Raw genomic sequence first — 115,343 nt, 5'->3', positions numbered from 1 at the left:
CCGAATTGGTCAGCGTTCCGTCCATGTCCCAAAAGATGGCAGCGGGACGGATAGTGTGGTTAGGAGGGGTCATAAAGAGTGAATGTGTCTTAGAAATCTAGCTCTGGAAGTTGAGAAAGGGCATCGTCGTCAGCGCCCGTGGCGGCGGATGCGTTGTAGATCAGTTCAGTGAGCTCTTCCTTTTCCTCCGGCTCTAAGATGGCGTCAGCATTCTTACGGTTGAAGGCGCCGAGTTCCTCGACGGAGCGGTTGATCACAGCCGTCAAAGTCGGGCCATCAGGATCGTCCGGCAATGCATCGAGGTCGTCGAAAAGCTTCTCCACAATGGTGCGCAGCTCCGGCAACGCTGCTGCATCGAAAGGCGCTTCCCAGAATTCCTTCTCATCTTCTTTGAGGTAGCTGCCGGTGGCAAAAGACTCTAGGTTGCTGATGAACTCATCAATGTTGGGCTGAAAATCTACGCGAATGCTCATGCAGTGAATTCTGCCCTAAGTTCCCTAGGCCCGCACGCCAAGCAGCGAATCAAGTGCGGTGCGGATGAGCTCCCCAGCCTCGTCATTGTTCGCGCCGCGATCTGCAGATGCCCACGCATCAACGGCCGCAAGTACAGCTGGGGTGTCCAAGTCGTTGGCCAGTGCCCCGCGGATTGCGGCCACGAGCTCCTGCGCAACTTCGAGAGAACCTGGGTTCTGCAGCGCATCGCGCCATACTCCGAGGCGCTCATTTGCCTGTTCTAGGACCTCATCGGACCAGTCGCGTTCAGCACGGTAGTGGCCTGCGAAGGCACCGAGACGGATCGCGGTAGGATCAACGCCTGCTTCCACCAACTTGTGAACGAAAACCAGGTTGCCCAGCGACTTCGACATCTTGACGCCGTCGAGGCCAATCATGCCGGTGTGGACATAAACCTGGGCCATGCGCTCTACCCCAAGGGCCGCTTCAGCATGGGCTGCGGAGAACTCATGGTGCGGGAACTTCAAGTCGCTGCCGCCTCCTTGGATATCAAAAGGCGCGCCTAGGCGGTTGGTCGCAATGGCAGAGCACTCGATGTGCCAACCAGGACGGCCCGGGCCAAAGGGAGAATCCCAGGCAGGCTCGCCTTCGCGGTGCGCGCGCCAGACCAATGCATCCAACGGGTTGCGCTTGCCGGGGCGATCGGGATCGCCGCCGCGTTCGGCAAAGAATTCCGCCATCTCGGCTGCGGTGTAGTTGGACTCGTATCCAAAGTTCTTAGTGGCGTCGATCGAGGCATAAACGTCGGGGAACTCAGGATCGTCGACTACGTAAGCCGCGCCGACGTCGATAAGCTTGCTCACCATCTCAGTGACTTCATCGATGACTTCCATTGCGCCCACGTAATCCTGCGGCGGCAAAACGGAAAGAAGCTCCATGTCGGAGCGGAACAAATTGATCTGCGAGGTCCCCAGCTCACGCCAGTCCACTCCGTCGCGCTCAGCGCGCTCGAACAGTGGGTCATCAACGTCGGTGATGTTCTGGACGTAGTGCACCTGGTAGCCGTTATCCAGCAGCTGGCGGTAAGCCAAGTCGAACGTCAGGTAGGTCGCTGCGTGGCCTAAGTGCGTCGAATCGTAGGGGGTGATGCCACAGACGTACATGGTGGCAGTTTCGCCGCTGACCTCTACCTTGCGGATGGTGTCATCCGCAGAATCGTAAAGATGCAGTGCGTGAGGTTTCCCGGGAACAGTATCAACGCGGGGTGTGGGCCAAGAATGCATGCGGTCTATCGTAGCCCCGCACCCGCACCTAATGCACGTTCAGATGCATTAGGCATGAAGTAAATCCTCTTAAGGCTGCAGGACGCCGAGCGCCAGCAGAATCATCACCAGAATGCCCACTGGGATGCGGTACGCAGCGAACCACTCGAAGGAGTGGTTGCCCACGAACTTCAGTAACCAGGCAATGGAAGCATAGCCAATGACGAAGGCGATGAGCGTGCCCACCAACAACTGCGCGCCAGTGGCGGACTGGCCGACGGAGGGGCCAAAGGCGTCGCCAAGCGAGAAAAGCCCCGAGGCAAGCACAGCAGGAATGGCGAGCAGGAAGCTAAAGCGCGTGGCGACCTCGCGGTCCAAACCCATGAAAAGGCCGCCCGAAATGGTACCGCCGGAGCGCGAGACACCTGGGATGAGCGCAAGGCACTGGCATAGGCCCATGACCACGGCATCTTTCATCGTAAGCTCGTCGAAACCGCGCTCCTTCTTGCCCACCCGTTCGGCCGCGATGAACACGAAGGAGAAGATGATGAGCATGGCGGCGGTAATCCACAGGTTGCGGAGGTTATCGCGAATCAGGTCTTTACCAACAACGCCCAAGATGCCAATCGGAATGGAGCCGACGATGACCATCCACCCCATCCGATAGTCCTGGCCCCGCTGCTCCTTGTGGAAAAGTCCGCGGAACCAGCCGGTGATAATCTGCCAAATCATGCCGGCAAAGTAGACCAGGACGGCTGCTTCAGTACCCAGCTGAATGACTGCGGTAAAGGAAGCACCTGCATCCTCTCCCCAGAAGAGCTCTGAGATGATGCGAAGGTGCCCGGAGGAGCTCACGGGTAGAAACTCCGTGAGGCCTTGGACGATGGATAGGACAATGACCTGGATCCAGGACATCGCGTCTGTTGCTGCTGCGGTATTCACTCGGGAGAGCATACATACCGCGGCACACTTCGGGATTTACCCACGCTGGCTGCTACGATAAACAATCGTGAAAGCACAGGCCAAGACAAAGAAATTGATGCCTCTAGCGCTGGCCATTAGCACTCTCGCGTTGAGTGCATGTCAGCCGGAAACGGGAGTCGGAGGAGATCCTGACTCGGCTCTGAAGGCAAACGCTACCCCGGCGCCGAGTTCCTCGTCTGCCGGCAAACCCGCTGGCAAGCTCGCCCAAGTTGATGCGGATGTCGTTGACTTGGCCGCTCATGGCGATACCATTGCAGCGCGGACCAAGGCAGAACTTTTGGTTGGCTCCCAGAAGGACTTCCTAGGCGGTTCCCCGAAGAAGGTTGCCATCGATGACAGGTGCGGCGACCTTAGCTCTTCCGAGCAAGGCTTTGTCCTCGCGTGCGGCGACAAGGTCTTGCTCATTGACCCCGCCAAGCCGGAAGCGCCTGAAGAGGTCGCAATGGAAGAAGAAACTCCGGTCACCGTGGCCACGCAGCTTTCCTCGGGCGAGCTCTTCGTCGGTTCCCACGAGTCCAACGCCGTGGGCATTTACGTCGATGGCAAGCGCGACCGCGAGATCAAGGTCGAGGAAGGCTCAGATCAGCTGTTGGCCGTTCCGAATCTCGACGGCACCGATAACGTGGTTCGAATTCTGCGCGCTGACTCCACGATTCAGTCCATCGACTGGGAGAAAGATCGTGCGGGCGGCCGTTTGCGTGCGGGTCAAGGCATCGGCCAGATTGCGGTTGGTGAGGGCGCGATTGTCCTCGGCTCCGACACCTCCGGCAAGCGCCTGGCGGTCTATACCGCGGACGACGTAATCCGCCTCCACCAGTACGGCAACGTCGACGGCACCCCTTGGGCCGTGGCCTGGGACCCTGCTCGCAAGCTGGCATGGGTGACCACCACCGATACCGGGAAGGCACATGCGTTCTCGATCGAATCCGGAGTGCCGATGGCTAAAGGTAGCGTAGACACTGTCGCTGATGCGCAAAACATCGCCGTGCTTGACGACGCCACCCTCGTCACCGCCTCAGCCACAGGTGACGGCATCCAATTCATTTCCGATCCTGACGTGAAGTAGGACCCCAAAATGCAACAAACACGTGTCGATAAGGCCCGCAAAGCGGCGTATCAGCTTGCTCTGAAGGGCATGTTCAAACTTTCGCCAGAGCGTATCCACCTCATCATGATCGGTGCCCTCAGCGGTCTGCAGAAAGCGCCCTTCTTGCACCGTGGTCTGCACAAGATTGTACCGGTTAATGATCCGGTCCTCTCGCAGGAAGTATTTGGAGTTACCTTCCCGCGCCCGCTGGGTTTGGCAGCTGGCTTCGATAAGAATGCAACCGCGGCGGATACCTGGAGCGGCGTGGGCTTCGGCTACGCGGAGCTAGGCACCGTGACTGCGAAGGCACAGCCTGGTAACCCATCCCCTCGCCTGTTCCGTTTGAAGGCAGACCGCGGCATTCTCAACCGCATGGGCTTTAACAACGAGGGTGCCGCTGCGGCGGCACGGCACCTACGTGCTCGAAAGACCTCTGACGTCATTGGTATCAACATAGGCAAGACCAAGGTGACTCCGGCTGAAGAAGCCGTAGCGGACTACCGCCAGTCTGCTTCCGTTCTTGGCGACTTGGCCGACTACCTCGTGGTCAACGTTTCTTCGCCGAACACCCCGGGCCTGCGTGACCTTCAAGCGGTCGAGTCCCTGCGTCCGATCATGGCTGCGGTTCAGGAATCCACCTCTTCCCCGGTTCTGGTCAAGATTGCCCCGGACCTTTCTGATGAGGACGTTGACGCCGTGGCAGACATGGCCGTTGAGCTTGGCTTGGCGGGCATCGTGGCAACCAACACCACCATCTCCCGTGAGGGGCTCAAGACCCCAGCCGATAAAGTTGCCGCGATGGGCGCTGGTGGCGTCTCCGGCCCTCCTGTGGCAGCTCGTTCCCTGGAAGTTCTAAATCGACTGCACGAACGCGTCGGCGATAAATTGGTGCTTGTTTCTGTAGGCGGAATTGAGACCCCTGAACAGGCCTGGCAACGCATCGCAGCGGGTGCTTCCCTCCTACAGGGCTACACCGGACTCATCTACGGTGGCCCGGACTGGATCCGGGACATCCACCGTGGAATCGCGCAGCAGATTCATGCGCACGGCTTGCGCAACATCTCTGAGGCAGTCGGCTCTGGGCTGCCTTGGAAGAGCTAAGCCCCAAAAATAAAAGCGTCCCTGCCTCGATTCCTTTAGCTGAGGCAGGGACGCTATTCTTGCCGCTACTGCTGTGGTGGGACCTTGGTCATGCCGGTGCGCCTAATGATGAAGGCACACAGCAATGCGCCGACAAAGTAAGCGAATACGAGCGGCTGGCCAGTGACCATAAGCGGCTCGGTGGGCATGAAGCGGCCCGCCACGATGGCGATGAGCGCCATAACCAGGGCGATGAGCTGGGTGCGGCTGCCCTTCTGGTCTTTGCGAACCGTGCTGAATGCGCCGACCAAGATCGCAGCGAAAACAATGAACACCACGTTCCACGTCCACTCGAAGGGGGCGCCGAATCCGTCGTTGACGATGGCGAGAACCCCCAGCAACACGAGCACGAAGGCCAGTGCTGAAAAGGCACCGCCAACGCGCCATGCTAAAGGAATTGTCACGCCCTCGGGGTTATCCATGGCAGGATCGCCTGCGTGTCGATTGTTTCCGGCGGTTCCTTCGATGGGTGAATGCTTGTGGCTCATAGAAAGAAATACTAAGTGGTCTCGTACCAACCCCAGGTAATGGCACGGCCAATTGCGTGGAAGTTTAGGTTAAAGCCCAGCACAGTTGGGGTGGACTCTGGGTCGATGTCAAGTTTCTCGACGTCCACCGCATGAACCACGTAGAGGTAACGGTGCGGTGCATGTCCGGCCGGCGGGTTGGGGCCGTAGTAGGTCTTTTTGCCCGAGTCGCCGCGCAGGCTGACGACGCCCTCGATGCCAAGGTCTTCAGCCGAACCAGCGCCGGTAGGAAGCTCGGTGATGTGGGCCGGAATGTTAAATGCAGCCCAGTGCCAGAAGCCTGAGGCAGTTGGGGCATCAGGGTCGAAGCACGTAACGGCGTAGGACTTGGTGCCTTCTGGTGCTCCACTCCACGCAAGCTGCGGGGAGATATCCTCCGGTGCGCGGAATCGCGCTTCGATTTCTTCGCCCTGGGTGATATCGGTCGAGGTCAACGTGAAGGATGGCAGGTCCTTGAGCGGCGCATATGGATCTGGGCCAGGGAAACGGGAGTCATTTGTGTATGAAGTCATAACTCAGTTGTACCTGAGGTCACACCTTGCTGTCGATGGGGCGGGCATCACCCTCCGGAGACTATGGGAGACTCCGGCCAGTGTCATGCTTACATTGATGTGTTTTCATCTTCGAGTAAGAGCCATAATTAGTGCAGCTTTTTGCGCTCTGAACTGCCGATTTGTTTATGTGCGGCGTTTCGCGCTACAGTATTCGAGTGCCCAGCCGAGAGGCTGAAAATCACCCAGCCCGGGTGGCGGAATGGCAGACGCGCTAGCTTGAGGTGCTAGTGTCCTATTAACGGACGTGGGGGTTCAAGTCCCCCCTCGGGCACAATTGTGAAGTCTCGCGACATCGTTCCTACGGTGTCGCGACACTTTTCGTTTTGCTACTTAGCCCCTGGTCGATCTGCGTAACTGACGAGGAAGCCGCGTCCGGGGCAGTACCGGTGGGCTTCGTTGTCAGTTGTGCACGTTTCAGCTTCTGCCGTCGGTCCTCGGCGCGATGTGCAGGGCCTTGCGTCGTGTTTGTGGCAAGTGCCGGCTCCGCGGCGTCCTGCTTTGCCCGCTGGATCTGCATAACTGCCAACGAGAGCCTCTGTGAACGCAAAACTGACGCTTTCGTTGTCAACTACGCACATCGCACCGCCACAGCGCATCACTGCACCGGGCGGCCGCCACAAAGAAAGCGCCCATCCCCAAGCTTGGGAACAGGCGCTGAATTTTGCTGGTGCTGGCGGCCCTACGGCTTCAATGTTGCTTTAAACGGTCTCAGGCTCCGCGGCATCAGGATTGAGCGCTGCTACCTTCGGCTCCTTGGTCGCCTTGAAACGGTCCAAGACGTACTTCACCACGATCGGGAGAACAGACAAGCCAATAATCAGCAGCATGATCTTCTCGATAGAATCTGCGATGCCCGGAATGTTACCCAAGAACACACCAACCAGATTCATGGAGAGCACCCAGGCAATTGCGCCAGAGACGTTCCATCCCACGAAGTTCTTGTACGGCATTTCCGCAGTACCGGCAGCAACTGGGATAAAGGTGCGTACAATCGGCACAAAGCGGCCCAAGACCAAGGCTACTGGGCCGTGCTTCTCAAAGAATTCCTCAGCCGACTGCAAGTGCTCGGTCTTAAGAACCTTCGCGTCGTCCTTGAAGAGTCGACGGCCGAATCGGTGTCCCAGGTAGTAACCCACCTGGTCACCCAAAATGGCCGCAACAATTCCTACAGCAAGCAGCGTCCAAATATTGACATCCAGCTGCTCACGCAGGATAGCTGCGGTAACCAGCAGTGAGTCGCCCGGTAGGAACGGGAATAGCACGCCGGACTCAATAAACACGACGATGCCAATGCCGGCAATAACCCAAGGGCCAAAGGCTTCCAAAAGGGTTGCGGCGTCCATATAGGACAAGAGATTGGAAATTGTGTCCACTCGATTCTCCAAAAAATAAGGCGCTGCAGGCCGCAGCGCGAGTAACCGCCTTCTAGTATCGTCTGCAGCTCGCCCATCTCCTAGCTTGACGTGCGATTTCACTGCAAATTGTCGTGATCAACACAGCCTAGCCACAGGTAACCCAATTCCACATCGCAAGTTCCGAGCGCTACTGTTTTAGCCTATGACCCAATTTCTAGGATGGCTGCGCACTTTCGGAGCCTTTCTCGCGGAACTGTCCAAGTCCGCGCTTTCAGCCATCCGCAGTTGGTCGATGACCCGGTGGGCGATGGCTCTAGGAGCGATCATCGCCATTGTGGTCGCAGCATTGCTTGTCGACGTCCCCGACATCGCCGACCTACGTTCCTGGGCGGAGGGCCTTGGGCCCTGGTTCGTCGTTGCCTTTGTTCTAGGTTATGTCATATTTACGCAGTTTCCGCTGCCCCGCACCATTTGGACCGTGGCGGCTGGCGTCCTGTTCGGGGCTTGGGTCGGCCTCGGCCTATCTCTCCTCGCTTTGACGCTCTCGGCGATGATTTCGCTCCTGCTGGTTCGCTGGCTCCTCGGTGACTGGATCCGACCTCACCTCTCCCACCCTGCTGTCTTCAAGATCAATTCGCGGCTGGAAAGGCGCGGGTGGCTCGCTATCGCCAGCCTCAGAATGGTGGCCGGTGTCCCCTTCTCCATCCTCAACTATGTAGCCGCATTGACGCCCATCCCCGTCGGGCAATTTACGCTTGCGACACTGATCGGTTCGATTCCCACCACTGCCCTAGGTGTATTCTTCGGCGACGCCCTCACCGGCAAATCCGAACCGTGGCTTTTCGTTGCCATGGCCATTCTCGCGGTCTTGGGTATCGGCGGATTAGTCCTAGACTCCAAACTGCCGCAACGTCCTTAAATCCTCCGCCGGAGGCGCGGGGTCAAGTTTCATATATAGATTTTGGCGACTATGCTGAAGCGCAAACAGCTACTCGTTGCACTATTTGAGGAGACAGCATGCTCGCTGTACACGCACGTTACCGCGGCCGTTCGGTTCGCCGCGCTGAATTGGTTCAGCGCTCTGCTTCCGCGCTGTCAACATTGGACGGCGTCGGCGAGTTCCAGGTCCTCGGCGTTGAGGACATCTGTGCAGTTGCTTACTCAGCGTCTTCAGTATGCGACGTTGTCATGGCATTGCTTGCCGACGGCGACTGGGCCATCGGCATCGGAGTCTCTCCAGGTTTGACTGGCGACGAAGAAGCAGCGCGTGAGGTCGCCACCGGCGCACTTAAGGGATCGGCCCGCGCGGGACAGGTCTACGCCAAAGTAAGCAAGCGTGGTCGCGCTTCCGAAGCCGCCGACATTGCCGCAACCTTTGCGCTTCTCGGCTTTGTCCTCCACAAGCGCACCATGGAAGGCCGCGAGGCGACGTCGCTAGTTCGCGCGGGTCTCAACCAGAACGAAGCAGCTGAAGAGCTGGGAATCTCTAAGCAAGCGATGTCGCAGCGCCTGCAAGCTGCCGGTTGGGCTGCTGAGATGGCTGGCTGGCAACTTGCAGTACACGTCATCGAGCGCGCCAACACTCCCTCTTAGTAACCCAGATCAGCCTTCGTAAGCTCTGGCGTGGTGACGAAGTCGACGAGTCTTTCCACCGCACCGATGAGAGTGGAGTCGAGGTCGCGGAAGGAATTCACAGCAGTGTAGACACGGCTCCAGCCCTCCTTCGGGTCGGACCAGCCCACCCGCTGACAGATTCCAGTCTTCCAGTCTTCCCCGTAGGGAACCTCGGGCCATGCCCGCAGGCCTAGCCGCTCGGGCTTTACCGCAGCCCAAATGTCGATGAACGGGTGGCCGGTGACGAGTACGTGCTCTCCTACTGTCTGCGTTAGTCGAGTTTCTTTGGACCCCTCTACTAAGTGATCCGCCAGAACTCCGACCCTGCGACCAGGACCTGGCTGGAATTCGGCGAGTCGCTCCTCGAGGTTGTCGAGGCCTTCGAGGTACTCGACAACAACGCCTTCTACTCGCAGGTCGTGACCCCAGACCTTCTCTACGATAGCTGCGTCGTGGATACCCTCGACCCAGATGCGCGAGGGCGCAGCAACCTTGGCCTCAACGTTGCTAACGCGGCGCGAGCCGGAGTTGGACTTTTGCGGAGCCTGCTTTTCCACATAACGCGTCAGTGTGACAGGCTGGCCTTCGAGGAGAAAACCACCTTCGACCAAATTGAAGACACGCTCATTGCCTCGCCGATCCTCGAGGCGGACCACGGGGCCATAGACGGTCTTGTCGACTCCCATCACCGCGCCAACAAAGTCGTCGCCGCGGACTTCCACGACGAGCCCCGGCTCGGCTGGGACCTTGGGATACTCCTTCTTCTGTGTCCGTTTGTGACCTGCAAAAATGTCGCCGCCATATGGATCGATACTCATGGGGAGAAAGTCTATCCATTAAACTTTCTGGCCATGGATATGCGCGCCGAGGTTTGGTCTCCTTTACAAAATACTGCCGTCTGGTTGGGAGCATGGCTGTGGGGATATGAGTCGACAGATGATCTTCTGGATGTGCTGCAAGAGCTCGGAGGGATGCAGACGATGGAAAATGAGGAGCCCTTCATCGAGCTCCTTTCAACCTTGCGAGCCGAAACTTCAGAACTCATCGAGGCGCAGCAGCGCGAGCCCGTCTTTAGGCTCATCCTCTCGGGCCCTGGTGAGTCACCGGCATTGCCGGCGGGTTCGGAGTCGTGGAAGGCGGCGTCGGAAAGCGCTGAGGGCGCAATCGTGGTGCGCACCAATGATACAAGCCGTCACTTAGTTCTCATCCCCCACTATGGCAACACCAGTACCAGCTGGAAGCTCTATGAAGAGACTCTTCCACTGCCCGCACCCTCGTGGTTAAGCCCCGGCGAGGCCGACGCATTGCTGAGCCAGGCGACCAACCAGGCCGCCACTCTCATCGAGGCCGGCGGTTATTCCACAGATGCGCTACATAATCCGCGTCTTGCCGTGGGGTCCCTCAGTGACTTCTACGACACTCCTGGCTTGCCGGAATCGGTGCCACCGCGCGCTGCGAAATTGTTTGCCCGTGCGGATCGCGTCGGCGCAATCATCGAAACGGTGACCGAGCGAATGGCTGACCACAGCCTCGACCATCATCTTTTGGCACTGTGGCGACATATTAGGCAGGCTCGCATGGCGGGTGTGTCCTATGCGTTAACTGACTTTGCCCGCTGAAACCGGAAGGCTTCAACGGGCAATGCTTCTAAGGGTGGATGCTACTTGGCAGCGGCTGTCGGCTTGCGAAGCGACCAAATGTCGCAGCAGCCTTCAGCGCAAGGTGCGCCGTTGACGGTGCAGCCCTGAACGGTGACATCGCCTAGGGACTCCCATGGCTTTTCTTGCTCCAGCTCCTCGATGAGATCGACAACCATCGACGAGAAGGCATCGGTGGGGCCCGCGGTGCGGGTGCGCTCCACGATTACTCCCATTTCGTCGGCAGCCTGCTGAAGCTCGGTGTCGAGGTCCCATACGACCTCCATGTGGTCGGAAATGAACCCAATTGGGCAGACGACCACTGCGTCGACGCCGTTCTTCTCATGGATTTCAGTGGTGTGATCGACAATGTCCGGCTCGAGCCAAGGGGTCTTCGGGCTGCCCGAACGAGACTGCCAAACTAGGTCATAATCGGTGATACCTGCGGCCTCGGCAACGAGACGCGAGGCCTCGGCGACCTGGCGGGAGTAGATGTTCTTGTCCCCTTCTCCACCACCGACATTGTCGTGCGCGGTGGGTACGGAGTGGGCAGTAAACAGCATGCGCGCTTGCTTACCCTCGGGGATCTTTGCATAGGCGTCCTTGACGGCCTGCGCCATTTCGCCGATGAACTTGGGGTGATCGAAGAATTGGCGGATCTTGGTGAATTCGATCTGCGGAAGGCCCTTCTCCTCGAGGTGTGCCCGCAGCTTGACGATGTCCTCGTCGTACTGGCGGCACGCGGAGTATCCGCCCCAAGCGGAGGTGGCGAGGACGGCTACGTTGCGGACGCCGTCTGCGGCCATCTGCTCAACCGCTTCTTTTCCAAAGGGGTGCCAGTTACGGTTTCCGAAGTAGATCGGTAGATTATGTCCGCGTTTTTTGAGCTCCGTCTCGACATGCTCGATGATCTCGCGATTGAGTTGATTCAGCGGACTTACTCCGCCGAAGTGGAAATAGTGCTCGCCTACGACTTCTAGGCGCTCGCGTGGAATGCCCCGCCCGCGGGTGACATTCTCTAAAAACGGAACGACCTCCTCGTTTCCTTCCGGGCCACCGAAAGAAAGAACGAGGAGGGCGTCGAAGCTGCGGGCATGCTGTTGTGCGTCAGTCATACCCCAACTTTACCAACCAAAGGCTGGGGCTTAGAGGAGGCGCACGACGTTAGGGGCCATGCCGGATTGGCGCACAGGAGAAATCTGAACGTTGGATCCAGACTGAGGGGCCTCAATCATGGTGCCGTCGCCAAGATAGATAGCTACGTGCTGGCTGCCGCCAGGTCCGTAGAAGATAAGGTCGCCGCGCTGCATTTGGCTAGCTGGGACCTGGGTGCCCTTCTGGTACTGGTATCCGGAGTAGTGCGGAAGCGAAATGCCCGCGCCGGCGAAGGCGTAGAGCGTCAGGCCAGAACAGTCGAAGCCGACCTTGTTGTAATCGCCGTAAGAGTCGGCAACACCGCCGTCGCGGATGCCCTTGGTTGGGCCATTCGCGTCACCGCCGCCCCACGCATAAGGAACTCCGATCTGGGACTGGGCGCGAGCGATAACCGCTTCAATCTTTGAGTTACGGTCAGCATTGCCCAGAACGTTCGTCGCTTCCTCTGTGACATCGTCAGTGGTTTTCAACCCACCCAGGACATCCGAGACGGCGCCCGTCAGGGAGTCGTCGGCGGTGTTCGTGTTGCCGGAGCCTTGCAGTGCGGCCAGCTGGGAAGAGCCCTGCGCGAAAGCGTCGAGCTCTTCCTGGGTTAAGCCAGTGTGGTTAGGCTGTGCGGCGCCAACAATGGCTGCCGCCGCACCAATAGCGGTGGCTGCAAGTTTCAGTGAGCCGGAATCCAAGGAAGAACCTTGCATGGAAATTCCGTCAGAAGAGAGCTTCTGCACGTTTGGATCAGAGGACAACTCTTGGGCCGCTTGAGCAGCCTTCCGAACGTCGCTCGCAGAAAGCTGGTTGCCGGACTTCTCAGCGTGGAACTCACGCTCTACCGTTTCCTCGGAAGTAAAACCGCTGTTGTCATCCGATGCCCCTGCAGTTGGCTGCTCCTGGGATGCCGCCGTGGTGGCGGATTCGGTTGCAGACTGTGTGCCTGGCTGGGCAGCAGACTCGTTCGCCGACTCGGTGGCCGATTGTGCAGACTCCGGGGCCGCAGCCTGGGGGGTTGCTCCAGGAGTCTGGGGAGCGGTCTGAGAGTCGGTGGATTGCTCACCAGTCGACTGGTTTGCCGCACCTTCGGTCAAGCTATTTGGCTTGACGTTTTCTTCATTATTGGAATCGGTTTGTTCGCTTGAATCCAGCCCTTTGGCTTGATTTAGCGCCTTTTGAACCTCGGCGTGCTGCTGCATGAGCGCTTCGCGCTGGGACGAGAATTTTTCGACCTGGGAAGCGCTGTCTTCCAGAGTTCGACGTGCAGCTGCCTCGGCCTCAGTAGCGCGCTCTTCGCGCTGCTCGGCCAACTGCTGGGTTTTGCGAAGCTGCGATTCCTTGTTCGCCTTTTCCGTGCGCTCCCGCTCCAGCTGATCCAAGATTGCTTGCTGATCCTTGGTTTGGGTCCGCAAGTAGGACTGACGCTCGAGCATGTCTCCGCGTGCGTCGTTGCCTGCTGCTGCAGATACTGCATCGGAGGTGTTGGCGCGGCGATAAGCAGTACGCGACAGTTCGTTGAGCTTGGCCTGGGCCCGTTCAACGTCGGACTGTGCGGTGTTGAGTTCGCCGCGTGCCGTGGTCGTGCCGCGGCGTGCTTGCTCGGCTTCGGTACGCGCATCCTGGAGATCAACGAGCGCGCGGTTGACGTCCTCGCGACGAAGGCCGATCTCGGCCTCAATTTTGGCAACCTGCTCCTCGATGGAAGCGATGGCGCCGGCGAGGTCCGCAATTGATGGGTTATCAGAGGACAGCAGGGACTGGATGTCTACCGGTGCTGCTTCCTGAGCAACAGCGGGAGTCATGGTGGAAACGGTTGACAACGCCGCAGTAGTTGCGACGGTAGCTAGAAGCGTCTTCAGACGCCTAGAGCCAAACTTGAAGGTGGTGGCCACGAGAGGTATCTCCTAGACGCCCACGTAATCCTGGATTGTCGACTCGCATCTCACCTAGATATGCCCGTTCAGAACCTATGCAGCTGCCAGCTGCTACCCGTTGAGGAGCAGGAACTTTGTTGCAATTGGCATAGGTATGCCCGGGACTAATGGGTCTCGAGGACGAACATGTCGTGGTCTATGGACCCTTCTCCCCTGACTAATTCGCACAAAGTCAGGAAAAATCGACGTCGTCAAGCGCAGCGCTCTCTACGCAACCGTCCAGGAGTACCTGGCGCCGGATATAAAAGTAGAGGGTGCTGTCGAGCACATCAGCCATAAGTGAAAGTGCGTGAAGGAAGACTCTGCGCCGCGGTGCCGCGCGATGAGCTTCAAGGCGCCTGTCCTATTCGATAGTCCTCCCATTAGGTGGCCTATAGCTATGACAAACGCGGGACTGCATTACGCGTCATCCTCGCCGTCGAATCGTATGAACCGCTCTAAAGTCCATGGCCTCCCGGACGCCGCGACACCGTGACACCTTGTGTCACTGAGAGGGCTGTCCGTCTTGCGGCCACGAACCTTGAACGGGCCGCACGAAGCGAACCCTAACGAGTGACTCGCTGTGGCTCAGTACTGCCGTCCCCTTAGCGAGAACCCGTCGATAGTCTCCATCGACCGATGCCCGAAAAGGCGGCGACAGGGAAAGAGCGCGACGCTAGTCCCCAATCGGAATGTGGGTGTTTTAATTTTGAAAAATTCGAACACTGTAATCGGCTACGTGGGATTGAACTTGTCGCTTCCGCTGTGTTCGAAAATCTGGCGACACGCCTGTATCGCTTTGTTCGAGTTGGCCTAAGCCAATGAATGCGATTGCCGAACAATCAAGAAGCTTCCATTGCGTCCTCCTGAACCAGGCGGCGATCCTCAATCCTTCTGCTTCCACTCGAGGCGTGCTTCCCCACATACCCGTGTGTCTACTCGATTGAGAGTCAAGGCTTGGCCCATGAACGTATGGAACAAGAATCAACCCGTGAGTCGATACTGGAACCATACGTCACCGACACACCCTGGCGCACACTTTGCTCAAAATTCACATGCGTCCCGCTGGGCCACAGGGCGTTACACCGGCGGTCAACCTGCAACGATTTTGTTACATTCCCATGACTGTGACTTTGGCCACATCTAAGGCTTGACTGGCCACTTAAGGCCCCTTCCGCACCCCTCCCCCACCTCCTATCAAGTCAGGGTGGTTGACCAAACCCCTTCCCCACTGCCCTCTTTGCGGGCGCGGTGGTCGGCCTGATGACCGATTTCGCAGACGTCTCCGGTGCCGTGAATCGCGGTTCGGAGTTCAAGTTGAACCCCTCTTGGTAACAGGGCTATCGGGTTCCGGGCGTAGTTCGAGCCTTAAAAGTTGGGGATTTTTGGGGCCGTTTTCAAGTGTGTTTCCCGGACTGGTTTCGGCGTGTGGATTGCTCGTCGGGATGAGTATGGGAGGCGTCGGCCGAGTCTCGTGAGGGGTGCTCGTAGGGCTGTCCGAATCGGGTTAGTGTTATATTTTTTCGAACAAAACTAAGCCGCTTTAAACATCCTGCGGTGTCTCTTTCTGAGATGCCTCGCGGCTAATTTATTGCCGTCCGCGTAGCGCTCGCCGCGCGATAGGCGGACCATCCCGCGACGCCGGCGAGGGCTAAAGCGAGGGCTATGATCGCCATCCAGTGAACGGTGAAGTGATCGGTTCCGGAATAGAACTGCTCCAACACGGAGGTCTGATCGAGACCCTTCGGTATGGCTCGCTCGGCGGCTTCGATACTTGCCCGAGTCAGTGAATCGCTTACGGCCGAGATGTGAGTCGGCGTCTGAACGATGACAGTATCGAGCCCAGTCGCCGACTGGAGATCTTGTGCAATGTCGCGTGCATCAGCCGCACTAGCCGAAAAACTGTCCACTACGGCGATGCCGTGATCTGGATGGAGGGATTTAATGATCTCTTCCTGGATTTCTAGATCATTGGCGATGTGGGGATTGCTAAAAGCTACGCCGTCCTGACTGAGTTGGTCGGAAAGGTTTGCTAAGTCGACGTCTTCTGGGATCATTGCGATTGCCCTCCCCTATGTCGATCGTTTTCCTGAATTCTCCAGTGGGCCTGCTGTGAGCTACTTGGGTCTGCCGCCCACGGTGGCTTGATTGTTGTTACTGAAACTATCGCTCGGCGCCCAAATTTCGGTGGGTGACGCGCCGGTCCCCCTAAAATGATGAAACAGAACGCTCGTACTGTTATAGTTAACACGGTCGTCGGTTTGAACCATTAGACTGGTTTCTGAACCTTCGCGTTCTTCTCGCTTCTAGTGCCTGAAATTCAGCGCTTGTTTCGTTCCTTATATATAGATGTATAGGGTGCGGGCTAAAGCGCTCCAGTTCGGGTAGGGCTAGAAGCAAGGAACAATTTGTTCTATCAACAAGGAATGGAGCTCCCTGTGACTGAAAGCCTGAACTCCTTCGGCGCCAAGAAGACCCTTGATGTCAACGGTAAGTCCTACGACTACTTCGACATCAACGCGGTTCCAGGCCTGGAGAAGCTGCCGTACTCCCTTAAGGTGCTTGCTGAGAACCAGCTGCGCTACGAGGATGGCAAGAATGTAACCAAGGACCACATCAACGCACTCGCTAACTGGGATCCGTCCGCTGAGCCGGACACTGAGATTCAGTTCACCCCGGCCCGCGTCCTGATGCAGGACTTCACCGGCGTTCCGTGTGTGGTCGACCTCGCCACCATGCGTGAGGCAGTTTCCGCACTCGGCGGCAAGCCAGAGCAGGTTAACCCGCTCAACCCGGCTGAGATGGTTATTGACCACTCCGTCATCGTTGAGGCTTTCGGCTCCCCTGAGGCTCTCGAGAAGAACGTTGAAATCGAGTACGAGCGCAATCAGGAGCGTTACCAGTTCCTGCGTTGGGGTGCTGAGAACTTCTCCAACTTCCGCGTAGTTCCTCCAGGAACCGGTATTGTCCACCAGGTCAACATCGAGTACCTCTCCCGCGTTGTCTTCGATAACGAGGGCGTTGCCTACCCAGATACCTGTATCGGTACCGACTCCCACACCACCATGGAGAACGGCCTCGGCATCCTCGGTTGGGGCGTTGGCGGCATCGAGGCTGAGGCAGCAATGCTCGGCCAGCCGGTTTCCATGCTCATCCCGCGCGTTGTTGGCTTCAAGCTGACCGGCGAGATCCCGGTAGGCGTTACTGCAACCGACGTCGTTCTGACCATCACCGAGATGCTCCGCGAGCACGGCGTAGTTCAGAAGTTCGTCGAGTTCTATGGCAACGGTGTTAAGTCCATTCCTCTGGCAAACCGCGCCACCATCGGCAACATGTCCCCAGAGTTCGGTTCTACCGCTGCGATCTTCCCGATCGACGAAGAGACCATCAAGTACCTCGAGCTCACCGGTCGCCCAATCGAGCAGATCGAGCGCGTCGAGGCTTACGCAAAGGCTCAGGGCATGTGGCTCGAGCAGGATGCTCCAGAGGCAGAGTACTCCGAGTACCTCGAGCTCGATCTGTCCACCGTTGTTCCTTCCATCGCTGGTCCGAAGCGCCCACAGGATCGCATCCTGCTCTCCGAGGCTAAGGAGCAGTTCCGTAAGGATCTGCCTACCTACGCAACTGGCGACGTCGTCGTTGACGAGTCTTCCATTGAGGCAAAGCGCATGACCGCTGAAGGCGACGCTGACGAGTCCTTCGTCGACGTCACCGGTGGCCTGAACAACTCCCGCGAAGGCCACGGCGAGTCCGCAGCTAAGGGCGGCTCCGGCCGTCAGTCCAACCCGGTTACCGTCACCTCCCCGAAGGGCGGCGAGTACACCCTGGACCACGGTATGGTTGCTATCGCTTCCATTACCTCTTGCACCAACACCTCTAACCCCTCCGTCATGGTCGGCGCTGGCCTCATCGCCCGTAAGGCTGCCGAAAAGGGCCTAACCTCCAAGCCATGGGTTAAGACCATTTGCGCACCTGGTTCCCAGGTTGTTGATGGCTACTTCCAGCGTGCAGACCTGTGGAAGGACCTTGAGGCTCTGGGCTTCTACCTCTCCGGCTTCGGTTGCACCTCCTGCATCGGTAACTCTGGCCCGCTGCCAGAGGAGATCTCTGCAGCTATCAACGAGCACGACCTTGCTGCTACCGCGGTTCTTTCCGGTAACCGTAACTTCGAGGGTCGTATCTCCCCGGACGTCAAGATGAACTACTTGGCTTCCCCAATCATGGTTATCGCTTACGCTATTGCTGGCACCATGGACTTCGACTTCGAGACCCAGGCTCTTGGCCAGGATCAGGACGGCAACGATGTCTTCCTCAAGGACATCTGGCCTTCCGCCGAGGAGATCGAGGACACTATCCAGAAGGCTATCTCCCGTGAGCTCTACGAGGCTGACTACGCTGACGTCTTCAAGGGCGACGACGCATGGCGCTCCCTCGATGTTCCGGAGGGCGAAACCTTCGAGTGGAACGAGGACTCCACCTACATCCGCAAGGCACCGTACTTCGACGGTATGCCAGCAGAGCCAAACCCAGTCGAGGACATCAAGGGCGCTCGCGTTCTTGCCAAGCTGGGCGACTCCGTCACCACCGACCACATCTCCCCTGCCTCTTCCATTAAGCCAGGCACCCCAGCTGCTCAGTACCTGGATGAGAACGGCGTTGAGCGTCAGGACTACAACTCCCTCGGTTCCCGTCGTGGTAACCACGAGGTCATGATGCGTGGTACCTTCGCCAACATTCGTCTGCAGAACCAGCTGGTTGACGTTGCAGGTGGCTACACCCGCGACTTCACCCAGGAAGGCGCTCCTCAGGCATTCATCTTCGATGCTTGCCAGAACTACAAGGCAGCTGGCATCCCGCTGGTTGTTATTGCAGGTAAGGAGTACGGCACCGGTTCTTCCCGTGACTGGGCTGCCAAGGGCACCAACCTGCTCGGCGTGAAGGCTGTCATCACCGAGTCCTTCGAGCGTATTCACCGCTCGAACCTCATCGGCATGGGCGTCATTCCGCTGCAGTTCCCAGAGGGCGAGTCCCACGAGTCCCTGGGCCTGGACGGCACCGAGTCCTTCGACATCGAGGGCATCGCAGCTCTCAACGAGGGCGGTATCCCGAAGACCGTTCACGTCACCGCAACCAAGGAGTCCGGCGAGACCGTCGAGTTCGACGCTAAGGTCCGCATCGACACCCCAGGTGAGGCTGACTACTACCGCCACGGCGGCATTCTGCAGTACGTTCTGCGCCAGATGGTCAAGTCCTAATCGGACTGCCTCTCGGAGGATGGCTTCCTGCTAGCAAGTATTTGGTAGAAGGCAGCCGCCTCCGCTTATGGGCCGCCGGCTTTCGCCGTGCGGCCCTCCTTTATCTTATTTTGATTATTCTTATTGCACTTTTGAGGAGACTTCCATGCCTATCGTGAGCGATTCTGAGCTCAACCGACGTCGTCACGAAATCTTGGTAGGTGCCCGAAAGTGTTTTGCCGAGCATGGCTATGAGGGCGCAACCGTGCGCCTTCTCGAAGAAGCTACGGGAAAGTCGCGTGGTGCGATTTTCCACCACTTCGGTGACAAAGAGTCCCTATTTTTGGCACTGGCCCAGGAAGACGCCGCTCGCCAGGCTGAAGTCGTTGCAAACAACGGTCTGGTTGAGGTGATGAGCGAAATGCTTCGCCACCCAGAGCGCCATGATTGGCTGGCCACTCGCCTCGAGGTGACTTCCATGCTCCGCACCGATCCCTCCTTTGCCATGCGTTGGCGCGACCAGCAGGAAGTCTTGGATCGGGCGGTGCGTGCACGTTTGGAGAGCAACGCCGAGCAAGGGCGCATGCGTGACGACGTCTCCATTGACACGTTGGTGCTTTATTTGGAGACCTTCATGGATGGTTTCATCAACCGTCTTGCACTAGGTGATACCGCGAACCTAGAGGCGGTTCTGGCCTTGGTCGAGCAATCTATCCGCGGCAGCCGTCCGAGAAAGCAAGCTTCTACACCAAGCTGAACCTAGATGCTAGAGACCGGGTTGGTGCCGTTGTAGAACTCCAACGGGGTGTTCGGGAACTCATCGCGTCCCACGATCTCGGCCACAACCTGTGCCACGAGCTCGCGGCTGGTCTCCTTTTCCGTGGACGGCGACTCGAGAACCTCGATGCCTTCTGCGGGTTCATCACTCAAGGCGGAAGGGCCAAGGATGAGGTAGTCGAGCTGTGAGGCATTGAGGCGATTGTCCACTGCCTTCTTGGCCTCGACGTAGGCGTACCAGGATGTGTCGTCAGGGTTAGCAGTATTGTGGGTCGCGCCAACATAGGAGATCATCACGTACTTCGGGGTGGGCTTGCCAGCTGCTTTGAGCTGCTCGAGTGCGTCGATCGTGGCAAGCGCGCCATCGCGATCCACAGCAGTTGTGAGCTCTGCTCCCCCGCGGCCGCCGTTTCCGGCGCCCCAAACCACGACGTCGTAAAGCGTGAGCAAATCTGCCCACTCGTCAACGCTGAGCTCAGTGATGTCCTTGATGACTGGGGTGGCGCCGAGTTTCTCGATCTCTGGGGCTTGGTCGGGGTTGCGGACCAGTGAGTGAATCTCGTAACCCTTCTCAGAAATAAGAGGTGCGGAGAGCAGACCGATCTTGCCGTGTCCGCCGATGTACAAAACTTTCTTAACTGTGGTCATGACGCCCCACCCTACGCTAACTGTGAGCTTGGCCCCGTTTATTGGCCGTCAGACAATTAAGAGGTGAGAAGCACTAGAATCAACTCCATGATTGCCATCATGACTGTGACCGGCGCTGATAGCACCGGAATTATTGCTTCTGTAACTACTAACCTCGCTGAGCTCGGGGTGAATATTGTCGACGTTTCGCAGACACTCATGTCCGGTTTTTTCACCATGATTCTGCGCGTGGAATTTGATGAATCTGAGGTATCGATCCAACAGATTCAAGAGCGCATGAATAAGGTGGGCGAAGACATTAACCAGTCCATCCGCGTACAGTCTGAGGCGCTGTTTACAGCGATGAATGAGATCTAAATATGCTCAATCGTTTTAATACCGTAAGTATTCTCGACACGATCGAGATGATCGACAAGTACCGTCTCGACATCCGCACGGTGACAATGGGTATCTCCTTGCTGGGATGTACGCGTTCATCCATGGATGCGACTGCCCAGGCGGTATATGACCTGGTGACTGAACGCGCAAAGCACCTGGTTGAGGTGTGCGAGGGCATCGAGGCGGAGCTCGGCATTCCGATCGTTAATAAGCGCATCTCCGTCACGCCGGTATCGCTCATCGTCGCAGGCGTCGAAGGAAACCCCGTTGAGGTGGCCAAGGCACTCGATCGCGCCGCGGCTGAGACCGGCGTTAACTTCGTCGGTGGTTATTCTGCTCTCGTGGAAAAGGGCGCTACCACCGCGGAAAAGAAGCTCATTAATTCGATCCCTGAGGCCCTGTCCACCACGGAGCTCGTGTGCTCCTCCGTAAATATCGCGTCCTCACGCGCGGGCATCAACATGAATGCCGCCAAGCGCATGGGCGAGGTCATCAAGGAGGCCGCAGAGCTGACCAAGTATCAGTCGGCGATCGCCTGTGCCAAGCTGGTGGTCTTTGCAAACTCCGTGGGCGACAACCCGTTCATGGCGGGTGCCTTCCACGGCATCGAGGAACCGGATTGCGTGGTTTCCGTGGGCGTTTCCGGCCCCGGCGTAGTTGACCGTGCGTTGGGCAACCTCGAGGGTGCCACCCTGGATCAGGTTGCCGAGGAGGTCAAGAAGGCCGCGTTTAAGATCACGCGTGCAGGTCAGCTCGTGGGCAACATGGCCTCCGAGCGCCTTGGCGTTCCCTTCGGCATCATTGACCTTTCCCTGGCACCAACCGCCGAGCTCGGCGATTCCGTGGCACACATCCTGGAGCACATGGGCCTTGACCAGGTCGGTACTCATGGCACGACAGCCGCATTGGCACTGCTTAACGACGCCGTGAAGAAGGGCGGCATGATGGCATGCTCCCGCGTCGGCGGCCTTTCGGGTTCCTTCATCCCTGTCTCTGAGGACAAGGGCATGATCGACGCAGTGCGTTCCGGTGCCATTTCCATGGACAAGCTGGAAGCCATGACCGCAATCTGCTCAGTCGGCTTCGACATGATTGCGCTTCCTGGCGATACCTCTGCGGCAACGATTGCCGGCATGATTGCTGATGAAGCCGCCATCGGTGTGATGAACCATAAGACCACCGCGGTCCGCGTTATTCCAGTCCCAGGGGCCAAGATTGGCGACGAAGTCAACTTCGGTGGCCTGCTCGGATACGCTCCGGTAATCCCGGTCAACACCGTGGGCAACTCCACGTTTGTCAATCGCGGCGGCTTCATCCCCGCACCGGTCCATGGCTTCCGCAATTAGAAGCGAGTGAGTAATGGTGAAGGTTTCACCCTTCACCATTGCCCGTGCTCCACGGATTCTCATCCATGAGGTTTCGGGCGCCGCGTCAGTTCGCTAGATTCATTTCGTCTACCGTTGCGTAGGAGGCGACCTCGGCCACAAACGCGGGATCGTGGCAGGTCAATACTATTGACGCCGATGCGGAAAGCGCGTTGTGAATGAGACGATGGACCATCACTCTGCCACGGGCGTCGAGAAGCGTGTCCGGCTCATCAAGAATGAGAATACTGCGGCGCAGTGCCACCGCGTGCGCGACCTGCGCGACCCGCAATTGCGAAGCCGAGACGTCCAAAGGATGCTCTTCTAGAGGTAGGCCAGGTATGAGATCTGGCTCCTGCACCCACGCCCCAATGGTGGATTCGAGCACCTGGTCCATGGGCGATTGCAGCGCCATCGCGATGCTGGGATGGGCGGGTTCATCGCTGTCGAGGCCAGCGGCTGCGCGCAGCAACGTGGTCTTGCCTGAACCGTTTCCGCCACGCAGCCACAGCACTCCTCCAGGCCGCAGCTTCAAGTCCACCGGGCCAACCTCAAAAGTGCTGGATTCCGGAGCTTTGAGGTGCCACCAGCGCCTGGGTTTCGCACCGCGCTTGGCGCGCAACTGGGATATAGTGACGCTTTCCGAAGTCGGAGCCACGCGGGCAAGGTCTAGAATGCCGTCTGCGCTGGTGTCATGTTCAACGAGGATGACCGCGGTTTCCTTCAGCGTTCCGAGATAGCTGGCGATGCGCTCGCGTGAATCGGGATCGAGGCCTGCCCACGGCTCGACCACGATGAGCACGGGTGGCTCAGCTATCGCGACCTGCGCGAGCGCAAGCCGGCGTGTTTGACCACCAGACAGGCCGGAGGGTTTGCGCGTGCCGTCGAGGGCGACGTCGCATAGCGCCTGCTCTACCCTGGATTCCATGTCCTGCGGATCCATCCCAAGGTGTTCCAACGCAAGCGCTAGTTCTTCCCTGACTGTCTCGCGCAGGAGAGAGACGTGTGCTGCCGCATCGGCGCCGATTACCGTGTCAACATCCAAAATCTCTGCGAGTTGATGCGCAACGTCGTCGGCGTTTTCGCTAAAGCCCACGCGGATGGTCTTGCTTGTTCCTGGAACTAGATCCATAGCAATACTCCAAGAACACTGATGATGGGCAGTGCCCACCGGACGATGCGCTGAGCCAGGCTGTCTGGAACGGGGACCAAAACTGTGCGCCGGCCTGGTCTGTCGAATCCGATCGCAGTTAAGGCCTGGCCCCGCTGCGCACCCTGAGTGAGCAGTCGTGCGATGACCGGGATGATGACGCGGGAGGCAACGTTGCGTATGGAAACCTTCACGCCGCTGAGGCGGTTGGCTTCGCGTACCGCGGCGATGGCGCGCGCACCCTCGGGCAGGGATTGAAGGGAGGCACCCACCACGTAGGCAGCTTTGTGGCCGAGGCGGGAGGCTTGGAGCCACTTGGCGACGTCGCTGACCTTAACCATGGCGGCAGCCGCCACGATACAGCCCATCAAGGCGGCGAAACGTAGGGAAAGTTGGCCTGAAAGAAGCAGGCCATCACTGGTGAGCAATGGGAATATACGGTCAGTGCCGTAGGGCGCGTGAATGAGCACCATCGATGCCGCGGCGGGAAGGGCAAGCACCGTGGTGGTGGCGACCACCGCTATCGAGCGTGATGCGATGGTGCCAAGTATGAGCCACATGATGAGCACAGCCGCATTGAGCAGGGGTGAGTTGACGGCCACGATGAGAAACCAGGTGGAGGCTGCGGCGCTAAAAACAGTGGCTGGGTGAATCATTAACGCGGGCGCAGGCTTTCGAGGGTGCGCTTCGGCAGTGCCTTGATTGCTGCCCACACGATGAGGAAGACGATGGCCTTATCGAGCGGATCGGAGATGAAGGACTGCAGGGTCACCGAAGCGATAAGCGAGTTACCGAGCTCGCGGAAGAGCGAGACCACGGCGCCCGTTCCCAGGCCAGCGGTGCCGCCGTAAACGAATGCTGCGACGGGCGCGGCCAGCATGCCGGAGATGATTCCGATGATGGCGCCGGAAAAAATGACGGACCACCACTTCTTGAAGGCACCCTTGTTGATCGCCCAACCCGCAAGGAAACCAGTCGCAGCCGATACAGCCGCAAATGGCAGGGCTGCCGGGTTGAGAAGACCCCACACCACGGAGGATAAAGTACCCGTGGCCAGGCCAGCGATAGGGCCGGCAATGGCGGCGACGAGGATGGTACCCACGGAGTCGATGTAGAGCGGTACACCAATGGAACCGATGATCTCGCCGACGACGATGTTGAGGACCAACGCGACAGGGATGATTGCGATGGTTCGGGCGGGAAGCGCTGGCAGCGCGCCTGCAAGCAGCAAGGTGGCACCGAGCAAGTAGCCGACCAAGGTGATGAGTGCTTCAGTGGAGCCCGCGACGGACTCCCAGGAAGTCGGACGGACCAAAACGAGATAGATCCAGGTGGCTACGACGATGAGCGCACCGGCGATTACCAGGCCTTTGCGGGCTGGCGTTAAAGAGATCTGTGACATGAAACTTTCACTTTGGGAAGTAGTAGATGTACAAAGTGTTGGCAAAATTCTGCCCTATGTCACCTCGGGCAGCCCATCAATAATAAGCGCACTAAACGCGACGAGCCAAAATCCCGGCCGCACGGGTGAGCTCTGCGTGCGCGCCTACGATATCTACGGCGGTCACCACGTGTGCGTTGGCCTGTGCATCCCAATGTCCCCGTAGGTCCGCTACGGATGTTCCGCGCAGCAACTGCGACTCAGCCTCCACGTCCACGGTGGTGGCGTGCTTAAGGTAATCCACCTTGCCGAGCGCGATCATGCAGGTGAGCAGGTCATGGATTTGAGCCTGGTAGCCTTCCCCTTGCTCTTGATGGAACTCGAAATAGAAGCGCAGGATCTCTGGAAGGTGGCGGGCCACCGGATGCTCGCCAAGCTCCGCGATGAGTCGCTCCAAGCGCGGCGGCGCGATGAGAAACTGCTCGGTCACTTCCAGTGAGCACAGCGTCGCTTGGCTGTCGCTTTCGCGCAAGGCGGCAAAGACCTGCTTTGCGGCATGCGGGTCTACCCAGAAGTTCCACTCCGCTGTGGGCGTGGTGTTGCCGCGGTAGTTTACTGCGCCGCCCATCACCGTCATCTGGCTGAACTTGCTCACCCCGGCTAGCGCTGCATTGGTGAGCGGACCGGTGACGATGAGCTGCACGCCCTGTTCAACAGAGTTGTCCCACAGGTCCCGCCAGTTGTAATCGGAGTGCCAGTCTGGGGCAGTGACGTAGCCCAGGCCAGCTGGGCCATGGGTTTCCGGGGTCGTTACCAGTGGAACCTTCAAGGGAACTGGGTGGCCGGGTGCCACGGGAATCTCCCCTAGCCCGCATTCGCTGAGAATGAACGCCGCGTTGCGAGCAGTGGTGTCGACGTCGATGTTGCCGGCCGTCGTGGTGACACCAACGAGTTCAATCTCGCCAACGTGGTGAAGCGCCGCGAGATAAATGAGGGCAAGGGCGTCATCAATTCCGGGATCGCAATCAAGCAGGATGCGGGGCGTGGTCATCGGCTAAAGACTCCTAAAAGACGAGGTTATCGAGGAATTTCTGGGCGCGCTCCGTCTGCGGGTTGTTAAAGAACGCATTGGGCTCGCCGGTCTCTACGATACGTCCTGCGTCCATGAACACAATCTGGTCCGACACTGCAATGTTTAGGCCAGCTCAACAATCTCCATGTATTCGTCGTTCCATAGATCCTCATCGCCATCAGGCATGATGATGACGCGCTCGGGCTTCAGCGCCTTGACCGCACCGGGGTCGTGTGTAACCAACACGACGGCGCCGGTGTAGGTGGAAAGTGCGTCGAGCACCTGCTCACGAGACTGCGGGTCCAGGTTGTTGGTCGGCTCATCCAGCAGCAAGACGTTTGCGCGCGAGGACACCAGGGTTGCCAGCGAAAGGCGGGTCTTCTCACCACCGGATAAGGTACCGGCGGGTTGCTCCAGCTTGTCGCCGGAGAACATAAAGGCACCGAGGAGGCCGCGGAGATCCTGTTGGCCTGCGTCCGGGCAAGCTTCAATGGTGTTCTCCCACACGGTCTTTTTCGCGTCGATGTTGTCGTGCTCTTGCGCGAAGTAGCCGATACGCAGACCATGGCCGGAAACAATGCCGCCCTCACCGTCGGTGCGTTCTACTCCCGCAAGCAGCTTCAGCAACGTGGTCTTACCAGCGCCGTTGTAACCGAGAACAACCACGCGGGAGCCCTTGTCGATGGCGAGATCGACGCCGGCAAAGACTTCCAAGGAACCGTACATCTTGGTAAGACCCTTAGCGTTCAGCGGGGTCTTGCCGCACGGCGCGGGCTCAGGGAACTTAATGTGCGCGACCTTGTCGGCCACGCGCACTTCGTCCAGTTGGTTCATCATGCGGTCCGCGCGGGCAAGCATCTGCTTGGCAGCGGCCGCCTTGGTGGCCTTCGCGCCGAGTTTGGCAGCCTGCTTCTGCAGGGCCGAAGCCTTCTTCTCCGCATTGGCGCGCTCACGTCGGCGGCGAGCTTCGTCGGTAGCGCGCGCATCCAGGTACTTCTTGAATCCCATGTTGTAAATGTCGGCCTCGGCGCGCACCGCATCAAGGAACCAGATCTTGTTGCACACAGCCTCAAGGAGGTCCACATCGTGGGAGATCATGATGAGGCCGCCCTCGTGCTTGGACAAGAAGCCGCGCAGCCACGTAATGGAGTCAGCATCCAAGTGGTTAGTCGGCTCATCCAACAGCAAGGTGGTCTGGGATTTGCCCGAGCCAGCCGACGCTGCGAAGAGGATCTGTGCGAGCTCCACGCGGCGGCGCTGACCGCCGGAGAGAGTCTTCAACTGCTGGTCAAGGATGCGCTGCGGCAATCCTAAGTTGTCGCAAATCTGCGCACACTCGGCGTCGGCTTCGTATCCGCCAAGAGCGTGGTACTCCTCCTCCAGGCGGGAATACTTGCGGATGGCTTTGTCGCGGAACTTCTCATCCGTGGCAGTCTCCATCAGCTCCTGCTGCTTTGCCATACGGCGCTTGATCTCGTCCAAACCGCGGGCGGAGAGAACGCGCTCACGAGCGGTGATCTCGATATTGCCTTCGCGGGAGTCCTGTGGCAGGTAACCAATGGGGCCGGAACGCGTGACAGAGCCGCCATAGGGCTCGGTCTCCCCTGCCAGGATGCGCATCGTGGTGGTCTTGCCGGCACCGTTGCGTCCGACCAGCCCGATGCGGTCGCCCGGCTGCACTCGCAGGTGCTGGCCGGGAGCGTCGAGAAGCGTACGTGCGCCCACGCGCACCTCGAAATCATTGGTCACAATCACGAGGAATCAGTCTATCAACCGGCGCTAACAGGTCATAGCTGAGCCAAAACCAGAAAACAAGAAGAGTCCCGCGGCCATTCGGCAGCGGGACATATCAGGATGTGGAAGTTTAAATTACTCGCTTAGACTGCAAAGCCCAAAGCCTGCAGCATCTCTCGGCCTTCCTCGGTAATCATATTCGGACCCCATGGCGGCATCCAGACCCAGTTGATCTGGACGGCGTCGGCAAGCTTGTTGCCCACCACTGCGTCTTCAACCTGCTCACCAATGACATCGGTAAGCGGGCAGGCCGGCGAGGTCAGCGTCATGTTGATCATCGCTGTCTCCTTGCCGTCGACGTCCTCGAGCCAGACGTCATAGACCAGGCCCAGATCAACCACGTTGATACCGAGCTCCGGGTCAATGACGTCACGCATGTACTCGGTGATGTCGAAGACCTTGGCAATCTGTGCCTCGGTTTGGGGCGGACGGTCGCCGCCGCCATCGAAGTTGGCGTTGGCGTCCTGGTATGGATCTACTGGGTCAGACATTTATTTCTCCAGTTCATTGAGCGCTTCCACGGATGCGGCCTGGAAGGCCTTCCATCCGAGGAGAGCGCATTTAACGCGGGCGGGGAACTTTGCGACGCCGCCGAAAGCAACACCGTCGCCGATGATTTCATCATCGCCTTCGACTTCGCCACGGGAGGTCACCATCCTCTCGAACTCTTCGAGCTTTTCTTTGGCCTCAGACAAAGATTTGCCAATGATTTCCTCAGCCATTACAGAAGTCGAGGCCTGCGAAATGGAGCAGCCCTCTGCCTCATAAGAGACATCCTCAACGGTCTTGCCATCTGCGGAAAGCTTTACGCGCAAGGTGATCTCGTCCCCGCAGGACGGATTGACGTGGTGGACCTCAGACTGGCCCTCGCGCAGGCCAGCGAACTTCGGGTTCTTATAGTGGTCCAGGATGACATCCTGGTACATGGAATCTAGATTCATTTACTCCACTCCAAAGAATTCGCGTGCAGCCTTGACGGCTTCGATGAGCTTGTCCACTTCTTCCTCAGTGTTGTAGAGGTAGAAGCTAGCGCGGGCAGTCGAGTTGATGTTGCCCGCACGATGCAGCGGCCACGCGCAGTGGTGGCCAGTACGGATGGAAACACCGTGCGAATCGAGCACCTGACCCAGGTCATGCGGGTGGATACCGTCAACCACGAAGGAGATGGCACCACCGCGTTGCTCGGTGGTGGTTGGACCAACGATGCGCAGACCAGGGATCTGCTTTAAGCCTTCCAGTGCGCGAGCAGTGAGCTTCTGCTCGTGGGCGTGGATGTTTTCCATGCCCACTTCGCTCAGGAACTTGACGGCTGCGCCAAGGCCCACGACCTGGCTGGTCATCTGCGTACCCGCCTCAAAGCGAGTAGGCGGGGCTGCAAAGGTGCTCTTTTCCATTCGGACGACTTCGATCATGGAGCCGCCGGTCAGGAATGGCGGGAGCTTTTCCAACAGCTCTGCCTTTCCGTAGAGCACGCCGACACCATTCGGGCCGCACATCTTGTGTCCCGAGAAGGCAGCGAAGTCCACGTCGAGCGCGTGGAAGTCCACGGCCATGTGCGGAACTGACTGGCAGGCATCCAAGACGACGAGAGCGTTTACGGCACGAGCGCGGCGAACCAGTTCTTCGACGTCAGCGATTGCACCCGTGACATTGGACTGGTGCGTGAACGCGACGACCTTGACGCTCTCATCAAGCTCGAGGGAATCGAGGTCGATGCGGCCGTCTTCGGTCATCGAGTACCACTTCAGCGTGGCGCCGGTGCGCTGGCACAGTTCCTGCCATGGGACGAGGTTCGCGTGGTGCTCGAGCTCGGTGACGACGACGGTGTCGCCCTCCCCTACATAGAGATCACCTGCACGCTCATCCGACAGCGTGTAGGCAACCTCATTGAGGGCCTCCGTTGCGTTCTTGGTGAACGCAATCTCGTCACGGTCGGCGCCAACGAAGGCAGCGATGGCCTGGCGAGCAGACTCGTAAGCATCGTCGGCCTCTTCGGCCAGCTGGTAGGAACCACGGTGGACTGGAGCATTCGTGCCAAGCACGAACTCCTCCTCCGCTTTCCAAACTGGCAGTGGCCTTTGGGAGGTAGCTCCCGAGTCGAGGTACACCAGCGGCTTATCGCCGCGCACGGTGCGCTCGAGAATCGGGAACTGCTTCCTAATGGCAGTTACATCGAAGTTAGACATTAGCCTTCTTACTTAACAAACTGATCGTAGCCGGACTCTTCGAGCTGGTCAGCGAGCTCTGCGCCGCCGGTCTTGATGACCTGGCCGTTGGCAAAGACGTGCACAAAGTCAGGCTTGACGTAGTTGAGAATGCGCTTGTAGTGGGTGATCATCAGGATGCCGCCGTTGGTTTCCTCCTGGAAGCGGTTGATGCCCTCAGAAACAACGCGCAGAGCGTCGACGTCGAGGCCGGAATCGGTTTCATCCATGATGGCGAACTTAGGCTTCAGCAGATCCAGCTGCATAACCTCGTGGCGCTTCTTCTCACCACCGGAGAAGCCCTCGTTAACAGCTCGGTGTGCGAAGGACTTATCGATGGAGAGCTTCTCGCGAGCCTCGGTTAGTTCCTTGTTCCACTCGCGCAGCTTCGGAGCCTCACCGCGGACAGCGGTGACAGCGGAGCGCATGAACTGAGCCATCTTGACGCCCGGGACCTCGGTTGGGTACTGCATAGCCAGGAAGAGGCCAGCGCGAGCGCGCTCGTCAACTTCCATCTCGAGGATGTTTTCGCCGTCGAGCAGGATCTCGCCCTCGGTTACTTCGTACTTCGGATGGCCGGCGATGACGTAGGACAAGGTGGACTTACCGGAGCCGTTAGGGCCCATGACAGCGTGGGTCTCGCCGGAGTTGATGGTGAGGTTAACGCCCTTGAGGATTTCCTTAGGCTCGCCGTTCTCGTCGTTCGGGAGGACCTGCGCGTGGAGGTTCTTAATTTCCAGGGTAGACATTGAGTTATACCTGCTTTCGGGGATTGTTAAGCGTTGATTTTTTCGAGCTCGTCAATGACGCGGGTTTCCAGATCCTCGCGCAAGGACTCAACCGGAATACGGGAAATGACCTCGGAGAAGAAGCCGCGGATGATGAGTCGGCGTGCCTCGGCAGCCGGAATACCGCGGGACATGAGGTAGAAGACCTCAAGATCATCGAAGCGGCCTACGGTTGCGGCGTGGCCTGCACCCACGATCTCACCGGTCTGGATCTCCAGGTTCGGGATCGCATCGGCGCGTGCGCCTTCAGTAAGGATGAGATTGTTGTTGGTCTCGTAGGTATCGGTGTTGTTTGCATCCTGGCGGATCAGAACGTCACCGACCCAGCAGGTACGGGCTTCTTTGCGTCCAGATTCGACGGTGCCGTCAGCCTGGTTGGTGCCCTGCAGGGCACCCTTGTAGAACACACGGGAACGGCAGTTCGGCACGGAGTGGTCCACCAGCAGACGGTTCTCAAAGTACTGTCCAGCATCTGCGAAGTAGACACCGAGCATCTCAGCGTCGCCGCCAGGAGCTGTGAAGGCAACGCGTGGAACGATGCGCACGATCTCGCCGCCGAAGATGGCGGTGTTATGGCGCAGAACAGAATCTCGACCCATGGAGGCGACCTGGTGGCCCAGGTGTACCGCGTTGTCTTCCCAATCAGCGTCGACAACAACGGTGACGTTGGCGCCGTCGCCAAGCAGGAATTCAACGTTGTCAGCATGGGTGCCGGAACCGACGTACTTGAGCACGACGGTGGCCTCTGCGTGGTGGCCAACCTGAATGGAAGTAGCACCAAAGGAGGTGACTCCCTCGCCTGCACCGGTGATGGTGATCTCGACGGGGTCGTTGACCTGTGCATCCGCATCGATGGTCACGATCTGTGCCTCCGGCATGGATGTCCATGCCTGCGCGGCAACGCGATCGGCAGGAGCGCCAGCGGTGCCCAAGCGGGCGTCATCGGGAGCAACAGTCTCAGTCGACACGCCTGCTGGGGTGGTTACGGAAATCTTCTGTGCAACGGCCGGTGCGAACTCGCCGTTGTGCAGACCGCGCAGGTGGCGCAGCGCGATGAAGCGCCAGACCTCGTCGCGGCCGTGTGGAACCGGGAAGTCATCGACGTTAAACGAGGTGAACTGGTCACCCTTCGTGACGTCAGCCGGATTGAATTCGTTGGAGGCAACCACTTAGCCCACCGATCCTTCCATCTGTAGTTCAATAAGGCGGTTGAGCTCGAGGGCGTACTCCATCGGGAGCTCCTTCGCGATTGGCTCCACGAAGCCGCGCACGATCATCGCCATTGCCTCCTCTTCCGCAATGCCGCGGGACATGAGGTAGAACAGCTGCTCCTCAGAGACCTGGGAGACAGTTGCCTCGTGGCCGAGGGTCACGTGATCGTTGCGGATGTCGTTATACGGGTAGGTATCCGAACGCGAGTTGTTGTCCACGAGCAGTGCGTCGCACTCGACGTTCGCGGTGGAGTTGGAGGCGTTCGCGTTGACCTGCACCAAGCCACGATAGGCAGCGCGGCCACCGTTGCGGGCAACGGACTTCGACACGATGTTGGAGGAAGTACGCGGTGCCATGTGAACCATCTTGGAACCGGTGTCCTGGACCTGACCCTCGCCAGCGAAAGCCAGGGAGAGGACCTCGCCTTTAGCGTGCTCACCAGTCAGCCAGCAGGACGGGTACTTCATGGTGACCTTGGAACCGATGTTGCCATCGACCCATTCCATGGTGCCGCCCTCTTCGACCTTGGCACGCTGGGTAACTAGGTTGTAGACGTTGGTGGACCAGTTCTGGATGGTGGTGTAACGGCAACGTCCGCCCTTCTTGACCACAATCTCGATAACGCCGGTGTGCAGGGAGTCCGAGTTGTAAATCGGAGCGGTGCAGCCCTCGATGTAGTGAACGTAAGCGTCTTCCTCAACGATGATGAGGGTGCGCTCGAACTGACCCATGTTCTCCGTGTTGATGCGGAAATAAGCCTGGAGCGGGATGTCCACGTGAACGCCCTTCGGGACGTAGACGAAGGAGCCGCCGGACCAACAGGCGTTGTTCAGTGCGGAGAACTTGTTGTCGCCTGCCGGAATAACGGTGCCGAAGTACTCCTGGAGGATCTCCGGGTACTCCTTAACTGCAGTGTCAGTGTCGACGAAGATGACGCCCTGTGCTTCAAGGTCTTCACGGATCTTGTGGTAGACCACCTCAGACTCGTACTGAGCCGCAACACCAGAGACCAGACGCTTTTTCTCTGCATCCGGAATGCCGAGCTTGTCGTAGGTTTCCTTAATGTCGGCGGGAAGGTCATCCCACGTCTGGGCCTGCTTCTCCGTGGAACGGACGAAGTACTTGATGTTGTCGAAGTCGATAGCGGAGAGATCCGGGCCCCACGTTGGAACCGGCTTCTTGTTAAAGATGCGCAGCGCCTTCAGCCGGGATTCCAGCATCCACTCCGGCTCGTTCTTCTTCTCAGAGATATCGCGGACAACGTCCTCGCTGAGTCCTCGGTGAGCTGCCTGACCCGCTTCGTCGGAATCGTGCCAGCCGTACTCGTAACCGCCGATGGAAGAGATGATCTCGTCATCACTCATCTTGGTCTCGAGGCCTGGTGCTGGTTGTGCCTGAGTCATAACCCGCTCCTTTCGTCTAAAGATTTGTTTTCCGGTCAGGGCTGACCGGAGTCAAGGGGATGTTTGTGGTGCAGATTCCGTGGCCATCCGCAATGGAAGCCAAGGGCTGCACGTGTTTACCTAATAGGGCAGAAAAGACTTCCTGCTCAGCCTCACACAACTCCGGATGTTCCGCAGCCACGTAGGCTACGGGGCAATGGTGCTGGCAAATCTGCACACCGTTGCCCGCACTATTTACCGTGGCAGCGTAACCATGTTCATCAAGAACCTCAGCGAGTTTCTTCGCCACTTCCTTTACAGACTCGTCATCCCGCACAAGTGGTTTAACGTCTGCCAGAAGTTTCTCGAAACGTGCTTTGGCAAAGCTACGCACTGCCTCGGCACCGCCGGCCGCGCGCAGGGCGTCCAGGGCATCGGAAGCAAGCGCGTCGTAAGCATGACCAAATTGCGCACGCCCACGGTCGGTGAGGCGGAAATGCTTGGCAGGGCGGCCACGCCCGGCAGAATGGGGCCGGCGATGGACAACCTCTGTTAGCTCTTCTTCCACCAGAATGTCTAAGTGCCGGCGAATTCCGGCGGCCGAAAGACCTAGGCGCTCGCCGAGGTACGACGCCGTCACCGGGCCGTCCTTGAGGAGGAGAAGCATGACCTGGCGGCGGGTATCGCCCTCGGTGGTTCGGGTCTCTTTATCTGTGACCATGTGCTGCACCTCCTTGTTAAAAACGAACGTCTATTTTTAGACAACACTAGTGTTCCCTAATTCATTCCCAATTTCCACCAGCGCTGGTCCCGGCGTGGCGTACCTTCACCCCCGTTTGAACAGAAGGCCCGCTAAAGTGTTTCTTTATGAAACAGCGTCTCACTGCCTTCCTAACGGGTGTCCGCGAGGACCTCCCGCGTTTTGGCAGTGCGGGTTCTCGTTCCGCGCAACTGCACGCTGATTCAGATGATGCAACGAGGGGCTCGCTTTCCGACGCCCTATATGACCTGCTCCCCGACGATCCTGAGGTTCGCCCGCGCACCTCTATTAATCAACTACGCGCCTTTTTCGTCCTGCGTTGGATGGGAACACTTGGCGCAATCCTTATCGCGGTTGGCGGCCTGGGGGCGGGCGCTCTCCCCGTGGTGGGTAATCCTTATGACAACGTTCCATTCGGCTCTTTAATGTCTCGCATGCTGCAGTCGGCCTCAGCATTGGTCTTTTTGGGTGTCGGGCTCATGGTGACCGCATGGGTACTCATCGCACCTTTCGTGGGGACGCCACTACGCGGTGCCCGTGGCATAAAACCTCGACGCTTGCTAACCCAAAGCCAGCTCTGGCGAACGTGGGCGGGTTGGGTCATCCCACTCATTTTCACCGCTCCCCTGTTTACGCAGGATATTTATTCCTACCTTGCTAATGGCTCCATCGTGGCCCAGGGGCTCGATCCCTATTCAGCAGGCCCCGTTCAGTTATTGGGATCGGAGGACCCACTAGCGCGCTCGGTTCCATTCATCTGGGCCAACTCGCCCTCGCCCTATGGCCCTGTGGCACTGGGCCTCGCGGCCATAGTTAGCTTGCTCACGCATAACTCGATCATCCTCGGTGTTATTGCGCATCGTATTCTCTCGTTGGCGGGCATCATTGCAGCGGGATGGGCGACCTCGCAGCTGGCACGTCGCTGCCGAGTTTCTCCAGAATCAGCGCTTTGGCTGGGTATCTTGAACCCACTGACTACCTTGCACCTAGTGGGCGGTATTCATAACGAGTCGGTGATGTTGGGGCTGGCACTCGTGGGCGTGGAACTGGGCCTGCGCGGGGTCGATAAGTTGGGTGGAAGACCCGTGTGGTTCTATTTCTTGGCCTCGGGCCTGCTCATTTCTTGCGCAGGCATGGTCAAGGTGACGGGCTTTATCGGCTTGGGTTTTGTGGGCATGGCCCTGGCCCGAGTGTTGATGCTGCGGCGCGGTAAATCCAGCCTGGGTGCCATAGCTAGCGCAACCGCAGTCCAACTCGGCATCCTCATCCTGTCCATCGGCATCGTCACACTTGCATCCGGCATCGGACTGGGCTGGATCACGGGCCAAGGTGGTGCCGCAAGCATTCGCTCTTGGCTTTCCTCTAGTACCGCCGTGGGCGTCGGCGCCGGCTTCCTAGGGATGCTTTTGGGTTTGGGCGACCACACTGAGGCAATCCTCTCCTTTACCCGCGCGGTAGGCGTGCTCATCGCCACCGGATTCATGTTCCGCATGCTCCTTGCAACGTACCGCGGAAGCATCCATCCGATTGGCGGTCTGGGAATCTCGACGCTTGTGTTAGTCGTTTTCTTCCCTGTGGTCCACCCGTGGTACATCCTCTGGGCGGTGTTGCCGCTTGCGGCTTGGGCTAACCGGCTCATCTTCCGCCTCACTGTGGTGATTTATTCGGCTGGGATGAGCTTCTTCGTTCTCCCGCGCGGCCTTGGCCTCCCGCCGGGCACGATCGCTGTCATCTATATTTCCGCAATTGCTGCATACGTCGTGGTCATGAGGCTGTGGACTCTCCTATTACGTCGCTCAAGAATTAGTGTCCTAAACTAGTCCTTCGTGAATACAACTTTCGATGGATCCCCAGCTCTCGAGCTGACGGACGTAGTCAAAACCTACGGGGACAAAAGAGCCGTAGACGGGCTCAGCTTCCATGTGAATCGTGGAGAAATGCTGTGTCTGCTGGGCCCCAATGGTGCGGGTAAGACCACGACTATCGAGATGTGCGAGGGCTTTAAGAAGCCGACGTCGGGGAGCATTCGTGTCCTTGGCCTCGACCCCAGCACAAGTCCCGATGCCGTACGGGAGCGCATCGGAATCATGCTGCAAGGTGGTGGCTCTTATTCCGGAATTCGCGTCCGCGAGATGCTACAGCTTAGCGCGAAGTACAGTGCCAACCCCCTCGACCCGGATTGGCTCATCGAGAAGCTAGGACTCAAGGGGCTCGAGAAGAACACCTACCGCCGTCTCTCCGGCGGTCAGCAGCAGCGACTTTCCTTGGCGCTAGCCATCATTGGCAGGCCGGAGCTGGTCTTCCTAGACGAACCCACCGCAGGTCTCGACGCGCAGTCGCGGCTAGCTGTGTGGGATCTCATTCGTGCGCTGCGCGCAGACGGCGTGACCACTATCCTAACTACCCACCTGATGGATGAAGCGGAGGCGCTTGCCGACAGAGTGGTCATCATTGATCACGGACACATGGTGGCTCAAGGCACCACCGCCGAGCTGATGGAATCCACGGGGTCTCCACTCATTAGCTTTGAGACCTCGACCGAAGTTGACCTCGCAGCGCTGCGTGCGGCAGATCTTCCTACGGATGCCACCCGCCCACTGCACTACCGCGTCGAGACTCCGGCCACCCCGGAGGTCATCGCCCGCCTAGCGCAAGAGTTGGCACGACAATCCGTGACCTTGCGCAGCCTCGACACCACACACCGCAATCTTGAGGACGTCTTCCTTGACATCACCGGCCGCGAGCTGAGGAGTTAAGAACCATGTCACGTTTTGAACCAGGAACTTTCACTCCCAATCCGCAGCGCGCCAGCGTATGGGCTATGGCCCGGGCACAGGGAGCTATCGAGTCAAAGCTGATGCTTCGCCACGGCGAGCAACAGCTGCTCAGCATCGTCATTCCGCTCGCGCTCCTTATCGGTGCGGCCCGCATGGAGAGCGTCACCGGCCAGGGACTCAAGGAAGTTTTCCCCATGGTCTTGGCTGTGGCCTCCACCAGTTCGGGATTTACGGGTCAGGCTATTTCTCTTGCCTTTGACCGCCGCTACGGGGCGCTGAAGAGAACCGGCGCCTCCGGTGTACCCGCATGGACAATCATCGCGGGCAAGATTGCCGCGGTCTTTTCCATGGTGGTTCTACAGGTGGTCGTGCTGGGTGGTGTTGCTTTTCTGCTAGGGCTGCGTGTTGGCCTCTCGGGGATCGTGCTCGCCTTGTTTACCCTCGTGCTGGGTGTGGCTTCCTTTACTGCACTAGGTTTGCTGCTCGGCGGAACCCTGAGCTCCGAGATGGTCCTCGCGGTGGCGAACCTCATTTGGTTCATTCTCATGGGTGTTGTCGGTTGGGCCATGTATTCCCAGGGTCTCGGCAATGATGGGCTTCTTACGCTCGTTCCTACGGTCGCTATGGCAAGTGCGCTTAACGATGCCTTCAACAACATGTTTCCTTGGCAGGAACTGTTGGTCCTTATCGCATGGGCCGGGGCGGCGTCGTTTGCAGCGGTCCGTTGGTTCCGTTTCGAAGGCTAAATGTGACTTTTGTCTTTTTCCCGGTTTCCAGCGTGAAGGGTTTCGTTCCGAGCGCACCCGCGCGGTAGTCTTTTTAACGTGAATTCCGGTAATAAAGTAACGACGTTCTTTCGCGAGGCGACGCCCACGATTAAGCAGCAGCGCCTCATCGCACTGATTCTGCTCATCTGCCAGGGTGGCATCACGGTATCGGGCGCTATTGTCCGCGTTACTGGTTCGGGCCTTGGCTGTATCACCTGGCCGGAGTGCCACCCGGGTTCGCTGGTTCCGCTGTCCGGCGCGGCGCCGTGGATCCACCAGCTCATCGAGTTTGGTAACCGCCTGCTTACCTTCGTGGTTTCCGCCGCAGCCGTGGCCGCCATCGTCGCCATGCATATGGCTCGTCGCCGTACCGAGCTAAAGGTCTATGCCTGGCTCAACCTTGCCGGTATTATGGTCCAGGCCGTCATCGGCGCCATTTCCGTGTTCCTGAAGCTCAACTGGTGGGCCGTGGCGCTGCACTTCCTGCCGTCCATGATCTTGGTGTGGCTGGCTGCAATGCTCTACTCCCGCATCCTGGAGCCTGACGATGGAACTCCTACCCGTATGTTCCCGCAGGCAATCCGCGTCATGGCAGCGATGGCAACCATCGCCCTGGCAGTCGTATTGACCACCGGCACCATGGTTACCGGCTCCGGAGTTCACTCCGGCGACGATGGCGTAGGCATGGAAGGTCGCCTTAACGTCGACACTGAATTCATGGCTGTCGTACACGCTATGTGCATGTACGCCTACTTGGCCTTGACGCTCATCGTCGTCTTCATGCTCTACCGCTTCCGCGCCTCCGAGCTGGCCAAGAAGGCGGGCTGGGTGCTCATCGCCTGCATCTTGGTCCAATGGGGCATCGGCGTAGCTCAGTTCTACATGCACATCCCACGCTGGACTGTTCCAATCCACATCGGCATGTCTTCGGTGGTTACCGCCTTTACCGCCCTGCTCTGGGCACATGGATTACGTCGTACTGGTGGTTCGGAGAACCTTGTGACAGGTTCCCCCGCTGCCGAAGAAAAGTACACTGCGCGTCAAGCAGCGTTGGCGCAGCGTTGACAAAGTTAGCAAGCCGCTAGCATCTTCATTCCGTTCTTCGGGCCACCCCCTCGGAGGGCGGTTTTGCTGCATATACAGGCCGCGCTGGGATAGCCTTTGTATATGTACGCAATTCAGGTCAACCAGACTGGCGGCCCAGAAGTTCTCGAGTATGTCGAGGTCCCGGCCCCCACTCCCACTGAGGATCAGGTGCTTGTCGACGTCATCGTTGCCGGCGTTAACTACATCGATACCTACTACCGCGCAGGAATCTACAACGCCGCCACACCATTCGTGCTTGGACTTGAAGGCACAGGCCGAGTCGTTCACGACCCAAAGGGAGAAATCGCCGAGGGAACCATGGTCGCTTGGGACCATGCTTTTGGTTCCTACGCTGAACAGGTCTGCGTATCCCGCGACCGCATTGTTGCCGTGCCTGATGACTTCCCACCAGAGGTTGCGGGGTCAATGCTCTTGCAGGGCATGACGGCTCATTACCTGGCTAATGGGGTCTACCAGCTCGGCGAGGGCGCCTCCTGCCTGATTACTGCCGGCGCTGGCGGCGTTGGCCTCATCTTGACCCAGATGGCCAAGGCGCTGGGTGCCACCGTCTACACGGTCGTCTCCACCGATGAAAAGGAACAGCTCTCCTACGAAGCTGGTGCGGACCAAGTATTCCGCTACGGTGAGGGCCTGGCGGAGCAAGTGCGCCGCTTCAACGGCGGCCGCGGAGTCGACGTCGTCTACGACGGCGTCGGCAAAGACACCTTCAACGAGTCCCTTGAGGTTGTCCGTCCACGCGGCACCGTGGCTCTGTTTGGCGCCGCATCCGGCCCAGTCCCGCCCATGGACCCACAGTTGCTCAACAAGCATGGCTCCATCTTCCTGACACGTCCTTCGCTGGGTGCCTGGACCGCTCAGGAGGGCGAATTCCAGATGCGTGCACAGGCAGTCGTCCAAGCCGTCACAGACGGCGACGTCACCTTCAACGTGACCGCCTCTTATCCCCTCGAGGACGCCGCTCAGGCTCACCGGGACATGCACGCCCGCAAGACCACCGGCTCGATTGTCCTGCGCGTGCGCGAGGACAACTAGCGCAGAAACTTTATGGCGCCGTACTTAACGTACGGCGGTACTTAACGTACGGCGCCGTTCTGCTTTCCTAAACATCCCTAGATGGCTTTTAAAGCTCTCCGAGAGCTTAGAACCAGACGGTGGACCAACCCAGCATGCTACCGATGGATTCCCAACCGAGCACGGCATCGATAGACAGGCCGATGAAGAGAACTGAAAGGTAGTTGTTGGAGTAGATAAACAAGCGCATCGGCTTGACCTTCGCGCCGTTCTTCACGCCCTTATGCAGAGCTATAGCAATCCACAGGAAGACTGCACCTGAGACCACTGCGGCAACGAGGTAAATCCACGAGGCAGCCGGAATGATGAGGAAAGTCACGATGACGGTGCCAACGGTGTACCAAACGATCTGGCGGGTGACCTCCACCTCTGGTGCCACGACGGGCAGCATCGGCACGCCTGCCTTGCGGTAGTCCTCCTTATACTTCATGGCCAGGGCCCACGTGTGCGGCGGGGTCCAGAAGAAGATGATGAGGAACAGGACGATGGCCTGCCACCACTTGTCTGGCTCGCCGGCCGGGGCGTTGTCGCGGATGACCGCCCAGCCGACCATTGCCGGCATACAGCCTGCGAGGCCACCCCAGACGATGTTCTGGGAGTTTCGCATTTTCAGGAACTTCGTATAGACGAACACGTAGAAGAAGTTCGTCAGGAGCACGAAGAAGGCTGCAAGCCACGAGTGCGCGAGTACGCCCAGCCAGAAGACGGAAAGAAACAGCATGATCCACGCGAAGATGGCTGCGTTACGGCGCGAAATCTTGGCGCGTACCAGCGGCCTTGCACGCGTGCGCTGCATCTTCTGGTCGATCTCATAGTCGACAACGTTGTTAAAAGTATGAGCAGCTGCCGCGCCCATCCAGCCGCCGAAGATGGTGGACAGAATCAGCCAGAAGTTATCCGTCACGGACTCGATTCCACGCTGTGCCTGGAGCATCGCCGGGATTGCGGCAACAAGGAGGAGCTCAATGATCCTCGGCTTCGTCAGCGCAAAATAGGCCTTGATCGTCTCCAAGGATTATTCCTCCAGTATCTGGCATGGGTGTATTTCAGCTGCCTGGGTAAGAGGCCGCAATGTAGTAGTCGGCTATTCGGGTTAAATAGTTCCCGCGCGCGGCCGTGGCTTCTTAACCATGCCAGCCTACAGTTTCTCAGACAGTTTCAATAATCCGCCACGGGCAAATGAAAATCTCGTCACTGACAAATCAAAACCTCTAGACTTGAGGGGTCAATGAACATTCGAACCTAAAAGTGAGGCTTCCCACAGTGTCGCAAGAAAAGCTGTCCCCAGAACTGCAGGCCATGGTTGAACGCCGTTACCCGGCTGACTGGACCGACGTGGATACTCGCGCAGTAGATACTGTCCGTGTCCTGGCCGCGGACGCCGTCCAGAAGTGCGGTTCCGGCCACCCGGGTACCGCGATGTCGCTGGCGCCCCTCGCCTACACGCTCTACCAGCGCGTCATTAATCACGACCCTAACGATGTGAAGTGGGCTGGCCGTGACCGCTTTGTCCTCTCCGTTGGCCACTCCTCGCTGACCCAGTACATCCAGCTTTACCTCGGCGGCTTCGGTCTCGAGCTTGATGACCTCAAGTCCCTGCGTACCTGGGGCTCGCTGACCCCGGGCCACCCGGAGGTTAACCACACCGATGGTGTTGAAATCACCACCGGCCCGCTCGGCCAGGGCCTGGCCTCCGCAGTGGGCATGGCCATGGCTTCCCGCAAGGAGCGCGGCCTTTTCGACGCGTCCGCACCCGCAGGCGAGTCCCCTTTCGATCACCACATCTACGTCATCGCGTCCGATGGTGACCTGCAAGAGGGCGTTACCGCAGAGGCCTCTTCCCTCGCGGGGACGCAGAAGCTCGGCAACCTGATCGTATTCTGGGATGACAACCGCATCTCCATCGAGGACGATACGAACATCGCGTTCAACGAGGACGTCGTCCAGCGCTACGAGGCATATGGCTGGCACGTACAGACCGTGGAATCCGGCGAAGACGTCGTAGCCCTCGAAGCCGCTGCCAAGGCTGCGCGTGAGGAGACCGAGCGTCCTTCCTTCATCCGCGTCAAGACCGTCATCGGTTACCCGGCACCGAACAAGATGAACACCGGTGGCGTACACGGTGCCGCCTTGGGTGACGACGAAGTCGCCGCAACCAAGGAAGTCCTAGGCTTCGACCCAGCACAGACCTTCGAGGTCTCCGACGAGGTCATCAACCACACCCGCAAGCTGCGCGAGCGCGGTGCTCAATCCCACGCCGAGTGGCAGGAAAAGTTCGATGCTTGGGCTTCCGCTAATCCGGAGGCAAAGGCCCTCTTCGACCGCATGCAGTCCCGTGAGCTGCCAGAGAACTTTGATTCGGAGCTTCCGACCTGGGATGCCGGCGAATCCGTAGCCACCCGTAAGGCTTCTGAAGCTACCATTCAGGCACTGGCTGCTGCTGTCCCGGAGATGTGGGGCGGCTCCGCTGACCTTGCAGGCTCCAACAACACCGTTATCAAGGGCGCCGAGTCCTTCGGCCCAGAGTCCATCACCACTGGCGCTTGGAATGCCCAGCCATACGGCCGCAACCTCCACTTTGGTATCCGTGAGCACGCCATGGCCGCCATCATGAACGGCATCGCCCTACACGGAAACACCCGCGTGTACGGCGGTACCTTCCTCATCTTCTCTGAGTACCAGTACCCTGCCGTGCGTCTAGGCGCCTTGATGTCTACTGACACCTACTACGTGTGGACCCACGACTCCATCGGCTTGGGCGAGGACGGCCCGACCCACCAGCCGGTAGAAACGCTCGCCGCACTGCGCGCTATTCCGAACCTCTCCGTCATCCGTCCGGCAGACGCCAACGAGACCGCGCAGGCATGGGCCGCTGCATTCGAGTACAAGGCTGCTCCAAAGGGCCTGGCGCTGTCCCGCCAGAACCTGCCTGTTCTCGAGGGCACCAAGGAGAAGGCACGCGACGGCGTTCGCCGCGGCGCTTACGTTCTGGTCGAAGGTTCCAAGGAAACGCCAGACGTCATCCTCATGGCAACCGGTTCCGAGGTTAAGCTCGCGGTCGAAGCAGCCCAACAGCTCGAATCCGAGGGCACCGCAGCCCGCGTCGTTTCGGCTCCGTGCCTTGAGTGGTTCGACGAGCAGGACGACGCCTACCGCGAGTCCGTTCTGCCTTCCGCTGTCCGCGCCCGCGTCTCCGTCGAGGCAGGCCTGGCAATGCCATGGCACAAGTACACCGGCACCTTCGGCCGCAATGTCTCCCTCGAGCACTTCGGCGCTTCTGCCCCAGCAGAGGAGCTCTTTGAGAAGTTCGGCTTCACTACCGCTGCGGTAGTCGACGCCGCCCGCGAATCCATCACCGCAAGCAAGTAAGGAAAGCATGTCTCACATTGACGAACTAGCACAGCTCGGTACCTCCACGTGGCTCGACGACCTCTCCCGCGAGAGGCTGGAGTCCGGCAACTTGGCGGAGATCATCAAGACCAAGTCCATCGTGGGTGTTACCACCAACCCGGCAATCTTCGCGGCAGCGATGTCGAAGGGCACCGCGTACGATTCCGCGATTGCTGCGTTGGAGGAAGAGGGCGCCAAGGCTGACGACGCCGTCTACTCCCTGGCGATCGACGACGTCGCCAATGCTTGCGATCTCTTCGCCGGCATCTACAAGGCATCTGAAGGCCGCGACGGCCGCGTGTCCATCGAGGTGGATCCGCGCATTTCTGCAGATACCCAGGCCACCATCCAGCAGGCTCGTGAGCTGTGGGCGCGTGTCAACCGCCCGAACCTGATGATCAAGATTCCGGCAACGGAGGGCTCGCTGCCGGCTATCGCAGACGCGCTTGCCGACGGCATCTCGGTCAACGTCACCTTGATCTTCTCCGTGGAGCGCTACGCCCAGGTCATCGATGCGTTCAAAAAGGGCATCAAGCGCGCTGCTGAGGCAGGTCATGACGTATCCAAGATTCACTCGGTCGCGTCCTTCTTCGTTTCCCGTCTAGATACTGAGGTGGACAAGCGCCTCGAGACCATCGGCACGCCGGAAGCTCTCGCGGCACGTGGCAAAGCGGGCGTCGCCAATGCGCAGCGTGCTTACGCCCTTTTCGAGGAAGAATTGCTCAACTCGGATGATCTTCCAGAGGGCGCAAACGTGCAGCGCCCACTGTGGGCATCTACCGGCGTGAAGAACCCGGAGTACCCAGCAACGCTGTACGTTTCCGAGCTTGCTGGCCCGCACACGGTCAACACCATGCCGGAAAAGACCATTGATGCGGTCCTTTCCGAAGGTAACCTGCACGGTGACACCCTCTCCGGAGCGAAGGCTGAAGCAGATGCAGTATTCGCTGAGCTCGAGGATTTGGGCATCGACTTCCAGGACGTGTTCGCAGTGCTGGAGAAGGAAGGCGTCGACAAGTTCGTCGCTGCTTGGGATGAGCTGCTCGAATCCATGGCTGCTCGTCTTTAACTAAAGAATTCTTCGCCTTGCGCCCCGCTGACTAACCTCAGCGGGGCGCTTGTCGCTAGAATGTGTCGCTGGACAAAGATTTGGGAAAGGAAACCCTGTGACGGAATCGAGCGCCTGGGTAAATCCACTGCGCAACGAGAAGGATAAGCGCCTCCCGCGCATCGCCGGCCCTTCCGGCATGGTTATCTTCGGGGTAACCGGCGACCTCGCCTACAAAAAGCTGCTGCCAGCTATCTACGACCTTGCCAACCGCGGCCTCTTGCCCGCGGGCTTTACTTTGGTAGGCTACGGACGCCGCGACTGGGACAAGGACGCTTTTGCCGAGTATGTGCTGGGAGCCGTCAAGGCTGGCGCCCGCACCAAGTTCAACGAACATGTTTGGCAGCACCTAGTCCAAGGCATTGAGTTCGTGCATGGCGCTTTTGACGACGCTGGCTTCGACGGCCTTTCTGCTCGCCTCGCGGAGCTCGATACCTCACGCGGTACCGGCGGCAACTGGGCTTATTACTTGTCTGTCCCACCAGAGTTCTTCTCGAGCATCTGCCACCAACTCGAGCGTGTGGGTATGGCGAACAGCGCTAACGACTCGTGGCGCCGCGTCATTATTGAAAAACCTTTCGGTCACAACCAGGAATCCGCGCGCAAGCTCAACGAAATCGTCAATGCAGTGTTCCCCGAGTCCTCGGTCTTCCGTATTGACCACTACTTGGGCAAGGAAACCGTACAAAACATCATGGCTCTGCGCTTTGCCAACCAGATTTTCGAGCCGATGTGGAACGCGCATTACATCGACCACGTGCAGATTACGATGGCTGAGGACATCGGCCTCGGTGGCCGCGCTGGCTACTACGACGGAATCGGCGCTGCCCGTGACGTCATCCAGAACCACCTGCTGCAGCTGCTCGCGCTCGTTGCAATGGAGGAACCATCCTCATTCGCGCCGGAAGCTCTGCAGGCCGAAAAGATCAAGGTGCTGCGTGCGACGCAGCCGGTGCACCCGCTGAACAAGACCACTGCCCGCGGCCAGTACTCGGCCGGATGGCAGGGCTCTGAATACGTGCGCGGTCTTCGCGAAGAGGAAGGATTCGATCCTGCCTCCACCACCGAGACTTATGCTGCCTGCACCCTCGAGGTAAATTCGCGCCGCTGGGCAGGTGTTCCTTTCTACCTGCGCACCGGCAAGCGCTTGGGCCGTCGCGTCACGGAGATCGCCTTGGTCTTCAAGACCGCGCCGCATCAGCCTTTCCACAAGGGCCAAGCCGAGTCGCTGGGCCAGAACGCCGTGGTCATCCGTGTCCAGCCTGACGAGGGCGTTACCATGCGCTTCGGCTCGAAGGTGCCGGGCTCCACCATGGAGGTTCGCGATGTGAACATGGACTTCGCCTACGCGGAGGCCTTCACTGAAGAGTCCCCCGAAGCCTACGAGCGTCTCATCCTCGATGCCCTCCTCGACGAGTCCTCCCTCTTCCCCACCAACGAAGAGGTTGAGCTGTCCTGGTCCATCCTCGATCCCATCATCGAGTACTGGTCCAAAGCTGGCCAACCTGAGGAATACCCCGCGGGAACGTGGGGCCCTGAGTCTGCCAATACGATGTTGCGCCGCCGGGGCCACTCCTGGCGCCGACCATAAGGAGAAGAAGCGTTGATTATTCCATTGCCTGACACCACGACGCGCAAGATCTCCAAGAAACTCGTTGAGGCCCAAGAACACTACACCTTGACCACCGGCCGCGTGCTGACCCTCATCGTTGCTGCCAACGAAGGCGACGACATCGAGGCGATTCTTTCCTCCGTGCGCGACGCCTCCCATGAGCACCCGTCACGCGTGCTCGTGGTCATTGCTGGTTCCCACTTGGAAGAAACTCATCTCGATGCCGAGCTACGCGTCGGTGGCGAGGCTGGTGCTTCGGAGATCGTGGTCATGCACTTGAAGGGAGCTCTGTCTGCGCAGGCCGAATCCGTAGTCACTCCGCTGCTGCTCCCGGATACCCCGATTGTGGCGTGGTGGCCCACGAAGTGCCCGGAGCACCCTGCCCGCAGCCCGATTGGCAAGCTCGCGCAGCGCCGTATTACCAACGTGGCCTATGGCGAGGGCGCAACGCACGAAGAACTGATGCAGCTCTCCCACGGGTACACCCCGGGTGATTCTGATATGTCCTGGGCCGCCATTACGCTGTGGCGCGGAATCGTGGCCTCGGCCCTAGACCGCCACCCTCATGAACCGGTCGAGTCAGTAGAAGTATGCGGGGCACAACTCAACCCAGCAGCGGACTTTGCTGCAGGCTGGCTTCTCGACGCCCTGAGCGTTCCAGTACACCGCAACGTTACGCAGTCGCCGGAAAAGGGTTCCTTCCCCATTCATTCTTTGCGCTTCAACCGCGTATCTTCCCACGTCACTGTGGAAGTGGTCGACGCAGGAACTGTTCGCGTACAAGTTCCTGGCTCTCCGGACTCTCTGGTCTCTTTGGGCATCCGTTCACAGGCGGAGGTCCTTTCTGAAGAGCTACGTCATCTCGATTCCGACAAGACATACGCGCATACGCTTCGAGCTTTGCCGCGCGTGGACTACAGTTAGCCCTACTACTATTTTTTGACCCTTAAGGATCTCACTGACATGGTCACTCTTCACCGCGTGAGCGATGTAGACGAACTCATATCCTCTGCCGCCCTTAAATTCATCGACGTCGTGACGGCGATTCAGGCCCCGGGCGGCGGGCTCCACAATGATGGCGTTGCCCGCGTGGTTCTCACTGGCGGCGGCGCTGGCATAGGAACACTCCGCGAACTGGCTCGCCTTGATGCGGCAGCACATGGCCAGAGTGAGGACTACCCTGCTCTGGCAATTGACTGGACTCGCGTCCACGTATTCTTCGGTGATGAGCGAAATGTCCCAGTTTCTGATCCTGATTCCAATGAGGGTCAAGCCCGTGCTGCTCTTCTCCACGAGGTAGGCATTCCTGAGCAACACATCCATGGTCTCGATTTAGGCGCCATCGCCATGGAGCATGCCGCTAAGGCATATGCCGGCGAGATTGCCGAATTCGCCCCAAACGGCTTCGACCTTCACTTGTTGGGCATGGGTGGCGAGGGGCACATCAACTCGATGTTCCCGCACTCCCCTGCGGTCCTCGAGGAGGAGGAACTCGTTGTGGCAGTTCACGACTCTCCGAAGCCCCCGGCAGAGCGGGTTACTTTGACCCTCCCTGCGGTTAACCGTTCCCAGCGGGTGTGGTTCCTAGTGTCCGGTGCTGAAAAGGCTGAGGCTGCGTCTCACATCGTTAAGGGCTCTCCTGCTGTGGAGTGGCCGGCTGCTGGTGCACACGGAACCCAGGAGACAATCCTCTTCCTGTCCGATGACGCAGCGGGTGAACTCTAACAACTCGTTGAGAGATCTGCGTATCTGCCAACGAAGCGCCTCCGCAAGCGCTTTGTGAGCCTTTCGTTGGCAGTTATGCACGTTTTAGGGTGGGATATACCGATAGCACGGAGCCCGACAGCTCCGAAGCTAGGCATAGAAAAAGCCCGCGTTGACCATTAACAGTCAACGCGGGCTTCTTCTTACGCGATTAGACGCCGAATGCCTGGATCAGGTTCAGCGCAACGATGCACGCCAACCAGATAATCACCATGACAATGGTGTAGCGGTCCAAGTTCTTCTCCACGACCGTGGAGCCCGAAAGGTTGGACTGGACGCCTCCACCGAAAAGGCTGGACAGACCGCCACCCTTACCCTTGTGCAGGAGAACAAAGATAGACATGAGGATCGCGGCAATCACCAGGATGATTTCCAGGGCCAAGATCATAGGATCGTTCCTCTCAAACTTTATTAATTAACTCCGGACCACTTTACACCACGACGTGGGCCGGACGATATTCCGACCCACGCCTAGGTTCCAGAGTTAAACTGCAGTCGACGCGTTCGCAGCGAGCTTGGCGAATTCGTCACCAACGAGTGATGCGCCGCCGACCAGGCCGCCGTCAACGTCCGGCTTACCCACAATCTCAGCCACGGAATCAACCTTGACAGAGCCACCGTAGAGGATTCGGATGCCCTCTGCTACCTCATCGCCTGCAAGCTCACGGACGAGGTCACGGATTGCCGCACATACTTCCTGTGCATCGTCAGCCGAAGCAACCTTGCCAGTACCGATAGCCCACACTGGTTCGTAAGCAACGACGGTCTTGGAAAGATCCTCAGCGCTCAGACAAGCGAGGGAATTGCGGGTCTGGTTGACCACGTAGTCAACGTGGGTGCCAGCTTCACGGACATCGAGCGGCTCGCCAACGCAGACGATCGGGCTGATGCCGTTCCTCAGCGCAGCAGCAGCCTTCTCTGCGACGAGCTCGTCGGTCTCACCGTGGTACTCGCGGCGCTCGGAGTGACCAACGACAACCCAGGTGCAGCCGAGTGCGGAGAGCATCTTGCCGGAGACTTCGCCGGTGTAGGCGCCGGACTCGTGCTTGGAGATGTCCTGAGCACCGTAGGTCAGCTCGAGCTTGTCGCCCTCAGAGAGAGTCTGCAAGGTGCGCAGGTCGGTGAACGGAACCATGAAGGCAACGTCGACCTTCTCGTAGTAGTCCTTTGGAAGGGAGAAGTCGAACTTCTGGATGGAAGCGATTGCTTCCTTGTGGTCGAGGTTCATCTTCCAGTTGCCGGCGATAAGTGGCTTACGTGCCATAGTGGGAAATTCCTTTCTTAAAGAGTTTAGTGGCTCGATTAGGACTGCAGAACCGATACACCCGGCAGCTCCTTGCCCTCAAGGAACTCGAGGGAAGCGCCACCACCGGTAGAGATGTGGGAGAAGCCGTCCTCATCAAGGCCAAGGAGGCGGACGGAAGCGGCGGAGTCGCCACCACCGACAACAGTGAAGGAGCCGTTGTTCTTAGTTGCATCGATAATGGACTGAGCGACGCCAGCGGTGCCCTTGGAGAATGCCTCCATCTCGAACACACCCATTGGGCCGTTCCAGAAGAGGGTCTTGGAGGAAGCAATCACCTTGTCGAATTCCTTAACGGACTCTGGCCCGATGTCTAGGGACATCCAGCCCTCTGGGATGCCGTCGAGGGCGACAACCTTGTTTTCCGCATCAGCGTCGAACTCGGTTGCAGCAATCAGGTCAACTGGCAGGACAATCTTATCGCCGAAGCGCTCAAGGAGGTCCTTGCAGTTGTCGATCTGGTCTTCCTGCAGAAGGGAGTTCTGGACGTTGTAGCCCTTAGCAGCTAGCAGGGTGTAGCACATGCCGCCGCCGATGATGACCTTGTCTGCCTTGCCAGCAAGAGCCTCAATGACGCCGAGCTTGTCAGATACCTTGGCGCCGCCGAGCACAACGACGTATGGGGACTCAGGCTTTTCAGCAACTGCAGCGAGAGTCTCTACCTCTTTCTGCACGAGCTTGCCGGCGTATGCGGGCAGGCGCTTGGCGACGTCGTACACAGAAGCCTGTGCACGGTGGACAACACCGAAACCGTCGGAGACGAATGCACCATTGTCAGCGGCAAGGGCAACGAGCTCGTCTGCGAAAGCACCGCGCTCTGCCTCGTCCTTAGAGGTCTCACGTGGGTCGAAGCGGACGTTTTCGATGAGCATTACGTCGCCATCGTTAAGGCCGTTGGCACGCTCGTGAGCGTCTTCACCGGTGACGTCGCCAGCCAGTGCGACGTACTGGCCGAGAGCCTCGGAAAGAGCCTCAGCTACAGGAGCCAGGGAGTACTTCGGGTTGACCTCACCCTTAGGCCGGCCAAGGTGTGCGGACAGGATAACCTTGGCGCCGCCCTCGACGAGTGCCTTGATGGTAGGCAGCGAAGCGGTGATGCGTCCGGAGTCGGTGATGTTACCCTCATCGTCCAGTGGGACGTTGAAGTCGGAGCGGACGAGTACGTGGCGGGACTCAACGCCTTCGGCGATGAGATCATCTAGGGTCTTGAAAGCCATAATTTTCTCCTTAATCGATTTTTAAAAAGAGTTCTATATAAGAATACCGGCCCACGCCTAGCCCAAGTGGGCAAAGTGTGGGCCGGTTAATCATCCAAGTGAGGTCTTTAGGACTCGCAGCGGATTAGAGCTTGGAAGCGACCAGGGAGGTGGTGCGTACGAGCTGGTTGGTGTAGCCCCACTCGTTGTCGTACCAGCCGAGAACCTTAACCAGGTTGCCGTTGGAAACCTTGGTTACGCCAGCATCGAAGATGCAGCCGTGCGGGTCGGTGATGATGTCGGTGGAGACGATTGGGTCCTCGGTGTAAGCCAGGGTCTCGCCGAACTCGCCGACAGCAGCTTCCTTGATTGCAGCGTTGACTTCTTCAACGGTGACGTCGCGGGAAGCGGTGAAGGTCAGGTCTGTTGCGGAACCCGTGATGGTCGGAACACGCATTGCGTAGCCGTCCAGCTTGCCCTCGAGTTCAGGCAGAACCAGAGCAACAGCCTTAGCTGCACCGGTGGAGGTAGGAACCATGTTCACAGCAGCGGCGCGTGCACGGCGTGGGTCCTTGTGAGGAGCGTCCTGGATGCGCTGGTCACCGGTGTAGGAGTGAACGGTGGTCATGAGGCCCTTCTCGATGCCGAACTTGTCGTTGAGAACCTTAGCCATCGGAGCTAGGCAGTTGGTGGTGCAAGATGCTGCGGAGATGACGTTGTGGTTTGCAGGGTCGTAAGAATCGGAGTTGACGCCGTAAACGAATGTTGCGTCCACGTTCTTAGCAGGTGCAGAGATGATGACCTTCTTTGCGCCAGCCTCGATGTGAGCCTTTGCAGCCTCACCGTCGGTGAAGAAGCCGGTGGACTCAACAACGATGTCAACGTTGTGGTCGGACCACTTTAGGTTCTTTGGATCGCGCTCTGCGGAGACTGCGATGCGGTGGCCGTTGACGGTGATGGACTCATCGTCGAAGGAGATTTCGCCATCGAAACGGCCCAACACGGAGTCGTACTTCAGCAGGTTTGCGAGGGTGCCGTTATCGGTCAGGTCGTTGACTGCAACAACCTCGAGGTCGGTGTTGCCCTGAGCAATTGCACGGAAGAAGTTGCGGCCGATGCGGCCAAAGCCATTGATGCCTACGCGGATGGTCACTGTTATTTCTCCTCTAAAAATCGAGTAAACGTTCGTGTTGGTCCGAGGCATCTCCTCTAGTTCTGCCTTATGCGAAGAACCTCGGTGAGTTTTCCCAACACGGCCGATACTACCGAGCAAACATAGTGCGTGCAGCGGCTGAGCGCGGGTGCAGAAAGTTGAATGCCGAAACCAGAAAAGAGGCGTACAATATTGCAACCTGTGTCTAAGCGCTTGGTAAATATGCGCAGGAATTCACCTGCTTTTGCCCGTATATGTTGTTTTATGTTGATAAAGGTGGGATATGTCACTCCCCCAGCTTAACGGCAGATAATCAACAATAACGGGAGAATTTCACAGCAAGAAAATTAGCTTCACCGCCCCGAATGTGACCGTTTTGCCCAATCAAAAACCGCCCCATCCGATCGGACAAGGCGGCAGGCAATACTGAATCGAACTAAACCAAAACCTTTAGGACTGGTCGAAAAGATCCTCCGTCACTGAGTCATTGGTGTCGGGAATCTGCAATTCTTCCGCCCGTTTGTCAGCCATCGAAAGCAGGCGGCGAATGCGGCCAGCCACCGCGTCCTTGGTCATGGGAGGATCTGCGAGGCGACCTAGCTCCTCGAGTGAGGCTTCACGGTGCTGTACACGCAGACGTCCGGCATCGGCAAGATGTTCTGGCACGTCATCGCCCAAGATCTCCATCGCACGTTCTACTCGAGCTGCCGCGGTGACTGCGGCGCGCGCCGATCTACGAAGGTTTGCGTCGTCAAAATTGTCCAAGCGCTTCGAGGTATCGTGTGCCTCGCGCTTTACGCGTTTCTTCTCCCACGTCAAACGAGTTTCTTGCGCACCCATGCGGGTCAGCAAAGCGCCAATGGCGTCGCCGTCACGCACGACCACACGGTCTGCCCCCCGGGTTTCTTTCGTCTTAGCGGCGATACCAAGGCGTCGCGCGCACCCCACAAGAGCAAGCGCCGCCTCTTGGCAAGGGCACAATACTTCCAGAGTGGAAGAACGGCCAGGCTCGGTCAACGCTCCCTGCGCCAAGAATGCGCCACGCCATGCGGCTTCGTTATCAGCAATCGAGCCGGAGATCACCTGCGGCGGCAAACCCACCACGGGATGGCCTGAGCGGGTGATAAGTCCGAGACGTCTAGTTAACTCTTTTGCCCCTGTAGCAATACGCAGCTGAACCCGCGATTTCTTCTGTGAAGTCGCAGGCCCTACGACGTGAGTGCCGACCTTCAGCCCGAAGAGTTCTTCAAGTCCATCAACAAAGCGGTCAGCAATACGCTGATTATCAAGCTCAACCTCATAAGCCATCTGATCGCCGCTAATGGTTAACTCGCCGGCAAAGCGCAAAATGGCTGAAATCTCCGCAGCTCGTGCGGATTGGCGCGGAACCGAGACTTCAGTGAGTTCGTCCTTGACCTGATCGGTCAATGAAGCAGACAAAGTCTTTGCCCCTTTCTTAAAAGCATTGGAGCGTGTGCCAAGAAGCACACGGCAGTTTTTATAGTTTAGCGAGATACGTTCAATGCCGACGTTTCAGGTCTCTTAGCCCTTGACAAGCTCGCCCAGAGCAACCGACAGCTTCTCCGGGTCATGTTTGTTTGTACTTGCTCCATTTCCGTCTCTTTGGCTAAGGTCCGCGAAGGATGCTTTAGCACCCAAAACGCTCGCGGCGCGTTGCAAATAGACCCGCTCACTTTCGCTCGGGATTGCGCCTTCATCCACCAAAACTCGGTCGATTCTTAGATTAGGCGCGTGTTGAGCCAAAACGTGTAAGTGCCTCTCCGCAGAAAAGCCATGCGTCTCCCCTGGCTCAGCCGACAAGTTGAGTACCACAACGCGCAGTGCATGGGAATTACGCACTGTATCGACAATTTCCGGGACCAACACATGCGGCAGAACCGAGCTAAACCAAGAGCCAGGGCCGATGGTGATGAGGTCGGCGTCGGCAAGCGCGGCGACAGCCTCAGGATTTGCTTCGGGGTACTCAGGAAGGATCCTTACTCTTCGGACTTGACCAGGAGTCGATGCCACCGCGACCTGCCCGCGGACGGCCCGCATAATTCGAGGATCGTCATCCAATCCGGCAACCTCAGCTTCGATATCGAGGGGCTGATTAACCACGGGAAGCACTCGACCGTGGGACTCAGTGAGCACCGCTACCGCGTCCAGAGCGGCCTGATAATCGCCGAGAACATCGGTAAGCCCGGCAATGAGCAGATTACCCACCGCATGACCGGCCATGGCCCCGTTACCGCCGAATCGATGCTGGAGAGTCTGCGCCCACATCTTGCCTGCTTCAGTATCGCCAGACAGGGCCGCCAACGCCATCCGGAGGTCTCCGGGCGGAATGATGTCGAGCTCACGGCGAAGACGGCCAGAAGAACCACCGTCGTCTGCGACCGTGACGATTGCCGAGATTCGTTCAGCATTACTCATTCGCGCGGCTAGCAGGGTTTGGTAAAGGCCGTGACCGCCACCCAGGCATGCCATGTGTGAAAATCGAGTCATTGGTTCTAAAAGAGCTTTCCGGGTAATGAAATAGGGGCGAGATTAATCCCGCGCAATGTCGCGGTGGAGGGTATTGACATCCAGATCTTCTCGCTGACGCAAGCGGCGAGCAATCTCCTCTGACACAGCGACGGAGCGGTGATGTCCACCTGTACACCCGACGCCCACGGTGATGAAGTTTTTACCCTCGTGGCGGTAACCAGCGAGCATGGTCTCAAACATCTCCAAGAAATGCTCGATGAAGTTCTCTGCAGCAGGGTGGGCGAGGACGTAATCAGAGACAGGTTCATCGGTGCCTCGATATCCGCGTAGTTCCGGAACCCAATAAGGGTTGGGAAGGAATCGCACGTCGACGACCAAATCCGCGTCTCGTGGGGAGCCGTGTTTGAAGCCGAACGACTCAACGGTGACGTGCTGGGTGTCCTTGCTCATGTCACCAAATGCTGCTTCGATGGCACGACGCAGATCATGAATTGACAGGTTTGTGGTGTCGATGATGATGTCGGCGCGCTCGCGCACCTCAGCCACAACCTGGCGCTCTCTCTGGATGCCGGCCTTGAGCGTGTCATCGCCCTGCAGCGGATGCGTGCGACGAACAGAATCAAAACGGCGGATCAGCACGTCATCGCGCGCATCGAGAAACAGAACCGTGGGCTTCATGCCCAACTGCGTGACCTCATCAATGGTCTCCAGCAGTGAACCATGAAACATGCGGGAGCGCACATCGGTTACCGCAGCAACCTTCTTGACCTTCGTCTCTTCCAAGGAACACAGCTTTAGAAGATCCACAATGGCTTTTGGCGGGATGTTATGGGCCACGTAGTAGCCCTTGTCCTCGAGAACCTTAGCTGCCGAGGTGAGGCCGCCGCCGGACATGCCAGTAATGAAGACCGGCGGTGTTTCTAAGTGCGTCATAGCAACCATCTTAACGCGCCAAAGCTGGAAGGTTCCTGAAGATTCCTAACTATGCAGGTGTTCAAAAACTACGCTGGCCAACTTGGGGCCAAAGCCCTTTACGGCGGCAATTTGCTCGACGCTAGCCTCTTTCAGCTTCTTCACCGAGCCAAAGTGCTTGACCAGGTCAGCCCTGCGCTGTGGACCCAACCCAGGCACACTGTCCAGCACAGAGGAACGCATGCGTTTGGAGCGCTGCTGGCGGTGATAGGTAATGGCGAAGCGGTGAGCCTCGTCGCGGATCTGTTGCAGCAAGAACAACGCCTGGGAGTTTCGCGGCAAGATAACTGGCTCATCGTCACCGGGAACCCAGATCTCTTCCAAGCGCTTGGCCAAGCCGACGAGAGTGACGTCGACAATGCCCAGCTCGTCAAAGACTTCCTGGGCAGCGGCTACCTGCGGCGCACCGCCATCAACGATGAAGAGCTGCGGCGGATACGCGAAACGACGCCCAGCTTCAGCAGACTCTTCCGTCACCTTCTCGTCAGCGAAGGTCGACTCCTCCACCTCTTCGTCTGGGTTGGCCAACTTGTCTTCATTGTGGCGCTTAAAGCGACGCCGCGTGACCTCAGCGATGGAGCCGACGTCGTCTGAGCGGCCGTCGCCAGCTGCTTCCTTAATGCGATAACGGCGATAGTCCGACTTGCGCGGAAGCCCATCCTCAAAGACCACCAAGGAAGCGACAACGTCCGTGCCTTGAATGTGGGAAATATCCGTACACTCTATGCGCAAAGGCGCCTGGTCCATGCCCAAGGTCTCCTGAATGTCCTGCAGCGCGGCAGAGCGTGCTGTGATATCGCCAACGCGCTTGAGCTTGTGTTGACGAAGCTGCTCCTTGGCGTTCTTCTCCACGGTCTCCATCAGGGATCGCTTGTCGCCGCGCTGGGGCACGCGCAAGTCCACGTGCGCACCACGCAGCTGCTCCAACAAAGACTTGACCTCAGCTGCCTCGTCCGGCATAGCCTGGACCAGGATTTCTCGTGGGATCACGTTGCCGAGGTGTTCCTCGGTATGGGACTCCTGATCCACCCCTCGCCTATTGAGCGCAGCGTCTTCTTCCAATTCCTGCTTCTGCCTGTCAGCAGCGTCGGAATAGAACTGAATGAGGAAGTTCTGCATGAGGGCCGGAAGTCCGGGGTCAGGTTTGCCTTCCTCGAGTGGCTCGAGTGGGGCCTGATCACCAGAGCGCTCCACGACCCATCCGCGCTGGCCGCGGATTCGCCCATTGCGTACGTGGAAAATCTGTACCGCTGCTTCTAGCTCATCGGAGCTAAAAGCGATGAGGTCGGCGTCGGTGCCATCGCCGAACACCACGGCTTGTTGTTCCATGATCTTATTGATGGCGCCCAGGTCGTCGCGCAATCGGGCGGCAAGCTCGAACTCAAGATTCTCCGCAGCTTCCTCCATGCGCTGGGTCAGCTCGCGGGTTACCTTGCTGGTGTTGCCGTTCATAAAGGAAACCAGCTCGTTGACCGTCTCACGGTGCTCGTCCTTTGACACGCGGCCGATACACGGCGCATCGCACTTGCCGATGTAACCCAACAGGCACGGCCGGCCGAGGCGCTCGTGGCGGTTGTATACGCCCTTGGCACAGGTGCGCATAGGAAAGACGCGGGTCAGTAGGTCTAGGGTCTCGCGTACTGCCCAGGCGTGCGAATAAGGGCCGAAGTAACGCACGCCTTTGCGGCGCGGCCCGCGATAGAAGAACGCACGTGGAACCGCCTCTCCCACCGAGACCGCCAACATCGGGTACGTCTTGTCGTCGCGATACATGACGTTGAATCGTGGATCGAAACGCTTAATCCATGTGTATTCCAATTGGAGTGCTTCGACCTCGCTGGCCACCACGGTCCACTCCACCGAAGCCGCCGTGAGCACCATCTGCCTGGTGCGTGGATGCAGCTGCGTAATGTCCTGAAAGTAATTGGACAAGCGGGCCCGGAGATTCTTGGCCTTGCCGACGTAGATTACCCTTCGGTTTTCGTCGCGAAACTTATAAACGCCCGGTTCCGTGGGTATCGTTCCGGGCGCTGGCCTGTATGTTGTGGGATCAGCCACGTTAGTCCTGCGGCATGTACTTGGCTTCAAGTTCGCGGAACTGGCGAACCTTAGTGATTACGTCTTGTTTGTCACCAGACTGCAGTGCCCAGACAGGAACGAACTCGAAATCGGGAAGCTCGATGCGGGCCATACGCTCCCCCTCTGGGAAGGACAGCCCATACACAACCTGCCATGGGTAGAAACGAGTGCCGACAATATTGCGGACCTCGACTCCGTCCTCGTTAGCCCGCAAGCGTGGGCGGGTCAGTGCAATCCACGACAAGATGGAAATCAATACGCCGACGCCGGGGAATGCAAACTTATCAATCGTGGTCACCGCCGCACCTGTAAAGGAGACGTCCAAGGTAACACCCATAAAGATGTGGATAGCCATGACGAGGACTACCCAACCAATCGCAATCTTGCGTAGGTATGGAGACTTGGTCTCATAAAGCCAAGGTTTGGTCGACGTCAGCGCAAAAGGGTCTGCGCTGGTGTAGGCCAGAATCTCGGCATCAGATAGGTGCTTGCGAGATGTAGTCTCGCTCGCCTGAGATTCGTGTGCGTCCGTCATTTAGTCCTTCTTCTCACCTATTTAAGCGTCACTACAGGTTAGGCGCAGGCGTTTAGCCTGCCAGTCCGTCCAGTGTACGCAATTTCATGACGGTGTCTAAAGCCGCAACCATCGACTCAGCGCCCTTGTCTTCATCAGATGTATCAAAGCCTGCACGATCGACGGCCTGGGAGTACTCGTTAACTGTCAACACGCCGTTCGCCACGGGCGTCGACTCGTCGAGTGCAATGCGCGTCAGGCCTTGGGTGACCGAGTCACAGACATAGTCGAAGTGCGGGGTTCCGCCCTTAACGACGCAGCCCAAAGCCACGACGGCGTCGTGAGAACGAGCCGCTGCTTGGACAACGACAGGCAGTTCCAGTGCGCCAACCACGCGCAGCTCGGTGACCTTGGCGCCACATGCTTGAGCGGTTTCGATCGCGCGCTTATGCAGTTGATCGCAGATTTCGGCGTTCCACGTTGAAGTAACGATCGCGACGCGAACGCCCTCGGCCGAAACGAGCTGGATGTCTGGCAGGCCTTCTTTAGCCATCACGGTCCTTTCTAAGAAGTGCTAATTTTTAGCTGTGCTCGGAGTCCCACTGCGCAACCTGCGGCAGATCATGGCCCATACGGTCACGCTTGGTGCGCAGGTAGGTGATGTTGTCTTCATTGGCAGCAACAGCCAGATTAGTGTGCTGGGAGACGTCGACGCCAAAGCCAAAGAGGCCGTCGCCCTTGTGCGGATTGTTGGTCATCAAGTTGGCGGAAACAATGCCAAGGTCTCGCAAGATCTGGCCCGCAACCGAGTACTCGCGTGCGTCTTCGGGCAATCCCTGTTCGAGGTTGGCGTCGACAGTGTCGAGGCCCTTGTCCTGCAGGTGATAGGCCTTGAGCTTGTTGACCAAGCCGATTCCACGACCCTCTTGACCACGCAGGTAGACCACAACCCCCTGTCCGGCCTCCTGCACCGCCCGCAAAGAGGCGTTGAGCTGAGGACCGCAATCGCAGCGACGCGAACCAAAAACGTCGCCAGTAAGGCATTCGGAATGCACACGCACGAGCACATTCTCCGCGCCCTTAAGCGCCTCGACGTCGCCTGCGACTAAGGCGATATGCTCGCTCTTGTCGACGTCGTGGGTGTAGCCGATCGCAGTAAACACGCCGTGCTCAGTAGGCAGGCGGGTAGACACCGAGCGCACGATCTGAGTCTCATGGTGGCGGCGCCATTCGATGAGCTGCTCGATCGAAATCATCGACAAACCATGGGCATCTGCGAAGCGGCGCAGCTCCGGTGAACGCGCCATATCGGTCGGGTCTTCTTCCGATACGATCTCGCACAGCACGCCCGCCGGACGCAACCCGGCCAGTCGGGCAAGGTCGATGGAAGCCTCAGTGTGGCCGTCGCGCTCCAGCACGCCGCCGGGTCGAGCAGCCAGCGGAACTACGTGACCAGGGCGAGTGAAATCTCCGATCTCGGAGGTCGGGTCAGCCAGGCGCCGGATGGTCTCGGCGCGGGAACCAGCCGAGATACCCGTCGAGCCAGTCGCAGCATCTACCGTGACCGTGTAGGCAGTGTGGCGAACATCTTCGTTAACCGCGATCATCGGCGGAAGATTGAGGCGAGCACAATCTTCGGGCATAAGTGGCGCGCAAATATAGCCGGAGGTGTATCGAACCATAAACGCCACGAGCTCCGGAGTCGCAAGCTCGGCGGCGAAAATCAGATCTCCTTCATTCTCACGGTCTTCATTGTCTACCACCACCACGGCTTTGCCGGCAGCGATGTCAGCAATAGCTTGTTCAACGGTATCGAGTTTGACGGAAGATTCTGCAGCGGTCATAAAGACTTACTCTAGCCCTTGCCGTTGGCGCCGGAAGCGTTAGGCCCAAACATTTTTTCCACGTACTTGGCCAGCACATCTACTTCGAGGTTGACTGCGGCACCAACTTCCAGCTGCCCGAATATGGTGTCGCGCAGCGTTGTCGGAATGAGAGAGACCTCGAACCAGTCTGCGCCGATGTTGCTTACCGTCAGCGAGGTGCCGCTGACTGCGATAGAACCCTTCTCTACCACGTATCGCGCAAGTCCGGCGGGCAGCTCGAAACGCAACACCTCCCAGTTCTCAGACGGGGTGCGCGAGATGAGTTTCGCAGTGCCGTCGACATGGCCCTGCATGATGTGGCCGCCCAAGCGGGTAGTTGGAAGCAGAGCACGCTCCACGTTGACCTGGGACCCCACGCGCAGTTCGCCGAGCGCCGAACGATTTAGGGATTCCTGCATGACGTCGGCGATGAAGACGTCCGCGGTTCGCTCGGCCACGGTGAGGCACACGCCGTTGATTGCGATGGAGTCACCAAGGGCGGCGTCGTCAAGTATCTTAGGCGCGGCGATTCCTAAGCGGATCGCGTCTCCCTGCCGCTCCAAGGAAGCGACCGTGCCGATTTCTTCCACGAGTCCAGTAAACAAAATCTATCCTTTAACTTTTAATCTCGAAGGCTTGACTCTACTCGTCATCCACGTATGGCCTGCGCACGTACTCGATGAGCACATCGTCGCCCAGCACGGTGGTGCCCACGCGCTGAAAACGACGCGCATCCTGCAAGGTTTGGGCCACCGGATGGGCCAACACTCCCCGCCCCTCTCCGAGCAACAGCGGCGCAATGTAGGCCTGCACCGCATCCACGTATCCGGCATTGAGGAAGGCGCTGGCCAGCCCGGCCCCGCCCTCGACCAACACGTCGCGTGCGCCCGCCTCATAAAGCGAAATCAGTGCGTCATCGATGTTGGCAAATTGGTCGTAGCCAAGTTCGCGCAAATGCGATGATGCCGCTCCCGCATCCTCTAAGTTCCTTTGGCCAATCACGACGCGGCGCGGCTGTTGCTCCCGCAGCGTGCCATCGGGGAAACGAGCGGTCAACGAGGGGTTGTCTGCCAGCGCGGTGCCGGTGCCGATGATGATGGCGTCACGCCGCGCGCGGTCGACGTGCACCCATTCACGCGCGTGCTCCCCGGTAATCCATTGGCTCGTACCATCGCTTGCGGCGGTAAAACCGTCGAGTGTTTGCGCAAACTTTAGGGTCACATGCGGGCGGCCCAGGCGCAGCGAAGTCAACCACGGGATGAGAGCATCGGACACGGGCAACTCCGCAGGCGCTTCAATCTGTGCGACCTCAATGCCCGCGGCGCGCAGAGTCTGCGCCCCGCCAGCAGCCACGCCGTTCGGGTCAGGATGCAGGAAATATACCTGGGAAATATCCGCCGCAATAAGGGCTTCCGCGCAGGGGCCAGTGCGCCCAGTGTGGTTGCACGGCTCGAGTGTAACGACTGCTATGCCGCCGCGGGCGCTGCTGCCGGCCTCTTGTAGGGCCATGACCTCGGCATGCGGCCCGCCTACGGGCTGAGTGGCGCCAGTGCCTACGAGGTTGCCCTCGGCGTCGAGAATGACTGCACCCACCGGCGGGTTGGGGCTCGTCGTGCCGCGCACGGATTGACCCGCCTCCATCGCACGGATGAGGGCGGCATCGAGGTCAAGCTTCATAAAGACTTTCTGATTGCAATTTCCGTTTGGTCAAGGACGGTCCCACGAAAGGTTCGGGACGTGAAGCGGTTAGAAAACTATTGCGAGGCCAGCTGGCGCAATTCCTCGACTGCTGCGGCCTTGTCTGCTTGCTTGTAGATGGCAGAACCGGCCACGAACGCGTGGCAGCCAGCTTCCGCGGATGCAGCGATGGTCTCGGCAGAGATGCCACCGTCGATTTCGATCAGGGTATCGAGGCCCTGCTCATCAATGGCAGCGCGCAATGTGCGTACCTTATCCAGCATCTCAGGCATAAACTTCTGGCCTCCGAAGCCAGGTTCAACCGACATTACGAGTGCCAAATCAAAGTGCTCCAGTTTGTCCAACCACGGCTCGATAGGAGTGTTGGGCTTGATGGAAAAGCCCGCGCGTACGCCCATGCCGCGGATTTTATCCGCCAGCGCGAGCGCCGCATGCTCGTCAGCGACGGCTTCCACATGGAAGATGATGCAATCAGCGCCTGCTTCAGCGTAGGTTTCGACCCACTTTTCCGGTTCCTCAATCATGAGATGAACGTCCAAGACCTGATCCGTGATGCCATCAACAGTCTTGGTGATGTCAGGGCCGAAGGACAGGTTGGGCACAAAGTGGCCATCCATGATGTCGACGTGGATCCAGTCAGCGTTGTGTACCGCACGTACCTCTTCCCCCAAACGGGAGAAGTCAGCGGCGAGAATCGAAGGGGAAATAATCGGTGCAGGCATGGTGTTCAGTCTAGACCTTCCCTTCGATTGCGCGCAGCCACTTCTTTAGCAGCTCGGCTAACGCTTAGTCACGACGAAGCGCGGCGAAGAACATCGCGTCGGTGCCGTGGCGATGCGGCCACATCTGGACCGACTTGTGGTGTCCAACGTCACCCATATCCGGAATGAGTTCGTGGGCATCGAGCTCCACGGCGCCCAGCTTGGCGACGGCGCGATCCACAACGTCGCGCGTTTCCCTCAGGTCCGGCGAACACGTCGAATAAACCACGACACCGCCGGGGCGCACGAGCTTGAGCGCGGACTCGAGCAGCTCAAACTGCAGCTCGTTGAGTCCGGCGATGTCGGACTCGGACTTGCGCCAACGAGCCTCCGGACGGCGACGAAGGGCGCCAAGGCCGGAACACGGGGCGTCGACAAGCACGCGATCGAAGCCAGCCTCAAGGCCGGGGTTACGGCCGTCAGCTACGTGCACACGAACAGGCAGATCCGCAACAGTCTTCTTGATGAGCTCAGCGCGGTGCGGCGAGACTTCCACCGCATCGACATGGGCCTGCTCAATGCGTGCCAGCGCACCCATGAGGGCCGCCTTGCCGCCAGGGCCCGCACACAGGTCGAGCCACCGCCCGGAATCAGTACCTGCAACGGGTGCTTCGACCACTGCGCGGGCAATGAGCTGCGAGCCTTCATCCTGGACCGCGGCAAAGCCCTGCTTCACAGGCTCCAGATCACCCGGATCACCAGATTCCATGTAGACGGCATAAGGCGAGTACTTGCCTTCTTCGTTGCCGGTCATAAGCGCTAACTCCTCGGCGCTAATCTCGCCGGGACGCGCTACTAGGTGGACGATAGGACGCTGGGAGTCGCCTTCCAGCGCTGCTTCGAGTTCGCCCAAGCCGACGACACGGCTAAAAGACTGTGCGATCCACGCGGGATGCGCGTGCTTGAAGGCCAGTGCCGCGATCTCGCCCTGCGGGGCGAGCTTGTCGAACCACTTCTCGGCCGGGGTGCGCGTGATGGTGCGCATGATGCCGTTGGCAAAGCCCTTAGCTTTCTCAAAGCCTGCGGCCTCAACCAAACGCACAGTGGTGTCTACGGCAGCATGCGGCTCCACGCGGGTAAAGAGCACCTGGTAGGCGCCTAGCCGCAAAGCATCCAAAACCTCAGGGGCAATCGCATCAAGCGCACGGGACGAGCACTCCCCGATGACTGCATCGAGCACCCCCTCGGTGCGCAAAGAACCATAGGTCAGCTCGGTTGCAAAAGCAGCGTCGCGGCCTTCGAGCTTGTGCACGCGCAAAGCCTTGGGCAAGGTCAGGTTCGCAAACGCATCATCGCTGTGAACGCGGCGCAGTACCTCAAAGGAGACCGCACGAGCGGTGTCTACGCCGCTTCGTCGCGCAGCCTGGACGAAGGAGTTCTTCTCCTGCGCGCCCCGCCTGCCTCGAGGGTGGTGTGAATTACGCGAATTATTCTTGCCTTTGCGCTGCAACGATCCGCGTTGTGCGTCACGCGCATGCTGCTTACGCCCATCAGCCTTGCGCTCGGAATCGCCGCCTTTGGAGCGGGAACGGAAACCACCACTCATGAGAACCTCACCTCTTTGTTGCCGCCCAGGCCGCGCGCCCAGTCTGCAGCGTTCATCATCTTCTTGCCAGGGACCTGCAGACGCTCCAGCTTGACTGCCGCATCAGCTGTGCCGACGTACACGGACTTCTTCGTAATGTGCGCCTCACCTGGTGCGAGGGCAACGCCCTCAAGTGCCGGGTCAACGCCTATGAGGCTAACCGGGCCAAGCTTGACTCGCTCCTCCCCAAGCATGGTCCAGGCACCCGGGGCCGGGGTGTGTGCCCGAATGTGGCGGTCGATGGCTTCCGCGGAATCCTGCCAATTGACGCGAGCATCCTCAACTGCGATCTTGTGCGCGTAGGAGGGCTCGCCCGATTGCTCGTGTGGGGTGATGGTGCCTGCCACCAAGCCGTCCATCGTTTCCACCAAGAGATCACCACCGGCATTAGCCAGGCGGGTGAGAAGATCGTCTGCGGTATCAGTTGCCTGAATCTTCTCTTCGAGCGTGCCCAGGATGACGCCGGTGTCCAATCCCTTATCGATACGGAACGTAGTAGCACCCGTGACTTCATCGCCGGCTGCGATCGCAGCTTGCACTGGGGCCGCACCGCGCCACGCAGGTAGCAAGGAGAAGTGCAGGTTGACCCAGCCATGGCGCGGTAGGTCAAGAAGATCCGGCGTAATAAGGTTGCCGTAGGCCACAACGGGGATAGCCTCAGGAGAAAGATCCCGCAGACGTGCGCGCAGCGCCTCGCCGTCCTCGGTGCCGGGCTTGAGGGTGCTTGGGGTGAGCACCTCGATTCCATGTTTTTGAGCCAGCTCTTTCACCGGGCTGGGGTGCAGAGTACGGCCCCGGCCCCTGCGCGCATCGGGCCTAGTGATGACCGCGACAACCTCATGCTTGGAGGCAATGAGCTTTTCCAAAGCCACCACTGCAGGCTCCGGGGTACCGGCGAAGACAATTCGCATGCTGAACCTTTACTTCTTTCTTCTCTTGTTGCTCTAGTTTCTTAGGCTGCTCTAGCTACTAGGAGTTAAACCACTCTGAATTGCGGATAACCTGCATCGCTTCTTTGCGCCGCTCAGGGGTGAGCCTTTGCAGGAACAAGACGCCATCAAGGTGGTCAGTCTCATGCTGAATGCAACGCGCCATCAACCCGGAGGCCACCATCGAGATGGCATTGCCCCGTACATCGCGGCCGTGGACCACGACCGATTCATAGCGCTCGGTGTTTTCGGTGATGTCCGGAATCGATAGGCAGCCCTCGGGGCCGTCCTGCGTCTTGTCCCCCAACGGGGTCCACACCGGGTTGATGATGGCCCCACGCAAGCCGGTCTGAAAGTGGGAGCAGTCATAGACAAAAATGCGCTTGGTCAAACCAATCTGGTTTGCGGCAAGGCCTACTCCGCCGGCCGCGTCCATGGTCTCCAGCATGTCATTGGCCAAGGCCTCAAGCGATGAATCAAACTTTTCAATCTCGGTAGCACGAGACGTCAAGACTGGATCGCCGTACATGCGAATTGCTCTGATTGCCACTGCGGAACCACTACCTTTCAAACAATTACGTCGCACTCGACAATAGTGGACATGCCAGACACAGCGGCGGACTGGGTAGACCCAGCAGCACTAAACCGTCTCCACCACGCGCTCCACGTCCATAAGCTGGCGTTTAGCCGACGTGAATTGGGTCTACCTGAATGCGCAGTGGCAGCTCGTCCTTACGGGCGCTGCGCGCAGCGTTGGCGTTGCGCAGCGCCGTGCCCAGCTGTGAGCGCGGCCCCAACGGGGTGCGGATGAGTGCCCTTTGTGGCGGCCCAAAGCGCTGTTCGTCATACTCACCGGGCAGGGTGACTCCGGGCGGAAGCGGGACCGGGCCCAGGATCTCAGCATGCTCAGGCAGCTCTGCAATCGAAAGAAAGTGATCCAGTGCGGCATCCGCTCCATCCACGGCTGCCATATGCACGGCCGGTGGGAAGCGCACTTCCCGACGCCCCGCCAGCTCAGCGCGCGCTGCTGCCACCATGTCCCAATTCACTAAATATTGGACAACTGCTAACGCCTCATCCGCAGCGATAATCACTTCCCCGCCTTTGGAGTGCGGGCTCACCAAGGTCGCTGCCGCAGCCCACTTGGCCAGGGCCTCTTCGGTTGCGCGCAGATCCTGACGATTGAGCAGCGTGGCAGCTTCTAGCAGCAGCGCCGCGCCATAATGACCGCCGTCCGCAACATGGGGTTCCGCACCGGGAGTCGCAATGACAAGTGCCGGCTCCCCTGGCACTTCATCGATGACCTTGTTACCGCCAGACATGACAATCCGCGTGCTTGGAAAGGCGCGACCCAGCTCTTCCGCCGTACGCTCCGAGCCCAATACGATGGCGCGCAGGCGCGGCGAGCCGCATTCCGTGCACCGGAACTTGGAGTCGATGCGCCCGCACAACGTACAGGTTGGCAGGGATGCTTGGCCCTCATGCCCACCGTGCGAATCACCCGGCAGGCCAAGCGGACCGTTGCAATGGCGGCACCTTGCCGGGGCGCGGCAATTCCCGCATGCCAGGATGGGCGCGTAGCCCTTGCGCGGGACCTGCACGAGAACTGGTTCGCCGCGGTCGAGGGCACGACGCGCGGCTTGGTATGCAGGACCGCTTAGCGACGTCGTTCCGCCCTGCAGGTCACGCGCCACCTGGAATCCGAAGGCTCCGACCGGCGTGATCGCAGGACGCCGCGCCGAAAGCGTCGACTCACTCGGCACTAGGTCGTGCGCCCACCCCGACTCCACCAGGAGCTGCGTCTCCGCGGTGCGCGAATGACCGGCCAAAATAAGGCTGCATCCCTCCAACGCAGAGCGCGTGGTGAGCACCTCGCGCGCATGTACGTAGGGCTTGAGATTATCCACGAGATTGTCGTCGCCATCGTCCACGATGACGGCAAGGCGCAGATTCGCCACCGGAGCAAAAGCCGCAGACCGCGTGCCGATGACGATGCGTGCCTGGCCTACCAAGGCTGACAGATAGCGCCGGTACCTAGCCTGCGGGCCAGTGGCGTTGCCGAGCACGGTTACCTGTTTAGCCGCGACTATCTCGCGCAGCGCACGCTCGAGCTTGTCGACGTCACGTTGATCCGGCACCACGATGAGCGAGCCACCTCCGTCTACCGCGATTTTTGCAACCAAAGCAGCCAGCGCTGCCGCCCAATCATCGCCGGGTGCTACCTGCCAGGCAGCGCGCGCAATGACGCCGCCTAGCACTGTATCCACGAAAGACTCGCCGAACTGATACGCGGACCAGCTGGACAGATCGGGTTCGCTGGCGTCTCCCAGCTCCTCCCACGGCGTCGACAAGTCTGATTCTTCCGCCTTGGCATGACGCGGAGGGATAGCGGAACGAATGATGTCGGAGCGAACTCCCCCGTACCGGGCAGCAAGCGATTCGACGAGTTGTGAGAGCTGCGCTGGATAAACTGCAAAGGGTGAGATCACTCGGTCGAGATAGCGCAGCTCGCCCGCGAACTCCGAGTCGTTGCGGCGCTCAAGAACGATGGCGTCGCTAAGCCGCCCATTGAAGCGGATACGTACGCGAACCCCAGGCTGTGCAGCCTCCGATTGTTCCTCGTCCACGCGGTAGTCGAACCCACGATCTAAGTGAGCAACCCCTAAAAGAGGCAACACCCGCGCGACCGGTTTGTGGGCGGCGAGTGTTCTCTTCGGCATAGGCTCAGATTCTACAGGCCAGCTGCCTTTCGCAATGCGGCGGCACGGGAGGTCGACTCCCATGGCAGGTCAACGTCGGTACGACCGAAGTGGCCGTAGGCCGCAGTCTGCCGGTAGATAGGACGCAACAGATCGAGATCACGGATGATGGCCGCCGGGCGAAGGTCGAAGACTTCGTTGACTGCCGCTTGAATAGCGGCGTCGCTGAGCCCCTGATGTGCGGTGCCGAACGTCTCGACGTACAGGCCCACCGGCTTCGCACGGCCGATGGCGTAGGCCACTTGCACCTCGGCCCGATCGGCGAGTCCTGCGGCGACGATATTCTTAGCCACCCAACGCATTGCGTAAGCTGCGGAGCGGTCAACCTTACTCGGATCCTTGCCAGAGAAGGCACCGCCGCCGTGGCGGGCCATGCCTCCATAGGTGTCAACGATGATCTTGCGGCCAGTAAGACCCGCATCGCCCATTGGGCCGCCGAGGATGAAGGATCCGGAAGGGTTAACCAGCAAGGTGGTTTCTTCGCCGTAGTACTTTTCCAAGCCAGCATCCTGGATGACCCACTCGACGACGTGCTTGCGCAGCTGTTCCTCAAGCCACTTCTGGGTCACGTCTTGGTCATGCTGGGTGGAAATGACGATGGTGTCTAAGTGCGAAGGAACGTTGTTGTCGTCATAGGCGAAAGTCACCTGGGTCTTGCCGTCTGGGCGGAGGTGATCAACGATCTTCTCCTTGCGCACCTCGCTGAGGCGGCGGGAAAGACGGTGCGCCAGAGCGATGGGCAGCGGCATGAACTCGGCGGTCTCGTTGGTGGCGTAGCCGAACATCAGGCCTTGGTCGCCGGCGCCTGCGGAGTCATTCTCCTCATCAAAGTCGTCACCGCGATCGCGGGCCTCGGTAGAGGTGTCGACGCCGGCGCCGATTTCCTGGGACTGCTCGCCAATGGCGACGTTTACGCCACAGGTATGTCCGTCGAATCCGACGTCAGAAGAGGTAAAGCCGATGTCCGTGAGAGTCTTGCGCACCAATTGCGGGATCTCGACATAGCCGGTGGTGCGGACCTCACCTACTACGTGGACCTGGCCGGTGGTGACTAGGGTCTCGACGGCGACGCGAGCATGCGGGTCCTTCTCGAGCAGCGCGTCGAGGATGGTGTCGGAGATTGCGTCGCAAATCTTATCCGGGTGTCCCTCAGTCACAGACTCACTGGTGAACAAACGGGTAGCCGGTGCATGGTTAACAGTCACAAATATTCCTTAGTGCAGAAAGAAGTGCTTATTTAGCGTTCATTGCATGGTTCTGGCCCCAAGCTTTAACAACTAGCCAGCATAGACCAAGCGGTCTATTAATGCAATTAGGCCGGTCTACTAGCTGAGGATTTGATTCACAGCATCCAGGATCTGCGCTGCGACCACATGCTTTGAGCCATGGGCAACGACTTGCGGCTCGCTATCCCGGCGTAGAATCCACCCTTCGCTGGTGGTCTGGCCGAAGACCTTGCCCTCGCCCACTTCGTTAGCCATGAGTACATCGCAACCCTTGCGTTCAAACTTCGCTTGCGCGAACTCCAAAGCCGTATGGGTGGAATCGCCAGTCTCGGCTGCAAAGCCGACGATGACGACGCCTTCTTTGAGCTCTCCTGCTGCACGCTGGGCCACCAGCCCCTTGAGGACATCGGGATTTTCCACGAGCTGGAGTGAGGAGAGAGCGTCGTCAGCCGTGCCCTTTTTCATCTTTGAGTCGGCGACAAGCGCTGGCCGGTAGTCAGCGACGGCTGCGGCCATGATGATGACGTCGGCGTCCTTCGATTCCTCAGCCATTGCAGCCTCTAGGTCTGCGGTAGAGACCACGTTTCGGATTTTGGCTCCGGATGGCACAGGAAGCTCAGCGGTATTTCCGGCCACGATGACTACCTCTGCCCCGCGCTGCGCTGCAATCTCGGCTAACGCAAAGCCTTGGCGCCCAGAAGAGCGGTTGCCGAGGTAGCGCACTGGGTCTAGGTTCTCCTGGGTGCCTCCCGCGGAGATGACGACCTTCTTGCTTGTCCAATCATGCGGGATACGGTAGCCGTCTAGCTCAGTGCGCACGAGCTCCGCGATCTGCGCAGGCTCAGGTAGACGGCCGGGGCCAGAATCCTTACCAGTAAGCCGTCCATGGGCAGGCTCCATGACTGTGATACCACGGCGACGCAGCGTAGCAACGTTTTCAACGGTGGCCGGATTGAGCCACATCTCGGTGTGCATGGCCGGTACTACGATGACCGGGCACGTGGCCACAAGCACGGTTGCTGTCAGCAGATCATCTGCGCGGCCTGCAGCGATTCGGGCGATGACATCTGCAGTAGCCGGCGCGATAACAACGGCATCAGCATGCTGGCCAATATTGACGTGCTGCACCTCATCGACGGCATCGAATACAGTTGTGGAGACGGGATTGCCGGAGAGCGCTTCGAAGGTTGCAGCGCCAACGAAGTTTAGCGCAGCGGGCGTTGGAACAACGCGGACTTCATCGCCGTGCTCTTTAAGGTCACGGACCAAGTGGCAAGCCTTGTAGGCAGCGATTCCGCCAGCCACGCCAACGACGATGCTACGCGGCTGCTTCGCCAGCTCCTGGCTGCTAGTAGGAGCCGCTAGATTCTCAATTGCGTCAGTCACCCGCCCGAGTCTACAGGGTGGTACTCCACGCACTTGAACATGCCGAAGGCCCCCAATCACATCGGGTGATGCGAGCGGGGGCCTTAACGGGAGAAAGCTTACTTGCCTTCCTCGTGGTCGAGGAGGCCAGCTTCAATCTCACGAAGAGCGATGGAAAGCGGCTTCTCGCCGGCCTCAGGAGTTACCAGAGGTCCAACGAACTCGAAGACGCCCTCATCCTGCTCTTGGTAGTAGCTGTTGATCTGGCGCGCGCGCTTTGCGGCGAAGATCACCAGTGCGTACTTGGAAGAGACCTTGTCGAGGAGCTCATCGATCGGAGGGGCGGTAATGCCCGTTGGCGGATCGAATACTGGCTCTGGCTTCTGGGCCTCAGTATTAGCAGGGGTGGTCACGTTAGTCACATGCACCTTTACTTCACTTGGAAATGGTCAAAATCTAGTTCTATCCCTGCAGGATATCACTAATTGCTGCCACGGCGTCATCAAGATTTTCATTGACAACCACGTGGTCGAACTCGTCTTGAGCGGCAAGTTCCGCGTGTGCGGTTTCTAGCCTGCGGTCGATGACATCCTGCGGCTCCGTTCCACGACCGGTCAAGCGCTCAACGAGCACTTCCCAGGATGGTGGCGCCAAGAACACGGTTTTTGCCTCAGGCAAAGCCGCCTTGACGTTGCGAGCCCCTTCCAGATCTACCTCGACAAGCACGGGGCGACCAGCTGCCATTGCCTCTTGTACAGGACGGGCAGGAGTGCCGGAGCGCTGCAGGCCACCGTGGATTTCTGCCCATTCGAGCATCTCCCCGGCGTCGATACGCTGTTGGAAGGTTTCAGGAGTAACGAAGAAATAGTCAACCCCGTCCTGCTCACCAGGTCGGGGTTGACGCGTCGTCATTGAGACGCTGAAGTACAGCTTGTCGACGTCATTGCGCAGGCGCGAAACTACAGTGGACTTACCCACCGCGGACGGCCCAGCCAGAACGACTAGGCGACCGCGTGTAGTTGCGTCAGACATCGCGACTCTTATTCGCCGTAGCCGAAGCGCTCGAGCAGAGCACGGCGCTGGCGATCACCGAGGCCGCGCAGACGACGGGTCTGAGCAATCTCGAGATCTTCCATGATTTCCTTAGCCTTGACCTTGCCAACCTTCGGCAGAGCCTCGAGGAGCGCGGAGACCTTGGTCTTGCCGATGATCTCATCGGTCTCAGCCTTGTCCAGAACGTCCTTCAGGTTGGTCTCGCCGCGCTTCAGCGCAGCCTTGAGCTCAGCGCGAGCCTTGCGAGCCTCAGCAGCCTTTGCGAGAGCTTCCTTGCGCTGCTCATCAGTCAACTTGGGAAGGGCCACGGGTTTCCTCCGATTTCATTAGATCGATAATTTACGTCCAGTAAGTCTTACCAGATTCCGGCCGCAATAACGGGAGCGAATCCCTTGATGCCATGAGAACTCCCCGAGCTACAACCCTTGAGTAGAGCTCGGTTTTGCCACTTGGCGCGAACCGACTTCTGGCAATCCTAGCACTGGTGTTTACGCGATGACATTATTTGGGTCCAGTTTGGATGGAATTCCCGCACGTCATCGCGGTGCGTTTTACAAACTACCAGGTAAATGGCGGGCCTGTTAATCGGCCACACCACTTCCCTAAAAAGCAATCTCTGCCAGTGCTTCCTTCACGGCTTCCTGCAGGTCACGCACCTGAGGTCCGCGCGAGAGCACAGAGCGGGAAACATTTGCAAAACCAAGTTCCGGCGCTGCGATGGTGATTGCTTTCACGTCCTGTGCCGTGGCCCCTTGTGCTCCAACGCCAGGAAGCAGAACTGGACCCGCAAGCTGGTCAAGGACCGGTGGATGCTTTAATGTTGCACCAACGACTACTCCGACATTGCCAGCACGGCCTTCTGCTGCGTAAGACGCATTAATCGCAGCACATTGATTGACTACTCCCTGTGCCACCGTCACACCGTCAGCGTCCCTGATGGACTGGGAACTCACCGCTTCAGGATTGGAGGTCGCAGCGAGAACGAACACACCGCGTCCAGTCTCTTCCGCCAAGTCGAAGACTGGTTTAAGAGAGCCAACCCCCAAATACGGCGATACCGTGACCGCATCCGAAAGCAACGGTGAGGCCTCCCCTAACCAAGCATCAGCGTAGCCAGCCATGGTGGAACCGATATCACCGCGCTTTGCATCAGCAAGCGTCAGACATCCGGCCTCGCGTAGGCCCTGGAGTGTTTCTTCCAGTACTGCAAAGCCGGCGGAGCCGAAACGCTCAAAGAAGGCCACCTGCGGCTTAACCACGGCAACAGTGTCAGCAAATGCTTCCACACAGGTGCGAGCAAACGTCCGCAGACCGTCAACATCGTTGTTCAGGCCCCAGGCCTGCAGAAGGTGCGCGTGTGGGTCAACGCCTACGCACAGACGTCCACGCTCAGCCCCTGCAGCGACCAGCCGCTCACCAAAGGTCTTACTTGGTTGGACCATGCTCGAGCTCCTGGAGTGCACGGACCTCGAGGTCACCAACACGAAGCGCCTCGATACCCTGGACCGCTGCGGTTACGCCCTGCACAGTGGTGATAAGCGGCACGCCTACAGATACCGCAGCCGCGCGGATGTCGTAGCCATCGTGGCGTGCGGTACCAGAACCAGCTGGCGTATTGAGGATGAGGTCAATCTTGCCACCAAGGATTTGGTCCACGATGGATTCCTGGCCCTCTGCAGCCTCAGATACCTTGACTGCTACTTCACAGTCAATACCGTTGCGGCGCAGCATCTGCGCGGTTCCCGAGGTAGCGATGATGTTGTATCCCATGTAGGCCAGACGCTGGATCGGGAAGATGAGGGTGCGCTTGTCGCGGTTAGCCACCGAAACAAACACGTTGCCCTCAGTTGGCAGCGGGCCGAAGGCTGCCATCTCGCCCTTGGCATAAGCAGCACCGAAGTTGCTGGCAAGGCCCATGACCTCACCGGTGGACTTCATCTCCGGCGAAAGAAGGGTGTCAAGCAACTTGCCGTCTTCGCGGCGGAAGCGATTAAACGGCAGAACAGCTTCCTTAACGGCGATCGGGTGTTCAATTGGCAGCGAGCCGCCATCGTAGTCAGTTGGAATCATTCCCTCAGCCTGCAGGCTGGCGATAGAATCGCCCAACATCACACGTGCGGCAGCCTTAGCTAGCGGGACGCCTGTTGCCTTAGAAACGAAAGGCACGGTACGCGATGCGCGCGGGTTAGCCTCGATTACGTAGAGGATGTCATCCTTCAGCGCGTACTGAACGTTCATCAAGCCCTTCACGCCGATGCCGTGTGCAAGGGCGCGAGTGGACTGACGGACCTTTTCAATGTCCTCAGGGCCCAGGGTCATAGGAGGCAGTGCGCAGGAGGAGTCACCGGAGTGAATACCGGCTTCCTCGATGTGCTCCATCACGCCGCCCAGGTAGACATCCTTGCCGTCGCAGAGCGCGTCGACGTCAATTTCGATTGCATTATCCAAGAAGCGGTCAACCAACACTGGGTGGTCGGAGGTGATTTCGGTGGCGCGCTCAATGTAATCGCGCAAGGAGGTCTCGTCGTACACGATCTCCATACCGCGGCCGCCCAAGACATAGGACGGACGGACCAAGACAGGGTATCCAATGCTGAGGGCAACAGAACGTGCCTCCTCGAAGGAGGTGGCGGTACCAAAGTCTGGTGCTGGCAGCTTTGCTTCAGCAAGTACCTTGCCGAACTCGCCGCGGTCCTCGGCCAGGTCGATTGCCGATGCGGAAGTACCAACGACTGGAACACCGGCCTGAGTCAGGCGCTCAGCAAGGCCCAGTGGAGTTTGTCCACCAAGCTGGACAATGACGCCAGCTACCGGGCCGGACTCGGATTCCGCATGGAATACCTCCATCACGTCTTCGAAGGTTAACGGTTCAAAGTAAAGGCGGTCAGCAGTGTCGTAGTCCGTGGACACGGTCTCAGGGTTGCAGTTAACCATGACGGTCTCGTAGCCCTGTGCGGACAGCTCGAGCGCTGCGTGAACACAGGAGTAGTCAAATTCGATGCCCTGGCCAATTCGGTTCGGGCCGGAGCCCAGGATGATGACTTTTCCTTTGCTGTCGTCCGGCGCCAGCCGGACCTCGGACTCAGCGTCTGGGTCGAGCTCGTAAGAGCTGTAGTGGTACGGAGTCTGTGCCTCGAACTCACCTGCACAGGTGTCGACGGTCTTGTACACCGGGCGAATGCCCAGGGACCAACGCAGGGAACGAACGCCATCCTCGCCCGCGAACTCAGGACGAAGCGCGGCAATCTGGGCGTCGGAAAGCCCGAAGACCTTTGCCTCACGCAGAAGCTCAGCATCGAGAACCGGCGCATTAACGAGTTCTGCACGGAAATCAACGAGTGCCTTGAGCTCAGCAAGGAACCATGGGTCAATCTTGGAGTGCTCGTGGAGTTGCTCAACGGTAGCGCCCAAGCGGAAAGCTAGTTCGACGTCGTACATGCGGCCCTCAGTCGGGCGCTCGAGGTCCTTGAGGACTGCGTCCAGATCCTGAGCACGATCGCCTGCAAAGAATTCGTCAGGCTTGGTCCAGAACCCGTTAGGCTTGCTCTCGAGCGAACGCATCACCTTGTTGAGACCAGAGATGTAGTTGCGGCCGATGCCCATGGCCTCACCCACCGACTTCATGGTGGTGGTCAGGGTGTCATCTGCACCTGGGAACTTCTCGAAAGCAAAGCGAGGAGCCTTGACGATGACGTAGTCCAAGGTCGGTTCAAAGGCGGCCGGGGTAACACCCGTGATGTCGTTCTGAACCTCATCCAGCGTGTATCCAATGGCCAACTTTGCAGCCAACTTGGCGATGGGGAAGCCCGTTGCCTTGGAGGCAAGAGCGGAGGAACGAGACACACGCGGGTTCATCTCGATGACGATGATGCGGCCATCAACCGGGTTGACGGCGAACTGGATGTTGCAGCCGCCGGTGTCAACGCCGACCTCGCGAATAATCGCAATGCCGAGGTCACGCATCTTCTGGTACTCGCGGTCAGTCAGGGTCAGGGCTGGTGCCACGGTTACAGAGTCACCAGTGTGCACGCCCAATGCATCGACGTTTTCGATAGAAGCGATGACCACGACGTTATCGTCGCCGTCGCGCATCAGCTCGAGCTCAAATTCCTTCCAACCAAGGATGGATTCCTCAATGAGAACGTTGGCCTCGGGCGAAGCAGCCAGGCCGCCGCCTGCGATGCGGTCGAGATCTTCCTGGTTATAAGCCAGGCCAGAACCCAAACCACCCATGGTGAAGGAAGGACGCACGACTACCGGCAGGCCAAGGTCTGCAACGGTCTCGTGGACCTCGTCCATGTTGTGGCACACGCGGGAGCGCGCAGACTCGCCACCGATGGAGGCCACGATGTCCTTGAACTTCTGACGGTCCTCGCCGCGCTCGATAGCGTCAATGTCTGCACCAATGAGCTCGATACCGTACTTATCAAGAATGCCAGCGCGGTCGAGCTGCACGGCAGCGTTCAGCGCGGTTTGGCCGCCCAGGGTAGCCAGGACAGCATCAATCTTGTGGCCCTCTTCGAGCTCCTTGACGATGATCTTCTCAATGAAGACAGGGTCGATTGGCTCGACATAGGTGTGGTCGGCAAATTCCGGGTCGGTCATGATGGTGGCCGGGTTGGAGTTGACCAGGGTGACGCGCAGTCCTTCTTCTTTCAGGATGCGGCAGGCCTGGGTGCCCGAGTAGTCAAACTCACAAGCCTGACCAATGACGATCGGGCCGGAGCCGATAACCAGGACGTGGTTTACATCGTTGCGCTTTGGCATAAGTTTCTAATCCTCTTCCTGGTTCTTACTTGTTCGGGGTGTGCTCGGTCATCAGCTCAATGAACTGATTGAACAGCGGGTTGGCATCGTGAGGGCCGGCTGCCGATTCAGGGTGGTACTGCACGGAATAAGCCATACCGTCCTTGAGCGCCACGCCTTCAATGGTGTTGTCGTTAAGACAGGTGTGGGTCACGATGCCGCGACCGAAATCGGTGTCGAATTCCTCGCCAGCCGGATTCTCTTTGCCGGATGGGCTAGCGATAGCAAAACCGTGGTTCTGAGAGGTGATATCAATCTTGCCGGTCAGGTGATTCCGGACCGGAACGTTGATGCCACGGTGGCCGAACTTCATCTTGAAGGTGTCTAGGCCCAGGGCACGACCCAGAATCTGGTTACCGAAGCAGATTCCGAAGAAAGGCACGCGGGCGTCCAGAACATCGCGCACAACGACGACCATCTTGTCAGCGGTTGCTGGGTCACCAGGGCCGTTGGAAACGAAGACCCCGTCCGGGTTGTACTGTTTGATCTCCTCGTAAGGGGTGTTCGCCGGCACGACGATGGTCTCAATTCCGCGCTTAGCAAAGTTGGCCGGAGTCGCTGTCTTGACGCCCATATCGTAGGCAACAACGGTGAACTTCTTCTCCCCCTCTGCCGGAACGGTATAAGGCTCGTTAGTCGAGACCTCTGCCGAAAGGTCAAGACCTTCCATCGACGGCTGTCCCTTGACCTCAGCAAGCAACTCCTCGACAGGGCGCTCGGCTGCCTCGCCGCTGAACACGCCGGCGGCAATGGAACCGTAGTTGCGCAGGTGGCGAACTAGGGTGCGGGTGTCGATGCCGCGGATGCCGATAATGCCCTGGTTTTCCATCTCTTCGGAAAGTGAGCGCTCGGCACGCCAGTTAGACACGCGCTGTGCAAGGTCGCGGATAACCAAGCCCGCGACCCAGAGCTTGTTGCCGTGGGACTCGTTGTCCTCGTCATTCCAGCCAGTGTTACCGATCTGTGGTGCGGCTGCAACCACAATCTGGCGGTGGTAGGACGGGTCCGTCAAGGTCTCCTGGTAACCGGTCATGGCGGTGGTAAACACTGCCTCGCCGAGTGTGGTGCCGGTGGCGCCGAACCCGTATCCACGGAAGGTACGACCGTCAGCCAGCACGAGAATTGCCGGGATCCTTGCCGGTTTGTTGTCAGTCACAATGTGGCCTTTCTCTGGCTCAAAAGATTTCCTAGGTTGCAAGATTACTTGCCTTCAGCTTCGTCTGCGCCGAGTTCATAAGTTACGGTGCCGCGCAGAATGGTGTGGGTGACGCGGGCGCCAAACTCCTCACCTTCATAAGGATTGTTTTCAGACTTCGAGGCAAGCTGCGTGGAATCAGATACCCACGGGTGCTCCGGGTCAACGATGGTCAGGTTCGCAGGCTCGCCAACCTCAATCGGACGACCATGACCTGGTAGCTTGGTGATCTCAGCTGGGCGCTCAGACATCACGCGGGCGACGAAACGCCAATCAGCGAGCCCAGTGGCAACGAAGATTTTCGCAATGACCGCCAGTGAAGACTCTAGGCCCAACATGCCAGGCTTCGCGTTCTCGAACTCCACACACTTGTCCTCCGAGCCATGCGGCGCATGGTCGGTTGCAACGACGTCGATAAGCCCATCGAGCAGGGCTTGGCGCAAAGCAAGGGTGTCACGCTCCTCGCGCAGCGGCGGGTTCACTCGGAACACACCGTCATAGGTCACGAGCTTCTCGTCGGTGAGCAGCAGGTGGTGCGGGGTGACCTCTGCGGTCAGCGGGATGTCCTGGCTCTTAGCCCACTTCAAAAGCTCCACCGTGCCTTCGGTCGAGGCGTGACAGATGTGCATACGGTTGCCGTAGTCACGGGCGAGCAGGGCGTCGCGGGCCACGATGGACTCCTCAGCCACGCGCGGCCAGCCACGCAGACCCAGCTTCGCGGCGGTCTCGCCCTCGTGCGCCGAAGCACCCTGGGTCATACGGTGATCCTCCGCGTGCTGCGCCAACAAGACATCCAACCCCTTGGCGTATTCCAGCGCGCGGCGCATCAGCTGCGGATCCTGGACGCACTTACCGTCGTCGGAGAACATGCGGACCTTCGCGTCAGAGCGCGCCATCATGCCGAACTCAGTAAGAGTCTTGCCCTCGAGGCCCTTGGTGATGGAACCCACCGGGTGAACGTCGCACAAGCCCAGTGCCTGCGACTTAGCCCAGACGGACTCAGCGATGATCGGCTGGTCAGTAACCGGAGTGGTGTTAGCCATGGTGAACACCGCAGTGAATCCACCCTTGGCGGCTGCCTTGGAACCGGTCTCGATGGTCTCGGTGTCCTCACGGCCAGGCTCGCGCAGGTGGACGTGCATGTCCACGAGGCCCGGCAGCAAGACGTTGCCCTGACCGTCGATGCTCTCATCGAAGGAGGTGTTGGATTCCAAGTTTGCTCCGATGGCAGCAATTACGCCGTTCTCAATAAGGAGCTGCACTGGCTCGCCTTCACCGTAAGGGCGAACGTTGGTCAGCAACAGACTCTTTTCCGCGGGGGCGGAAAGACGGCCGGTTTCTGGATAGTTAGTCATAAGTTGCTCTCCCCTTTTAGATTCCGGCGTTCTCGCCATTAGTCAGAAGTGTGAACAGCACTGCCATGCGCACGTGGACACCGTTGTTTACCTGCTGCAGAACCGCAGTCTGGTCATAGTCAGCAACCGCGTAATTGATCTCCATGCCACGGAGCATAGGACCTGGGTGCATGACGATGGCGTCCTTCTTCATCGCTGCAGCACGCGTCTTGGACAGCCCGTAGAGGTTGGCGTATTCGCGATGCGACGGGAAGAAGCCACCGTTCATGCGCTCAGCCTGAACGCGCAGCATCATCACAACGTCGGCGTCGGCAATCTCAGAGTCAAAATCATAGGAGACGTTCACCGGCCAGGTATCTACTCCGAAAGGCAAGAGGGTCGGCGGTGCCACAAGGGTGACCTCCGCGCCAAGCGTGGTCAGCAAATCAACATTGGAGCGGACCACGCGGGAGTGCAGGCAGTCACCAACGATCTTGACCTTGAGACCTGAGAAGTTTCCGTCCTTTAGACCAAGACGTTGACGCATAGTCAAGGCGTCGAGAAGCGCCTGCGTTGGGTGCTGGTGCGCACCATCGCCCGCGTTGATAACGGACGGGCCCTTGCCACCTGGTGCAACCCATTCGGAAAGCTGCTGAGCAGCTCCCGAAGATGGGTGGCGGATGATGATGGCGTCCGCGCCGATGGAGGAAAGAGTGAGGCCCGTGTCCTTGAGGGACTCACCCTTCTTCACTGACGACGTCGAGGCAGACAGGTTGATGACATCAGCAGACATCCACTTACCCGCGGTCTCAAACGAGGAACGGGTGCGAGTGGAGTTTTCATAGAACAGGGTAAAGACGGTACGGCCGCGCAGCGTCGGCAGCTTTTTAACCTCACGGCCGTCGAGAGCCTCGTGGAACCGGTCGGCTTCGTCGAGAAGGCCAACGATCTCGTCCTTGGACAGATCTGAAATGGACAGTAAGTGCTTCATTTAAGCCTCCGCGGTGGTGCGGGTCAGGACGACGGCGTCGCGGTCGTCAATATCAGCGTTGAAGACGGTGACGTCTTCGTCGCGTGCCGTAGGGATGTTCTTGCCCACGTAATCAGCGCGGATCGGAACCTGGCGGTGACCGCGATCAACGAGGACAGCGAGCTGGATGATGTCGGGGCGTCCCACGTCCGAGAGAGCATCAAGTGCCGCTCGAATCGTACGACCGGAGAACAAAACGTCATCAACCAAAATAACGGTTGCGCCGTTAATTCCTCCGTTAGGGATCTTGGTTGGCTGCAGGGCACGGTGCGGTTTGCTGTTGAGATCATCGCGGTAGAGCGTGATGTCCAACGAGCCCCATGGAACTTCCACCCCTGAAAATTCCTCAATTTTGGTTGCTAGGCGCATAGCCAATGGCACGCCACCAGAGGGAATGCCAAGGAGCACGACCCGAGGTGCGTCCTCAGAGTCGAGCGCCGTCTTTTCAATGATCTGGTGCGCGATGCGTGCGACAGTTCGCGCGACGTCATCAGAGCTCAACAGCTCATTTGACTCCGCGTTGGTGCCAGTTCCACTCATCGTGACCTCCTTCCCCGCCTCACGGTGCGGTCTTTAAAGGATGCCGGTAGATGTAATCGAGGGAAATCTGCCGCGGGATTGCGCAACAAACTCCACCTCGAATGGTATTGGATGTCTATGCTTAAAAGACAGCAATTACTTTAGCACTTCGGTGCCTAACTTGTGTGCACTTGCGCACGGTGAAACCACACAGCAGCACTCCGCGCTGCTAGCGTCGTGCATAGCTATCAAGAATTAGTTCGTTTGGTGCTGTTAAGGCGTTAATAAGGTAACCAAACAGATGAGAAGGAAGGCACAGGCCTAGTGAGTTTTTCGGCACAGCACGTGGTACCTGCCCCACGTGAGCAAGTATGGCAATGGCACGCCCGCCGAGGAGCCCTAGCGCGTCTTACTCCTCCATTCGTTTTCATGACGCCGCTCCAACAAGCCGAGTCCTTGGCAGACGGTACATCGATTCTCGGCCTGCCAGGCGGACTTAAATGGATCGCGCGGCATGACCTTTCGCGCTTCCAAACCGGAGTAAGTTTCACCGACGTCTGCCTGACCGCGCCAATGCGCTCCCTGGCTACATGGCGCCATGATCACCTTTTCAAAGACGAAAAGCAGGAAGGCGCCGAGGTCCCGTACACGCGGATCACGGATAACGTCGATACCCGCATTCCAGCCCACGCGATGAACTCCCTGTTCGCTTACCGCCAGCAGCAGCTCATCAAGGATTTTGAATTCCTTACGCAGCTCAAGGAGCTGGGACCGCATGCGCTACCCCCTGCAGTCGCTGAGCAACAAGCCGTCCGTCCGCTCGTCTTCGCTATTACCGGTTCCCGTGGCGGGGTGGGCCGTGCGTTGACTGCCCAGCTCACCACCGCTGGGCACCAGGTCAACCAACTTGTACGCGCCAACCCGAAGCCGGGCCAGCGTTTGTGGCGGCCACATCTGCCTTCACCTGAGCTCTTAGAAGGCGTAGATGTACTCATTCATCTCGCTGGCGAGCCGATCTTTGGGCGATTCAACAGCGCCCACAAGGCAGAGATTCGGGACTCCCGCGTGGGACCGACGCGCCTCCTGGCGCAGGTTGCAGCTCATACTCCAGGATTGAGCACCATGGTGTGCGCGTCTGCTATTGGTTTTTATGGATCTGACCGTGGCGATGAAGAGCTGACCGAAGCCGCACCGCGCGGCGAGGGATTCCTCGCCGATGTCGTAGAGGCCTGGGAAGATGCTTGTGCTCCTGCCCGGAACGCGGGAAAGCGGGTAGTAAATGTGCGCACCGGCATCGCTCTCTCTGGCAACACCGGCCTGCTCCCAATTCTGCGCGCCCTTTTCTCCACAGGACTCGGTGGCTCTTTCGGAAAAGGCGAATTTTGGTATAGCTGGATTGCACTCGATGATCTCACCGACATCTATTTCCGCGCCGCGGTAGATCCCCAACTTAACGGCGCTATCAACGCAGTCTCCCCCACCCCAATCCTTAACAAGGAGTTTGTGAGCGCATTGGGCGAGGAACTCAAACGGCCTGCTGTAGTGCCGATCCCCACGATCGGGCCGGCACTGCTTTTGGGCAAAGAAGGCGCGCGTGAGTTGGCCTTGGCCAACCAAAGGGTACTTCCCACAAAGCTTCAGCAGGTGCGTCATTCCTTCCGCTATGAAAGTGTCGATGCGGCCCTTGCACACGAGCTGGGCGGCGAAGAGCTGTGGGGGTCTAAGTCGCAGCGCGGGTGAGTAAACACATCACCTATCACTCCGGTACCCTTGGGTGAGTCGTCCAATTTGTTCACTAAGTACCAACGTGAGGATTGTAATCAGTGACTGATCAGCCCAACGGTCAACCCACCATCGTGCCAGACACCCCAATTGAGGCAGTGACTCTTGAGCGGGTGGCTGAAATCTTCGATTCAGAGAATCTGGAGTACCGCATCGAAGAGCAACCAGTATCTGAGGACCAGACGGTCCAGCTGCTGCGTACTGGTTTCTCGAATACCGCCATCGCATTGCAACTGCGCGGAAATACGCTCACTGCTGATTCTGTGTGGCGCGGTACTGTTCCTGCTTCTGAGGGGCCAAACCTCCTGATGCTGATCAACCAGTGGAATCAGACTCACTTTGCACCCACTTTCCGTTTCTTCGAAGGCCCGGAAAACACCCTGGCTGTTTCCGGCGTTCGAGAACTAGACATCACGCACGGCGCGTCGCGTAACCAGCTTGGTGCCTTCGTGATGTCCACTTTGGACGCCATCTTGCAGTCCTTCGCGTGGATGGAAGAACAGTACCCGCAGCTCGTAACCTGGGAGGAGCACCAGAATGACTAATCAAGCCGCCGCTCAGCCGCAGGTCGATCTAGACCGCGTTATTGAAGCCATGAAGACCTTCGACATTGAACTAACTGCAGTCGAAGGCCGCGATGACGCGGCTACCGCTAACCTAAACGGCCTACCATGCCTTTTTGCAGTCCTAGACTCAGTGACCATCGTCCGCTGCGATGTTCCTACCGATGCTTCTTATGCAAAAGCCGACGCCGGTCTTTTCTTGGCTGCTAATCAAATCAACTCCGTCGCGTTAGGTGCACGCGCAGTCATCACCGAGCACGAAGGACTCCTCGTGGTCCGGACCGAGCGGGATATTGCTTGCGCCGCTGGAATGTCCGATGAGCAACTCGCTGCTTCGTTGAAAGTAGCTGTTGACGGCGTTATTGGCGCCCAGGACGCCATGGTGGCTTCCGCAGAAGAGATGGCGAAGTTGGGGTCCGAGACAGCGGCGAAGGCCGGCGAGGATTCCTAGCCTCTACAACGCAGCTTAAGCGCCCCAAGCCTAAGTTCTCACCGTTTTCCGAGGGAGGCCAATGCGCCTCCCTCCTTTTATCCTCCATTGATAAAGAAGGCATCTTTCGTGGCTATCAAGTCCACTTCCAACCAATCTCTCGCATCCCCAGACCTGCATCAAATTAAGCCGGTCAATATCCACCGTCTCGCAGAGCTCTTTGAATTGCTTGAAGCAGACTATGTCTTGGTAGACAAGGTCATCGAGTCCGGCAGCGACGGCGACCTTGATGACACCGCCGAGAAGCACGCTGAAAAGAACACTCAAAAGAACACTGAAAAGAACACTGAAAGCAGCACAGGCCCCTCGCTTGGCGACGCCCTTGTACTGCAAACCGGTCTTCCCCACATCACGATCCATTTTGATCTAGAGGACGATGTGCTTAGTGCCTTTGCGGTGTGGGAGGGCAGAATTCCAGCCCGCGCTGAGGCGAAAGTAGGAGCATTCGTCTCCCACTTCAACTGGAACATGGCCGCCCCGACGCTAAGCTATGACTTCCGGGTCAAAGGCAATGGCGCCCCCACAGATAAGGAACCCACGGAAGAGATTGCCATCTGCGCCAACCGCGCCATGGGCGTCGGCGAAGGTCTCACCCGCAACCAGCTCGGCAGCTTCGTGCTGAGCGCCTTGGACAGCTTCGGCTCCGCGTTCGAAACTGTGGCTCAGGAGTTTCCACAGTCTGTGAAGTGGCAGGAGAAAGAAAATGTGCACCAGTCCCCTGCTGCGCGCAAGAAAGGTCAAGGCCGCTAATGTCGAACAATAACGTTGACCCATTTCAACTCTTCGGTGAGCTGTCGTTTCCTGCTGTGACCGTTCAGCGCACCGCCAAGCAATTGGGCACCCCTGAACTCAACATGGACCCGGTTGAGAATCCTGACTTTCCGGATTCACTTAGCGGCAAGCTCAACAATCTTGACTGGGTGATTTCGGTTGCGGAGGATCTGGTCAAGCTGGAGTGCATCTTGCCCACCACGCTGTCCTACGAGGATGTCGCCCAAGTCCTGCAAGTGATCACGAACGAACACAACGCATCAGCTTTTGATGGCCGCGCGCTGCTCGGTCAAACCGAAGAAGGCATGATTGAGCTGCGTGGCGACGCCAGCTTTGTCACCACCGCCGGCATGAATGATGATCAGCTCTTTCACGCGCTGAATCTCGCCATCATCGCAGCTCAGGATGCCCTCTTTAGTTCCCTGGACCGCTTCAACGCCTTCGCGCTGGCCGTCAAAGAGGCCGATGAGCAAGGGGGCAACTAGCCCACTGGCTCTGTCGCCTCTTCGGCGTCGCGAATGCGCGGCCTTTCGGCCTCTGGGTCGAAGCCATGATCGAAGGGGCCACGAGTCGATTTCAAAGACTCAGCAAGCCGCGCACCAACGCACTGAACGCGCCCAATGACGCCACGCTCAAAGACAGCATGCGCGCCTTTTCGCGCGGGACGTGGCGAGCGATGCGCTTGCCCACCGTAATGCCGATGAACATGCCCAGCACGCCAGCTGGCCAAATGAGCCACGTGACATCGGAGAATCCCCCGGCACCAACAAGCAACTTCGTCGTCACGGAGAATAGCCCGCCGACGAAGAAGCACGGCTGCAACGTCGCGGCGTAGACGGCTTGCGGCCAGCGAGCAGCCTGCGCATAAACCGTGATCACTGGACCAGCCACACCCGCTAGTGTGTTGGTAAAGCCACCGATAACGCCGGCAGACAGGGCCGGGCCAATTCCGTTCATCTCCGGCACGAATTTCTTACCAAAAGTCACTACGCCCAGTGCCACGAGCAAAGCCGTACCGACCAAGACGAGCAGCACCGCCGAGTCAATGTTTGCGACCAGCAATGCCGCTGGTATTGCGCCCAGAACCATTACCGGTGCGATACTCAGGAACTTCTTCCAGTCTACGTTCGCGCGCATCGAATACGTGGTGAGCAGCGCATTGACCACCGCCAAAACGTTGATCACCATGATTCCTTGGACTGGTCCCAACAGCAGAGTTAGGATCGGTCCACCAACAAGACCCAGACCCATGCCTGAGACGCGCTGGAGGCACGACCCAAGCGCTACCGTCGCTAGGATCGCTAATGGAATCCACATCATTGTGCGTACTTCTCCACCACGGCTCGTCCTACGTGTTCAGGGAACATACCCGTCACGTCACCGCCAAACTTCGCCACCTGTTTGCACAACGAGGAGCTGATGTAACCGTACTTCTCGTCGGTTAGCAGAAAAATCGTATCGATCCCAGAAAGCCGGCGGTTCATCTGCGCCATCGGCAGCTCGTACTCGTAGTCGAGCGAGGAACGCAGGCCCTTAACCAAGGTGTCGATGCCATGCGCAGTGGTGTAGTCCACCAGCAGCCCCGACCACCAGTCGACCTTGATGCGGGAATCGAAGGTCTCGCGGATAAAGTCCACGCGTTCCTCAACGCTAAACAGGCCTGAAGGCTTGTCCGGATTGGCGGTCACCAGAACCGTCACCTCATCGAACATCACAGCCGCACGGTTGATGATGTCTACGTGGCCCAAGGTGATCGGGTCGAATGAACCCGGGCATACCGCTTTAGTGGTCAACTTCTATTCCTCTTCCTCGCTGGCATTGCCGTTCGGCTCAGTCTCGAGTGCTCGATGATAAATAGCCATGTCAAAGCGGGCGATGCCAAACGTACGCTTTTTCAGTTTCTGTCCGGTCGGCTCAAAGCCCTTCGGCCAAACGGGTTCGGGGCTATCAACGTGACGCTCGATGACCACTATCGCGGCGTCGTCAAGCACTGGCTCAATCGCCGCAAGCAAGCCATCGACGTCGTCAAAAGCGTACGGAGGATCCGCGAGTACCATGTCGAAGTATTTGCGCGGAGCGGATGCCAGGTACGTCGAGGCTTTCATCGCGCGGACAGTCACCCGCGGGTGCTTGACGACGCCCATGTTGTGCTGGATGACCTTTACGGCCGCCGGACTCGATTCAACGAGCACGACCTCCTCTGCCCCACGGCTCGCGGCTTCCAAGCCCAGTGCACCCGAGCCTGCAAACAGATCTAGAACGCGACTATCGGCAAAACCCCACCGCACGTTGAGCGAAGAAAACAGTCCTTCGCGTGCACGGTCGGAGGTCGGTCGAGTGCCGGACTCGGGCACCTTTATGCTGCGCCCACGCGCCTCGCCTGCAATGATTCTGGTCATCGTTCCTCCCCAATATTTGCGAGCGCATCCCCGCCATAAACACTGGCATAGTCTTCCTGGGACAACTCGGCGACGATACCTGGCCCCGGCACCACAACAGGCGCTTCGAGCTTGGTCGCCTCCACCGTCGCTATCACTTGTCCTGCCGCGACGTGCTCGCCCACGCGTACGTGATAGCGCACGGTGCCGGCGAAGGGGGCGCAAATAATCATGGCTTCTAGGTTAGCGCCTAAAGCGGGGCATCATTCAACCGGCTGCACTATCCGCCGGGAAAACTAATTCTTCTCCAAATATTCCTGCTCACTTTGGCTCAGATTTTTAGTGAGCTCATGCGCCAGTTGCGGATTGCGCTGCACTAAAGCGAAAGCATCATCATGTGTGCGCTCGACGATGTCCCTATCCTGAGCCAAGTCCAATAGCTTAAGGGAACGTTGCGTGCCCGACTGCACTGTGCCCAAGATGTCACCCTCGTGGCGTTGCTTTAAGTCCAACTCAGCGAGCTCGAAGCCGGAGGTGGTGTCCGCGATCTGCATGATGCGTTTAAAGGTCGGAGTGTTTTCCGCAGCCATGGTGTGAAATAAACAAATGGAGGCGTTGCCTCCACGACCCACACGTCCGCGCAGCTGGTGGAGCTGAGATACTCCAAAGTTCTCTGACTCGCGGATGAGCATCACCGTGGCATTGGGTACGTCCACACCCACCTCAATCACAGTCGTGGAGACCAGCACATCAGTCTCGCCTCGGCTAAAGCGATTCATGACTTCTTCTTTGTCGGCCGTCCTGCCGTGCAGTATGTCCACGGTTAGCCCCTGCAGCGGTCCACTTTCCAGTTGTTCTGCTACCTCGAGAACCCCACCCTCGCCTTCGATACGGGGGCACACGATATAGGCCTGATGGCCGGCCGCAACCTCCTCGCGGATGCGAGCCAAGGCGCGCTGCACCCAGGCGGGGGCCCATTCGGGAACCACATTCGATTGAATAGGTTTGCGCCCACCCGGCAGCTCCTTGAGCGTAGAGACCGCAAGATCGCCGAACACGGTCATGGCAATCGTGCGCGGAATCGGCGTCGCCGTCATCACCAATAGGTGTGGGCTAATTCCCTCCCTGGTTTTATTGCGCAGGCTGTCGCGCTGCTCGACTCCGAAGCGGTGTTGCTCGTCGACCACCACAAGGCCTAAGTCAAAGAACTCGACGGTGTCCTGGATTATCGCGTGTGTGCCGATAACGATGTCGGCCTCACCCGAGACAATGTCCAATAACGCTTGGCGCTTTTGTGCTGTACGCATAGAACCGGTCAACAAGGTAACGGTTACTCCAGCAGGGACGCTGGCGCTAATCGACGCCGCGTGTTGCGCCGCGAGGACCTCCGTCGGGGCAAGAAGTGCTGCCTGTTTGCCGGCATCGACGGCTTGGAGCATCGCGCAGGTTGCAACCATGGTCTTGCCCGAGCCGACCTCGCCTTGTAGCAGGCGCATCATTGGCAGCGTGCCGGAGAGATCCGCGTCGATCTCGCCGATGACCTGGCGTTGGCCTGCTGTGAGCTCGAAAGGCAGGTTAGCCAGCAACTCGTCACGATATCCCTCAAGAATGGCGGGCATGGCCACCGCAGTGCGCGCCTGGCTATCGCGCTGCCGCAGTGCCATAACAATACCGATGGACAGCGCCTCGTTGTACTTCAGCCGCTGGATAGCGCGTTCAGGGCCAGCGGCCGTGGGCTGATGAATCTCGCGCACAGCCTGATCCAGGCTCACCATCATGCGATAGTCCAATGGTTCAGGAATCGGCGGCGTATGTGCCAAGACCATGTGAATGGCGCCCATGATGTACCACGAGGTGACCTTACCGCTGGCCGGATACACAGGGATCCACTCCTGCTCGAGCAGCTGCTCGAGTTGGCCAAACTGCGAGAGGTTGCGCAGCGAGCCCGTGGCCTTGAGCTTGGGGCCACTTGCTGAATCGTCGACGTCGTAAAGCGCATCGCTCTGCCCGCCGGCATCGATGATGACAAAGTCAGGATGCTGAAGCTGTGGCTGACCGCGGAAGTACTTGAGCTTGCCACTGAGCATCAAGCGCATGCCCTGGCGCAAAACTCGCGTCAGGTAATGGGCGTTGAAAAAGGTGGCGGTGATGCCGTTATCCATCGACAATGTCAGCAGGAAAGCCTTGCCCGTGTTGCGCTGCTGGAGGCGCAATACTTGGCCGGTGACGGTGACGTAGTCGCCCTCATTGGCGCCGCCTAGGCCTACTTCCTTGTTGTGGCGGATGTAGTCGCGCGGATAATGGCTAAGCAGCTGCCCGCAGGTGGTGTACCCAAAGGCCTTTTTGATTTTGGCGGCATCCTTCGCAGGCAAGACATCCTTTAATAGCCGATCATCTTGCCAGCCCAACATGCCTACTCCACCCCAATTTCAGTAGTGATTCCGCCTACGTGAATCGCAACGACTTCTACGTCGAGCTCATCGCTCAACTCAGCGTCGCTGAGCTCAACACCAGACAGGATAGTCACTTGTTCCCCGCCCCCGGCGAGCAGCTCCCGGCTCTTGGCGATGATTGCCTCCACTGACTCTTCATCTGGGCTATCTACCCGCATGGAACGCGCGGCGTCGCGCATGACTGACACCATGGAGTCGGTATCCGGGTTATCTGGCTCGTAGACCGAAATCGCAGCGAGTCCGGCCACCAGGGAGGCGGTGGGCACAACGCGGGCATCGCCGGCGTCACCACCGTAGCCGTTGGGCAGATAGATGTCCTGCGCCGCCGAGGTCTCCACGACCTCATCAGGACGCACGATCCGGGCACCAACGGTCTCGAATAGCGCGGCTACAGGACCAGCTGGCGCAACGGCGAAGATGGTGCGCGTTTCCGCTTCAGCTTCCGCTTGTGCTTGTGCTTCAGGAAGAACCTCGAGGCGCAGGCTGCTTACTGCTCCAGCTGCGAAAGCCATCTCAATGACAGGGCCCGCCTCGCGGGTGTGAATGTGAACGGTGCCAGCGTCTTCGGTTGCGCGCGCTACGACCAAGCTGTTGCCGTGCGGCGCCAAGATCTGCTCGAGCGCAACCAAATCACCTTCGAAGAAGAAGACCACCTCGAGCTCAGCCTCTACCTCTTCAATAGCCTCAGCATCGCGAACGGCACCGCCCTCGATCTCGGCCAAGAGTGTCTCGAGCAGGATGACGAATCCAGTTCCTCCTGCATCGACCACTCCAGCCTCGCGGAGGACCGCCAGCTGGGTGGGTGTTTTCTCTAGCGCTTCGCGCGCAGCGGTGATGGTATCAACCAAGATTTCATGGAGCTGAACACCAGGGCGCTGGGCGGATTCCTCCGCTGCAGCTGCTGCTGCACGAAGCACCGAGATGACCGTTCCTTCGACTGGGCGCGCAATCGCTCTCTCAACGAGTCGAACTGCCAGGCTCAACGCCTCTGCCAGTGTTTGGCCATCCACCCGGGAGTCCACGGTTGAGTCGGCAACGCCACGGAGCACCTGCGAGAGCACCATGCCGGAGTTGCCGCGTGCACCACGCACCGAGCCGATAGCCAAAGCCTCGGCTACGTCGCCGCCCTTTTCCACCTCTGCGAGGGCGGCCTCCATGGTGTGCGCCATGTTTGAGCCGGTATCGGAGTCCGGGACCGGAAACACGTTAAGCGCATTGATCTCAGCTCTTCGATGGGAAAGCTCGCCGACGGTGCGGATCGCCCAATTGTGGAGACCGCGGGCATCTAACGAACTCGGGAAAGACATGCCGATTAGTTTACAAGTGCCAGTCGACACTCCGCGCGCCTTGGTCACTTAAATACGCATTGGTGCGGGAAAAGGGCCTAGAGCCAAAGAATCCTCGACGCGCAGAAAGCGGCGACGGGTGCGGCGACTCGATTCGCGGAACGTCGGGTAAAAATGCGCCGCACGCCTGGGCATCCTTACCCCATAAGATCGCCACCATTGGCTGTTTATTCAGGGCTTTAATCGCAGCCTCCGTGATGTGCTGCCACCCCAAATTCCGGTGCGAACCAGCATCACCTGGCGCAACGGTGAGAACGCGGTTGAGCATCAGAACCCCTTGCTCCTGCCACGCGCTCAGGTCCCCATCGGCCTTAGGCGCGATGCCCAGATCGGCCTCCAACTCGGCATAAATGTTACGCAGCGAACGAGGCGCGGGAACACCGGGAGCCGTTGAGAATGCCCTCCCCATCGCATGCCCTGGCGTGGGGTAAGGGTCCTGCCCCACGATGAGAACCTTCACCTGCGGCAGCGGCAGGCTAAAAGCAGCAAACACGTAAGGAGGCGCAGGCAAGAACTCCTGGCCAGCCAATGCTTCTTCAATGCCTGGCAGGTAGCGCTCAAGCGCAAGTTCTAAGACTGGCAACCATGACTCATCGATAACCGAGGTATCGAAGAGCTGACTGTGTAATGCTTTAATGTCCTATCCCCTCTCTTCACGCGTGAACGTCTCTTCACGCGTGACCGTGCTAGAGACTTTGCCATCCTGAGGCATAACGAGGCTTATTCCCGTCGATGGTGAGCCCGGTACCACGGTTGACCGTTCCGATAACGCGGAAGCCCGAAGGAGCGTCCTTCTGCGTCGTGGCCACAAGAGTGTGGTCTTCCCCACCGGTCAGGACCCATTCCCACGGGTCTATACCGAGAACTGCTCCGGCCGTCACCAACAAAGAGTCCGGCGCAATAGCGTGGGAGTTCAGGTCAATGTGGACATTCGACTGCTTCGCCATCGTGCCGATATCGGGCACCAAGCCATCCGAGTTATCAGTCATGGCGGTTGCACCGGTTGCCCGCGCAATCACGCCGCGGCCCGGCTTTAGCCAAGGATTGCAGTGGGCGTCGATAAGCGGCCACAGCTCTTCGTGTTCGGGCGGTAAATCTCTGCCAAACTCCTGGAGCAACGCAAGCCCCGCAGCCGAATAGCCAATCTTGCCGTGGCTGACCACCTTTTGACCCGGCCGCGCTCCTGACAAGACCAAGGGCTCTTGGCTGCCACCCAAGGAACCGATTGCAGTCACTGTAATGACTAGTTCCTTGGAACGCGTTAGGTCGCCGCCCACCAGCTCAGCGTTATAAAAAGCACAGCGCAGACCGATTCCCTCGGCTATCCCTCGCACGAAGTTAACTGGAGTATCCGCAGGCGCTGCAATAGCTAGTAGGGCTGCCGTGGGGCGCGCACCCATTGCTTCAACATCCGCAAAGTTGCGCAGAATGGCTTTTTGACCAATCTCGTTGGGAGTTGACCAATCGCGCCGGAAATGCCGCCCTTCGACCATCATGTCGGTCGATGCCACGGTCCGGGAATTCGGTGTGGCGGGATACATCACTGCCGCGTCGTCGCCATTGAGGGCACTCGGCGCCGCTGCGATGATCTCACCGATGACATAGTGTTCCCCTGCTTGCCCGAGAGTGTGAGACAAATGCACGATTGCCTTTCTCATGGGGTTTGAGTTTGTACTTCTACGACGCGTTAGGATAAACGCTTATGAGCAACCAATTTAACAGCACCGCCGTTCTCATCTCACTTGGCCTCTCCATAGCGATGGTGTTCGCGGTTATTTTTGGTGCCAAGTTCTACTTTGAGAACACAGCCAAAGCGCCAATTGCGCTTTCCCCTATTCAATCAGAAGACGCAGACTCCCCCGAGTGCCAGGCAGTTGTTGCAGCTGCCCCTGAAGAATTGATGGGCCAGCCCCGGGCTGAAATCGCCGAGCCAGTCCCACCAGGGGCCGTCGCATGGGCCAAACTATCTTCTGAATCGGTGAGCCTGCGCTGCGGAGCAAGTCTGCCCTATCAATACACCACCTATTCCCAAACCGAGGATGTTGATGGCGATCAATGGCTGCAGGTAAAAGACATGACCCCAGGATCGAACCTCACCACGTGGTACAACACTGAACGCACTCCGGTTGTTGCAGTAACCACGTTTAATGACGAACGTCCAGAAGGTCTTGGAGAAGCACTCACAAAGCTTCCTAAAGCCAAGCACGAGCCTCGTCAGGCACCGCTTTCCCAGCTCAAATCCGGACCCGCTGACATGTGCAACGCGCTAGAAAAAGCACTTCCAGCGGAGGCAGCCGACGAGTACACCCGCCGCACCGATATCAAAGAAAAGAACACCTACGTCTGGAGCGCTAAAGGCCGCGAGGACATTGTGGTGCGGTGTGGCATAGCACCCCCCGAGAACTATGCTGCTGGCGCGCAGCTGCAGCAGGTCAATAACGTCCCCTGGTTTGAGGACACCACCTTGGCTGAGGGCACCACTGGCGGCACTCGATTCGCACTCGGCCGTGCGAATGACTTAGCGCTGTTCGCACCGCAGGACGCCGCTAACTCCGCTCTGGTGCGGCTTAGCGACGCCCTCGTTAAAGCCACCCCAAGCCAGTAGCTGGAGGCTGGGCGCCGCGTTATGCGCGAGCCATCGCGCCTTCGATGAGGGCGTCGAGAAGCGCGGCGTAGTCCACGCCTGTTGCTGCAAGAACCTGTGGGTACATGGAGATCGGCGTGAATCCCGGAAACGTGTTGATCTCATTAATGTAGAAAGCATCCTTAGTGACGAAGAAGTCAACGCGGCTGAGCCCCTCGCAGCCGAGCGCGCGGAAGGCCGAGACCGCAGTTTCGCGCAAGGTCTGGATCAGATCCGGGTCAAGAGGCGCCGGAATTTGTGCGCTAACTCCTTCATCAATGTACTTAGCATCAAAGTCGTAGAAGCCTTCCTCTGCTTCTTCAATGCCGTTGAGCTGGGCAGGCACAGAGGCGATCACCGAACCATCCGCATATTCGAGCACACCGATTTCCACCTCAGCGCCCACGATTTCCGGCTCTACCAACACTTTGTTGTCGCTTTCGAATGCCACCTCGACGGCGCGCGAGAACTCTGCCCAATCGGTGACCTTGGAAACACCGATCGACGATCCGCCGCGTGCCGGCTTTACGAACACAGGCAGCCCCAGCTGCGCCTTCTCATCAGCGCTCAGCTCGGTGCGGCCTTTGAGAATCACCTCGGGCGCAACTGGCAGTCCCTCGGCAGTGAGCAGCTTCTTGGTGAACTCTTTATCCATGCCAGCGGAGGAGGCAAGGACCCCGGCGCCAACGTAAGGGATGTCGGAAAGCTCGAATAGACCCTGGACGGTTCCATCCTCGCCATAAGGACCATGCAGCACGGGGATAATAACGTCGACTTCCGCGAAGTGGCTGTGCTGGGTCACGTTGTGGAAACGGCCTTTGGTTTCAGGATTGAGGGAGAGCGCCAACTCGTCACCCATAGTGACCTCTGGCAACACGCCGTCAACAATCTCTAGGCCTTCCATGGTGCCTGGCGTCCATTGGCCATCCTTGGTGATGCCAATCGGCACCACCGTGTACTTGGCGGGATCCAGATGCTTCATAATCGCTCCTGCAGAAATGCAGGAAACTGAATGCTCGGAACTACGGCCGCCATAAACTACGGCTACACGGATCTTTTCGCTCATGGAGTCAAACTTTACCCCGCCGGCTACTCCGATTTTTTAGTACGCCCCATCAACGCAACAATCATGTCTTCTACGCTCACTCCGCGGTGGCACACGCCGAACACCGCCTGAGTAATTGGCATCTCCACCCCAACCTGTTGGGCGAGGCGGAAGATAGAATCCGAGGAGATGACGCCCTCTGCGACTTGCCCATTTGTGGCAGCCTTGGCTTCTTCCAGCGTTCCGCCTTGGCCTAGGCGGTAACCGAAGGTGCGGTTGCGAGACAACGTCGAGCTGCAGGTTGCCACCAAGTCGCCCATGCCCGCGAGGCCGGAAAAGGTGAAAGGATCCGCACCAAGCGCCACACCAAGCCGGGTGATCTCTGCCAATCCACGGGTGATAATGGTGGCAAGCGTGTTGTTGCCTAAGCCTCGTCCAGAGGCCATACCGCAGGCCAGGGCGATGACGTTCTTGCAAGCGCCACCGATTTCCGCGCCAATGACGTCCGTATTGGTATACGGACGTAGGTACGGGGCCGCCGCTGCATGCTGCACCAGCTTTGCGCGTTCCTCATCGGTGCACGCGATAACTGTGGCCGCCGGTTGTTCCCCAGCGATCTCCTTGGCCAAGTTTGGACCCGAGAGCACAGCAATACGCGACGCCTCTACTCCGGTTGCGTCTGCAATGACCTCGCTCATGCGCTTGAGCGTCGCAGACTCCACGCCCTTGGAGATCGATACCAGGGTGGAGTCAGCTGGCAGGAGCGGAGTCCACTTCTCTAGGTTGGAGCGCAGCGTCTGGGATGGCACGCCAAAGATCACGATGTCTGCGTTAGCCAGTGCCTCTGTAGCATCCGACGTCGCGTAAAGGCTTTCTGGCAGCGCCAAGCCCGGCAGATAATCGGCGTTGACGTGGGTCTGGTTGATTGCTTGCGCCAGTGCTGGGCGCCGAGCCCACAGACGAACTTCATTGCCTGCGTCAGCAAACACCTTTGCCAAGGTCGTACCCCAAGAACCGGCACCCATCACCGCAACGTTATGCATTGCCCTACCTCTAATCCCAGACTTATTCATGGACTATTTTCTGCACCCAGACTAACGCACGGGAAGCCTGGACTAAGACTGCTTCGGCGCTCGCTACTTCCACATAGGGGTGGACAAACTTCGCCGCGGCGCGTGCGGATGCAAAGCTCGCCCAGAAAGTGGAAAATAGAAGCGTTAATCTGCGCGCCATAATCATTAAAGGAGCACAATGCCGAAGGCAAAGAACATGCACGAGACTGACAAGGACGTAAAGTCTGAGGTATTCATCTCCGGCCGACACCAGGAAATTCCCACCAACCCAGCCAAGGAATTCAAGCGCACCACCTTGGCAGCTGGCGCTGTGCTGTGGCGCGGAAACCCTCATGACCCAGAGGTAGCCATTATTCACCGCCCCCGTTATGACGACTGGTCCCTGCCCAAGGGCAAGGTCGATCCGGGCGAATCGCTTCCTACTACCGCCGCGCGCGAACTCCGTGAGGAAACCGGTTACGACGCCAAGCTAGGCAAGCTCATCGGCAAGGTGACATACCCAGTGCAGGGGCGCACCAAGGTGGTCTACTACTGGCTCGCCAAGGTACTCAGCGGTGACTTCACAGACAACAGCGAAACCGATGAACTGCGCTGGATGCCCATCGATGAGGCCAGCGAGCTATTGACCTACGCCGTTGATACCGATGTGCTGGAAAAGGCTAAGAAACGTCTCCCCCTGGCCCCCACCACACGCGTGCTCTACGCCCGCCATGCCCACGCGCATGAGCGCCGCAACTGGGCTGGCGACGACAACCTGCGTCCGTTGGACAAGAAGGGGCGTCGCCAAGCAGAAATGCTCGTTCCCATGCTGGCGCCATTCCATCCCACCGCTATTTATTCGGCAGCACCGCAACGCTGCCAACAAACCGCAGCACCCTTGGCGGATGAACTTGGCTTGGACATTGCAATAAACAAGGACTTCGGTGACGAAGTGTGGCTAAGCAATCCCACTGCGGCGAAGGCAGCATTCCAACGCGTTGTCTCACGCGGCGGCATCCCCGTCATTGTCAGCCAGGGCGAAACTATCCCGGGCATCCTCAAGGACCTCGATCCAAAGTTCCTTAAGGTAGATTTTGAAGACCTCAAGTTTAAGAAGGGCTCGGTGTGGGTCCTTTCCTTCAACGAAGGCGAGCTCACCGGCGCTGACTACCTCGCCAGCTCCCTTCCTGTGCGTTAAAAGCAATAGGGACGACCGTAGAAAAAATCCCCAGACCTGTCGCTACTTCTAGAATGCGGCGAAAGGACTGGGGATTAGCTATTTTAGAACAGACTGCAAAGCAGCTTGTGCGCCTTTTGGCCTTAACTTAGGTCCAACGCACAGCGGGCTTACCCGCTGCGTAGCGGTAGAACAGCAGCAGCACCATCGATTGCACGCCGTAGGCAAAACCAAAACCTACGGCCGGAATGTAGAACAAGATGCCGACGAGCAATCCACAGATCACGATGCACAAAAGGCTCTGGCCAATGTTGTTTTTGGTCAATTCATAAGATGCGCGGAAAGTCTCCCCTATGCTCATCTGTGGGTTATCTGCCTTGATATATGGCACAAAGTAGAGCAAGAACGCTGCAATAATGCCGGGGATAACAAACAAAAGGGAAGCAGCACTAACCACTAGAGCAGCGACCAGTGAATGTCCTGCAACAGCGAATGCATTCTTGGACTTGAAGAAGTCTCCGAAGGTGGCTCGTTGCCCATCAGCTTCCTTGGACGCGGCACACTGGATATTGCCGATCATCCAACAGCTGTAGACCAAGCCAATCACGACTCCCAAGACTATTGACAGCACTGCAGCCGCGCTCATTCCCGTGCTGGCGCTATCGAAAGAGCTGTCGCCATAATAGTCATAGCTACTGCTCGTTGACGCCGATCCTAAGGCGAGTACGCCACCAAAAAGCATAGGGACGACCATGACTACGACGAGAATAATGAAGTGAACGGTAATCGCGCCGGTCCACGGAGCCCAATTGCGGAAGAAGCCCTTGAAACCCTGTCCGATAACGTCCATAGCATCGAGCTGGCGTGGCGCGTTCTGATAGGACCCGTTTCCATAGCCCGCATAACCTGCCTGCGACTGCATGTATTGTCCCTGTTGCGGCTGCATAGGCTGCTGCGAATAAGCCCCGTAGGACTGCTGATTGCTGTCGCTAAAAGGCTGCTGGCCGGGTACGCCACTATTGCCCTGCGAGAAGGGATTTGCCGGGCCGGTGGGCCCACCGTAAGAGCCACCACCGTAGGCGTCGCCGCCCTGCTGACCATAGTTTGAACCTTGACCGGCACCAAAGTCATTATTATTACCAAAATTATTACTCATGTAGGCAACAATATTATCGCTGGTAATTCGCTAACAGCCATGCGCGGCACCCGTTACCAATTGTTCACGCAACGGGGGCAAAACATAAGCAGTCCCACTCACCTTCATCTCCGCATGTGTCTGCGGATTAGGGCAAATAGGGCATTTCTAAACGCTGATACGAGCGCTAAAAATGCCTTAAGATACAGCGGGCTTAAAGGCAGCACGCTGTGCCTCGAATGTCTCGATGGCGTCTTCGCTGCGCAGGGTCAACCCAATGTCATCGAGGCCCTCCATCAGGCGCCAACGGGTGTAGTCATCGATATCGAAAGAGTAAGAGTTGCCGCCGACCGTGACACTGCGAGCCTCCAGATCCACCGTTACTTCGGTTTCGCCTTGCTCGAGCTGCTTCCAGATAAGCTCGATATCCTCTTGTTCCATAAGTCCAGTTAGCAAACCGGCTTTGCCAGAATTGCCGCGGAAAATATCGGCGAAGCGCGACGAGAATACCGCCTTGAAACCGAACTCGCTCAACGCCCACACCGCATGCTCGCGGGAGGAACCAGTACCAAAGTCGCGGCCGGCGAAGAGCACCGAACCATGGTTGAACGGCTCCTGGTTGAGGACGAAGTTCTCGTCGGAACGCCAGTTAGAAAACAGGCCGTCGGCAAAGCCTGTGCGCTTGACCGACTTCAAGTAGCGCGCCGGGATGATTTGGTCAGTATCGACGTTGGATGCGCGAAGTGGGACACCAACACCGGTATGGGTTACGAACTTTTCCATTGTCGTAGTCTCCTAGTTATCTGCAGATATGGCTATGGGTCGGTGAGTTAAAGGTCAGCCGGGGACGCGAGGTGACCGGTCACGGCAGTTGCTGCGGCAACCGCCGGCGAGACCAAGTGTGTGCGCCCGCCTGGGCCTTGGCGGCCCTCAAAGTTGCGGTTCGAGGTAGATGCCGAGCGCTCCCCAGGCTTGAGCTGATCCGGGTTCATACCCAGGCACATCGAGCAACCTGCGGTGCGCCACTCAGCACCGAAGTCGGTGAAAATCTTGTCCAGGCCTTCTTCTTCTGCCTGGACCTTGACTACAGCAGAGGAAGGAACCACCATCATACGGGTGCTCGGCGCGATGGTACGGCCCTTCACCACCTCCGCAGCGGCACGCAGATCCTCGATACGCGCGTTGGTGCACGAGCCCAGGAACACGGTGTCGATCTTGATGTCACGCAGCGGGGTGCCTGGCTGCAGGTCCATGTAGGCGAGAGCCTTCACAGTAGCGGCCTTCAAGTTCTCATCCCCAAAAGACTCGGGGTCCGGCACGCTCTCGCCCAGCGGGAGGCCTTGGCCTGGGTTGGTGCCCCAGGTGACGAACGGGGTCAGTGCAGAACCGTCAATTTCGACCACGGTGTCGAATTGCGCGCCCTCGTCGGTTGGCAGAGTCTTCCAGTACTCGACCGCTGCATCCCAGTCCTCACCCTTCGGCGCGAATTCACGGCCCTTGACGTACTCAAAGGTGGTCTCATCCGGCGCGACCATGCCAGCACGTGCACCAGCCTCGATGGACATATTGCAAATGGTCATGCGGGCTTCCATAGACATCTTGCGGATAGCCTCGCCGCGGTACTCGATAATGTGGCCCTGGCCGCCACCGGTACCGATCTTCGCGATGATCGCCAGAATCAGATCCTTGGCAGAAACGCCCTCTGCGAGCTCGCCGCTAACTTCGATTGCCATGGTCTTAAAGGGCTTCAGAGACAAGGTCTGGGTAGCCATAACGTGCTCAACCTCGGAGGTACCAATGCCCATCGCGATGGAGCCAAAAGCACCGTGGGTCGAAGTATGAGAGTCGCCACACACGATGGTCATGCCGGGTTGGGTGATACCCAGCTGGGGTCCCACGGTGTGGACAATGCCCTGCTGCGCATCGCCCATGGGGTGAAGACGAACCCCGAACTCTTCACAGTTTTGACGCAGCGTAGAGACCTGGGTGCGGGAAATCTCGTCTTTAATCTCCAAGAGGTTGCCGGTCTTGATACCTACGGTCGGGACATTGTGGTCCTCGGTGGCAAGGTGCAACTCCGGATGGCGCATCTTACGTCCAGCGAGGCGCAGGCCATCGAAGGCCTGTGGGCTGGTAACTTCATGGAGGAGCTGGAAGTCAATATAAATCAGATCAGGAGCGCCATTCTCGCCCTTCTGCACGACGTGGTCGCGCCAAACTTTCTCAGCTAGGGTCAGTTTCTCAGTCATTTCAATCACTCCACTTGAAATCTCATTAATTGGAACGTAGATTTCACTGTATGGGAGAGTATAGCGCAGTATCCGGAATTAAGGTACTTGACCGCGCCGTCGCCATCATGATGGCCGCAGCCAACCGTCCGTCCACCCTCAACGAACTATGTGAGACCACCGGTCTACCTCGGGCAACAGCCCATCGCCTCGCAACCGCACTGGAAGTTCACAGAATCCTGACCCGCACACCCGACGGCAAGTGGGGCGCGGGCCCTGCACTTCCCGGCAACCGGGATCACATCATCGAAGCAGCCGGTCCGATCATGGAACGCCTGCTCGCTGAGACTGGTGAATCCGTCCAGCTTTATCAGCTCTCCGGCAATTCTCGCACTTGCGTTGCCACTCGCGAGCCCGAGTCCGGCTTGCACAACGTGGTACCGGTAGGCCGCCAGCTACCGCTTACTTCCGGTTCAGCCGCCCGCATTTTCGCGGCATTCGACAACATCGACACTACTGGGGCCACCTTTAGCGATGAAGACGTCGCTCTAGCCCGCGAGAATGGCTATTCCGAGTCGATCGAAGAACGCGAGACGGGTCTTGCCTCGATCTCCGCCCCAGTATTCGACTCGGCCGGCAACCTCGTGGCGGTTATTTCGGTCTCAGGCTCCGCCGAGCGCTTCCGCCCCTCCCCGGCACAGAAGTACGCTCCGCTGCTTGCCGACGCCGCGACACAGCTCACCGCACGCCTCTAAACGGCTCCGCGCATTATGAGTTCAGCTCAACACTGAGTTCAGCTCACTACTGAGTTCTAAGCTACAGAGCCCGCAGCTTTTCTAGCTTCTGCCGGTACTCACCGAGCAGCGGCAGTTGCGGGCATCGCTGTTCTACAACGGAAAAGACGGCCCCATACCACCACTGTTGGTCTGATCTACCGCTGTTGAACCGCGCCCACAGCTTATCGCCATAAGCATCATGGTCGGCAAGGATAGAACTGAGGTTGTGAAGCTTATCGCAGGCGCTGACGATGACCGACGCCTCGGAGGCACCCCTCAGGTGAGCCAAGTATGCGTCTGCACGCTCGCGCCACGATTCCAAGGAGTCATCCTTAGTTACTCCCCGGACGATATTCAGTACGTGCGGGCCGAAGTCCTGTTCCATCTGCTGGGCCGAATAGCGCTCAGGGACATCCTCCAACGTGTCGTGGAGCAAACAAGCAATGAGGACGTCTTCACGGATATCGTCCGCCAGCCCCTGCGCTGCAGCGAGGTGCATCACGCCAAATAGATGCGAAACGTATGGGGTATCGCTCCCCTTGCGATAGTGTCCGTCGTGTGCCCGCGCAGCGACGTCTAGCGCACGCACAATATGCGGCGTGAGAACTTCAGACCCAGTGTTTTGCCACATGGTTTCGCCCCTCTCAAGCCACAGTCACTAGTCACTAGTCACTAGATGATAATGCCGTAGTTGTTTGCAATGCCACGGATGGCATCGAATCCAAAGCCTTCACTGCTCGTGGTGGCAAGGCCTTCCACCTGGTCGCCTACCTTGCGTAACTCGACGCCAGGAACCTCGACGATATTGCGTGGAGTGGCAATATCAGGACGGCGGGCGACAAAGCCCTTATGCGGAAGTGCGGCGAGCTCGTTCGCGTAAGGCATGCGCGCGTAGTTGCTAAAGAAGGCCGTTTGTCCATTACGTGAGACAACGGTGCCACCTTGGTAGATTCCGACAACGCCTGGTTGTCCCGGGACGTACACGCCCGAGCCACTGTCACCATTTACCTTCGGGATGTTGTTGGCATAGTTCATGCCATCGAAGTCACGCGGACCATTAATAGCCTGTGCACAGTCGTTGCCGCTCAGACGCCCATTAATGCAAACATCAGTACCTGGTGCAGGAACCGGGCGAATACCGTCACCCGTCTTTGGGTTGCCCCCACTATACGTTCCAGCCGCAAATTGGATATACGCCAAGTCATGTTCTGCAGCGCCCGATGGCTTAAACCAACGCAACGTTCCTACGTGCTGGCCAAACTGGTTATAAACCTGCTGCCCTGACAGGCCGCAGTGCGCAGCCGTCCAGGCACGGTCACCCTCAACATAGCCCACGGTGCAGCTGGCCCCCTCAGCCGTCATCACAACCTGCCCCTGCGTCACAGATACACCCGGCGCAGCTTGCGCAATGGCCTGGCCTCCCGCTACTGCAATGAAGGCCGCAGCAGCTGCGACCAGGCCGTTCTTTAAGCCTCGCATCTTCTCCCCTTTCACTTCAGTTACTTCCATAACATAGCGCTTTCACCAATTTTTTCCTATACCTACACGCGCTACCTCTTGCACCCCCTTCCCGGCTCACCCATTCGAAGCCAGGGAAAGACCAGGAAAAGGCTCAGAGTTTCACCGACAAGGAGTGAAATTGAAAATATTTTGAAAAAGTTAGCGCGGTTTATTGAAATTGGAATGAAAATGTTGTTAAATGAAAACGTACTGAAAACGCGGACAAACCGCACCAACCTGAAGGAGCTTTCCATGAGCACCCACACCATCCACGAAGAGCACACCCACGTCCACGGCGCAGGCTGCGGCCACGTTGCTTTCCCTCACAAGGATCACACCGACTACCTCCACGAGGGCCACATCCACCGTGAGCACGAGGGCCACTGGGACGAGTGCGAGACCACCGAGCACCATGAGCACGCTGACCACGATCACCAGCATGGCGAGGGCTGCGGCCACGTTGCCATCCCTCACGGCGATCATGTTGACTACCTGCACGATGGCCACCGCCACGCCGCCCACGAAGGTCACTGGGATGACCACTAATCGGTAGCGAGCTATACCCGTTACCTCAACCGTCACCTCTTTCTTAGAGGTGACGGTTTTAATCTTTTCGAACATACGCCACACGATCCGCGTTAGGCTTAGGGCATGTTTGCTTCACGACGCCTTCCGCTAACGCTGGCCACCATCGCACTCGCCGGCGGCTTTGCTGCGGCCTGCAGCCCCGCCCCGAGCGATCAACCCTCCCCGGCTGAGCCAAGCTTCAACAACAGCTTTGAAGAGTTAAAGGCCCTTCAGCAAACCAACGGCGCTTCTGTCCCCGACGCCCCGCAGCCCACGCTGGACCTTAACGCACCACAAACCGTGGCACAGCAGGCAACCCCACAAGGTAATGGCCAGGAAGACCCCAGCAACCACGTCACCGACCAAGACGCACGCCAGAAGCTCATCGACTCCCTCGGCGTACAGGCGGGAGACGCTTCAGGAACGAAAGTGACGGTTAACGGCACTCCATCCGAGCTGTGCATGATGGGTGACGGTTACCACATCAACTTCCTCATGGCGGGCCCCAACACCAGCTGTGACTTTGCCAAGGAAACCACCAGTGCGCTTATCAATGCCACCCCAAGCCCTGCAGAGGACCTCCGCGGGTATATCCCCGGCTCCTTAAACGTTGCTAGCCCAGTAACCGGCAAGGCTTATCAGATGAGCTGCACCGTGTCCGAAAACTCGCTGATCACTTGCAAGGGCGGCAACAACGCCACGATTTTCATCGTCTAGGGCATTGAGTCAAAAGCGCCAGCGATCGGTACGCACGATTTTTAAACCATAAGCAAAAATCTCGAAACACTAACCACCTGGAAAGTGTTTCGAGATTTTCTATTTGTACCCCGTACGGGATTTGAACCCGTGTTACCGGCGTGAGAGGCCGGCGTCCTAGGCCGCTAGACGAACGGGGCATAGAACTGTGACTTCTGCTTAGCAGTCATCACTGCTGGCCTACCAGGACTCGAACCTAGAATGACGGTACCAGAAACCGTAGTGTTGCCAATTACACCATAGGCCATTATCGCTTTGAGCTCTTAACTACCTTGGAGTCAAACCCCGCGGTGTTGCTCGCTGCAACGGTTTATTACTATAGCCGCCGTTTCGGTTTTCACACAAATCGCAATGTCATTGCGGGTTTTGGGGCTAATAAGGTGGCTTTGAAAGCGTTCTAATTACATCGATGCGCTTTGCCCGGTGGCGGCCATTTACAGGCGCCCACAAAGACAGCAGCCCCACTCCCAACGCATTGCGGGAATGGGGCCACGAGAAGTGCCTAGCTAGTAGCTACATCTTTGCCACTACTGCTGCACGGGCGCCTGGAACGGCGTGACAGCCAGAGCGGCACGCAAGCGATTGAGGGTGGACTCCTTGCCCAGCAGCTCCATGGACTCAAACAGTGGCGGAGAGACCTGCTGGCCAGAGATAGCTACGCGCAAAGCTCCGTAGGCCTTGCGCGGCTTCAGCTCAAGCTCCTCGATGAGGGCCTTGGACAGTACAGACTCAATGGCGTCCGTCTTCCACTCTTCCAGTTCCTCCAAGCGAGCAATAGAGACCTCCAGCGGCTGCACCGCATCTTCCTTGAGGTTCTTCTTTGCGGACTTCTCGTCGAGCTCCAGCTCGGAATCCGGAGTAACCAGAAAGCTCATGAGACCATAGGCGTCGCCCAGCATCTTGATGCGGGTCTGAACGAGGTCTGCCACGAAGGCAAACTTCTGATCGTCATAGTCGGCCGGGAAATCGGTGTACTCGGTCAGGTAATCACGCAGACGCTGCGCGAAGACCTCGGGTTCCAGCAAGCGAATGTGATCGGCGTTAATAGCCTCCAGCTTCTTCTGATCGAAACGAGCCGGGTTACCCAGAACGTCTTCCACATCGAAGTTCGCAACGAGCTCGTCCACGGAGAAAATGTCCTGATCCGCAGACAGGGACCAGCCCAGCAGGGACAGGTAGTTGAGCATGCCCTCCGGGATAATGCCGGCGTCGCGGTGGTTAAAGAGGTTGGACTGCGGGTCACGCTTGGACAGCTTCTTATTGCCCTCACCCATAACGAATGGCAGGTGGCCAAACTCAGGGGTCTGCTTAGCGATGCCAAGTTCCTTCAGAGCCTCGTAGAGCGCCAACTGACGCGGAGTGGACGAAAGAAGGTCCTCACCACGCAGAACGTGAGTGATGCCCATCAGCGCGTCATCGACCGGGTTAACCAGAGTGTAAAGCGGCGCGCCGTTGGAACGTGCAACAACATAGTCCGGCTGGGTCTCAGACTTGAAGGTCAACTCGCCACGAACGAGATCCTTCCAGGTCCAATCCTGCTCCGGCATGCGCAGGCGCCACACCGGCTTGCGGCCTTCAGCCTCGAATGCAGCGATCTGCTCATCGGTGAGATCGCGGTCGTAGTTGTCATAGCCCAGCTTCGGGTCGCGGCCAGCCGCCTTGTGGCGCTCCTCCACTTCCTTAGCAGTTGAATAAGCCGGGTAGACGTAGCCACCCTCCTTCAGCTTCTCCAGAACATCGGCATAGATGTCCATGCGCTGAGACTGGCGGTAAGGCTCGTGCGGGCCGCCCGTAACAACGCCCTCATCCCAGTCCATGCCCAGCCACTTCAGCGAATCGATAATCGCCTGGTAGGACTCTTCGGAGTCACGTGCAGCGTCGGTGTCTTCGATGCGGAAGACGAGCTTGCCACCGGTATGGCGGGCGTAAGCCCAGTTAAACAGGGCTGTACGGACCATGCCCACGTGCGGGGTGCCGGTGGGCGATGGGCAGAAACGTACGCGTACGTCAGAAATAGTTTCAGTCATGCCGACCATGGTAGTGCAGGCGCTTTAGCGCCGTACCACCGGCCAAGCCTGCATCACCCCGCACTGCCCTCCCCATCGACGGGTTAAACCCAAATTGGGGTAACCGAAAGTCAATTTCATTAAGTTTTCCCAGCGACCACTATCGGGAGCGAGTTTCTGCTACCGGTAATGGTTGTCATTTTCTATAGTGAAGACCTCACATCAGAACTGAAGAAAGGTCTCCACACTGTGGCTCGTAACCGCACTCGCTATCTAGCTCTTCTCACTACCCTCTCGCTTCTCACACCTGGAGTGGCACTCGCTGGTCCTGACGACGGAAAAGCAATCGCAACCCAAAGTCACGTTGATTCCCCAAAGACATTTTGGGAAGGCGACAACTTTGTCCTAAAGTCTGAGCACAACTCAACCACCACGCCACTGCCAGATACCGTCGCGTGGATCGGAAAAGGCTGGGGCCGCGATGGTGGAAACCAGTACCAATTCACTCTTCCTGCAGATAACTCGTTCGACTTCATCGGAAAACCCGGCGAAACCTACTACGCGGCTCCTTTCAATCCTACTGGCTCCCACGATCCGATTTGGCTCGGCTTCGGCGCCGATGCAGGCTTGCCTGTGAAAAACTTCCGCGACGAGTACGCGTCCCTAGACATCGTATCTGTCGATGGTCCGGGCGACTTCGAGCTCTTCAACTACCACAACTCACCAGCCGACCTTCGCCGGATGCTCGGCACAACACCGAACTCTGCGCATTCTGCTGAGCTCACCGCTGGTACGCACACGCACAACTACACAATGTTCACGAAGCCTGGGCGTTACGAGGTCACCTACCGCACCACAGCGCGCAAGAAGGACGGCACGCTCATTGCTTCGGAGCCTACCACCACTTCCCTACAGGTAGGAGGCATGAAGCCTGCCGATAGCCCGACTCCTTCCTTGCAGGAGCGCTACGACGCTGCGGCTGACGGCGATGCCTCTGCGGCAGGCTACAAGCTCAGCATTGCTCCGAAATCCAATCCTGAAAAGGACGGCGACAAGAACCTGTCCACCATTAGCTTCAATGCAGAGAACAAGGCTTCGGGCACGTTAACGCTGCTTATCGACGGCTATTTCCTCACCGATCTGCCCGTAAGCGATGGCGTGGCGCAGTGGGATGAGTTCCTCGGCCCACTGGGCTCTGAGATTCAGGCGGTCTTTACCCCTGAGGGCGACGCACCACGCTGGATCTCCGAAACGCTCGCCTACGCGCCGCAGAGTCAAGTATCGACGGATTCCGCCAAGTCCGCTGACAAGTGGAACGAATCGCACAAGCCGCGCAATCTCGCGCCAATGGAAGAAACCGTTCCGTCGACACCTGAATTCCATACGCGAATCGAGCGTGTCAACGATTCTGTATCCAAGCTGGTGGTCGATACCGAGGACAAGAACTTCTCCGGCTTTATCAACGGCGGTCTTTACGAACGCGGTTCTAACTTCGCCACCTTGGATTTTGACGCTGCGATCAACAATGGGCACGCCGAGTTCCTCTTTGAAGACGAGGGATACTACGACGAGGCTAAAGTGAAGGTCACCGTCACGCCTCATCCAACTATTATGGCGGGATCCGGCTCAGTCGTCTTGACAGACAAGTACGAGTCCGGCAAGACCTACAAAGCCGACGGAAAGCTCGACGTAGCCGAGGCACCATCCGATGAAAATCCAACCAATCCGACGACCTCGTCAGTGCCCAAAGAGACCTCTGTACCGGCAACGGAAGGAAAGAACCCCGAGGGCACCGAGGGCACAGTGTGCTCTGCGAAACTCTCCCTGGACCACGGTCACGTCGACATCATGGGTGTTCGCGAGGGCGATGCGTTTGAGACCAAGCTCAAGGATGAGACAAACATCGGTGCTTCAGGGCTGACCTACCGCAAGCTTGACGACGTCGTCTTTGCGGTACACAACAATGCAATGATCCCCCGCCCTGAGAACCATAGCGACCCAAGCTTCGATTTCATGGGCCCGGTCGGTGAAAAGACTTTCTTGCTTCCGCAGACTCAAAAACGCGATGTTATCTGGCCTGGCTATAACACCGAGACACTCAATTACAAGGACTACAAGGACGGCGTCGTTCAGCTGAACATCAAGCCGGTTTCCATGCCTGAAGGGGCGTCGTTCGGTATGTGGCTCACCGATTTCGGTGGCCCAGGCGAGATTCTCGTGGACTCCACTAAGGACGACTTCACGATCGACACCACGTTTCCAACGCACACCCATACTAACTGGGCTTTCTCCAAGCCAGGTACCTATGTGTTCGAGGTGACCTACACCGCTGAGACGACAGACGGTAAGAAGCTTGCTTCCCAGCCACAGCATCTCACCATGGCAATGGGTGACAAAGCTATTGCTGACTGTGCCGCGGATAAGCCAGAGCCAAAGCCTGCACCAAGCTCCACGTCTAAGGCCCCTGCTCCTAAACCAGCACCGTCTTCGACGTCGGCTGCACCTAAACCAAAGCCAACGCCAACGCCACAGCCGGACAAGGAGGGTTCCTCCTTTAATCCGTTGTCGCTCGTGCTTCCAGTGGTCCTGGCAACTATTTTCCAGGCGTTCTTCAATTTCTACCGCGATCACCGCGCCGAAATTGACCGGTGGATGCGTGGTCTTACCGGACGCTAATCCGAGGACTCCCCTCGCCTCCCCAACTCACCCAAACTCATTCAGGACCCATTTTCATGAACTCACTCGTACGCCTGTTGGAAACGCCTGTCATCCATACCCGCCAGCTGTGGCGGAGGTTTAGCCTGCTCTTGGCATGTCTGCTAGCGGTGTGCATCGCACCGTGGCCTATGGCGCATGCACAGGAAGTATTCGATTCCGGGCACGTCGACGCGTTCTTCGTGTCTGCGCCCGATGGTCAGCTTTCTTTGTCTATGAAAGAAGACATCACGGGCGCTGCCGTGGAGCGACCAGGCAATGACGTGATTTTGAAAGTCAATGAGAACGCGTGGTCCGACGTCACTGAGAGCATCGACGGAATCGGCGAATCCACCTACTACCTGCCCCAGACGCAGCGACAAGACATCCTTTGGCCCGGGTGGGACACCCAGCCCGCCCAAAAGGCCGGCTACACCGACGTTGATCTCAAGTTCCGTGAAGTCAGCGGACCAGGTTCCGTCTATGTTTTCGAAACCGCTGGCTTTGGCGAGCTCAACGCCGTGACCAACTCCGGCTCACTGGAGTTGACCAGCGGCGATGTCATCAATCAGCCATACCCAGCGCACCGTCACGTCAACTGGGCGTTTAGCCAACCAGGAATCTATACCATGACGGTGCAGGCAGCCTCCAACGGCGACACCAGTAACACCGTCACCTACACCTGGGACGTGGGCGATGGACAGGCAGCGTCCTCGGATGAAGAAGCGTCCGAGGACGGGGACTACTCCGGTTCGGAGGAATCCTCCGACTCCGCTGCCTCCGGAGTATCCCGCAGCGGTGGCTCGTCCGCCGCGGGCCTTGCCGGTGCTGGAAGCGGCGCAGCTGCAGGTTCGCGCAACGGCTCCTCCCGAGGATCGTCCAACGGAACCACGGGTGACGGACGAAAAGCCAAGGCTGATCAGAAGAAATCCCGCAACAAGCACCACTCCAAAAAAGCCGCGGCCCACGCTGGGGAAGGTGATCCGGATACCGACGTCGAGTTGCAATCAGTAGCAGGTGCTTACGGGGAGCCCAGGAGCTACTTGCCTTGGGGCATCGCAATCCTCGGCGGTGGAATGTTGGTACTTGGCTTGGGCGTTGCTCGTCTCGCATTGGCTAAGGCGCGCGACTAATGCAATACCCAATCCCTAGCCTTGGGATGCGCAGATGCATGGTGCTGGGGGCGTCGTTAAGCGCACTCGCTCTCAGCGCCTGTACCAGTGCAGGCCAAGCGGAACTACATCCGGGCGCGACGACCAGCCCCGCGGCCTTGAACGTAGTAGCCACTACGCCAATCCTCGCCGACGTTGTTCGCAACGTCGCAGGACCTGACGTCAACGTCACCACGCTCATTCCTGCAGGCAAAGACCCGCACACCTTTGAGCCCTCCCTGCGTACCATCCGCGACGCAGCGAACGCCGACGTCACCTTCGCCAACGGTTATCTCCTCGAACCCCAAGCGCTGATGGACACCCTCCGCGAGACGTCGTCGGCTCCCGTCGTTGAAGTCTCCGATCAAGCCTCAACCCGTGGTGCAAAGCTGGTCCCACTCGTAGAAAATGTCGCCCTCGACGCCATCTGGCTGGGCCTGCGCATCCAGGATGCCCCAGCAAACTCTCACGCCGTTGAGCTGAGCATGGTTTCTGCAGAGGGGCCCGGGGATGTGTCCGCATACGTGGTCACTACCTTTGGCACCCCAGAAGTTCTTTTCAACAGCGCTGATGGTATCTCCGCCCGCGAGGACACCGCGCAGCTGCCGGCCAACGCTCATACCCACGTCTCCTGGGGCTTTTCCAAGCCGGGCATCTACCGCCTTGGGTTCCGCGCGAACTCCAGGGAGGGCGATACCGAGCCGACCGAAAGCACCGAGGTCACCGTGGCTGTGGGCGTTAACCCACCTGACGGGATGCAGGCACTTAGTGAAGGCCACGTGGACATCACCGCGAACATGGCGGGCAGCACCATTGACCTCCAAGACAACGGAAAGCATTTCGATCCAGCGACTACTGCCCTGGCACTTCCCTCTTCAACGCTGCAGGAGATTCCCCCGAACCCAAGCTATCGTTTCCTCGGCCGGCCGGGTTCGGAAACCTATCTTCTTCCCCAGGCGGTCTTGGGCAAGCACATCCACGGCGAGGTGGACCCGCACCTGTGGCACGACGTGGACAACGTCATTGCCGAGGCCGAGGTGATCGCGGACCAACTTGCCCTGGTCGATCCCACCCATGGCGCAGACTATCGCAAGCGAGCGCAATCCTATTCAGACTCGTTACGTCAGACCGATGAATACGTCGCCGCGCAGTTAAACGCCATTCCGCCAAGCCGCCGGCACCTGGTCACGCCGCACCACGGCTACGCCTACCTCGAACAGGGCTACGGAATGCAGGTGGCTGGTTTCGTGACACCAAACCCGGCAATCGAACCCTCACCCCGCGACGTCATCGCGCTGCGCCGCACGCTGGAAAACCTCCAGCTGCCCGCAGTCTTTGTCGAGCCCACTCAGCAATCAAGCACCGCCACGCTCACTGAAGCCGCGGCTCAACTAGGGGTGGCAGTCTGTCCCATTTATGGCGACACCCTCGACGAACGCGTCCCCACCTACATCGACTTCATGCGTTTCAACGCTGATTCGCTTCGCCGATGTCTGGCCTAACCCAATTCACGCCCCCTCGCTCGCACACACCGATACACACCACAGAAGGAAACACTCATGCATAGATTTTTACTGTCACCCGATACTCCACATGGTTCCCTCCTCGCCCGTCTCCCCGTGGTCTTCCTAGGGTTGGCCACCGCCTTGACAGTGCTGGTGACCTCGGTGGTTCCGGTTCCGAGTGCGTGGGCAGGCGATCTGGCCCAGGTGGTCTCGGGGGACGAGGAAATCGCGCAGCCTGGCACCGAAGCTGTCATCGACCATGGCCACGTCGATGTGGGCGCGCAATTTATCGACGGTAAAGCGCAGTTCTTGGCGCGTGACGATTCCGCCGCCACCCCAGTGTGGCGAGACTTGAACGATGTTGTGTTCAAGGTCGGCGATGACGCACAGCTGGCGCTGCCTGACGACGCCCAGTTCGACTTCGTTGGCGGCACCCCTGGCGAAAATGTTTGGGTTGTTCCGCAGACAGAGCAGGCCGGGGTGCCGTGGGTAGGTTGGAATACTCAGTCGCCCTCGCTTGTCGACGCCGTCGATCGTGGCGTCACCTTGGAGTTCCTCGGGCATTCCGGCCCCGGTGAGTTCTCCTTGTTCCTGCAAAACGGCGGCTTTGAGGCACCCCAAGTCCTCTGGTCCACTGCTAAGCAACAGCAGGAAGGCTTTTGGGTCGATCTCAACACCCACACCCATGCGAACTGGACCTTTACCGAACCCGGTGTGCATCAAGTAGGAGTCCGCTTCTCCGGCAAAACCAAGGACGGTAGTGACTTCAGCACAGACGGCGTCCTCACCTTTGCGGTGGGCAATGACACCGACGTGGCGGAGGCCCAAAACACCGAGTGGGATCCGGCCGCGGTAGATGAGAAAGCCGATTCTGGATTGGCGTGGTGGATATGGGCCCTCGTGGGGCTAGGCGCCCTGGTCCTCGTAGGTTCCGTGGCGATGCTCGTCGCCTCTTCACGCAGGGAAGGCAAATAATGGAAACCTCTAAGGTGATTAGCGCGGAGCGCGTATGTGTCACGCTCAGCGGTCGAAACGTAATCGAAAATGCTTCTCTGCGGGTTGACCGCGGCGAGTTCATCGGCCTCTTGGGCCCTAATGGTGCTGGCAAGACAACATTTATGCGCTCGATCCTGGGCCTCATTCCGTATCAAGGCAACATAGACCGCTCAGCTTCCGTGGGCTATGTTCCGCAGCGCCACGACGTGGAGTGGGACTTCCCTATAAACGTCTATCGCGCCGTCTTGGGCGGACGCACTGGACTTATCGGTTGGTGCCGACGCCCCAAGCGCGTGGATCATGAGGCCGCTCGCCGGGCGTTGGAGTTGACCAACCTCGAGGAATTGTCGCGTCGACCCATTGCACAGCTTTCCGGTGGGCAGCGCCAACGAGTACTTATCGCCAGAGCCCTTGCCACTGAACCGGAGGTCCTGCTGCTCGACGAGCCTTTCACCGGGCTGGATGCACCCAACACGGAGGAGTTGCTTTTCCTTTTTGACCGGCTGTGTCACCAGGGGACGAGCATCGTCATGTCCACCCACAACCTCGCTGAAGCCGCCCACTCCTGCCATCGCCTAGTCCTGTTCAACCGGGGTGTGGTGGCAGATGGGCCAGCAGAGCTCGTGCTTGGCGACGCCGCCTCGTGGGTCGCTACGTTCGGTGTTCAGGCAGACTCTCCCTTGCTGTCCGCGATTGGAGTCGCCGCATGATTGAAGTGACATTAATTGACTTCTTTAGGGACCTGGCGAATCCGCACTTGGACTTTCTCGCGCGTGCGGTCGGGATTTCCATATTGGCTGCCATTGTCTGCGGTGTGGTGGGTTGCTACGTGGTGCTACGCGGAATGGCCTTCATAGGTGACGCCGTCTCCCACGCCGTGTTCCCGGGGCTGGCGGTCGCCTTCGCCTTGCAGGGTTCTGTGCTTTTGGGCGGCGCCGTCGCAGGGACTGTCGTGGCGCTGCTCATTGCGGGCTTCTCACAGCGTCGTAACCTACGGGAAGACTCAGTCATCGGAATCTTCTTTGCCGCATCTTTCGCGCTCGGTATGGTCATCATCTCGCGTGTTGAGGGCTACACGGCTTCCTTAACCAGTTTCCTCTTCGGAACACTGACGGGCGTGTCCCGCATTGATTTGTACACCGCTGCGGCAGTAACCGTCTGCGTGGTCGGCGTCATCGTGTTGCTCGGACCGCAGCTGACAGCCGCGTGCCTAGACAAAGAGACCGCCCGCGCGATGGGACTTCCAGTCTTCGCTCTGGACTTAGTTCTCTACCTGTGCGTTACCGCCGCGGTTGTCATCTCAGTGGGGACCATCGGCAACATCTTGGTGCTGGCCCTTCTCATCACGCCGGCTGCGACAGCCCGGCTGCTTACCAACTCGCTTGGCGCCATGATGTGCGCCTCTAGTCTCATCGGCGCCGCAGCGAGCTTCGCCGGTATCTACCTCGCATGGGCCATCGACCTGCCCGCGGGCGCGACCATCGTCCTAGTACTAACGGCCTTGTTCCTTCTGGCCTGGCTTGTCTCCCCGTTACTCCAACGCAGGCCGTCACGCCAGCCAAGAATGAATTCAACTAAGGACGCAGCCTCTCCAGGTTCTTCAACCCCATCCATTTCCGCCCCTGTAGCTAGCGAAACCCAGAACCAAACCGATAAGGAGCATTCAGCATGAACTTCCTAAAACGACCACTCCGTTCCAAGCTTTCTCATACTCGTCTCCCGCGCACAGCGCTTGCCTTGGGCGCAGCCGCTCTGCTGGGCACCGCAGCTCCCGTTCTCATGCCGACGTATGCCAACACCGCCGTGGCTCATGCCGAAGAATCATGCAGCCTTGCTAACGCTTACCAAATTACGAAGGGTCACCAGGATCTAGCGGTACGCGACGACAATGGCCCTTTGCGCTTTACCGTCGACGATGACAGCAGTGGTAGCCACGTGGAGCGCGAAGAGGGCGAGTTCGTCGTTATAGTAGACGACGCAATGACGCGCTCCCTCGACGATCTCGGGTTCCCAGGTATCTCTGGCAATGCGTGGCTCTTGCCGCAAAACCAGGAATACTCCCGCCCCTGGTTCGGTTTCTCGCTTCTCCACTTGTCCACGATGACGGACTCCGATACAGCACAGCTGACAATGGAGCTCAACAGCGCGCCGGCCGGTGGGCGTATCGTTGCATGGAAAGACGAGCTTACCGGTCACCAGCTGCTGCTCGACAGCGACGACCCAGGCATGGCGTGGGACTATTACCGTTCACACACTCACGTCAATCTTGGCTTTACCGAGCCTGGCGCATACGCGGTCACGTTTACTTTCACCATGTCCGATGGCTCCGAGCACTCCATGAAGGTGCCTTTCCTGGTGGGTAGCAATACCTCGGACTCGGAACTGTGCAATCTGGGCTTTGACGCTGGGGGGTCCACTGCTAAGCCAAAAAACAGGGCCCAGCAGTTGGCCAAGGACATAAATGATACTGGCAAAGCCATCGCCGGCCTCGACAAAACCCTAGCTGGAACGCTCAAGGAAGCAGAGAAGCTAGTAGGCAGCCCTAGTTCCGCAAAGCCCACTGCAACCAAGAACGCTAAGAAAGACAAGACAGGTTCCACGACGGCGAAGAAGACCTCGAAAGAGCCGACAAAGGACTCGTCCGACGGACAAAAATCTGGTGGCTCAGCTCAACGCGGTCAGACTGCACCCGCTATGCGTTCAGGCGGGACCACGAGCGACCACAGCCCAAAGAACTCCGGCTCAGGCAATTCCGGGAAAGGCACGGCCCAGAAAACAGCGGACAAACAGAGCGATAAGAAGACACAAGACGCCAAGGGCCATGGCCTTAGAAATCCAGCTAAAAGCCATAGTCTTGCCGCAGGTGACGAGCAAGGATATGTGGAAACAGATGCGCAAGAGATGAGCTACGAGATGCCTTTGTTTAACTTTTGGGCAGGATTCCTCGCAGGAATGGGGGTATTTGCTTTGTTCCTCGGCACCGGCCTTTTCGTGTGGGTGCAGTTCTTCCGAAACCGCAACCGACAAACCGATGTACCCGCCCAGCAGTTCCCGAGTAACACGCTGAGCTAGGAACTAATGCCTAGTGGCTGGGCTCCTCACCGGTCCTAGCCACGGTGCTACTTACGCTTGTCGGACAGGAAGTTCCATACCTCGTTGGAGGTGTCCGGCTCATGCCACCAGGTATGGTCGCCCTTGACCTTAAGAAGCTCGACAGTCTTCAGGCAGTTGTTAAAGCGGAGTCGCTCAGCCATAGGACCGTTCTGCTCGGCTTGGAAGGTCATGTCACATCGGTTGCGATTAAGGTAACCACCGACCACATCGCGAACGGGAAGATACCCGGCCTCATGGTGAGTTCCGCCTTCATACTGCATCATGTGGTCATTGACCACCATGCATGATGAGGGTGTGCATGGGCGCATCAACACAGTTGACCTCTACCGGGTTGTAGAAAGCACCGGAAACAGTGGCAATAGCTGCAAATGTTTCCTGTGCGTGGCAGCCCAATACCGAGGTAAAGCCACCACCATTGGACATACCCATTGCGTATACGCGCGAGTGGTCTACGCGGTAATCAGCATCGACCGCGTCCAAGATCCGCTGGATGAAACGGATGTCCTCGCCATCGCGGGTCTTGGCATAGGGAGCCGCTTCCCAAGCACGCTCAAAGCCTTCTGGATAGACAATGATTGCCTCGTTAGCAGCGCCAGTACTACCCATTCGGGATTGGCTGAACTGGGCCGCTCACGACGAGGGCAGCAGCTCCTACAGCCATCGCCGAGCGAGCTACCTTCTTCGACCAATTTCCCAGGTTTAACACCGACAACTCCTTAATCAGGGCAAAATTTACCCTTGTCACACTAGTCACATTCTTCACGCAGGCATCTTTGAACGCGCGGAATTCTGTGAATTTTCAGCAAAGAAGTAAGCTAGATATTCATGCATGCGAACAGACCTTCCACGGCCCCCGACTTTTTGCTCTCCCGCGCCACAGGATCTGTCCGCACCCAAGGAGCGAAAAAGACCTTCACTGACACTGATGCCGCAATTAACGCCCTTCGAACTGGCAACGTAGAAATGATTGTCGGCGCCCTTCCCTTCAACCCTGACGAAGCTGTTGCCCTAACCGAACCCGCATCCATCATTCGCGAAGACGGACCGCTGGAACCACACGCGTACTACCGCCAGGGCACCCTCAATGCGCGCGTTACCGGTTTCGACCCAGAGCCCGAGGAACACCTGCGTCGAGTAGATGCTGCAATCGCCACGATTCAATCCTCAAAGCTTGACAAGGTAGTTTTGGCTCGTGGGGTAGACATCGAATTTGCCGCACCGGTCGACCCCCGATTCGTCGCAGCACGTCTTATCGATCTCTCCGCCAACCGTGACGGCTTCATCGCGGATCTCTCTCCAGCAGGACGTCCCGGCGCAATGTTGGTCGGCTCTTCCCCTGAGATTCTGGTCAAGAAGCAGGGTTCTACCGTAACCGCTTTCCCACTAGCAGGCTCAGCCCCACGCCAAGCAGACCGCGCCCGCGACCACATCGCCGGACAGGACCTACTACACTCCACAAAAGATCTCCACGAGCACATGTTCGTCGTTGACCATCTACGCCGCGTGCTCACTCCGCTCTGCGATACCCTGAGTGCGCCAACCACCCCGGAGCTCATCAGCACCAATGAAATGTGGCACCTAGGCACGCCAATCGCAGGCACTCTTAAGGACCCAAAGCTCACCGCACTCGAGCTCGCCCTCCTGGTGCACCCCACACCAGCGATTTGCGGCACTCCAACTGAGGCTGCTCAAGCGCTCATTGAAACTGCGGAATCCGACCGCGGCTTCTATGCCGGCGCCGTTGGCTGGTGCGATTCCTCTGGCGACGGCGAGTACATGGTCGCCATTCGCTGCGCCGAAGTCGCAGGCGACGGCCTCTCCGCGCGAGCTTGGGCCGGTGGCGGAATAGTTGAATCCTCTAACTCTCAAGAAGAGCTCGCCGAGACGAGCGCAAAGCTACGCACCATCCTCAAGGCTTTGGGCCTCTAACTTTCGGAACGTCGAACCCCTAGCCCTTTAGCGGCTCTTCCGGTTTTAGGGTGCATTGATTAGTT

Annotated in this window: 109 protein-coding genes and 3 tRNA genes (1 of these 112 running past the window's edge); 38 read left to right on the top strand and 74 right to left on the bottom strand. The window is 58.6% G+C overall.

The window, feature by feature from the left end; all coding sequences use genetic code 11:
• The 4 genes from HMPREF3148_RS01335 to HMPREF3148_RS01320 all read right to left on the bottom strand — a co-directional run.
• Positions 1–73, bottom strand: the 5' end (the start) of a protein-coding gene (locus tag HMPREF3148_RS01335; protein ID WP_049063564.1) for an HAD family hydrolase. 635 nt of this gene lie to the left of the window's left edge; only the first 73 of its 708 coding nucleotides appear in the window; the start codon lies at positions 71–73; the stop codon falls past the left edge of the window.
• 16 nt (positions 74–89) lie between these two features.
• The gene (locus tag HMPREF3148_RS01330) at positions 90–473 is read right to left on the bottom strand and encodes a hypothetical protein (protein ID WP_005531532.1); all 384 of its coding nucleotides are present in this window, start codon (positions 471–473) and stop codon (positions 90–92) included.
• A gap of 24 nt (positions 474–497) precedes the next feature.
• Positions 498–1,736: a cysteine--1-D-myo-inosityl 2-amino-2-deoxy-alpha-D-glucopyranoside ligase gene (mshC, locus tag HMPREF3148_RS01325; protein ID WP_049151697.1), complete on the bottom strand. Its 1,239-nt coding sequence runs from the start codon at positions 1,734–1,736 to the stop codon at positions 498–500.
• A gap of 69 nt (positions 1,737–1,805) precedes the next feature.
• Positions 1,806–2,630, bottom strand: a complete 825-nt coding sequence (locus HMPREF3148_RS01320; RefSeq protein ID WP_172953450.1) for an undecaprenyl-diphosphate phosphatase — start codon at positions 2,628–2,630, stop codon at positions 1,806–1,808.
• A gap of 94 nt (positions 2,631–2,724) precedes the next feature.
• Between HMPREF3148_RS01320 and HMPREF3148_RS01315 the strand changes: the two genes are divergently transcribed.
• On the top strand, positions 2,725–3,765 hold the full coding sequence (locus HMPREF3148_RS01315; RefSeq protein WP_049063561.1) for a hypothetical protein: 1,041 nt from the start codon (positions 2,725–2,727) through the stop codon (positions 3,763–3,765).
• A 9-nt stretch (positions 3,766–3,774) separates the two neighbouring features.
• On the top strand, positions 3,775–4,887 hold the full coding sequence (locus tag HMPREF3148_RS01310; protein ID WP_049063559.1) for a quinone-dependent dihydroorotate dehydrogenase: 1,113 nt from the start codon (positions 3,775–3,777) through the stop codon (positions 4,885–4,887).
• A gap of 65 nt (positions 4,888–4,952) precedes the next feature.
• On the opposite strand, the gene HMPREF3148_RS01305 is transcribed toward HMPREF3148_RS01310, so the two are convergent.
• Together HMPREF3148_RS01305 and HMPREF3148_RS01300 are read right to left on the bottom strand one after the other, a co-directional pair.
• Positions 4,953–5,414 carry a hypothetical protein gene (locus HMPREF3148_RS01305; RefSeq protein ID WP_236081471.1) on the bottom strand — a complete coding sequence of 154 codons (462 nt, stop codon included), beginning with the start codon at positions 5,412–5,414 and terminating at the stop codon, positions 4,953–4,955.
• Positions 5,415–5,425: 11 nt separating this feature from the next.
• On the bottom strand, positions 5,426–5,965 hold the full coding sequence (locus tag HMPREF3148_RS01300) for a YbhB/YbcL family Raf kinase inhibitor-like protein (RefSeq protein ID WP_005531543.1): 540 nt from the start codon (positions 5,963–5,965) through the stop codon (positions 5,426–5,428).
• Positions 5,966–6,192: 227 nt separating this feature from the next.
• On the opposite strand from HMPREF3148_RS01300, the gene HMPREF3148_RS01295 reads away from it, so the two are divergent.
• A tRNA-Leu gene (locus HMPREF3148_RS01295) sits at positions 6,193–6,278 on the top strand.
• 427 nt (positions 6,279–6,705) lie between these two features.
• On the opposite strand, the gene HMPREF3148_RS01285 is transcribed toward HMPREF3148_RS01295, so the two are convergent.
• The gene (locus HMPREF3148_RS01285; protein ID WP_236081470.1) at positions 6,706–7,380 is read right to left on the bottom strand and encodes a DedA family protein; all 675 of its coding nucleotides are present in this window, start codon (positions 7,378–7,380) and stop codon (positions 6,706–6,708) included.
• 184 nt (positions 7,381–7,564) lie between these two features.
• Between HMPREF3148_RS01285 and HMPREF3148_RS01280 the strand changes: the two genes are divergently transcribed.
• On the top strand, positions 7,565–8,281 hold the full coding sequence (locus HMPREF3148_RS01280) for a TVP38/TMEM64 family protein (RefSeq protein ID WP_049151699.1): 717 nt from the start codon (positions 7,565–7,567) through the stop codon (positions 8,279–8,281).
• Between the two features lie 98 nt (positions 8,282–8,379).
• A complete protein-coding gene (locus tag HMPREF3148_RS01275; protein WP_005531549.1) occupies positions 8,380–8,955 on the top strand; it encodes a hypothetical protein in 576 nt (191 codons plus the stop codon).
• Here HMPREF3148_RS01275 and HMPREF3148_RS01270 read toward each other — a convergent pair.
• Positions 8,952–9,794 (bottom strand): DUF3097 domain-containing protein, encoded by an 843-nt coding sequence (locus HMPREF3148_RS01270; protein WP_046645968.1) that lies wholly within the window; start codon positions 9,792–9,794, stop codon positions 8,952–8,954. The two genes, HMPREF3148_RS01275 and HMPREF3148_RS01270, sit on opposite strands and share 4 nt — an antisense overlap.
• Positions 9,795–9,827: 33 nt before the next feature.
• Between HMPREF3148_RS01270 and HMPREF3148_RS01265 the strand changes: the two genes are divergently transcribed.
• Positions 9,828–10,595, top strand: a complete 768-nt coding sequence (locus HMPREF3148_RS01265; protein ID WP_049062397.1) for a hypothetical protein — start codon at positions 9,828–9,830, stop codon at positions 10,593–10,595.
• 41 nt (positions 10,596–10,636) lie between these two features.
• On the opposite strand, the gene HMPREF3148_RS01260 is transcribed toward HMPREF3148_RS01265, so the two are convergent.
• From HMPREF3148_RS01260 to HMPREF3148_RS01250, 3 genes are all read right to left on the bottom strand, one after another.
• On the bottom strand, positions 10,637–11,728 hold the full coding sequence (locus HMPREF3148_RS01260) for a ferrochelatase (protein WP_070508576.1): 1,092 nt from the start codon (positions 11,726–11,728) through the stop codon (positions 10,637–10,639).
• Positions 11,729–11,758: 30 nt separating this feature from the next.
• Positions 11,759–13,648, bottom strand: a complete 1,890-nt coding sequence (locus HMPREF3148_RS01255) for a DIP1281 family NlpC/P60 protein (protein ID WP_070508575.1) — start codon at positions 13,646–13,648, stop codon at positions 11,759–11,761.
• A gap of 1,604 nt (positions 13,649–15,252) precedes the next feature.
• On the bottom strand, positions 15,253–15,726 hold the full coding sequence (locus HMPREF3148_RS01250) for an Rv1476 family membrane protein (RefSeq protein ID WP_070508574.1): 474 nt from the start codon (positions 15,724–15,726) through the stop codon (positions 15,253–15,255).
• A 381-nt stretch (positions 15,727–16,107) separates the two neighbouring features.
• Here HMPREF3148_RS01250 and can point away from each other — a divergent pair, with 381 nt between their 5' ends.
• A complete protein-coding gene (gene can / locus HMPREF3148_RS01245) occupies positions 16,108–18,924 on the top strand; it encodes an aconitate hydratase (RefSeq protein WP_204083554.1) in 2,817 nt (938 codons plus the stop codon).
• A 145-nt stretch (positions 18,925–19,069) separates the two neighbouring features.
• Complete coding sequence (locus HMPREF3148_RS01240) at positions 19,070–19,660, top strand: TetR/AcrR family transcriptional regulator (protein WP_049062392.1); 591 nt, start codon at positions 19,070–19,072, stop codon at positions 19,658–19,660.
• Between the two features lie 2 nt (positions 19,661–19,662).
• Here HMPREF3148_RS01240 and HMPREF3148_RS01235 read toward each other — a convergent pair whose 3' ends face one another.
• Positions 19,663–20,328 carry an NAD(P)H-binding protein gene (locus tag HMPREF3148_RS01235; RefSeq protein WP_070508573.1) on the bottom strand — a complete coding sequence of 222 codons (666 nt, stop codon included), beginning with the start codon at positions 20,326–20,328 and terminating at the stop codon, positions 19,663–19,665.
• 87 nt (positions 20,329–20,415) lie between these two features.
• On the opposite strand from HMPREF3148_RS01235, the gene HMPREF3148_RS01230 reads away from it, so the two are divergent.
• Entirely contained in the window at positions 20,416–20,685 is a 270-nt protein-coding gene (locus HMPREF3148_RS01230; RefSeq protein ID WP_005531569.1) for an ACT domain-containing protein, read from the top strand.
• Positions 20,686–20,687: 2 nt separating this feature from the next.
• Entirely contained in the window at positions 20,688–22,052 is a 1,365-nt protein-coding gene (locus HMPREF3148_RS01225; protein ID WP_046645964.1) for a PFL family protein, read from the top strand.
• Positions 22,053–22,137: 85 nt separating this feature from the next.
• Here HMPREF3148_RS01225 and HMPREF3148_RS01220 read toward each other — a convergent pair whose 3' ends face one another.
• The 12 genes from HMPREF3148_RS01220 to HMPREF3148_RS01165 form a co-directional block, all read right to left on the bottom strand.
• A complete protein-coding gene (locus HMPREF3148_RS01220) occupies positions 22,138–23,202 on the bottom strand; it encodes an ATP-binding cassette domain-containing protein (protein ID WP_083287673.1) in 1,065 nt (354 codons plus the stop codon).
• Positions 23,193–23,876: an energy-coupling factor transporter transmembrane component T family protein gene (locus tag HMPREF3148_RS01215; RefSeq protein ID WP_070508572.1), complete on the bottom strand. Its 684-nt coding sequence runs from the start codon at positions 23,874–23,876 to the stop codon at positions 23,193–23,195. Before HMPREF3148_RS01215 ends, HMPREF3148_RS01220 begins: the two co-directional genes overlap by 10 nt.
• Positions 23,876–24,622, bottom strand: a complete 747-nt coding sequence (locus HMPREF3148_RS01210) for a glycosyl transferase family 9 (RefSeq protein WP_070508571.1) — start codon at positions 24,620–24,622, stop codon at positions 23,876–23,878. The genes HMPREF3148_RS01215 and HMPREF3148_RS01210 overlap by 1 nt, the downstream gene beginning before the upstream one ends.
• A 91-nt stretch (positions 24,623–24,713) precedes the next feature.
• The gene (locus HMPREF3148_RS01205) at positions 24,714–25,652 is read right to left on the bottom strand and encodes a nucleoside hydrolase (protein ID WP_070508570.1); all 939 of its coding nucleotides are present in this window, start codon (positions 25,650–25,652) and stop codon (positions 24,714–24,716) included.
• Between the two features lie 144 nt (positions 25,653–25,796).
• Entirely contained in the window at positions 25,797–27,428 is a 1,632-nt protein-coding gene (locus tag HMPREF3148_RS01200; RefSeq protein ID WP_005531582.1) for an ABC-F family ATP-binding cassette domain-containing protein, read from the bottom strand.
• Positions 27,429–27,550: 122 nt separating this feature from the next.
• A complete protein-coding gene (locus HMPREF3148_RS01195) occupies positions 27,551–27,958 on the bottom strand; it encodes a metal-sulfur cluster assembly factor (RefSeq protein WP_005531583.1) in 408 nt (135 codons plus the stop codon).
• On the bottom strand, positions 27,959–28,408 hold the full coding sequence (sufU, locus tag HMPREF3148_RS01190; protein ID WP_005531585.1) for a Fe-S cluster assembly sulfur transfer protein SufU: 450 nt from the start codon (positions 28,406–28,408) through the stop codon (positions 27,959–27,961).
• The gene (locus HMPREF3148_RS01185; protein WP_070508569.1) at positions 28,409–29,653 is read right to left on the bottom strand and encodes a cysteine desulfurase; all 1,245 of its coding nucleotides are present in this window, start codon (positions 29,651–29,653) and stop codon (positions 28,409–28,411) included.
• A gap of 8 nt (positions 29,654–29,661) precedes the next feature.
• On the bottom strand, positions 29,662–30,420 hold the full coding sequence (gene sufC, locus HMPREF3148_RS01180) for a Fe-S cluster assembly ATPase SufC (RefSeq protein ID WP_005531589.1): 759 nt from the start codon (positions 30,418–30,420) through the stop codon (positions 29,662–29,664).
• Between the two features lie 26 nt (positions 30,421–30,446).
• The gene (sufD, locus tag HMPREF3148_RS01175) at positions 30,447–31,628 is read right to left on the bottom strand and encodes a Fe-S cluster assembly protein SufD (protein ID WP_049062382.1); all 1,182 of its coding nucleotides are present in this window, start codon (positions 31,626–31,628) and stop codon (positions 30,447–30,449) included.
• The gene (gene sufB / locus HMPREF3148_RS01170; RefSeq protein ID WP_049062381.1) at positions 31,629–33,074 is read right to left on the bottom strand and encodes a Fe-S cluster assembly protein SufB; all 1,446 of its coding nucleotides are present in this window, start codon (positions 33,072–33,074) and stop codon (positions 31,629–31,631) included. It lies immediately after the preceding gene.
• Between the two features lie 16 nt (positions 33,075–33,090).
• Entirely contained in the window at positions 33,091–33,774 is a 684-nt protein-coding gene (locus HMPREF3148_RS01165) for a helix-turn-helix transcriptional regulator (RefSeq protein ID WP_070508568.1), read from the bottom strand.
• Positions 33,775–33,920: 146 nt separating this feature from the next.
• Here HMPREF3148_RS01165 and mptB point away from each other — a divergent pair, with 146 nt between their 5' ends.
• The 5 genes from mptB to HMPREF3148_RS01140 all read left to right on the top strand — a co-directional run bounded on the left by mptB (position 33,921) and on the right by HMPREF3148_RS01140 (position 39,496).
• Positions 33,921–35,633: a polyprenol phosphomannose-dependent alpha 1,6 mannosyltransferase MptB gene (gene mptB / locus HMPREF3148_RS01160; protein WP_049062380.1), complete on the top strand. Its 1,713-nt coding sequence runs from the start codon at positions 33,921–33,923 to the stop codon at positions 35,631–35,633.
• Positions 35,634–35,639: 6 nt separating this feature from the next.
• Positions 35,640–36,569: an ABC transporter ATP-binding protein gene (locus HMPREF3148_RS01155; RefSeq protein ID WP_049062379.1), complete on the top strand. Its 930-nt coding sequence runs from the start codon at positions 35,640–35,642 to the stop codon at positions 36,567–36,569.
• Between the two features lie 5 nt (positions 36,570–36,574).
• On the top strand, positions 36,575–37,336 hold the full coding sequence (locus tag HMPREF3148_RS01150; RefSeq protein ID WP_034657510.1) for an ABC transporter permease: 762 nt from the start codon (positions 36,575–36,577) through the stop codon (positions 37,334–37,336).
• 78 nt (positions 37,337–37,414) lie between these two features.
• Entirely contained in the window at positions 37,415–38,422 is a 1,008-nt protein-coding gene (locus HMPREF3148_RS01145) for a COX15/CtaA family protein (protein ID WP_005531597.1), read from the top strand.
• 102 nt (positions 38,423–38,524) lie between these two features.
• Positions 38,525–39,496, top strand: coding sequence for a quinone oxidoreductase family protein (locus HMPREF3148_RS01140; protein ID WP_049062377.1), 972 nt, complete (start codon positions 38,525–38,527; stop codon positions 39,494–39,496).
• A 106-nt stretch (positions 39,497–39,602) separates the two neighbouring features.
• Here the strand turns inward: HMPREF3148_RS01140 and HMPREF3148_RS01135 are convergent, their stop codons facing one another.
• Positions 39,603–40,547 carry a heme o synthase gene (locus HMPREF3148_RS01135; protein WP_049145838.1) on the bottom strand — a complete coding sequence of 315 codons (945 nt, stop codon included), beginning with the start codon at positions 40,545–40,547 and terminating at the stop codon, positions 39,603–39,605.
• Between the two features lie 287 nt (positions 40,548–40,834).
• Between HMPREF3148_RS01135 and tkt the strand changes: the two genes are divergently transcribed.
• The 5 genes from tkt (at position 40,835) to pgl (ending at position 47,370) form a co-directional block, all read left to right on the top strand.
• Entirely contained in the window at positions 40,835–42,904 is a 2,070-nt protein-coding gene (gene tkt / locus HMPREF3148_RS01130; RefSeq protein ID WP_201271423.1) for a transketolase, read from the top strand.
• A gap of 7 nt (positions 42,905–42,911) precedes the next feature.
• A complete protein-coding gene (gene tal / locus HMPREF3148_RS01125; RefSeq protein ID WP_049151705.1) occupies positions 42,912–43,994 on the top strand; it encodes a transaldolase in 1,083 nt (360 codons plus the stop codon).
• A 97-nt stretch (positions 43,995–44,091) separates the two neighbouring features.
• The gene (gene zwf / locus HMPREF3148_RS01120) at positions 44,092–45,624 is read left to right on the top strand and encodes a glucose-6-phosphate dehydrogenase (protein WP_049062373.1); all 1,533 of its coding nucleotides are present in this window, start codon (positions 44,092–44,094) and stop codon (positions 45,622–45,624) included.
• Positions 45,625–45,636: 12 nt separating this feature from the next.
• Positions 45,637–46,569, top strand: coding sequence for a glucose-6-phosphate dehydrogenase assembly protein OpcA (locus HMPREF3148_RS01115; protein WP_005531605.1), 933 nt, complete (start codon positions 45,637–45,639; stop codon positions 46,567–46,569).
• A gap of 39 nt (positions 46,570–46,608) precedes the next feature.
• On the top strand, positions 46,609–47,370 hold the full coding sequence (gene pgl, locus HMPREF3148_RS01110; RefSeq protein WP_005531606.1) for a 6-phosphogluconolactonase: 762 nt from the start codon (positions 46,609–46,611) through the stop codon (positions 47,368–47,370).
• 190 nt (positions 47,371–47,560) lie between these two features.
• Here the strand turns inward: pgl and secG are convergent, their stop codons facing one another.
• The 29 genes from secG to pyrR all read right to left on the bottom strand — a co-directional run bounded on the left by secG (position 47,561) and on the right by pyrR (position 79,262).
• Entirely contained in the window at positions 47,561–47,797 is a 237-nt protein-coding gene (gene secG, locus HMPREF3148_RS01105) for a preprotein translocase subunit SecG (RefSeq protein WP_005531608.1), read from the bottom strand.
• A gap of 96 nt (positions 47,798–47,893) precedes the next feature.
• Complete coding sequence (gene tpiA, locus HMPREF3148_RS01100) at positions 47,894–48,673, bottom strand: triose-phosphate isomerase (RefSeq protein WP_049062372.1); 780 nt, start codon at positions 48,671–48,673, stop codon at positions 47,894–47,896.
• A gap of 38 nt (positions 48,674–48,711) precedes the next feature.
• Entirely contained in the window at positions 48,712–49,929 is a 1,218-nt protein-coding gene (gene pgk, locus HMPREF3148_RS01095) for a phosphoglycerate kinase (protein WP_049062371.1), read from the bottom strand.
• A 124-nt stretch (positions 49,930–50,053) separates the two neighbouring features.
• A complete protein-coding gene (gene gap, locus HMPREF3148_RS01090; protein WP_034657516.1) occupies positions 50,054–51,061 on the bottom strand; it encodes a type I glyceraldehyde-3-phosphate dehydrogenase in 1,008 nt (335 codons plus the stop codon).
• 450 nt (positions 51,062–51,511) lie between these two features.
• Positions 51,512–52,501, bottom strand: a complete 990-nt coding sequence (gene whiA / locus HMPREF3148_RS01085; protein WP_005531616.1) for a DNA-binding protein WhiA — start codon at positions 52,499–52,501, stop codon at positions 51,512–51,514.
• A gap of 102 nt (positions 52,502–52,603) precedes the next feature.
• The gene (yvcK, locus tag HMPREF3148_RS01080; RefSeq protein WP_005531618.1) at positions 52,604–53,569 is read right to left on the bottom strand and encodes a gluconeogenesis factor YvcK family protein; all 966 of its coding nucleotides are present in this window, start codon (positions 53,567–53,569) and stop codon (positions 52,604–52,606) included.
• A 42-nt stretch (positions 53,570–53,611) separates the two neighbouring features.
• Positions 53,612–54,493, bottom strand: coding sequence for an RNase adapter RapZ (rapZ, locus tag HMPREF3148_RS01075; protein WP_005531621.1), 882 nt, complete (start codon positions 54,491–54,493; stop codon positions 53,612–53,614).
• Between the two features lie 36 nt (positions 54,494–54,529).
• Positions 54,530–56,581, bottom strand: a complete 2,052-nt coding sequence (gene uvrC, locus HMPREF3148_RS01070; RefSeq protein WP_070508566.1) for an excinuclease ABC subunit UvrC — start codon at positions 56,579–56,581, stop codon at positions 54,530–54,532.
• Between the two features lies 1 nt (position 56,582).
• Positions 56,583–57,137, bottom strand: a complete 555-nt coding sequence (locus HMPREF3148_RS01065) for a PH domain-containing protein (protein ID WP_005531625.1) — start codon at positions 57,135–57,137, stop codon at positions 56,583–56,585.
• A gap of 52 nt (positions 57,138–57,189) precedes the next feature.
• Positions 57,190–57,669 carry a 6,7-dimethyl-8-ribityllumazine synthase gene (gene ribH / locus HMPREF3148_RS01060; protein WP_005531627.1) on the bottom strand — a complete coding sequence of 160 codons (480 nt, stop codon included), beginning with the start codon at positions 57,667–57,669 and terminating at the stop codon, positions 57,190–57,192.
• 28 nt (positions 57,670–57,697) lie between these two features.
• Positions 57,698–58,960: a bifunctional 3,4-dihydroxy-2-butanone-4-phosphate synthase/GTP cyclohydrolase II gene (locus HMPREF3148_RS01055; protein ID WP_049062368.1), complete on the bottom strand. Its 1,263-nt coding sequence runs from the start codon at positions 58,958–58,960 to the stop codon at positions 57,698–57,700.
• Positions 58,961–58,971: 11 nt separating this feature from the next.
• Positions 58,972–59,586, bottom strand: coding sequence for a riboflavin synthase (locus HMPREF3148_RS01050; RefSeq protein WP_049062367.1), 615 nt, complete (start codon positions 59,584–59,586; stop codon positions 58,972–58,974).
• Positions 59,587–59,623: 37 nt separating this feature from the next.
• The gene (gene ribD / locus HMPREF3148_RS01045; protein WP_005531633.1) at positions 59,624–60,658 is read right to left on the bottom strand and encodes a bifunctional diaminohydroxyphosphoribosylaminopyrimidine deaminase/5-amino-6-(5-phosphoribosylamino)uracil reductase RibD; all 1,035 of its coding nucleotides are present in this window, start codon (positions 60,656–60,658) and stop codon (positions 59,624–59,626) included.
• 77 nt (positions 60,659–60,735) lie between these two features.
• Complete coding sequence (gene rpe / locus HMPREF3148_RS01040) at positions 60,736–61,401, bottom strand: ribulose-phosphate 3-epimerase (RefSeq protein WP_049062366.1); 666 nt, start codon at positions 61,399–61,401, stop codon at positions 60,736–60,738.
• Between the two features lie 64 nt (positions 61,402–61,465).
• Entirely contained in the window at positions 61,466–62,986 is a 1,521-nt protein-coding gene (locus HMPREF3148_RS01035) for an RsmB/NOP family class I SAM-dependent RNA methyltransferase (protein ID WP_049191657.1), read from the bottom strand.
• Positions 62,983–63,936: a methionyl-tRNA formyltransferase gene (gene fmt / locus HMPREF3148_RS01030; RefSeq protein ID WP_070508565.1), complete on the bottom strand. Its 954-nt coding sequence runs from the start codon at positions 63,934–63,936 to the stop codon at positions 62,983–62,985. Before fmt ends, HMPREF3148_RS01035 begins: the two co-directional genes overlap by 4 nt.
• A 58-nt stretch (positions 63,937–63,994) precedes the next feature.
• Positions 63,995–64,504, bottom strand: coding sequence for a peptide deformylase (gene def / locus HMPREF3148_RS01025; protein ID WP_034657519.1), 510 nt, complete (start codon positions 64,502–64,504; stop codon positions 63,995–63,997).
• Positions 64,505–64,637: 133 nt separating this feature from the next.
• On the bottom strand, positions 64,638–66,674 hold the full coding sequence (locus HMPREF3148_RS01020; RefSeq protein WP_070508564.1) for a primosomal protein N': 2,037 nt from the start codon (positions 66,672–66,674) through the stop codon (positions 64,638–64,640).
• An 11-nt stretch (positions 66,675–66,685) separates the two neighbouring features.
• Entirely contained in the window at positions 66,686–67,918 is a 1,233-nt protein-coding gene (metK, locus tag HMPREF3148_RS01015; RefSeq protein ID WP_049151709.1) for a methionine adenosyltransferase, read from the bottom strand.
• Between the two features lie 120 nt (positions 67,919–68,038).
• Positions 68,039–69,277: a bifunctional phosphopantothenoylcysteine decarboxylase/phosphopantothenate--cysteine ligase CoaBC gene (gene coaBC / locus HMPREF3148_RS01010; protein ID WP_049191675.1), complete on the bottom strand. Its 1,239-nt coding sequence runs from the start codon at positions 69,275–69,277 to the stop codon at positions 68,039–68,041.
• A 146-nt stretch (positions 69,278–69,423) separates the two neighbouring features.
• Entirely contained in the window at positions 69,424–69,726 is a 303-nt protein-coding gene (gene rpoZ, locus HMPREF3148_RS01005; RefSeq protein WP_005531648.1) for a DNA-directed RNA polymerase subunit omega, read from the bottom strand.
• A gap of 40 nt (positions 69,727–69,766) precedes the next feature.
• On the bottom strand, positions 69,767–70,336 hold the full coding sequence (gene gmk, locus HMPREF3148_RS01000; RefSeq protein WP_005531650.1) for a guanylate kinase: 570 nt from the start codon (positions 70,334–70,336) through the stop codon (positions 69,767–69,769).
• A gap of 8 nt (positions 70,337–70,344) precedes the next feature.
• The gene (mihF, locus tag HMPREF3148_RS00995; protein WP_005531652.1) at positions 70,345–70,665 is read right to left on the bottom strand and encodes an integration host factor, actinobacterial type; all 321 of its coding nucleotides are present in this window, start codon (positions 70,663–70,665) and stop codon (positions 70,345–70,347) included.
• A gap of 294 nt (positions 70,666–70,959) precedes the next feature.
• A complete protein-coding gene (gene pyrF / locus HMPREF3148_RS00990; protein WP_070508563.1) occupies positions 70,960–71,799 on the bottom strand; it encodes an orotidine-5'-phosphate decarboxylase in 840 nt (279 codons plus the stop codon).
• On the bottom strand, positions 71,783–75,124 hold the full coding sequence (gene carB / locus HMPREF3148_RS00985; RefSeq protein ID WP_070508562.1) for a carbamoyl-phosphate synthase large subunit: 3,342 nt from the start codon (positions 75,122–75,124) through the stop codon (positions 71,783–71,785). The genes pyrF and carB overlap by 17 nt, the downstream gene beginning before the upstream one ends.
• A gap of 25 nt (positions 75,125–75,149) precedes the next feature.
• Positions 75,150–76,319: a glutamine-hydrolyzing carbamoyl-phosphate synthase small subunit gene (gene carA, locus HMPREF3148_RS00980; RefSeq protein WP_070508561.1), complete on the bottom strand. Its 1,170-nt coding sequence runs from the start codon at positions 76,317–76,319 to the stop codon at positions 75,150–75,152.
• Between the two features lie 44 nt (positions 76,320–76,363).
• Positions 76,364–77,713, bottom strand: a complete 1,350-nt coding sequence (locus HMPREF3148_RS00975; protein WP_049145867.1) for a dihydroorotase — start codon at positions 77,711–77,713, stop codon at positions 76,364–76,366.
• A gap of 16 nt (positions 77,714–77,729) precedes the next feature.
• Positions 77,730–78,683 (bottom strand): aspartate carbamoyltransferase catalytic subunit, encoded by a 954-nt coding sequence (locus HMPREF3148_RS00970; RefSeq protein WP_049151711.1) that lies wholly within the window; start codon positions 78,681–78,683, stop codon positions 77,730–77,732.
• On the bottom strand, positions 78,684–79,262 hold the full coding sequence (gene pyrR, locus HMPREF3148_RS00965) for a bifunctional pyr operon transcriptional regulator/uracil phosphoribosyltransferase PyrR (RefSeq protein WP_005531662.1): 579 nt from the start codon (positions 79,260–79,262) through the stop codon (positions 78,684–78,686). It abuts the gene before it with no gap.
• A gap of 303 nt (positions 79,263–79,565) precedes the next feature.
• Between pyrR and HMPREF3148_RS00960 the strand changes: the two genes are divergently transcribed.
• From HMPREF3148_RS00960 to HMPREF3148_RS00940, 5 genes are all read left to right on the top strand, one after another.
• Positions 79,566–80,981 (top strand): TIGR01777 family oxidoreductase, encoded by a 1,416-nt coding sequence (locus HMPREF3148_RS00960; RefSeq protein WP_049151712.1) that lies wholly within the window; start codon positions 79,566–79,568, stop codon positions 80,979–80,981.
• Positions 80,982–81,064: 83 nt separating this feature from the next.
• Positions 81,065–81,568 (top strand): YbjN domain-containing protein, encoded by a 504-nt coding sequence (locus HMPREF3148_RS00955; RefSeq protein WP_005531666.1) that lies wholly within the window; start codon positions 81,065–81,067, stop codon positions 81,566–81,568.
• Positions 81,561–82,037, top strand: coding sequence for a YbjN domain-containing protein (locus HMPREF3148_RS00950; RefSeq protein WP_005531668.1), 477 nt, complete (start codon positions 81,561–81,563; stop codon positions 82,035–82,037). Before HMPREF3148_RS00955 ends, HMPREF3148_RS00950 begins: the two co-directional genes overlap by 8 nt.
• A gap of 108 nt (positions 82,038–82,145) precedes the next feature.
• Positions 82,146–82,826, top strand: coding sequence for a hypothetical protein (locus tag HMPREF3148_RS00945; protein WP_236081469.1), 681 nt, complete (start codon positions 82,146–82,148; stop codon positions 82,824–82,826).
• The gene (locus HMPREF3148_RS00940) at positions 82,826–83,332 is read left to right on the top strand and encodes a hypothetical protein (protein WP_053084999.1); all 507 of its coding nucleotides are present in this window, start codon (positions 82,826–82,828) and stop codon (positions 83,330–83,332) included. Before HMPREF3148_RS00945 ends, HMPREF3148_RS00940 begins: the two co-directional genes overlap by 1 nt.
• A 91-nt stretch (positions 83,333–83,423) precedes the next feature.
• Here the strand turns inward: HMPREF3148_RS00940 and HMPREF3148_RS00935 are convergent, their stop codons facing one another.
• The 8 genes from HMPREF3148_RS00935 to HMPREF3148_RS00900 all read right to left on the bottom strand — a co-directional run bounded on the left by HMPREF3148_RS00935 (position 83,424) and on the right by HMPREF3148_RS00900 (position 90,682).
• A complete protein-coding gene (locus HMPREF3148_RS00935; RefSeq protein WP_034657546.1) occupies positions 83,424–84,164 on the bottom strand; it encodes a sulfite exporter TauE/SafE family protein in 741 nt (246 codons plus the stop codon).
• Positions 84,164–84,640, bottom strand: coding sequence for a pantetheine-phosphate adenylyltransferase (gene coaD / locus HMPREF3148_RS00930; protein WP_049151714.1), 477 nt, complete (start codon positions 84,638–84,640; stop codon positions 84,164–84,166). Before coaD ends, HMPREF3148_RS00935 begins: the two co-directional genes overlap by 1 nt.
• A 3-nt stretch (positions 84,641–84,643) precedes the next feature.
• On the bottom strand, positions 84,644–85,246 hold the full coding sequence (gene rsmD / locus HMPREF3148_RS00925) for a 16S rRNA (guanine(966)-N(2))-methyltransferase RsmD (protein WP_005531678.1): 603 nt from the start codon (positions 85,244–85,246) through the stop codon (positions 84,644–84,646).
• Positions 85,243–85,458 carry an acyl-CoA carboxylase biotin carboxyl carrier protein subunit gene (locus HMPREF3148_RS00920; protein ID WP_049145872.1) on the bottom strand — a complete coding sequence of 72 codons (216 nt, stop codon included), beginning with the start codon at positions 85,456–85,458 and terminating at the stop codon, positions 85,243–85,245. The genes rsmD and HMPREF3148_RS00920 overlap by 4 nt, the downstream gene beginning before the upstream one ends.
• Before the next feature lie 63 nt (positions 85,459–85,521).
• Positions 85,522–87,636, bottom strand: a complete 2,115-nt coding sequence (locus tag HMPREF3148_RS00915) for an ATP-dependent DNA helicase RecG (protein ID WP_049145874.1) — start codon at positions 87,634–87,636, stop codon at positions 85,522–85,524.
• 2 nt (positions 87,637–87,638) lie between these two features.
• Entirely contained in the window at positions 87,639–88,985 is a 1,347-nt protein-coding gene (locus tag HMPREF3148_RS00910) for a DAK2 domain-containing protein (protein ID WP_049145876.1), read from the bottom strand.
• A 10-nt stretch (positions 88,986–88,995) separates the two neighbouring features.
• Entirely contained in the window at positions 88,996–89,607 is a 612-nt protein-coding gene (locus tag HMPREF3148_RS00905) for a uracil-DNA glycosylase (protein ID WP_172953415.1), read from the bottom strand.
• A gap of 103 nt (positions 89,608–89,710) precedes the next feature.
• The gene (locus tag HMPREF3148_RS00900; protein ID WP_049151715.1) at positions 89,711–90,682 is read right to left on the bottom strand and encodes a thiamine-phosphate kinase; all 972 of its coding nucleotides are present in this window, start codon (positions 90,680–90,682) and stop codon (positions 89,711–89,713) included.
• A gap of 44 nt (positions 90,683–90,726) precedes the next feature.
• On the opposite strand from HMPREF3148_RS00900, the gene HMPREF3148_RS00895 reads away from it, so the two are divergent.
• Complete coding sequence (locus HMPREF3148_RS00895) at positions 90,727–91,629, top strand: DUF3515 domain-containing protein (protein ID WP_049145883.1); 903 nt, start codon at positions 90,727–90,729, stop codon at positions 91,627–91,629.
• A 19-nt stretch (positions 91,630–91,648) separates the two neighbouring features.
• Here HMPREF3148_RS00895 and HMPREF3148_RS00890 read toward each other — a convergent pair whose 3' ends face one another.
• Complete coding sequence (locus HMPREF3148_RS00890; RefSeq protein WP_049063543.1) at positions 91,649–92,713, bottom strand: D-alanine--D-alanine ligase family protein; 1,065 nt, start codon at positions 92,711–92,713, stop codon at positions 91,649–91,651.
• Positions 92,714–92,736: 23 nt separating this feature from the next.
• The gene (locus tag HMPREF3148_RS00885) at positions 92,737–93,735 is read right to left on the bottom strand and encodes an NAD(P)H-dependent glycerol-3-phosphate dehydrogenase (protein ID WP_005531693.1); all 999 of its coding nucleotides are present in this window, start codon (positions 93,733–93,735) and stop codon (positions 92,737–92,739) included.
• 208 nt (positions 93,736–93,943) lie between these two features.
• Between HMPREF3148_RS00885 and HMPREF3148_RS00880 the strand changes: the two genes are divergently transcribed.
• Positions 93,944–94,942, top strand: a complete 999-nt coding sequence (locus HMPREF3148_RS00880; protein WP_070508560.1) for an NUDIX hydrolase — start codon at positions 93,944–93,946, stop codon at positions 94,940–94,942.
• Between the two features lie 127 nt (positions 94,943–95,069).
• Here HMPREF3148_RS00880 and HMPREF3148_RS00875 read toward each other — a convergent pair whose 3' ends face one another.
• The 3 genes from HMPREF3148_RS00875 to leuC form a co-directional block, all read right to left on the bottom strand.
• Entirely contained in the window at positions 95,070–96,077 is a 1,008-nt protein-coding gene (locus HMPREF3148_RS00875) for a hypothetical protein (RefSeq protein ID WP_129720886.1), read from the bottom strand.
• 177 nt (positions 96,078–96,254) lie between these two features.
• Positions 96,255–96,839, bottom strand: a complete 585-nt coding sequence (gene leuD / locus HMPREF3148_RS00870; protein ID WP_049145891.1) for a 3-isopropylmalate dehydratase small subunit — start codon at positions 96,837–96,839, stop codon at positions 96,255–96,257.
• A gap of 47 nt (positions 96,840–96,886) precedes the next feature.
• Positions 96,887–98,305 (bottom strand): 3-isopropylmalate dehydratase large subunit, encoded by a 1,419-nt coding sequence (leuC, locus tag HMPREF3148_RS00865; RefSeq protein ID WP_005531697.1) that lies wholly within the window; start codon positions 98,303–98,305, stop codon positions 96,887–96,889.
• Between the two features lie 50 nt (positions 98,306–98,355).
• Between leuC and HMPREF3148_RS00860 the strand changes: the two genes are divergently transcribed.
• Positions 98,356–99,039: an IclR family transcriptional regulator gene (locus HMPREF3148_RS00860; protein ID WP_070508559.1), complete on the top strand. Its 684-nt coding sequence runs from the start codon at positions 98,356–98,358 to the stop codon at positions 99,037–99,039.
• Positions 99,040–99,100: 61 nt separating this feature from the next.
• Here HMPREF3148_RS00860 and HMPREF3148_RS00855 read toward each other — a convergent pair whose 3' ends face one another.
• Together HMPREF3148_RS00855 and HMPREF3148_RS00850 are read right to left on the bottom strand one after the other, a co-directional pair.
• Positions 99,101–99,691 carry an HD domain-containing protein gene (locus HMPREF3148_RS00855; protein ID WP_049063548.1) on the bottom strand — a complete coding sequence of 197 codons (591 nt, stop codon included), beginning with the start codon at positions 99,689–99,691 and terminating at the stop codon, positions 99,101–99,103.
• Positions 99,692–99,732: 41 nt separating this feature from the next.
• Positions 99,733–100,539: a hypothetical protein gene (locus HMPREF3148_RS00850; RefSeq protein ID WP_223197353.1), complete on the bottom strand. Its 807-nt coding sequence runs from the start codon at positions 100,537–100,539 to the stop codon at positions 99,733–99,735.
• A gap of 273 nt (positions 100,540–100,812) precedes the next feature.
• On the opposite strand from HMPREF3148_RS00850, the gene HMPREF3148_RS13930 reads away from it, so the two are divergent.
• The gene (locus HMPREF3148_RS13930; protein WP_005531701.1) at positions 100,813–101,106 is read left to right on the top strand and encodes a hypothetical protein; all 294 of its coding nucleotides are present in this window, start codon (positions 100,813–100,815) and stop codon (positions 101,104–101,106) included.
• Positions 101,107–101,211: 105 nt separating this feature from the next.
• Positions 101,212–101,844, top strand: a complete 633-nt coding sequence (locus tag HMPREF3148_RS00840) for a hypothetical protein (RefSeq protein ID WP_049145897.1) — start codon at positions 101,212–101,214, stop codon at positions 101,842–101,844.
• Between the two features lie 106 nt (positions 101,845–101,950).
• Here the strand turns inward: HMPREF3148_RS00840 and HMPREF3148_RS00835 are convergent.
• The 3 genes from HMPREF3148_RS00835 to gltX all read right to left on the bottom strand — a co-directional run bounded on the left by HMPREF3148_RS00835 (position 101,951) and on the right by gltX (position 103,919).
• Positions 101,951–102,023: transfer RNA gene (locus HMPREF3148_RS00835), tRNA-Glu, on the bottom strand.
• Positions 102,024–102,058: 35 nt separating this feature from the next.
• A tRNA-Gln gene (locus tag HMPREF3148_RS00830) sits at positions 102,059–102,130 on the bottom strand.
• Between the two features lie 280 nt (positions 102,131–102,410).
• Positions 102,411–103,919 (bottom strand): glutamate--tRNA ligase, encoded by a 1,509-nt coding sequence (gene gltX / locus HMPREF3148_RS00825; RefSeq protein ID WP_172954268.1) that lies wholly within the window; start codon positions 103,917–103,919, stop codon positions 102,411–102,413.
• Between the two features lie 219 nt (positions 103,920–104,138).
• On the opposite strand from gltX, the gene HMPREF3148_RS00820 reads away from it, so the two are divergent.
• Genes HMPREF3148_RS00820 through HMPREF3148_RS00790 form a run of 7 tightly spaced genes read left to right on the top strand, consistent with a single transcriptional unit; the run spans position 104,139 to position 113,307 of the window.
• The gene (locus tag HMPREF3148_RS00820; RefSeq protein ID WP_049151727.1) at positions 104,139–106,565 is read left to right on the top strand and encodes a choice-of-anchor M domain-containing protein; all 2,427 of its coding nucleotides are present in this window, start codon (positions 104,139–104,141) and stop codon (positions 106,563–106,565) included.
• A gap of 56 nt (positions 106,566–106,621) precedes the next feature.
• Complete coding sequence (locus HMPREF3148_RS00815; RefSeq protein ID WP_053085000.1) at positions 106,622–107,716, top strand: choice-of-anchor M domain-containing protein; 1,095 nt, start codon at positions 106,622–106,624, stop codon at positions 107,714–107,716.
• 26 nt (positions 107,717–107,742) lie between these two features.
• Positions 107,743–109,236, top strand: a complete 1,494-nt coding sequence (locus HMPREF3148_RS00810; RefSeq protein WP_049145948.1) for an anchored repeat ABC transporter, substrate-binding protein — start codon at positions 107,743–107,745, stop codon at positions 109,234–109,236.
• 57 nt (positions 109,237–109,293) lie between these two features.
• On the top strand, positions 109,294–110,214 hold the full coding sequence (locus HMPREF3148_RS00805) for a choice-of-anchor M domain-containing protein (RefSeq protein ID WP_236081468.1): 921 nt from the start codon (positions 109,294–109,296) through the stop codon (positions 110,212–110,214).
• Complete coding sequence (locus HMPREF3148_RS00800; protein ID WP_049145901.1) at positions 110,214–110,945, top strand: anchored repeat-type ABC transporter ATP-binding subunit; 732 nt, start codon at positions 110,214–110,216, stop codon at positions 110,943–110,945. The genes HMPREF3148_RS00805 and HMPREF3148_RS00800 overlap by 1 nt, the downstream gene beginning before the upstream one ends.
• On the top strand, positions 110,942–111,907 hold the full coding sequence (locus HMPREF3148_RS00795) for an anchored repeat-type ABC transporter permease subunit (protein WP_049151716.1): 966 nt from the start codon (positions 110,942–110,944) through the stop codon (positions 111,905–111,907). Before HMPREF3148_RS00800 ends, HMPREF3148_RS00795 begins: the two co-directional genes overlap by 4 nt.
• On the top strand, positions 111,904–113,307 hold the full coding sequence (locus HMPREF3148_RS00790; RefSeq protein ID WP_049145905.1) for a choice-of-anchor M domain-containing protein: 1,404 nt from the start codon (positions 111,904–111,906) through the stop codon (positions 113,305–113,307). The genes HMPREF3148_RS00795 and HMPREF3148_RS00790 overlap by 4 nt, the downstream gene beginning before the upstream one ends.
• Positions 113,308–113,354: 47 nt before the next feature.
• On the opposite strand, the gene HMPREF3148_RS13925 is transcribed toward HMPREF3148_RS00790, so the two are convergent.
• Both HMPREF3148_RS13925 and HMPREF3148_RS13920 read right to left on the bottom strand, forming a co-directional pair.
• Positions 113,355–113,630: a hypothetical protein gene (locus HMPREF3148_RS13925; RefSeq protein ID WP_236081467.1), complete on the bottom strand. Its 276-nt coding sequence runs from the start codon at positions 113,628–113,630 to the stop codon at positions 113,355–113,357.
• Positions 113,617–113,955: a CE1 family esterase gene (locus HMPREF3148_RS13920; protein ID WP_236081466.1), complete on the bottom strand. Its 339-nt coding sequence runs from the start codon at positions 113,953–113,955 to the stop codon at positions 113,617–113,619. Before HMPREF3148_RS13920 ends, HMPREF3148_RS13925 begins: the two co-directional genes overlap by 14 nt.
• A 219-nt stretch (positions 113,956–114,174) precedes the next feature.
• Here HMPREF3148_RS13920 and HMPREF3148_RS00780 point away from each other — a divergent pair, with 219 nt between their 5' ends.
• The gene (locus HMPREF3148_RS00780; RefSeq protein WP_049145907.1) at positions 114,175–115,278 is read left to right on the top strand and encodes an isochorismate synthase; all 1,104 of its coding nucleotides are present in this window, start codon (positions 114,175–114,177) and stop codon (positions 115,276–115,278) included.
• The last annotated feature ends 65 nt before the right edge of the window (positions 115,279–115,343 follow it).

Origin of the sequence: Corynebacterium sp. HMSC05D08, assembly GCF_001807215.1 — a bacterium.
Taxonomy (GTDB): Bacteria; Actinomycetota; Actinomycetes; order Mycobacteriales; family Mycobacteriaceae; genus Corynebacterium; species Corynebacterium striatum.
This window is presented reverse-complemented; position numbering and strand designations above follow the sequence as displayed.

Coding starts and splice junctions, on each gene's coding strand:
- HMPREF3148_RS01280 (WP_049151699.1), top strand. CDS start 7,565: ATGACCCAATTTCTAGGATGGCTGCGCACTTTCGGAGCCTTTCTCGCG.
- mshC (WP_049151697.1), bottom strand. CDS start 1,736: ATGCATTCTTGGCCCACACCCCGCGTTGATACTGTTCCCGGGAAACCT.
- HMPREF3148_RS00810 (WP_049145948.1), top strand. CDS start 107,743: ATGCGCAGATGCATGGTGCTGGGGGCGTCGTTAAGCGCACTCGCTCTC.
- HMPREF3148_RS00910 (WP_049145876.1), bottom strand. CDS start 88,985: ATGTCTTTCCCGAGTTCGTTAGATGCCCGCGGTCTCCACAATTGGGCG.
- HMPREF3148_RS01165 (WP_070508568.1), bottom strand. CDS start 33,774: ATGGTCACAGATAAAGAGACCCGAACCACCGAGGGCGATACCCGCCGC.
- HMPREF3148_RS01250 (WP_070508574.1), bottom strand. CDS start 15,726: ATGATCCCAGAAGACGTCGACTTAGCAAACCTTTCCGACCAACTCAGT.
- HMPREF3148_RS00790 (WP_049145905.1), top strand. CDS start 111,904: ATGAACTTCCTAAAACGACCACTCCGTTCCAAGCTTTCTCATACTCGT.
- pgk (WP_049062371.1), bottom strand. CDS start 49,929: ATGGCTTTCAAGACCCTAGATGATCTCATCGCCGAAGGCGTTGAGTCC.
- HMPREF3148_RS01275 (WP_005531549.1), top strand. CDS start 8,380: ATGCTCGCTGTACACGCACGTTACCGCGGCCGTTCGGTTCGCCGCGCT.
- gmk (WP_005531650.1), bottom strand. CDS start 70,336: ATGTCTGACGCAACTACACGCGGTCGCCTAGTCGTTCTGGCTGGGCCG.
- HMPREF3148_RS01310 (WP_049063559.1), top strand. CDS start 3,775: ATGCAACAAACACGTGTCGATAAGGCCCGCAAAGCGGCGTATCAGCTT.
- HMPREF3148_RS01185 (WP_070508569.1), bottom strand. CDS start 29,653: ATGTCTAACTTCGATGTAACTGCCATTAGGAAGCAGTTCCCGATTCTC.
- HMPREF3148_RS01235 (WP_070508573.1), bottom strand. CDS start 20,328: ATGACCACAGTTAAGAAAGTTTTGTACATCGGCGGACACGGCAAGATC.
- carB (WP_070508562.1), bottom strand. CDS start 75,124: ATGCCAAAGCGCAACGATGTAAACCACGTCCTGGTTATCGGCTCCGGC.
- secG (WP_005531608.1), bottom strand. CDS start 47,797: ATGATCTTGGCCCTGGAAATCATCCTGGTGATTGCCGCGATCCTCATG.
- HMPREF3148_RS01140 (WP_049062377.1), top strand. CDS start 38,525: ATGTACGCAATTCAGGTCAACCAGACTGGCGGCCCAGAAGTTCTCGAG.
- HMPREF3148_RS01225 (WP_046645964.1), top strand. CDS start 20,688: ATGCTCAATCGTTTTAATACCGTAAGTATTCTCGACACGATCGAGATG.
- sufB (WP_049062381.1), bottom strand. CDS start 33,074: ATGACTCAGGCACAACCAGCACCAGGCCTCGAGACCAAGATGAGTGAT.
- HMPREF3148_RS00950 (WP_005531668.1), top strand. CDS start 81,561: ATGACTAATCAAGCCGCCGCTCAGCCGCAGGTCGATCTAGACCGCGTT.
- HMPREF3148_RS00840 (WP_049145897.1), top strand. CDS start 101,212: ATGTTTGCTTCACGACGCCTTCCGCTAACGCTGGCCACCATCGCACTC.
- yvcK (WP_005531618.1), bottom strand. CDS start 53,569: ATGACTCGATTTTCACACATGGCATGCCTGGGTGGCGGTCACGGCCTT.
- HMPREF3148_RS01210 (WP_070508571.1), bottom strand. CDS start 24,622: ATGTCACAGATCTCTTTAACGCCAGCCCGCAAAGGCCTGGTAATCGCC.
- rsmD (WP_005531678.1), bottom strand. CDS start 85,246: ATGACCAGAATCATTGCAGGCGAGGCGCGTGGGCGCAGCATAAAGGTG.
- HMPREF3148_RS01320 (WP_172953450.1), bottom strand. CDS start 2,630: ATGTCCTGGATCCAGGTCATTGTCCTATCCATCGTCCAAGGCCTCACG.
- HMPREF3148_RS01020 (WP_070508564.1), bottom strand. CDS start 66,674: ATGCCGAAGAGAACACTCGCCGCCCACAAACCGGTCGCGCGGGTGTTG.
- HMPREF3148_RS01055 (WP_049062368.1), bottom strand. CDS start 58,960: ATGACCGCTGCAGAATCTTCCGTCAAACTCGATACCGTTGAACAAGCT.
- sufC (WP_005531589.1), bottom strand. CDS start 30,420: ATGTCTACCCTGGAAATTAAGAACCTCCACGCGCAGGTCCTCCCGAAC.
- fmt (WP_070508565.1), bottom strand. CDS start 63,936: ATGCGAATTGTCTTCGCCGGTACCCCGGAGCCTGCAGTGGTGGCTTTG.
- leuD (WP_049145891.1), bottom strand. CDS start 96,839: ATGGAAAAGTTCGTAACCCATACCGGTGTTGGTGTCCCACTTCGCGCA.
- HMPREF3148_RS01230 (WP_005531569.1), top strand. CDS start 20,416: ATGATTGCCATCATGACTGTGACCGGCGCTGATAGCACCGGAATTATT.
- HMPREF3148_RS00940 (WP_053084999.1), top strand. CDS start 82,826: ATGTCGAACAATAACGTTGACCCATTTCAACTCTTCGGTGAGCTGTCG.
- HMPREF3148_RS00890 (WP_049063543.1), bottom strand. CDS start 92,713: ATGAGCGAAAAGATCCGTGTAGCCGTAGTTTATGGCGGCCGTAGTTCC.
- mptB (WP_049062380.1), top strand. CDS start 33,921: ATGAAACAGCGTCTCACTGCCTTCCTAACGGGTGTCCGCGAGGACCTC.
- HMPREF3148_RS00970 (WP_049151711.1), bottom strand. CDS start 78,683: ATGAAGCACTTACTGTCCATTTCAGATCTGTCCAAGGACGAGATCGTT.
- HMPREF3148_RS00900 (WP_049151715.1), bottom strand. CDS start 90,682: ATGAGAAAGGCAATCGTGCATTTGTCTCACACTCTCGGGCAAGCAGGG.
- tpiA (WP_049062372.1), bottom strand. CDS start 48,673: ATGGCACGTAAGCCACTTATCGCCGGCAACTGGAAGATGAACCTCGAC.
- ribD (WP_005531633.1), bottom strand. CDS start 60,658: ATGAAGCTTGACCTCGATGCCGCCCTCATCCGTGCGATGGAGGCGGGT.
- HMPREF3148_RS00920 (WP_049145872.1), bottom strand. CDS start 85,458: ATGATTATTTGCGCCCCCTTCGCCGGCACCGTGCGCTATCACGTACGC.
- HMPREF3148_RS00855 (WP_049063548.1), bottom strand. CDS start 99,691: ATGTGGCAAAACACTGGGTCTGAAGTTCTCACGCCGCATATTGTGCGT.
- HMPREF3148_RS13925 (WP_236081467.1), bottom strand. CDS start 113,630: ATGGTGGTCAATGACCACATGATGCAGTATGAAGGCGGAACTCACCAT.
- HMPREF3148_RS01035 (WP_049191657.1), bottom strand. CDS start 62,986: ATGAGTGGTGGTTTCCGTTCCCGCTCCAAAGGCGGCGATTCCGAGCGC.
- HMPREF3148_RS01205 (WP_070508570.1), bottom strand. CDS start 25,652: ATGACCACGCCCCGCATCCTGCTTGATTGCGATCCCGGAATTGATGAC.
- HMPREF3148_RS00850 (WP_223197353.1), bottom strand. CDS start 100,539: ATGCGAGGCTTAAAGAACGGCCTGGTCGCAGCTGCTGCGGCCTTCATT.
- HMPREF3148_RS00975 (WP_049145867.1), bottom strand. CDS start 77,713: ATGACTAACTATCCAGAAACCGGCCGTCTTTCCGCCCCCGCGGAAAAG.
- HMPREF3148_RS01330 (WP_005531532.1), bottom strand. CDS start 473: ATGAGCATTCGCGTAGATTTTCAGCCCAACATTGATGAGTTCATCAGC.
- HMPREF3148_RS00805 (WP_236081468.1), top strand. CDS start 109,294: ATGCATAGATTTTTACTGTCACCCGATACTCCACATGGTTCCCTCCTC.
- HMPREF3148_RS01150 (WP_034657510.1), top strand. CDS start 36,575: ATGTCACGTTTTGAACCAGGAACTTTCACTCCCAATCCGCAGCGCGCC.
- HMPREF3148_RS01240 (WP_049062392.1), top strand. CDS start 19,070: ATGCCTATCGTGAGCGATTCTGAGCTCAACCGACGTCGTCACGAAATC.
- HMPREF3148_RS00915 (WP_049145874.1), bottom strand. CDS start 87,636: ATGTTGGGCTGGCAAGATGATCGGCTATTAAAGGATGTCTTGCCTGCG.
- HMPREF3148_RS01260 (WP_070508576.1), bottom strand. CDS start 11,728: ATGACTGACGCACAACAGCATGCCCGCAGCTTCGACGCCCTCCTCGTT.
- HMPREF3148_RS01265 (WP_049062397.1), top strand. CDS start 9,828: ATGGATATGCGCGCCGAGGTTTGGTCTCCTTTACAAAATACTGCCGTC.
- HMPREF3148_RS00895 (WP_049145883.1), top strand. CDS start 90,727: ATGAGCAACCAATTTAACAGCACCGCCGTTCTCATCTCACTTGGCCTC.
- leuC (WP_005531697.1), bottom strand. CDS start 98,305: ATGACTGAGAAACTGACCCTAGCTGAGAAAGTTTGGCGCGACCACGTC.
- HMPREF3148_RS00885 (WP_005531693.1), bottom strand. CDS start 93,735: ATGCATAACGTTGCGGTGATGGGTGCCGGTTCTTGGGGTACGACCTTG.
- HMPREF3148_RS01215 (WP_070508572.1), bottom strand. CDS start 23,876: ATGATTCACCCAGCCACTGTTTTTAGCGCCGCAGCCTCCACCTGGTTT.
- HMPREF3148_RS01065 (WP_005531625.1), bottom strand. CDS start 57,137: ATGACGGACGCACACGAATCTCAGGCGAGCGAGACTACATCTCGCAAG.
- HMPREF3148_RS01305 (WP_236081471.1), bottom strand. CDS start 5,414: ATGAGCCACAAGCATTCACCCATCGAAGGAACCGCCGGAAACAATCGA.
- ribH (WP_005531627.1), bottom strand. CDS start 57,669: ATGGCTAAAGAAGGCCTGCCAGACATCCAGCTCGTTTCGGCCGAGGGC.
- sufU (WP_005531585.1), bottom strand. CDS start 28,408: ATGAATCTAGATTCCATGTACCAGGATGTCATCCTGGACCACTATAAG.
- HMPREF3148_RS13920 (WP_236081466.1), bottom strand. CDS start 113,955: ATGGGTAGTACTGGCGCTGCTAACGAGGCAATCATTGTCTATCCAGAA.
- tal (WP_049151705.1), top strand. CDS start 42,912: ATGTCTCACATTGACGAACTAGCACAGCTCGGTACCTCCACGTGGCTC.
- HMPREF3148_RS00880 (WP_070508560.1), top strand. CDS start 93,944: ATGCCGAAGGCAAAGAACATGCACGAGACTGACAAGGACGTAAAGTCT.
- tkt (WP_201271423.1), top strand. CDS start 40,835: ATGGTTGAACGCCGTTACCCGGCTGACTGGACCGACGTGGATACTCGC.
- pyrF (WP_070508563.1), bottom strand. CDS start 71,799: ATGGTCCAACCAAGTAAGACCTTTGGTGAGCGGCTGGTCGCTGCAGGG.
- HMPREF3148_RS00860 (WP_070508559.1), top strand. CDS start 98,356: ATGGGAGAGTATAGCGCAGTATCCGGAATTAAGGTACTTGACCGCGCC.
- pgl (WP_005531606.1), top strand. CDS start 46,609: ATGGTCACTCTTCACCGCGTGAGCGATGTAGACGAACTCATATCCTCT.
- HMPREF3148_RS01270 (WP_046645968.1), bottom strand. CDS start 9,794: ATGAGTATCGATCCATATGGCGGCGACATTTTTGCAGGTCACAAACGG.
- pyrR (WP_005531662.1), bottom strand. CDS start 79,262: ATGAGTGGAACTGGCACCAACGCGGAGTCAAATGAGCTGTTGAGCTCT.
- HMPREF3148_RS00815 (WP_053085000.1), top strand. CDS start 106,622: ATGAACTCACTCGTACGCCTGTTGGAAACGCCTGTCATCCATACCCGC.
- HMPREF3148_RS00935 (WP_034657546.1), bottom strand. CDS start 84,164: ATGTGGATTCCATTAGCGATCCTAGCGACGGTAGCGCTTGGGTCGTGC.
- HMPREF3148_RS00780 (WP_049145907.1), top strand. CDS start 114,175: ATGCATGCGAACAGACCTTCCACGGCCCCCGACTTTTTGCTCTCCCGC.
- gltX (WP_172954268.1), bottom strand. CDS start 103,919: ATGGTCGGCATGACTGAAACTATTTCTGACGTACGCGTACGTTTCTGC.
- rapZ (WP_005531621.1), bottom strand. CDS start 54,493: ATGGTTGCTATGACGCACTTAGAAACACCGCCGGTCTTCATTACTGGC.
- HMPREF3148_RS01300 (WP_005531543.1), bottom strand. CDS start 5,965: ATGACTTCATACACAAATGACTCCCGTTTCCCTGGCCCAGATCCATAT.
- HMPREF3148_RS01220 (WP_083287673.1), bottom strand. CDS start 23,202: ATGGATCTAGTTCCAGGAACAAGCAAGACCATCCGCGTGGGCTTTAGC.
- HMPREF3148_RS01195 (WP_005531583.1), bottom strand. CDS start 27,958: ATGTCTGACCCAGTAGATCCATACCAGGACGCCAACGCCAACTTCGAT.
- HMPREF3148_RS00875 (WP_129720886.1), bottom strand. CDS start 96,077: ATGAGTAATAATTTTGGTAATAATAATGACTTTGGTGCCGGTCAAGGT.
- rpe (WP_049062366.1), bottom strand. CDS start 61,401: ATGCCTGCACCGATTATTTCCCCTTCGATTCTCGCCGCTGACTTCTCC.
- HMPREF3148_RS00795 (WP_049151716.1), top strand. CDS start 110,942: ATGATTGAAGTGACATTAATTGACTTCTTTAGGGACCTGGCGAATCCG.
- HMPREF3148_RS13930 (WP_005531701.1), top strand. CDS start 100,813: ATGAGCACCCACACCATCCACGAAGAGCACACCCACGTCCACGGCGCA.
- HMPREF3148_RS00800 (WP_049145901.1), top strand. CDS start 110,214: ATGGAAACCTCTAAGGTGATTAGCGCGGAGCGCGTATGTGTCACGCTC.